Annotated in this window: 92 protein-coding genes, 1 tRNA gene and 2 pseudogenes (1 of these 95 running past the window's edge); 43 read left to right on the top strand and 52 right to left on the bottom strand. The window is 40.4% G+C overall.

Features of this window, described 5'->3' with window-relative positions; all coding sequences use genetic code 11:
• Positions 1 to 18: 18 nt before the first annotated feature.
• The 4 genes from NCWK1_RS11170 to NCWK1_RS11185 form a co-directional block, all read right to left on the bottom strand.
• Complete coding sequence (locus NCWK1_RS11170) at positions 19 to 300, bottom strand: two-partner secretion domain-containing protein (protein ID WP_103124957.1); 282 nt, start codon at positions 298 to 300, stop codon at positions 19 to 21.
• Positions 301 to 390: 90 nt separating this feature from the next.
• Positions 391 to 2832 (bottom strand): beta strand repeat-containing protein, encoded by a 2442-nt coding sequence (locus NCWK1_RS11175; RefSeq protein ID WP_103124768.1) that lies wholly within the window; start codon positions 2830 to 2832, stop codon positions 391 to 393.
• A 73-nt stretch (positions 2833 to 2905) separates the two neighbouring features.
• Positions 2906 to 5368: a two-partner secretion domain-containing protein gene (locus NCWK1_RS11180; RefSeq protein WP_103124769.1), complete on the bottom strand. Its 2463-nt coding sequence runs from the start codon at positions 5366 to 5368 to the stop codon at positions 2906 to 2908.
• 363 nt (positions 5369 to 5731) lie between these two features.
• Entirely contained in the window at positions 5732 to 7531 is a 1800-nt protein-coding gene (locus tag NCWK1_RS11185) for a ShlB/FhaC/HecB family hemolysin secretion/activation protein (protein WP_103124770.1), read from the bottom strand.
• A gap of 903 nt (positions 7532 to 8434) precedes the next feature.
• Here NCWK1_RS11185 and NCWK1_RS11190 point away from each other — a divergent pair.
• From NCWK1_RS11190 to NCWK1_RS11205, 4 genes are all read left to right on the top strand, one after another.
• A complete protein-coding gene (locus NCWK1_RS11190; RefSeq protein ID WP_103124771.1) occupies positions 8435 to 9709 on the top strand; it encodes a GAF domain-containing sensor histidine kinase in 1275 nt (424 codons plus the stop codon).
• A 183-nt stretch (positions 9710 to 9892) separates the two neighbouring features.
• Positions 9893 to 11638 carry an ABC transporter ATP-binding protein gene (locus NCWK1_RS11195; RefSeq protein ID WP_187308137.1) on the top strand — a complete coding sequence of 582 codons (1746 nt, stop codon included), beginning with the start codon at positions 9893 to 9895 and terminating at the stop codon, positions 11636 to 11638.
• 317 nt (positions 11639 to 11955) lie between these two features.
• Complete coding sequence (locus NCWK1_RS11200) at positions 11956 to 13737, top strand: ABC transporter ATP-binding protein (RefSeq protein WP_103124773.1); 1782 nt, start codon at positions 11956 to 11958, stop codon at positions 13735 to 13737.
• Positions 13738 to 13959: 222 nt separating this feature from the next.
• Entirely contained in the window at positions 13960 to 14328 is a 369-nt protein-coding gene (locus NCWK1_RS11205; protein ID WP_096577916.1) for a Spx/MgsR family RNA polymerase-binding regulatory protein, read from the top strand.
• A 317-nt stretch (positions 14329 to 14645) separates the two neighbouring features.
• Here NCWK1_RS11205 and NCWK1_RS11210 read toward each other — a convergent pair whose 3' ends face one another.
• The 3 genes from NCWK1_RS11210 to NCWK1_RS11220 all read right to left on the bottom strand — a co-directional run bounded on the left by NCWK1_RS11210 (position 14646) and on the right by NCWK1_RS11220 (position 17138).
• On the bottom strand, positions 14646 to 15185 hold the full coding sequence (locus tag NCWK1_RS11210) for a hypothetical protein (protein WP_096577918.1): 540 nt from the start codon (positions 15183 to 15185) through the stop codon (positions 14646 to 14648).
• A 295-nt stretch (positions 15186 to 15480) separates the two neighbouring features.
• Positions 15481 to 16263 carry an RDD family protein gene (locus NCWK1_RS11215; protein WP_103124774.1) on the bottom strand — a complete coding sequence of 261 codons (783 nt, stop codon included), beginning with the start codon at positions 16261 to 16263 and terminating at the stop codon, positions 15481 to 15483.
• A 20-nt stretch (positions 16264 to 16283) separates the two neighbouring features.
• Positions 16284 to 17138: a DUF975 domain-containing protein gene (locus NCWK1_RS11220; protein ID WP_103124775.1), complete on the bottom strand. Its 855-nt coding sequence runs from the start codon at positions 17136 to 17138 to the stop codon at positions 16284 to 16286.
• Positions 17139 to 17486: 348 nt separating this feature from the next.
• On the opposite strand from NCWK1_RS11220, the gene NCWK1_RS11225 reads away from it, so the two are divergent.
• Positions 17487 to 18440, top strand: a complete 954-nt coding sequence (locus tag NCWK1_RS11225; RefSeq protein WP_103124776.1) for a stage II sporulation protein M — start codon at positions 17487 to 17489, stop codon at positions 18438 to 18440.
• An 81-nt stretch (positions 18441 to 18521) separates the two neighbouring features.
• Here the strand turns inward: NCWK1_RS11225 and NCWK1_RS11230 are convergent, their stop codons facing one another.
• The 3 genes from NCWK1_RS11230 to NCWK1_RS11240 all read right to left on the bottom strand — a co-directional run bounded on the left by NCWK1_RS11230 (position 18522) and on the right by NCWK1_RS11240 (position 20973).
• Entirely contained in the window at positions 18522 to 19211 is a 690-nt protein-coding gene (locus NCWK1_RS11230; protein ID WP_103124777.1) for an SDR family NAD(P)-dependent oxidoreductase, read from the bottom strand.
• 81 nt (positions 19212 to 19292) lie between these two features.
• Entirely contained in the window at positions 19293 to 20081 is a 789-nt protein-coding gene (locus NCWK1_RS11235) for a class I SAM-dependent methyltransferase (protein ID WP_103124778.1), read from the bottom strand.
• A 61-nt stretch (positions 20082 to 20142) separates the two neighbouring features.
• Positions 20143 to 20973: a dienelactone hydrolase family protein gene (locus NCWK1_RS11240; RefSeq protein WP_103124779.1), complete on the bottom strand. Its 831-nt coding sequence runs from the start codon at positions 20971 to 20973 to the stop codon at positions 20143 to 20145.
• A 295-nt stretch (positions 20974 to 21268) separates the two neighbouring features.
• Between NCWK1_RS11240 and NCWK1_RS11245 the strand changes: the two genes are divergently transcribed.
• Positions 21269 to 21952: a glutathione S-transferase family protein gene (locus NCWK1_RS11245; protein WP_103124780.1), complete on the top strand. Its 684-nt coding sequence runs from the start codon at positions 21269 to 21271 to the stop codon at positions 21950 to 21952.
• Positions 21953 to 22161: 209 nt separating this feature from the next.
• On the opposite strand, the gene NCWK1_RS11250 is transcribed toward NCWK1_RS11245, so the two are convergent.
• Together NCWK1_RS11250 and NCWK1_RS11255 are read right to left on the bottom strand one after the other, a co-directional pair.
• The gene (locus NCWK1_RS11250) at positions 22162 to 23382 is read right to left on the bottom strand and encodes a glutathione S-transferase family protein (RefSeq protein ID WP_103124781.1); all 1221 of its coding nucleotides are present in this window, start codon (positions 23380 to 23382) and stop codon (positions 22162 to 22164) included.
• A 34-nt stretch (positions 23383 to 23416) separates the two neighbouring features.
• Positions 23417 to 24166, bottom strand: a complete 750-nt coding sequence (locus tag NCWK1_RS11255; protein ID WP_103124782.1) for an SDR family NAD(P)-dependent oxidoreductase — start codon at positions 24164 to 24166, stop codon at positions 23417 to 23419.
• Positions 24167 to 24619: 453 nt separating this feature from the next.
• On the opposite strand from NCWK1_RS11255, the gene NCWK1_RS11260 reads away from it, so the two are divergent.
• The gene (locus NCWK1_RS11260; protein ID WP_096577942.1) at positions 24620 to 25063 is read left to right on the top strand and encodes a GNAT family N-acetyltransferase; all 444 of its coding nucleotides are present in this window, start codon (positions 24620 to 24622) and stop codon (positions 25061 to 25063) included.
• A 223-nt stretch (positions 25064 to 25286) separates the two neighbouring features.
• Here NCWK1_RS11260 and NCWK1_RS11265 read toward each other — a convergent pair whose 3' ends face one another.
• From NCWK1_RS11265 to NCWK1_RS11290, 6 genes are all read right to left on the bottom strand, one after another.
• Positions 25287 to 26606, bottom strand: a complete 1320-nt coding sequence (locus NCWK1_RS11265; protein ID WP_103124783.1) for a DUF58 domain-containing protein — start codon at positions 26604 to 26606, stop codon at positions 25287 to 25289.
• Complete coding sequence (locus NCWK1_RS11270) at positions 26518 to 26892, bottom strand: four helix bundle protein (RefSeq protein WP_222838784.1); 375 nt, start codon at positions 26890 to 26892, stop codon at positions 26518 to 26520. The genes NCWK1_RS11265 and NCWK1_RS11270 overlap by 89 nt, the downstream gene beginning before the upstream one ends.
• 145 nt (positions 26893 to 27037) lie before the next feature.
• Positions 27038 to 27988 (bottom strand): AAA family ATPase, encoded by a 951-nt coding sequence (locus tag NCWK1_RS11275; RefSeq protein WP_103124958.1) that lies wholly within the window; start codon positions 27986 to 27988, stop codon positions 27038 to 27040.
• 71 nt (positions 27989 to 28059) lie between these two features.
• Positions 28060 to 29148, bottom strand: a complete 1089-nt coding sequence (locus NCWK1_RS11280) for a DUF4350 domain-containing protein (protein ID WP_103124784.1) — start codon at positions 29146 to 29148, stop codon at positions 28060 to 28062.
• The gene (locus NCWK1_RS11285) at positions 29145 to 29777 is read right to left on the bottom strand and encodes a DUF4129 domain-containing protein (RefSeq protein WP_103124785.1); all 633 of its coding nucleotides are present in this window, start codon (positions 29775 to 29777) and stop codon (positions 29145 to 29147) included. Before NCWK1_RS11285 ends, NCWK1_RS11280 begins: the two co-directional genes overlap by 4 nt.
• An 8-nt stretch (positions 29778 to 29785) precedes the next feature.
• Positions 29786 to 30268 carry a DUF2243 domain-containing protein gene (locus NCWK1_RS11290; RefSeq protein ID WP_103124786.1) on the bottom strand — a complete coding sequence of 161 codons (483 nt, stop codon included), beginning with the start codon at positions 30266 to 30268 and terminating at the stop codon, positions 29786 to 29788.
• A 266-nt stretch (positions 30269 to 30534) separates the two neighbouring features.
• On the opposite strand from NCWK1_RS11290, the gene NCWK1_RS11295 reads away from it, so the two are divergent.
• From NCWK1_RS11295 to NCWK1_RS11305, 3 genes are all read left to right on the top strand, one after another.
• The gene (locus tag NCWK1_RS11295; RefSeq protein ID WP_103124787.1) at positions 30535 to 32034 is read left to right on the top strand and encodes a bifunctional metallophosphatase/5'-nucleotidase; all 1500 of its coding nucleotides are present in this window, start codon (positions 30535 to 30537) and stop codon (positions 32032 to 32034) included.
• Between the two features lie 310 nt (positions 32035 to 32344).
• The gene (locus NCWK1_RS11300; protein ID WP_103124788.1) at positions 32345 to 32914 is read left to right on the top strand and encodes a LemA family protein; all 570 of its coding nucleotides are present in this window, start codon (positions 32345 to 32347) and stop codon (positions 32912 to 32914) included.
• 144 nt (positions 32915 to 33058) lie between these two features.
• Positions 33059 to 34633 (top strand): DUF3137 domain-containing protein, encoded by a 1575-nt coding sequence (locus NCWK1_RS11305; RefSeq protein WP_245894883.1) that lies wholly within the window; start codon positions 33059 to 33061, stop codon positions 34631 to 34633.
• 33 nt (positions 34634 to 34666) lie between these two features.
• Here the strand turns inward: NCWK1_RS11305 and NCWK1_RS11310 are convergent, their stop codons facing one another.
• The 4 genes from NCWK1_RS11310 to NCWK1_RS11325 form a co-directional block, all read right to left on the bottom strand.
• Positions 34667 to 36874, bottom strand: a complete 2208-nt coding sequence (locus NCWK1_RS11310; protein WP_103124789.1) for a tetratricopeptide repeat protein — start codon at positions 36872 to 36874, stop codon at positions 34667 to 34669.
• Positions 36875 to 37188: 314 nt separating this feature from the next.
• On the bottom strand, positions 37189 to 37368 hold the full coding sequence (psb34, locus tag NCWK1_RS11315) for a photosystem II assembly protein Psb34 (protein WP_096577957.1): 180 nt from the start codon (positions 37366 to 37368) through the stop codon (positions 37189 to 37191).
• A 168-nt stretch (positions 37369 to 37536) separates the two neighbouring features.
• Positions 37537 to 40041: a cell division protein HetF gene (gene hetF, locus NCWK1_RS11320; RefSeq protein ID WP_103124790.1), complete on the bottom strand. Its 2505-nt coding sequence runs from the start codon at positions 40039 to 40041 to the stop codon at positions 37537 to 37539.
• Positions 40042 to 40397: 356 nt separating this feature from the next.
• Positions 40398 to 40484 (bottom strand) — tRNA-Ser (locus tag NCWK1_RS11325).
• 110 nt (positions 40485 to 40594) lie between these two features.
• Between NCWK1_RS11325 and NCWK1_RS11330 the strand changes: the two genes are divergently transcribed.
• The 4 genes from NCWK1_RS11330 to NCWK1_RS11345 all read left to right on the top strand — a co-directional run bounded on the left by NCWK1_RS11330 (position 40595) and on the right by NCWK1_RS11345 (position 43052).
• The gene (locus NCWK1_RS11330) at positions 40595 to 40963 is read left to right on the top strand and encodes a 2Fe-2S iron-sulfur cluster-binding protein (RefSeq protein ID WP_096577961.1); all 369 of its coding nucleotides are present in this window, start codon (positions 40595 to 40597) and stop codon (positions 40961 to 40963) included.
• 55 nt (positions 40964 to 41018) lie between these two features.
• Entirely contained in the window at positions 41019 to 41579 is a 561-nt protein-coding gene (locus NCWK1_RS11335) for a thermonuclease family protein (protein ID WP_096577962.1), read from the top strand.
• Between the two features lie 101 nt (positions 41580 to 41680).
• On the top strand, positions 41681 to 42493 hold the full coding sequence (locus tag NCWK1_RS11340; RefSeq protein ID WP_103124791.1) for an inositol monophosphatase family protein: 813 nt from the start codon (positions 41681 to 41683) through the stop codon (positions 42491 to 42493).
• Between the two features lie 172 nt (positions 42494 to 42665).
• A complete protein-coding gene (locus NCWK1_RS11345) occupies positions 42666 to 43052 on the top strand; it encodes a COG3650 family protein (RefSeq protein WP_103124792.1) in 387 nt (128 codons plus the stop codon).
• Between the two features lie 235 nt (positions 43053 to 43287).
• Here NCWK1_RS11345 and NCWK1_RS11350 read toward each other — a convergent pair whose 3' ends face one another.
• From NCWK1_RS11350 to NCWK1_RS29920, 6 genes are all read right to left on the bottom strand, one after another.
• Positions 43288 to 46878 carry a tetratricopeptide repeat protein gene (locus NCWK1_RS11350; RefSeq protein ID WP_103124793.1) on the bottom strand — a complete coding sequence of 1197 codons (3591 nt, stop codon included), beginning with the start codon at positions 46876 to 46878 and terminating at the stop codon, positions 43288 to 43290.
• Positions 46879 to 47036: 158 nt separating this feature from the next.
• Positions 47037 to 47618, bottom strand: coding sequence for a Uma2 family endonuclease (locus NCWK1_RS11355; RefSeq protein WP_103124960.1), 582 nt, complete (start codon positions 47616 to 47618; stop codon positions 47037 to 47039).
• 103 nt (positions 47619 to 47721) lie between these two features.
• Positions 47722 to 48300, bottom strand: coding sequence for a Uma2 family endonuclease (locus NCWK1_RS11360; RefSeq protein ID WP_103124961.1), 579 nt, complete (start codon positions 48298 to 48300; stop codon positions 47722 to 47724).
• Between the two features lie 112 nt (positions 48301 to 48412).
• On the bottom strand, positions 48413 to 48787 hold the full coding sequence (locus NCWK1_RS11365) for a type II toxin-antitoxin system RelE family toxin (protein WP_103124794.1): 375 nt from the start codon (positions 48785 to 48787) through the stop codon (positions 48413 to 48415).
• The gene (locus tag NCWK1_RS11370) at positions 48780 to 49022 is read right to left on the bottom strand and encodes a type II toxin-antitoxin system RelN family antitoxin (RefSeq protein WP_103124795.1); all 243 of its coding nucleotides are present in this window, start codon (positions 49020 to 49022) and stop codon (positions 48780 to 48782) included. The genes NCWK1_RS11365 and NCWK1_RS11370 overlap by 8 nt, the downstream gene beginning before the upstream one ends.
• Positions 49023 to 49055: 33 nt before the next feature.
• Complete coding sequence (locus tag NCWK1_RS29920) at positions 49056 to 49196, bottom strand: hypothetical protein (protein ID WP_222838785.1); 141 nt, start codon at positions 49194 to 49196, stop codon at positions 49056 to 49058.
• 136 nt (positions 49197 to 49332) lie between these two features.
• On the opposite strand from NCWK1_RS29920, the gene NCWK1_RS30105 reads away from it, so the two are divergent.
• From NCWK1_RS30105 to leuS, 3 genes are all read left to right on the top strand, one after another.
• The gene (locus tag NCWK1_RS30105; protein WP_245894884.1) at positions 49333 to 50466 is read left to right on the top strand and encodes a coiled-coil domain-containing protein; all 1134 of its coding nucleotides are present in this window, start codon (positions 49333 to 49335) and stop codon (positions 50464 to 50466) included.
• Positions 50467 to 50478: 12 nt separating this feature from the next.
• Entirely contained in the window at positions 50479 to 51036 is a 558-nt protein-coding gene (locus NCWK1_RS11380) for a hypothetical protein (protein WP_103124796.1), read from the top strand.
• A gap of 247 nt (positions 51037 to 51283) precedes the next feature.
• Positions 51284 to 53926, top strand: a complete 2643-nt coding sequence (gene leuS / locus NCWK1_RS11385; protein ID WP_103124797.1) for a leucine--tRNA ligase — start codon at positions 51284 to 51286, stop codon at positions 53924 to 53926.
• 128 nt (positions 53927 to 54054) lie between these two features.
• Here the strand turns inward: leuS and sbcD are convergent, their stop codons facing one another.
• On the bottom strand, positions 54055 to 55305 hold the full coding sequence (sbcD, locus tag NCWK1_RS11390; protein WP_103124798.1) for an exonuclease subunit SbcD: 1251 nt from the start codon (positions 55303 to 55305) through the stop codon (positions 54055 to 54057).
• 692 nt (positions 55306 to 55997) lie between these two features.
• Between sbcD and NCWK1_RS11395 the strand changes: the two genes are divergently transcribed.
• From NCWK1_RS11395 to NCWK1_RS11410, 4 genes are all read left to right on the top strand, one after another.
• Positions 55998 to 57641: a pentapeptide repeat-containing protein gene (locus NCWK1_RS11395; RefSeq protein WP_340641198.1), complete on the top strand. Its 1644-nt coding sequence runs from the start codon at positions 55998 to 56000 to the stop codon at positions 57639 to 57641.
• Positions 57642 to 57830: 189 nt separating this feature from the next.
• Complete coding sequence (locus NCWK1_RS11400) at positions 57831 to 60848, top strand: UPF0182 family protein (RefSeq protein WP_103124800.1); 3018 nt, start codon at positions 57831 to 57833, stop codon at positions 60846 to 60848.
• Positions 60849 to 61022: 174 nt separating this feature from the next.
• Entirely contained in the window at positions 61023 to 62003 is a 981-nt protein-coding gene (locus tag NCWK1_RS11405) for a magnesium transporter CorA family protein (RefSeq protein WP_103124801.1), read from the top strand.
• A 141-nt stretch (positions 62004 to 62144) separates the two neighbouring features.
• On the top strand, positions 62145 to 64973 hold the full coding sequence (locus NCWK1_RS11410) for a M16 family metallopeptidase (protein WP_103124802.1): 2829 nt from the start codon (positions 62145 to 62147) through the stop codon (positions 64971 to 64973).
• Between the two features lie 134 nt (positions 64974 to 65107).
• On the opposite strand, the gene NCWK1_RS11415 is transcribed toward NCWK1_RS11410, so the two are convergent.
• The gene (locus tag NCWK1_RS11415) at positions 65108 to 65869 is read right to left on the bottom strand and encodes a DUF6748 domain-containing protein (RefSeq protein WP_103124803.1); all 762 of its coding nucleotides are present in this window, start codon (positions 65867 to 65869) and stop codon (positions 65108 to 65110) included.
• Between the two features lie 359 nt (positions 65870 to 66228).
• Here NCWK1_RS11415 and NCWK1_RS11420 point away from each other — a divergent pair, with 359 nt between their 5' ends.
• Positions 66229 to 67029 (top strand): RMD1 family protein, encoded by an 801-nt coding sequence (locus NCWK1_RS11420; protein ID WP_096577986.1) that lies wholly within the window; start codon positions 66229 to 66231, stop codon positions 67027 to 67029.
• 566 nt (positions 67030 to 67595) lie between these two features.
• Positions 67596 to 68588, top strand: coding sequence for an SdiA-regulated/phytase-like domain-containing protein (locus NCWK1_RS11425; RefSeq protein ID WP_146033977.1), 993 nt, complete (start codon positions 67596 to 67598; stop codon positions 68586 to 68588).
• 225 nt (positions 68589 to 68813) lie between these two features.
• Here the strand turns inward: NCWK1_RS11425 and NCWK1_RS11430 are convergent, their stop codons facing one another.
• The gene (locus NCWK1_RS11430; protein ID WP_103124805.1) at positions 68814 to 71225 is read right to left on the bottom strand and encodes a response regulator; all 2412 of its coding nucleotides are present in this window, start codon (positions 71223 to 71225) and stop codon (positions 68814 to 68816) included.
• Positions 71226 to 71574: 349 nt separating this feature from the next.
• Between NCWK1_RS11430 and NCWK1_RS11435 the strand changes: the two genes are divergently transcribed.
• Positions 71575 to 71949, top strand: coding sequence for a response regulator (locus NCWK1_RS11435; protein ID WP_096584992.1), 375 nt, complete (start codon positions 71575 to 71577; stop codon positions 71947 to 71949).
• A 9-nt stretch (positions 71950 to 71958) separates the two neighbouring features.
• Here the strand turns inward: NCWK1_RS11435 and NCWK1_RS30595 are convergent.
• A pseudogene (locus NCWK1_RS30595) lies at positions 71959 to 72284 on the bottom strand (hypothetical protein); the annotation flags it as partial.
• 225 nt (positions 72285 to 72509) lie between these two features.
• Between NCWK1_RS30595 and NCWK1_RS11440 the strand changes: the two are divergent.
• Positions 72510 to 74807 carry an FAD/NAD(P)-binding protein gene (locus tag NCWK1_RS11440; RefSeq protein WP_103124806.1) on the top strand — a complete coding sequence of 766 codons (2298 nt, stop codon included), beginning with the start codon at positions 72510 to 72512 and terminating at the stop codon, positions 74805 to 74807.
• A gap of 27 nt (positions 74808 to 74834) precedes the next feature.
• Here the strand turns inward: NCWK1_RS11440 and NCWK1_RS11445 are convergent, their stop codons facing one another.
• The 7 genes from NCWK1_RS11445 to NCWK1_RS11475 form a co-directional block, all read right to left on the bottom strand.
• On the bottom strand, positions 74835 to 75869 hold the full coding sequence (locus NCWK1_RS11445; protein ID WP_103124807.1) for an Mrp/NBP35 family ATP-binding protein: 1035 nt from the start codon (positions 75867 to 75869) through the stop codon (positions 74835 to 74837).
• A 111-nt stretch (positions 75870 to 75980) separates the two neighbouring features.
• The gene (locus tag NCWK1_RS11450; protein ID WP_103124808.1) at positions 75981 to 76913 is read right to left on the bottom strand and encodes a HEAT repeat domain-containing protein; all 933 of its coding nucleotides are present in this window, start codon (positions 76911 to 76913) and stop codon (positions 75981 to 75983) included.
• 20 nt (positions 76914 to 76933) lie between these two features.
• Positions 76934 to 77161, bottom strand: a complete 228-nt coding sequence (locus tag NCWK1_RS11455; protein ID WP_012408944.1) for a 4Fe-4S dicluster domain-containing protein — start codon at positions 77159 to 77161, stop codon at positions 76934 to 76936.
• 44 nt (positions 77162 to 77205) lie between these two features.
• Positions 77206 to 77667 (bottom strand): GNAT family N-acetyltransferase, encoded by a 462-nt coding sequence (locus NCWK1_RS11460; protein ID WP_103124809.1) that lies wholly within the window; start codon positions 77665 to 77667, stop codon positions 77206 to 77208.
• A 15-nt stretch (positions 77668 to 77682) separates the two neighbouring features.
• The gene (locus NCWK1_RS11465) at positions 77683 to 78465 is read right to left on the bottom strand and encodes a class I SAM-dependent methyltransferase (protein WP_103124810.1); all 783 of its coding nucleotides are present in this window, start codon (positions 78463 to 78465) and stop codon (positions 77683 to 77685) included.
• A 12-nt stretch (positions 78466 to 78477) separates the two neighbouring features.
• Positions 78478 to 80187, bottom strand: coding sequence for a fumarate reductase/succinate dehydrogenase flavoprotein subunit (locus NCWK1_RS11470; protein ID WP_103124811.1), 1710 nt, complete (start codon positions 80185 to 80187; stop codon positions 78478 to 78480).
• 46 nt (positions 80188 to 80233) lie between these two features.
• Positions 80234 to 81268, bottom strand: coding sequence for a sulfonate ABC transporter substrate-binding protein (locus NCWK1_RS11475; protein WP_245894885.1), 1035 nt, complete (start codon positions 81266 to 81268; stop codon positions 80234 to 80236).
• A gap of 671 nt (positions 81269 to 81939) precedes the next feature.
• Here NCWK1_RS11475 and NCWK1_RS11480 point away from each other — a divergent pair.
• The gene (locus tag NCWK1_RS11480) at positions 81940 to 83757 is read left to right on the top strand and encodes a vanadium-dependent haloperoxidase (protein ID WP_103124812.1); all 1818 of its coding nucleotides are present in this window, start codon (positions 81940 to 81942) and stop codon (positions 83755 to 83757) included.
• A gap of 72 nt (positions 83758 to 83829) precedes the next feature.
• Here the strand turns inward: NCWK1_RS11480 and NCWK1_RS11485 are convergent, their stop codons facing one another.
• Both NCWK1_RS11485 and NCWK1_RS11490 read right to left on the bottom strand, forming a co-directional pair.
• A complete protein-coding gene (locus NCWK1_RS11485) occupies positions 83830 to 84762 on the bottom strand; it encodes a phosphodiester glycosidase family protein (protein ID WP_103124813.1) in 933 nt (310 codons plus the stop codon).
• A 71-nt stretch (positions 84763 to 84833) separates the two neighbouring features.
• Positions 84834 to 86081: a DUF4912 domain-containing protein gene (locus tag NCWK1_RS11490; RefSeq protein WP_103124814.1), complete on the bottom strand. Its 1248-nt coding sequence runs from the start codon at positions 86079 to 86081 to the stop codon at positions 84834 to 84836.
• 523 nt (positions 86082 to 86604) lie between these two features.
• Here NCWK1_RS11490 and NCWK1_RS11495 point away from each other — a divergent pair.
• Entirely contained in the window at positions 86605 to 86964 is a 360-nt protein-coding gene (locus NCWK1_RS11495; protein WP_103124815.1) for a VOC family protein, read from the top strand.
• A 92-nt stretch (positions 86965 to 87056) separates the two neighbouring features.
• Here NCWK1_RS11495 and NCWK1_RS11500 read toward each other — a convergent pair whose 3' ends face one another.
• Positions 87057 to 87965 (bottom strand): hypothetical protein, encoded by a 909-nt coding sequence (locus tag NCWK1_RS11500; RefSeq protein ID WP_103124963.1) that lies wholly within the window; start codon positions 87963 to 87965, stop codon positions 87057 to 87059.
• Between the two features lie 1098 nt (positions 87966 to 89063).
• On the opposite strand from NCWK1_RS11500, the gene NCWK1_RS11505 reads away from it, so the two are divergent.
• Entirely contained in the window at positions 89064 to 90380 is a 1317-nt protein-coding gene (locus NCWK1_RS11505; RefSeq protein WP_103124816.1) for a recombinase family protein, read from the top strand.
• 7 nt (positions 90381 to 90387) lie between these two features.
• Here the strand turns inward: NCWK1_RS11505 and NCWK1_RS11510 are convergent, their stop codons facing one another.
• The 4 genes from NCWK1_RS11510 to NCWK1_RS11525 all read right to left on the bottom strand — a co-directional run bounded on the left by NCWK1_RS11510 (position 90388) and on the right by NCWK1_RS11525 (position 93348).
• A complete protein-coding gene (locus NCWK1_RS11510; RefSeq protein WP_103124817.1) occupies positions 90388 to 91260 on the bottom strand; it encodes an MBL fold metallo-hydrolase in 873 nt (290 codons plus the stop codon).
• A 199-nt stretch (positions 91261 to 91459) separates the two neighbouring features.
• The gene (frr, locus tag NCWK1_RS11515) at positions 91460 to 92008 is read right to left on the bottom strand and encodes a ribosome recycling factor (RefSeq protein ID WP_096578021.1); all 549 of its coding nucleotides are present in this window, start codon (positions 92006 to 92008) and stop codon (positions 91460 to 91462) included.
• Positions 91995 to 92723, bottom strand: a complete 729-nt coding sequence (pyrH, locus tag NCWK1_RS11520) for a UMP kinase (RefSeq protein WP_096578023.1) — start codon at positions 92721 to 92723, stop codon at positions 91995 to 91997. The genes frr and pyrH overlap by 14 nt, the downstream gene beginning before the upstream one ends.
• A 70-nt stretch (positions 92724 to 92793) precedes the next feature.
• Complete coding sequence (locus NCWK1_RS11525; RefSeq protein WP_096578025.1) at positions 92794 to 93348, bottom strand: thioredoxin family protein; 555 nt, start codon at positions 93346 to 93348, stop codon at positions 92794 to 92796.
• A 404-nt stretch (positions 93349 to 93752) separates the two neighbouring features.
• On the opposite strand from NCWK1_RS11525, the gene NCWK1_RS11530 reads away from it, so the two are divergent.
• From NCWK1_RS11530 to NCWK1_RS11570, 9 genes and pseudogenes are all read left to right on the top strand, one after another.
• Positions 93753 to 94658, top strand: a complete 906-nt coding sequence (locus tag NCWK1_RS11530; protein ID WP_103124818.1) for an alpha/beta fold hydrolase — start codon at positions 93753 to 93755, stop codon at positions 94656 to 94658.
• A 294-nt stretch (positions 94659 to 94952) separates the two neighbouring features.
• A pseudogene (locus NCWK1_RS11535) lies at positions 94953 to 95468 on the top strand (IS701 family transposase); the annotation flags it as partial.
• A gap of 340 nt (positions 95469 to 95808) precedes the next feature.
• Positions 95809 to 96342: a hypothetical protein gene (locus tag NCWK1_RS11540; protein WP_096578031.1), complete on the top strand. Its 534-nt coding sequence runs from the start codon at positions 95809 to 95811 to the stop codon at positions 96340 to 96342.
• A 243-nt stretch (positions 96343 to 96585) separates the two neighbouring features.
• Entirely contained in the window at positions 96586 to 96786 is a 201-nt protein-coding gene (locus tag NCWK1_RS11545) for a hypothetical protein (protein ID WP_096578033.1), read from the top strand.
• Entirely contained in the window at positions 96786 to 97046 is a 261-nt protein-coding gene (locus NCWK1_RS11550) for a ParE family toxin-like protein (RefSeq protein WP_096578035.1), read from the top strand. Before NCWK1_RS11545 ends, NCWK1_RS11550 begins: the two co-directional genes overlap by 1 nt.
• Before the next feature lie 202 nt (positions 97047 to 97248).
• Positions 97249 to 97572 carry a hypothetical protein gene (locus tag NCWK1_RS11555; protein ID WP_096578038.1) on the top strand — a complete coding sequence of 108 codons (324 nt, stop codon included), beginning with the start codon at positions 97249 to 97251 and terminating at the stop codon, positions 97570 to 97572.
• Positions 97573 to 97930: 358 nt separating this feature from the next.
• Entirely contained in the window at positions 97931 to 98371 is a 441-nt protein-coding gene (locus NCWK1_RS11560) for a DoxX family protein (RefSeq protein ID WP_103124820.1), read from the top strand.
• Between the two features lie 12 nt (positions 98372 to 98383).
• Positions 98384 to 98878 (top strand): ureidoglycolate lyase, encoded by a 495-nt coding sequence (locus NCWK1_RS11565; protein ID WP_096578042.1) that lies wholly within the window; start codon positions 98384 to 98386, stop codon positions 98876 to 98878.
• A gap of 168 nt (positions 98879 to 99046) precedes the next feature.
• On the top strand, positions 99047 to 99919 hold the full coding sequence (locus NCWK1_RS11570; RefSeq protein ID WP_103124821.1) for an S-methyl-5'-thioadenosine phosphorylase: 873 nt from the start codon (positions 99047 to 99049) through the stop codon (positions 99917 to 99919).
• 178 nt (positions 99920 to 100097) lie between these two features.
• Here the strand turns inward: NCWK1_RS11570 and NCWK1_RS11575 are convergent, their stop codons facing one another.
• From NCWK1_RS11575 to recN, 3 genes are all read right to left on the bottom strand, one after another.
• Positions 100098 to 101672: a mechanosensitive ion channel family protein gene (locus NCWK1_RS11575; protein WP_096578046.1), complete on the bottom strand. Its 1575-nt coding sequence runs from the start codon at positions 101670 to 101672 to the stop codon at positions 100098 to 100100.
• Positions 101673 to 101721: 49 nt separating this feature from the next.
• A complete protein-coding gene (locus tag NCWK1_RS11580; RefSeq protein WP_103124822.1) occupies positions 101722 to 103152 on the bottom strand; it encodes a carotenoid oxygenase family protein in 1431 nt (476 codons plus the stop codon).
• Between the two features lie 213 nt (positions 103153 to 103365).
• Positions 103366 to 105111 (bottom strand): DNA repair protein RecN, encoded by a 1746-nt coding sequence (gene recN, locus NCWK1_RS11585; protein WP_103124823.1) that lies wholly within the window; start codon positions 105109 to 105111, stop codon positions 103366 to 103368.
• Positions 105112 to 105477: 366 nt separating this feature from the next.
• Between recN and NCWK1_RS11590 the strand changes: the two genes are divergently transcribed.
• Both NCWK1_RS11590 and NCWK1_RS11595 read left to right on the top strand, forming a co-directional pair.
• Positions 105478 to 107469 (top strand): ABC1 kinase family protein, encoded by a 1992-nt coding sequence (locus NCWK1_RS11590; protein ID WP_103124824.1) that lies wholly within the window; start codon positions 105478 to 105480, stop codon positions 107467 to 107469.
• 193 nt (positions 107470 to 107662) lie between these two features.
• Positions 107663 to 108010 (top strand): con-10 family general stress protein, encoded by a 348-nt coding sequence (locus NCWK1_RS11595; protein WP_096578058.1) that lies wholly within the window; start codon positions 107663 to 107665, stop codon positions 108008 to 108010.
• Between the two features lie 109 nt (positions 108011 to 108119).
• On the opposite strand, the gene NCWK1_RS11600 is transcribed toward NCWK1_RS11595, so the two are convergent.
• The 3 genes from NCWK1_RS11600 to NCWK1_RS11610 all read right to left on the bottom strand — a co-directional run bounded on the left by NCWK1_RS11600 (position 108120) and on the right by NCWK1_RS11610 (position 110587).
• Positions 108120 to 108941 (bottom strand): NADPH-dependent oxidoreductase, encoded by an 822-nt coding sequence (locus NCWK1_RS11600; RefSeq protein ID WP_103124825.1) that lies wholly within the window; start codon positions 108939 to 108941, stop codon positions 108120 to 108122.
• A gap of 86 nt (positions 108942 to 109027) precedes the next feature.
• The gene (locus NCWK1_RS11605; protein WP_103124826.1) at positions 109028 to 110140 is read right to left on the bottom strand and encodes a sulfonate ABC transporter substrate-binding protein; all 1113 of its coding nucleotides are present in this window, start codon (positions 110138 to 110140) and stop codon (positions 109028 to 109030) included.
• A gap of 192 nt (positions 110141 to 110332) precedes the next feature.
• Positions 110333 to 110587 (bottom strand): RRXRR domain-containing protein, encoded by a 255-nt coding sequence (locus tag NCWK1_RS11610; RefSeq protein WP_096578064.1) that lies wholly within the window; start codon positions 110585 to 110587, stop codon positions 110333 to 110335.
• A gap of 883 nt (positions 110588 to 111470) precedes the next feature.
• On the opposite strand from NCWK1_RS11610, the gene NCWK1_RS11615 reads away from it, so the two are divergent.
• The 4 genes from NCWK1_RS11615 to NCWK1_RS11630 all read left to right on the top strand — a co-directional run.
• Positions 111471 to 112508: an NADP(H)-dependent aldo-keto reductase gene (locus tag NCWK1_RS11615; protein ID WP_103124827.1), complete on the top strand. Its 1038-nt coding sequence runs from the start codon at positions 111471 to 111473 to the stop codon at positions 112506 to 112508.
• Between the two features lie 54 nt (positions 112509 to 112562).
• Positions 112563 to 113687 carry an aryl-sulfate sulfotransferase gene (locus NCWK1_RS11620; RefSeq protein WP_103124828.1) on the top strand — a complete coding sequence of 375 codons (1125 nt, stop codon included), beginning with the start codon at positions 112563 to 112565 and terminating at the stop codon, positions 113685 to 113687.
• 113 nt (positions 113688 to 113800) lie between these two features.
• Entirely contained in the window at positions 113801 to 114466 is a 666-nt protein-coding gene (locus NCWK1_RS11625) for a glutathione S-transferase family protein (RefSeq protein ID WP_096578070.1), read from the top strand.
• Positions 114467 to 114656: 190 nt separating this feature from the next.
• On the top strand, positions 114657 to 115343 hold the 5' portion of the coding sequence (locus tag NCWK1_RS11630; RefSeq protein WP_103124829.1) for a YihY/virulence factor BrkB family protein. The gene runs 222 nt beyond the window's last position; 687 of the gene's 909 nt are visible here — the first part of the coding sequence; the start codon lies at positions 114657 to 114659; the stop codon falls past the right edge of the window.

Below are 115343 nucleotides of genomic sequence, written 5' to 3' on the forward strand. Positions count from 1 at the left end.
ATCTATTCATCCCTTCATTCAGCAACGCCCACTATTACTACTCACACGACTAAAAATGTTTTGAATATTAGAACTATGACTGAAGCTTGCAGAACCACCTGTAGGAATAGAGAATTGGCTAAAGCTATGAAATAAATTGTTGCCAACAGCAGTACCGCCAGTGATATTGTAAATATTACTTCCAGACACAGCAGTGCCGAGAGTACCATCAGGCGAGACTTCTGCCTGAACATGGCTGTTACCAATAGCTAAGATGTAGAATGCACCAATTAAACCTAAGTTAGCCAAAGTTACTTTCATCAACTTATTTGTCATTATCTACCTTGTGTCTAGTTTTCCCAAAGTAAATTTTGCTATTGAGGTGGCTGTGTAATTTTATAATGAGTTTTTTCAGCTTTTATGAATAGCAGCACAAGTTAATGATGGAGCTAAATTCATAGAAGATTTATCGGCAATTAATTCAATTTTGCCTTGGGCGTTACGTCGCCAAGAGGTAGCTTGGACAAGAGTTTCTGGAGATTTTGGTATTTGTGCTTGTGCTGGTTTTGTGGTGTGGAATGCAGAGATATCACGAGTATCAGACCAAGTGCGATCGCTCCTAATATCCTGTGTCGGATTTTGCGGTATGCCACCTCTTCCTGTAGCGACAAAACTACTACCGTTGGTATTTGCACATCCACTAGCAATTTGTTGAGATGGATCACTTACATTTGCAGGCAATTCAACTAACCCAGAATTGGGATCAACACCAACATTATTCACTTCGACTGTACCATTCACCCCAAATTGGGAATTAGCAGTAATATCATTTTCTGGTGTCAGTTGCGGACGATATTCTAAACCGATAATCCCCTGAGTGATGATTTGAATATTTCCACCCTTTCCTTGTACTGCATTCGCAATAATGTCACTATCTTCTAAACCCACAATGATAGGTGCGTTGATATTGATATTACCGCCATTACCCTGACCGCCTGCTGTGGCTGTAATTTTACTGCGATCGCGCATCAGCAGCAAACTTCCTACTTGCAAGTTGATATCACCACCCTGACCAGATTCTGTCTGTGCCTGAATTAAGGCTTGATTTTTTAATTGGATCTGATCTGCGGTGATCTGAAGATTGCCCGCGTTACCAGTACCTTGACTAGTAACACTGACTGTCCCACTATCGCTGAGTGTCAGCTTGGGTGTATTAATACTGACATTACCAGCATTTGCCGTCAGTATATCTGGTAAGCTAAATATTTGGCGTAACTGAGGACTTAAACGAACAGCAGAAGAGTTAATATTACTGTTATTGTTACTACTGCTACCACTAATGGCGATCGCTTCCCTGGCTTTGATTTGTACATTTCCGCCATTACCTTGAAAGAATGCAGATGAACCAATTGCTCCACCATTCAATATTTGTAACTTGCCAGTATCTAATATCAAATCTTGAGTATTTCCAGTTGCAAAGCTAGTTAGACTAATATTGCTATAAAGCCCAGAAGGGCTTTCGCCCATGACTGTGGTATTTTGATTACGAATTATCACCTGACCGCTGGAGCCTCGACCAAATGTCACCGAAGATAAAGAAGCGCCCTCAGAAACTAGTAAATTATTCCCCTCCACTAAAAGATTACCAGCTGTTCCTTTTCCATAGGTGCCAGTGGCAATGGAGGTGACACCAGTAGGATTCAGGCTGGAAAAGCCCGATACTTGCATATCTGTCGCTTTTATGTGAATGTTGCCACTGTTAGCAGATCCAAAAGTTACAGTATTTATTCCTGAACCTTCTTGAAGCTTCAAACGAGGAGTGATGATACTGATATTGGCGCTGGCTCCCTTCCCCAAGGCTTCCGAGCGAATCCAACTGCGAATTTTAGCATTGGGTGTTGTGCCAATAATTGCGATCGCTTCTGATGCTTTTAAATGAATATCTCCACTAGGAAGACTGCCAGAATTTTTGGAGAAAATCAACGAACCATCAGTAAAGTTGATATTTTTGCCCTGAAGTTGAACTGCACCAGAGTTGAACCCACTCACATCTAAGAGCGACTTTTGCGCTAGTTGAATATCAGCAAAACTTTGTCCCTGCTCATACTCCAATTTATAGCCTTGAGTAGTTGGTACTAAACTAACTAATCCTGCACCACCTAAACTACCTAATGCTATTTGCCCTGTTTCAGCCGTTATGGTAGCACCATTCAAATTGATATTACCACCCACCAGTGCCAGGGTTTTGCCTGACTGTACTTGCAATTTTGTTGAGCTAGGATTACGAATTAAAGGAGAAAAACTATTGATACTATTTAAGCTATGTCCTGTACCTTGAACTTGTATAGGTGAAGGATAATTCCCCATTTGTAGTCCAATAGGCACACTCATAGTTAACAATGTGTTTGTTTGCGGACTAACTGCACTAAATTCAGTTCCATCAGCAAACTTAATGCTATTGGCAGTTGTCGCTACAAAGGAACCACTAATATTCAAACTGGCGTTTTTACCAAAAATAATCCCCGCAGGGTTGAGTAAAAATAGATTTGCACTAGCGTTAATGCTTCCATCAATGTCAGAAACACTATTGCCAGTGACACGACTAAAAATGTTTTGGATATTGCCACTATAGCTGAAGGTGACAGAGCCGTTGCTGGGAATCGAAAATTGGCTGAAGCTATGAAATAAATTCTTGTCAACAACAGTGCCTCCCGTGATGGTGTAACTATTACTGCCAGTCACAATGGTATTGAGAGTGCCATCAGGTTTGACTTGCGCTTGAACACTACTGTTGCAAATCATAGATAGAAAAATTGCACCAATGAAGCCCAAGTTAGCAAAACTTACTTTCATCAATTCATCTCTAATTTTCTACAGGTAATTTAGTGTTCCCAGATGAGAGTTTTAATACTATGAAGATTTAAATTTAACTTTTGGGAACTGCTGCACAGCTTAACGATGGCTGAACATTTGTAGAAGATTTAGCTGCAATTAATTCAATTTTGCCTTGGGTATTACGATGCCAAGAAGTGGCTTGGACAAGAGTTTCTGGTGATTTGGGTGTTTGGGCTTGGACTTGTTGTGTTTTGTTGAATGCAGAGATGTCGCGGACATCAGACCAAGTGCGATCGCTCCTAATTTCCTGTGTGGGATTTTGTGGTATCCCACCTCGTCCGGTAGCGACAAAACTACTACTGGGATTAGCGGAACAACCACTCGCTATTTGCTGTGATGGATCAGTCACATTTGCTGGTAGTTTTACTAAACCTGAATTTGGGTCAACACCAATGTTATTAATTTCCACCGTGCCATTAACATTAAATGCGGAACTAGCTGTAATATCATTGGTCAGGTCAACTCTGGGAGTCAAAGTATCGCGGAATTCTAGACCAATAATCCCTTGAGTTGTAATGCTAATATTGCCACCCTTTCCTTGTACTGCATTGGCAATAATGTCACTATTTTCCAGCCCAACAATCACCGGAGCATTAATACTAATATTGCCACCATTGCCAGTACCAGCTGCTTCGGCGCTAACAAAACCACCGTAACGCATAAGTAGTAAATCTCGTAGTTGCAAGTTGATGTTACCTCCTTCGCCTGCTTTTGTGGAAGCTAAAAGGTTTCCACCATTCTTGAGTGTGAGGGTATTGGCATTAATTTGCAAATTTCCCGCTGTCCCAGAGCCAGTATTTTGAACAAAAATCGTCGCCCCATCAGAGACAGTAACAAGTGGGGCGTTAATAGTAGTGTTACCTGCATTAGCGCGGGAAATTTTACCAAAAGCGCCTACAGGTAGAACAGCACTACCAATATAACTGGGGGTTTCTCCAGGTTTCATCCCACTCACATCAATCGATTCTGACGCGTTGATAGTCAGTGAACCTGCATTTCCGAGAATTATGCTCGAAGCCGATACTCTACCACCAGCTTGAACCGATAGCTTACGGGTTTTAATGTCCAAATTCCCGGCATCGCCAACCCCGAATGTGGCAGCAGAAAGTAAACTAAAATAACTACCTTTTGGAGTTCCTTCACCTGTCACCAGAATTGTATCTGCTGTGATATTCACATCGCCGCCCTTACCTGAAGAATAAGGTCTAGCGGCTATATTGGCTCCCGCTGAAATAGATAAATCTTGCGTGGTAATGGAAATATCTCCGCCCTTTCCCTTACCAAAAGAAGCGGTTAATATTTGACTAACGGCTCGAAAAGGTGAAGGATCGCCTAATGCAAAACCATTGACATCCACTGCATCACTATTGATGATAATTTTGCCCCCAGAGGCGGCACTAAATGTGCGGTTGATGATGTAACCACCTTGATCAATATTTAACTTTGGGGTATTGACGATGATATGCCCTGCTGCGGCAGAAGATACTGTGTCATTGACTAAACTGCTAGAACTCGCAAAATTAGGTGACTTACCGATAATATCCAATGATTCTGTAGCATTAACAACGATATCACCAGCAGCTTGATTACTCCGATTTTGGACTAATACCAAAGAACCATCGCGGATACTTACTTGCTTGCCTTGAATATTGACAGATCCGCCATTTCCTCGACTGAGATCGCGTGTAGATGCTAAAGCTCGTTGGGTGAGTGTAATATTGCCGAAACTTGCTGTATTGGGATAACTCAGGGTAAAGCCTTGAGAAGTGGAATTGAGAACAACATTGGCGTTACTGACGCTACCTAGTTCTATTTGTCCTCCTGGTGCGGAGAGTAAGCCTCCATTTAAGGCAATATTCCCACCCACTAATGCTAAGGTTTTGCCAGATTGTAGCTGTAATCCTCTTGTACCGAGGTTGAGTCCAGATATTGATGACGATGCACTGAAGTTAGCATTGTGTCCGGCTCCTTGAACGGTAATCGCGCCTGGATTGCTACCAAGTTGCAATCCTACAGGGGCGCTCATTGTTAATAAGGCTGGCGATGTAGTATCGGTGGCGCTAAACTTTAACCCGTCTGCAAATACTATGCTATTTGCACTAGTACCAACAAAAGAACCCCCAATATTCAATTTAGCATTAGCCCCAAACAAAATCCCCGCAGGATTCAGCAAGAATAAATTAGCACTACCGTTGGCGCTGATTGTGCCATCGATATTCGACACACTCCCACCTGTGACACGGGTGAAGATGTTTTCTACGGTAGTGGAATTATTAAACAGAACAGAATCGCCTGTAGGTATAGAGAATTGGCTAAAGCTATGAAATAAATTATTGCCGACACGAGTGCCGTTGATGATGGTGTAATTACTACTACCACTCACAGCAGTATTAAGAGTGTTGTCAGATATTACTTGCGCCTGAACACAATTGTTGTAAATTGCAGATATGCAGATTGCACCGAGAAAGTAAAACCCAACAAAAGTTAATTTCATCAACCGATTTCTTGTTTTTTATTACGTGTTTATTGTTCCCAATGCAGTCATACCAATTAACAAAATGATTGAGACAGGGAGATTGACAAAATTTATGTGCATACAGCAATTCTCAATCAGAATTGAACAGTTTACTCAAGTAAGAAAACCCGCGTATCACACTGGACAGAAAGCCGTTTGCTCCTACAAGTTCTTGTATGTGTATCAAGATTTTTGTGAATTGGGATTACGGCGAACTAGTAGGGTACGTAGCGATCGCGAAGTAAGTGTAGAAGCGCGGCTTCCCGCAGGGTAGTAATGCGTCGTTCTACTTCGTTGCACTCGCCATGACAATCCCGCATTGATGCAACGCCACTTTTGCTATCAAAATGGCGAATACTGCATAGAAAAGTACAAACCATTTTCTTGGAGAGTTTCTTTTGCACCATCCACTGATATCAGCGGAATCCCCCAATCCAAACGGGCGGAGAAGTTATTACCTTGTTTCCACAACAGCCCTAACCCAGCACCTACTAATGTGCTTGAAGAGGGATTGTTACCTTTGGTATTCCAGCCTTTACCAACATCAATAAAAGGTGCTAGTTGTAGGACTCCTTGGATTTTGTTAGCACGCACAATCGGAAATCGAAATTCTGAGGAAAACAAGATACCGTTATCTGTGAGTAATGTATCCTGGCGATAGCCCCGCACACTTAGCTGTCCACCCAGACCAAATTGCTCTAATGGTACGAGGGTATCTGCGGCTATTTGTAAATCGCCTCTAGTTAAAAACAGGGTATCTGGTGCAAATTGTCGTACCCACTGTGCTTGTCCCCGCCAACTAAAAAAGCGACTATCGGGAGCCTCGTTGCTGACATTGGCTCCAAACCAATCGACTCCCAAACTGAATTGCGATCGCGCGGCAAAAACTTGTCTACTGCTGCGTTGGGTATACTCTTGGGTAAAGCGCAAGGCAGAAATATTGGTTTTACCATTATCATCTGCACCAGGCGATAAAGGAAAGCCGCCAATATTATCTAGACCGATTTTTGTTTGACTTTCTTGACGTGAGAAGGATACCCCCACGGCTAATTCTTGGGTTGGCTTTTGCAGTAATGGTTGTCTAAATCCGAATTCGTAAGCGGTGCTATTTGACTGAATATCGAGAACGCTAAATGGTTTTTCAATGACGTTGTTCCAGCCTTGGTTAACACTAAAGGATAAAGCGCCATTGTAAGCATTAACGGGCAATGTGTAACTAGCAGCGATTGTATTACTGCCATCGGTATTGGTATAACCTACACTCAAGGTATCTCCCAAACCCAGTAAATTGGCTTCTTGTACATCTATACCCCGGCGAAAACTACCAACACTGGGCGATCGCCCATTATCTAAGGTGACTGTAGCTGTGAAGGTGTCGGCTTCTTGAACTTCGACACGTAAAATATTCGTTCCGGGAGTTGTACCGGTTTGCAATTCCGCTGAGAGATTTTTAATGCGTGGATCAAGTCGCAGTTGTTGCAGCTTTTCCAGTAAGCGTGGCACATTCAAGGGTTTTCCTGCACCAATGCGGATGCGATCGCGAATGTAGTTGCTATTTAATCGCCGATTCCCGACAATTTGGATTTCTTGTAAACTACCTTCAACCACCTGAATTTTGATCACTCCCGCATCTACTGTTTGCGGTGAAATTAAAGCCCCTGTAGTGACATAGCCTTTATCTGTGTAGAACTTACTGATGGCTTCTTTGACTTGTAATAAGTCTGCAAAGGTTACTTCTCGTCCCACAAAAGGGGCTGTAATTGGGGCAAAATCTTCTGGTTTAAATACTGTACTACCAACAACTTCAATGCGATCAACCCGGAATTTGGCATTAGAATCATCCTCTGTGGGTGTCGCTTCACCAGGTAACTGCACAGGTGGAAGTAATGGCTCTTGGTCTGATGGTTGCGGTAGTGCATCTGAAGGTAAGGAAGGAACAGAAATCTCTTCAATCCTTCCAGATGGTAAGGTCTGAGGATTAGAAGTTTGGGCGATCGCCTGATGATAATTGCACAATACTGCTGCAATAACAAAGCTGAATGTTAAAGGCTTCAGTGGTATTATGCGCGGTTGACAAATTTGTATATGTCTGTGCGTATAATTAATTATTAATTCTGTCTTCACACTTAAATACCCACGCATGAATATTGAGTCATTTTTCTCGGCGCTCGAAGTCGCTGTAGTCCTTGACAAATAAGACTTGCCAACGTAACTAGAAAATTTATTCTGCCAGACTAGTTATCTAGTTAATTCCCGTTATTTTTGACATAACGAGTATAATATCTATCAAAATATTCGCTTTATTTTTTACAATTGCCGACAGTGTAAATACTGTTTTTTATTAATAAGAGACTAAGATTACGGGTGATCACATAAGCTGTTAAGCACCTAGTTTGCAGTTTAGACCGCAGGGGAGCCAGCGCGTTGGGCGGGTTCCCCGACTTGTAGCGACTGGCGTGAGCAGAGGGGCAGAGGAGAGGGTTTAAGTCATTTATTTACAATTTCAATAGTGCAGCTTAAATGCTGATTAGCTTACAAAGAGACAGATGAGAAGAGGGTTTTCCGGTTTCTGCACAGATACACGGAATGATAACTGATATCAGTTCTGCGTCGCAGATTTATCGCAGAAGGCAGCTATGCTGGAGAAAAAGTTTTATTATTCCTGGCATTCAAGCTTTCAAATTGTCCTAACATATCTGACTACCGCTATATTTTCATCGTAACTTTGCAATAGCTTAAAACTTAGCTAATTGTTAACTATGTATTAATCTTAGATTAACCTCTATATTATTAGTAGATAATGTTCAGGAACTATTTAACGAATTTACTTTCTAATTGAGATGTTATTAAAATTTATTAATTTAATCAAATATTTATTAATCAATAGTAGAAATTAGGATGTAATTCCAGTATTATTTCTTATGATTAAATCGAAAATCCAAAGTTAGTTAAATTATGATATATGTCCAGGATAATTACTGGAGAAGATTTTGAACTTAGGATTAATGATTATTAAAAAAATATTAACTTCTGCAACAGGCAAATATGAGCAAAGCCAGTGGTAAAACAAGTTTGTTGCAAAAGCAACTATGGCAGCGCGAAAGACGAGCGATCGCATTTTTATCCTGTTTGAACTATCGATCTGGGGAGCTAAATAGTTACCTACAGAGTATTGCCTGTGGAGTTAGTGAATTACTAGAAGTAGATTGGTCAGTTGTGACCGTGTGCCAAAAAGGTTTTGAGCAAGTACTAGCCAGTAGTATTGATATGGGTGAGGGTGAACATGTCTATTCACTACATGGTTTGCTCACTGGGACTGTAATCGAAATTGGTCGCCCCTTAGCAGTAGAAGATGCGGTAAAAAATCCTGAGTATGGGCAGATTCCCGAAGGTTACTATGCTTATTTAGGCATACCATTACGGACAGCAGAAGGAAAAGTAATTGGGACTATCTGCTCTTTTCATCGCCAGCAAAGAGAGTTTATAAAAGAAGAAATTCAAGTTGCCGAAGTATTTGCAGAACGGGCAGCTACAGCCATTGATAATTATTATCTCTACCAACAACAGTGCAAATTTAATCAAGTTTTAGAGTCTGAAGTAGAAAAACGCACTGCCGAACTGCGGACAGCCCAAGCCAAGCTGGTAGAACAAGAACGACTCGCGGCTATTGGCGAGTTTGCAGCCATGATTGTCCATGAAATTCGGAATCCCTTGACGACAATGATCATGGGATTAAACTACTTCAAAAAAACTATATTAAACTCAGCAGCTAAAGAGCGATTATCGTTAGCACTGAGCGAAGCTACACGGTTAGAAAATCTGCTGAGTGAAATTTTGCTTTATGCTAAACCCCAAGTGTTGCAACTGGGTGAATTAGATGTGAATGAGTTCATTCAAGAATTGCAAAAATTAATTAGAGAAATGCCAGAAGCACTCTCACGCAAAATTGAATTTATCCCTAGCCCACATCCAGTCAAAATTTTAGGAGATAAAGATAAGCTCAAACAGGTATTTATCAATGTTGTGCGTAATGCTTGTGAAGCAGTTGCTTCAGGAGATGTGATTATTTGGGAAGTGAAAAATTCATCTCCAGGTCAAGTTTGCATCAATGTTTGTAATGGCGGTGAGCCAATTCCTTCAGAAATTCTCTCTAAACTCACTCAGCCATTCTTCTCAACAAAATCTGCTGGTACTGGACTGGGGCTGGCGATTACGAAACGCATTGTCAATGCTCATGGTGGAGAATTTTCTATTTCTTCTGATGCTGCATCAGGTACGACTGTCACAGTACAATTACCAGTGGTGACTGTGCGGAAATAGGGAATGAGAATGGGTGTAAGGATGTGAGGGTGTCAGGGTGTCAGGGAAAAAATTAATAATTAAATAAACAGACTTAAAATACAAGATTACACCAAGCCCTCCCAAGAGTTTCCGATTTAGAAGTGTAAGATGTTGAGGTGACGACAATTGGTGCAACGACCAGAACTCCGGCAAACTTCGTCGATGCGTTCAATTCAGCGGGTACTAGAGAGTTTAGGCAATTACCGCTGGATTTCATTGGGAGCTTTGATCAGTGTCTTATTATTGACAGTGGCAAATGCTGTAACTCCGCAATTATTTCGTTGGGGAATTGATCAAGGGATTGCGCCGCGAAACTTACAGATAGTGCTTTACAGTGCGGCTTGGATGGTAGTAGCGGCGATCGCCCGCGGTTTGTTTAACTTTGGTCAAAGCTATTTGGCAGAAGCCGCTTCTCAAGGTGTTGCTTATGACTTACGCAACAAAATTTTCAGCAAAATTCAAAATCTCAGTTTTAGCTATCATGACCAATCGCAAACCTCCCAATTGTTAACCCGTGTGACTAGTGACATTGAGCTAATCCGCACATTTGTCGGTACTAGCTTGATTCAGGTGATTGGGGGATTGGTGACATTGGTAACTATTGCGATACTTTTGCTAATGATGAATTGGCAACTCGCTTTAATTACCTTGTCGGTAGTACCGATATCAGCATGGTTGATGGCACAATTCATTGGTCGAAATAACCAACTGTTTGGACAAATACAACAGCAATTGGGGAATCTGAATGCGGTCTTACAAGAGAATTTGCTAGGGATACGTGTAGTTAAAGCCTTTGTGCGGGAGTCTGCCGAAAAGTCGCGTTACACCACCTTGAACGATGGCCTCGTCACAGCAAATATGCAGACGATTCGTGCTATCCGCAATACCTTTCCTTATATCTTTTTGCTGAGTAACTTGGTGACGCTGGCAGTGTTTGGCTATGGGGGAAGCCAGGTAATTGGCGGTAGCTTTTCCATTGGGGAATTGGTGGCGTTTAATTCTTACTTAGTGTTAATTTTTCAACCTATTTTATTAATTGGTTTTGCCGCCCCAGCGATCGCCCAAGCCGCAGCCTCGGCGACACGAGTATTTGAAGTAGTAGATGCCGCAGTCGAAATCCGCGATCGCCCTCATGCCCAACAATTTGAAATTTGTGGCGGCAGAATTACCTTTGAAAACGTCTCCTTTCGCTATCCGGGAGCCACAACCGAAGCGCTGAAAAATGTTTCCTTTGAAACCAAGCCCAAAGAATTAATTGCTGTTCTGGGCATGACAGGTTCCGGCAAAAGCACAGTTATGAACTTGATTCCGCGTTTTTATGATGTAACTGGGGGAGCCATCCGTATTGACGGGCGGGATGTGCGGGATTTTACCCTGCAAAGTTTGCGATCGCATATCGGCATTGTCTTTCAAGAAACAACTTTATTCTCTGGCACTATCCGCGAAAATATCGCCTACGCCAAACCCAAAGCCACCTTAGAACAGGTAATAGAGGTAGCAAAAACTGCCCAGATTCATGATTTTATTATTAGCTTGCCCGATGGCTACGAAACAATTGTCGGTGAGCGCGGTGTTGGCTTATCTGGCGGACAAAAACAACGGATAGCGATCGCTCGTACCTTACTCACCGATTACAGTATTCTGATTTTGGATGATAGTACCTCTGCGGTAGATGCGAAAACCGCCGCCCATATTCAAGCTGAACTAGATAATTTAATGCAGCAAAAAGCTTGTGTCACCTTTGTAGTAGCGCAACGCATTAGTACAGTCAAAAATGCCGATCGCATTTTGTTGATAGATAAAGGTCTATTGGTAGCCCAAGGAACCCATGAAGAATTGATGCAAACCAGCCCACTTTACGGCGCAATTTTGGAATCTCAAATCAAGCAGACAGAACAAATAACGTAGTCATTCGCCCTTATACCATTTCACTAAATAAATGATCCGAATAATTTCTCCTCCGCCCCTCTGCTCCTCTGCCCCCCTGCGGTCTATTTGTATCAAACTTAAAGTGAAACGGTATTACCCTGGGAAAGGAGTGCGTTGCTTGCCATCTACAACTCTCGTGCCAAAATCAAATATGATTTCCACAGCACATTTATGAGATGATTTGAAAGGTTTTGTCAACGTAAAACAAACAATAATTGCGACAAATCATTAATTCCTAGCCAGCCGCAGACAACAATTCCCCATCCCCAACCTATAATCTAAAATCCTAAATTCTTATGAGAGCTACAGGCCCGATTGTTGCATCCGAGCAACTGGCAACTCAGCAACTCTCAACCTTACGGCGCTTTTTACAATATCTGCGTCCCTATCGCAAAGAAATTCCCATTGCCTTGACATTAGTACTAATTGGTGCATCAACGCAGGCGATCGGGCCGTTCTTACTGGGTTGGTCTATTGACCATCTCATTGCCAAAGGTAATTTACCGGGGTTGTTGCTGTTGTTAGGATTACTAGCACTAATCTATGTACTGGGTATTTCGGCAACCCGTGGTCAAATTATTCGCGTCGGCTGGATTATGCAGCGATTGTTGGCACAACTGCGACAAGATATTTTTCTGAAAATTCAGAGTTTACCACTCAGCTTTTTTGACCGCAGTGAAGCCGGCGATTTAATGAGTCGCTTATTGAATGATGTTAATACCGTAAATCAGGCATTTGGTCAAACCGTCGCCCAAATGTTGGGTAACGTTTTCAGTTTGGTGGGTATTGTTATTGCGATGCTGACAATTAATTTGCAACTCGGCTTGTTGAGCAACCTAGTTGTGCCACTAATGATTTTTACCACTAGTTTATTTTCCCGGTGGGCGAGAGCCAGATTTCGCGTTACACGCCAAACCATAGGCGACCTTTCCGCCAAGTTAGAAGAAGATATTAGCAGTGTGCGCGAAGCCCAAGCATTTAATCGTGTACAAGTCAATATTCAAGAATTCGATATTCTCAACGCTGCTAATCGAGATGCGAATGTCGAGGCGGTGGCTATTACTGCGGCCTTTTTACCGTCGATTGATTTTCTCAATACCCTCGCAACCGCAGGTGTACTAGCATTTGGGGGTTATCTCGCCGTCACCGGAGCCGCCACAGTTGGTGTCGTCACATCGTTTTTACTGTACGTCCAGCAATTTTTTCGCCCTATCCAAATTCTCAGCCAGTTTTACACCCAAGCTCAATCAGCCTTTGCCGGATTAGAGCGAATTTTTCTGCTGTTAGATGAACCAGCCAAACTCCAAGATGCACCAGATGCTGAAGAAATGCCGGCTATTCAAGGCGAGGTGAGATTTGAGAATGTCACCTTTGGCTATAACCCAGAGCAACTGGTTCTCAAAGGAGTGAATTTACACGCTAGTCCTGGGCAAATGATTGCACTAGTAGGGTCAACAGGCTCAGGTAAGACGACAATAATTAACCTAATATTGCGTTTTTATGATGTGTCTGGTGGGGCAGTCAAAATTGATAACATTGATGTGCGGAGTGTGACGCAAGCTAGTTTGCGCCGTCAAATTGGCATTGTTTTACAAGATAATATTTTGTTCAGTGGGACTGTCGCCGAAAATATTGCCTTTGGCGCTCCTTACGCCAGCCAAGCCGATATAGAAAGTGCGGCTCAATTGGCAAATGTGCATGAGTTCATTACCTCACTACCACAAGGTTACGCCACCCAATTAGGTGAAAGAGGTGCGCCCCTGAGTCAAGGACAGCGCCAACTAATTAGTATTGCCCGTGCGGTGTTGATTAATCCACGAATTTTGATTTTAGATGAAGCAACTAGTAGTATTGATACTCGTACAGAAACACTAGTGCAGAGTGCGATCGCTCGTTTGTTAAAAAATCGTACCAGCTTTGTCATTGCTCACCGTCTCAGCACCGTGACTCAGGCTGATCAGGTGTTAGTCATTCAACAAGGACAAATAGTCGAACAAGGAACTCATACAGAACTCATAGAACAACAAGGAGTCTATGCCAATCTTTATAGCCTTCAATTAGGAGCAAATAATTCCTAGTTTTTGGCAATGGAATAATATCAAGTCCGGCTAAATGCTTGTCATTACGAGCGCAGCGAAGTAATCGCAGAGTCCAGGCGATCGCGTCGTTCCACTTCGTTGCAATCACGGCGGACATATCACAAGTAATTTACCGGACATGATATGACCCAGAGAAAAGCAGATATTAGACCATTGTTAACTGTTAATGTTATGTCTGGAAACTGTTACTCAACTTTTTTTATGCCTCTTAAAGTCTACGGCATTCCTAATTGCGGTACTTGTAAAAAAGCTCTAACTTGGCTGCAAAATAACCAAATTGACTATGAGTTTATCAATACTAAAGATAATCCACCTACCCGTGAGCAAATCCAAAATTGGGTAAAATCTCTGGGTTATGCTCCTATGCGAAATACCTCTGGGCAATCTTACCGCGCTTTAGGCGAAGAAAAAAAGACTTGGACTGAACAACAATGGATTGACGCATTTGCATTTGATGCAATGCTGCTCAAACGTCCGCTTTTTGTTAAAGATGAAACAGCCATTTTGACTGGTTTTAGAGATGAGGCATTGGTTCGAGAAAAATTAGTTTCAATCCCTAATAAGGATTAGTTAAAGTTTAAACCTGCCACAACAAAACCTTTAAGGATAAGATAAAGCAACAAATGATGCTACTGCTGGGCTGAGGTTGGGCAGTTTTTTAAGGTTTATTGAGTATAGCCCTGTTTTGTCACTTTCGTAAAACAATAATCGTAGCGATACATTAGAACCTTTATCTAATCAAACTTTGAGTCTTTCTTTTCTAATAGAAACCAAAAATTCTAGCTAAAAGCTGAAAAGTAAAGCTCCGAAATGCTTGCAATGATAGGCTTTTCCCAGTTTGACATAAGAGGGATAGTCTCTCCAATAGATCCGTTTTAGATACTGTTTTACTTTGCTTCTACCAAAACGCATTTATAACCAGTGGTTTGTTTAACCGCTTTTTTGAAACCTTCAAAATCTGTATTCAGTCGCTCAAAATCAGAATACTTGATATTTTGTACATAGACGCAGCTTTTATCTGCCCAAAGTTCGTATCCAGTAGGGCCGCGTCCCAAAAATAGCTTTCCCTCATTCGGGTTGGCTTCTGCCACAGGAATAGGTGCAGGATGCTTATAAGTAACAGCACTCCAAACCACCCAACTGATCGCCCCACCAATTAACACCAATACAATTAATCCTGCGTTTGTATCATTGCCACTTGCAACATAAGTACCATTTGTAAATTTGAACATCTTGTTCCACCCCGTACCGACTATTTGAATGTGCATTCGGTCGGGTTTGATTTGGTTGAGTTTTTCAATGATTGGGGTGCAAATACTTGGGTCTTTGGATTGTAGGGATAAGACTAAGATTCCGAATTGCAGTTTTGTAGATACAGGCTGGGCAATCGCCTCTTCCACCTCTTGAGCGATAGTTAAAATTTCCATGAGATTCCTCGGCAGATGGCGGCAGATTGAGCGAGGGGAGCTACCCATCATCTGCCGTATTTCGGTTTTAGCTGAGGATGTCGCCGATGAGTAAGAGTGAGAGTACGGAATCAAAAAGCAAAAGTGGGACGACTGTTATTCCTCGGATTCAAGCAATGGTTTTTGTCTTTCTAAGGCTTCGGCCGCCACTGCTTCCCAGCAACCATAGGTAAATATTCCGTTTCAATCTCTAATTAGGGATTAGTTGAAGTTTAAACCAATTAGAATCTTTATCAAAGCAATTGGGGTGAAATGTCTAAAATTCTTTGTGTTGATAAGCCAAGTAAATAGCTTCTAGAAATATATCAGGAGGGACTTCTGGCAATTGCTCTAAGTTAATAATAGCTGCAACCTGTTGACTTAATTTAGAAGCAAGAGCAACTCTTGATTTGGCTGCCATTGCGCCGCGTCGCTGCAAATATTCCCGAATTATGGCAAAATCATCGGGTAGTAGTTGAGATAAATCGGCAATGCTGAGTAATTCTGTATAAAGCAACTTAGCTTGTTCAGAAATTGTGAAAGTTGCTGAGGCGATCGCTCTTTCTGCCTCAATCACAATTGTACCAGCCGCCCAATCACCCAGACGCTTTTCCCGGTGACTAAACATAATTAAAAAAGATCCCAGAAATAAAAATTCGTCTAAAGGGCGCAATAAGGCACGTAAAGTTGCTTGGGCTAACCCAACAGGTCTACCATCATCTCGCACAACGCGAATTTTAGCAAAGCGTTTTCCTGGGGTTTGTCCTTGCCAAATAGTTTCAAAAAATACAAAATAACCAACGTAAATTCCGAACAGAAGTAAAAAAGTAATGGCGATTAACCAAAGTCCCACTTGTGAACCAATAGTATCTTGATCCTGCAAAATATCGGCTAACTGACCAGATATAGAAATCCAGGTATAGATACACACTAATAAAATTACAGCCAATACGAAATAGTCAATTAGTAAAGCCCAAGCACGGTTTCCTATACCAGCGAGGGTAAATTCTAGTTCGACACTTTCGGGTGTGCGGAATTTAACGCGGTTAAAAAACTGCATAATAATATTTGTACTAGTCTTTAAATTTCATGGTCGCGTAACTGCAAGCCTAACCCTTCACGGCGACTGCGGAGGTCGTAATAAATCACTGCTTTGACTGTTTGCCAAAACGGTACAATTGCAGCACTGCCAGCAAAACTTAAAGCCAAAATTAACACAGAATAAACTAGAGTAAAAAATCCTAAATCTTCTCCAATCAAGGAGCCAAGAACCAACTGAACAATTCCTGAAACAATTTGAAATGCTATTTGAATTGGTATTGTAATCAAAAAAGCCACAAAGGAAATAAACATAATCCGCCAAACATAACCTTGGGTTAACTCCCAACTGCGGCTAATGGTTGATGTCGCATCAATATTCTCTTCGATAGCTAAGGGTACATCCACTAAATAAAACCGCGTTAACAGCCATAAAACTCCGATAAAAGCTGCAATACCTACAACAACAGCGATCGCAATCAATAAAACAATACTAGCAGGATTTCCCTGTTGACCAACTCCCCCAACCAAGGCTGCTGATAAAACACCAAACAACGCAAATAAAATCACCATCCCAACAACAACACCTATACCTACCAGAAACATTAACAGCATCATCAGCAAAAATTGCCACTTCCGAGAATTGACAAAGCGCTCACCTGATGAGATAGTTTCAGGCTGATTAACTAATTCACCAAAAGCCAAACGCGAAATCAGCGAGATTAGAGCGTAACACTTTGCCCATCCATATACAGGTATGAATAACCATATATATGCTCTCAATGCCAGTAAAAAATAATCCTTAAGATGAGAACGATACAAGCGGATTCCTGCGCTGACAACATTCCCCACGCTGAGTGGTTGTATGGGTGTGGGAGAACCAAGGTTTCCAGACATGATGCCAAATTTCCCTGAAAGTACAGTTGTGAATTTGTGGCTATCTTAAGGTAGGTTAGAGCAATTCGTAATTCGTAATTCGTAATTCGTAATTAAGAAATGTAGAATTTATCGATGTTTCAGGCTGCGTTGGTGACTAAATTTTAGAAAATGAATCTTAATTGCTAACCTAAAATCTAACAATCCTAAATGATTTAACGCCCTGTGCAACTTTTGCTCAAACTTAACCCCCAACCCTTTCCCTACTAGGAAGGGGAGCAAGAGTCAAAGCCTCTCTCCTCCCAGGGGAGAGGTTTGGAGAGGGGGGTTGTTGCACATCACGTTATTTACAAATTACTCCCCTACTTTATGAACATTCAACGTTGGATTGCCCGCAGAGAACCAAATTGGCAGCGTTTAGATACCTTATTAAAGCAAGTAGAAAAAAAGGGGCTGAAATCAGTCCGCGCCCAGGAAATTAGAGAATTAGCCAGTTTATATCGTTCTGTTGCAGCTGATTTAGCCCGCGCCCGCACACAACAAATTGGTCAAACTTTAATTCAAAGTTTGCAAAATTTAACAACTCGTGGTTACACGCAGATTTACCAAGGTTCTCGGCGACAAGAATGGCGGGCGGCGCTGGAATTTTACCGTTGGGGATTACCATCTGTGGTGCAGCAAACATTTGTCTACATTGCTACAGCTACAGCTTTGTTTTTGCTAGGGGCATTAGTTAGTTGGTGGTATGCTTGGCAAGACCCAACATTTATGTCTCTTGTAGTACCACAACACTTAATTTCTCAGGTACGGGATGAGCATAAATTATGGATGGGATCGATTGTGGGAGTTGAACCGTTAGCATCCAGCAGCATCATGATTAATAATCTTTCGGTGTCTTTTGGTGCGGTTGCTGGTGGAATCTCTGCGGGAGCATACACAACTTATTTAATGGTATTCAATGGTTTATTAATTGGTGCGGTTGGTACTTTAGTCGGTCAAAATAATTTAGCTTATCCTTTTTGGGCTTTTGTTTTTCCCCACGGTGCTTTAGAATTACCTGCAATATTTTTTGCTGGTGGTGCAGGTTTATTATTAGCCAGAGCAATTTTATTTCCTGGTAAATATCGCCGTGGTGATGCGTTAAAGTTCTATGGTTCCCAAGCAGCACAATTAGTTTTTGGGATTGTACCTATGTTAATTATTGCTGGTACAATAGAAGGCTTTTTTTCGCCTAATCCCAATGTACCAAACCCAATTAAATATCTTGTGGGACTAGGATTATTTATATTTTTGGTGTTGTATTGTAACCGCAAAAGTCGTTAGTCAATTTCAGCCTAGGCGAATGAATTCGCGGCTATACAAACAAAGTCCGCATAAGCGGACTGGGTAAAATCAAGGATTTGATTAAAATGTTTCCACCCAAGGCCGTAATTCAATTTCCCATGTCCAAGCACTGCGGGGTTGACGGAGAATGTTGAGGTAAGTTTGGGCGATCGCATCAGGATCTAGTAAACTATCAGGTTTATCGGTGGCTTCTTGTCGTATGTCTGAACGAATCCCACCATCAATAATAAAGTGCGCTACATGTACATTCTGCGGTGCTAGTTCCCGCGCGATGCTTTGAACTAAACCCCGCAAAGCAAATTTCCCCATAGCAAACGGCGCAGAACGCGGATAACCTTTGACACTAGCCGACGCACCTGTAAAGAAAATTGCCCCTTCGCCTAATTTCAGCATCCGTTTCGCGGCGGCTTGCGCTACCAAAAAGCCACCATAAGCAGTAATTTCCAGAGATTTTGCCACTTCACTAGGGTCAAGGTCAATCAACTTACCTGTAACTCGAAAACTCGGATTATAAACTACAACAGTTGGCGCTCCTAACTTTTGTTCTACATTGTTAAATAGTTGGTTGACATCGTTTGGTTGAGAAGCATCACAGGCAAAACTAACTGCGCCAATCTCTTGAGACAATGTACTCAGCTTATCAATGCGTCGTGCGGCTAAAGCAACGCTCATCCCTTCAGCAGCGAACAGACGCGCTAGGGATGCACTAAGTCCATTACCAGCACCAACAATTAATGCAGTGGTTGTCATTGAGTTTATTTCTCCCAATTCAGATTGCAAATTTAATTTACTAGTTTTTATCTTGCTAATTCAGCTAATTTCGATATGGTTTCAGAGTGTTCTGTAAGCCCAGATTTCAAACTTTGCTGGAGAAGATATAATTTTATCTAGCGAACCATAATGATTGAAACAAAATTCTTTCAACTCGTTGATAGCTAAACGATATTGATCATCGGCTAATCCCCAACATAAACCGTAGGCTCGTGATTTAAAAAAAATGATTAAATCATCAATTGTGTTGCTGACTAACCATTCTTTAGCTACTAAATAATTAGCAATGTAACCTTTTTGATGTAAATATTCTTGTACATCTATTGCGTGTATTGGTTGAGAAATCGGCTTTGATTCTTCATACTTAGATAGGATGCTTCGGAAATAGCTTTCAAATTCTCTTCTGGCTGGTGGAGTAATCCATTGACAATTGAGATAAAAACCTCCTGGCTTCAGCACTCGCTCAATTTCATCTAAAAATGCTCTCCAATCAGCAACCGTGTGGAGTATATGAACAGTTAACACAACATCAAAACTGTTATCTGAAAATGGTAATTGTGACGCATCTGCTTGAATGAGGCGCAAATTTTCAGGAGTACCATTTAATTTTTGACGACACTGATTTAGCATTTCTTCAGAGACATCAATTCCTGTTACAGAATAGCCTCGTTTGACGAGAGGAATAATATTTAATCCTGTGCCGACACCAGGCTCTAAAAAAGATGTCTCAGGTGCGGCACAAACAAGTTGAAGAATAAAGTCCGCTACTTCTTCTGCTATTAATTCTGATAACCAACGTGTTTGGTCATAGATTGGTGCAATATTGTCGTAGTAGTTGGACTTTTTCATCTTTCAACCTCTCCCTTGCTTCTTTGCAAGTCTAATGATGAGTCTTTGGCTGCACAAGATATTACACGCCATGTTGCTTAAACCATGCTTGGAGTTTTTGCCAGCCTTCTTTAGCTTCTTGCTCGCGGTAAAATGGGCGATAATCTGCAAAAAAGGCGTGGGGTGCATCTGGGTAGACGATAATTTTCGATTTGCTGCTGCTGGATTTGAGGCGATCACGCATTTGTTCTACTGTATCTACCGGTATGCCTGTATCTTTACCGCCGTAGAGTCCCAAGACAGGCACTTTTAATGTGGAAGCAATATCAACGGGATGTTTGGGTGTGAGTTCACTAGCATTACCCACAAGTCTGCCATACCACGCTACACCTGCTTTGACTTGGGGATTATGTGCAGCATATAGCCATGTGATCCTACCACCCCAGCAAAAGCCTGTAATTCCGATTCTTTTGGTATTTCCCTTGGCTGATTTTACTGCCCAGTTGACTGTTGCATCTAGGTCGGATAGTACTTGTGCATCGGGGACTTTCGCTACTACCTGACGGATTTCGTCTATGTTGCTTAATTTTGACACATCACCTTGACGCACAAATAATTCTGGTGCGATCGCTAAATACCCCAATTTGGCAAAGCGACGACAAACATCTTGAATATGCTCATGCACACCAAAAATTTCTTGAATTACCAAAACCACGGGAAAATTGCTTCCAGTCGCAGGTACGGCTCTATAAGCTGGGATTTCACCATCTTTAACCGGAATTTTCACCGCACCCGCAGTTAAGCCCTTGCTATCGGTGGTAATTACTTTAGCAAATACAGGCTGTACCGCTAAAACAAAGCCTGTCGTCAGAGTGGCTGTGGTGATAAATTGGCGACGTGATATTTCTTTCATCATCTTTATATCTGGTTTTGGTCTGATGTTTTGTGGTGTAAAGTGACCTAACAGACTGGTGATAGTTAGATTTACTAACAATCATTATTACTAAGTATTACATATCTAGCAGTTCTATTTAATAAAAGAGGCAAGGAAGACATGTTGAGAGCAATGTTGTGTTTTCCCAAAGGATATGTAATACTCTTGATATTCTACGGTAATTCTATAGATTTATCGTACTTTAAGTTTGAGTAAACTTCTGTTTGCTTGAACTTTAAGGTGCAATTTAAACTGCCATACAAGGAAAAATTTCATGAGTAACTTACAACTTTACTTCGCTAAAGCCTCTACCTTTTCTCAAAGAACCCGCGTGGTTTTGCTAGAAAAGAAAATTGACTTTACGCCAATTGAAATTGACTTACAGAACAAACCATCAGATTTTACGCAGGTTTCGCGCTATGGTAAGGTTCCCGCAATCAAGCATGGGGATGTAGAAATTTATGAATCTGCGGTGATTAATGAATATCTAGAAGAAGTCTTTCCAGAGCCAGCTTTGTTACCTCATGATCCTACGACAAAAGCGATCGCGCGGATTTGGATTGATTACGCCAATACCCGCCTTGTTCCTGCGTTTAACAAGTTCTTGCGTGGTAAAGATGCTCAAGAACAAGAACAAGGGCGAAAAGAATTTGTCGAAGCGCTTTTGTATATTGAGCAAGAAGGATTAGGTAAGTTTTCTGGTAATGGCCCTTACTGGTTTGGCGAACAGTTTAGTTTAGTTGATATCAGCTTCTATCCTTGGTTTGAGCGTTTACCTGTCCTCGAACACTTCCGTAAGTTTACATTACCAACAGAAACACCCCGCTTGCTGCAATGGTGGAATGCAGTAGAAAGTCGTGAGTCTATTCAAGCAGTAGCAAATCCTGTGAATTTCTATTTAGAAAGATTTGCCAAAGTGCTTGGCGAACCGAATGGTGTTGCAGTTGCTCAAAAATAGTAGGACTTACGCATAAAAACGAAAAATCAAGAGTTGGGGAGAGGGTGTAGGGGTTTATGTATCTAAAACCCTTACACCCAGTCTCCACAGAAAATCTTTATGCGTAAGTCCTATCTATATTTCTTTACTCTAGGGTTTCAAATTTGCGGTTACGGTTATTTGGGAAGTAGTAATTACTACTTCCCAATTTTATGAAATTAATTATGAGCTTAATACAAAGAAGCCAAAACCTGATCAACGGCGGCGCGGAATGTGGTGGCTGCACCAGCACTCATATCACGCGGCGCACAGACGCGATTTCTAACGTAGGCAAGAGCGATCGCGCCAACTGCTGATATTGTTGTTTCTATACTATTTTGGCCACCAGTGCGACCTCCTGGTAAGGGTGCGCTATCACCATGAATCAGGTATTCTGCCAGCAGTCTTAAATGCAAATCCACAGCTTCTTTAATTGTGGTAATATCACCGTCTACAGCCAATGCTTGCACACCGGAATTTTTGATAATATCTGCGATCGCAACTTCATGGTTATCGCTGAGTCTTTCTGCGGCTTCGGCGCGATATTGAATAGCATTACTATCTGCTGTATTTAAAGGTAAGGCGTTTCCTGTTGGTTCAATACCAAATCTCCGCCGCAGCAGTAAATTATTAGTGGTGTCGTCTGATCTCACCCGCTGATAAGCAGGACGTTCATTCAACGCTGCAAACCAAGCATTAATCCGTGGAAAACGAGGATTTCCTTTGATTTGATAGCCCCGATACACAGGTAAATTCGCCGCCAGTCTATCTAGATGGGGGCTATACATAATATCAACTAAGCTAAAGGTTGATAAAAAATAGGGGCCTGGATATTTGCCCAAAGTTTGCTCCAACTCGTCTAGACTGGCTTCAAAGGTAGTTTGCAAGTTAGCTAACTCATCCGCATCGGTCGGAGTTTCCCGCAAGAACTTATAAGCAAGATTGCGAAAACCATTAGTCTCTGCATCTTCCACCCACTGTCTAGCTACAGCGTTTTCTTCTGGGTCTTCAGGAAGTAGTGACGGACTAGGAAATCTGGCTTCTAAAGCTAAGAGAATATCCTTAGATTCGTAGACTAACTCACCTTCGATTTTGGCTGCTGGGACAAGGGTTGTGGGAACTAAATCGGTATACCATTTGGGTTTATTGCTTAAGTCAATAAACTCTGTTTCAAAGGGAATTTGTTTTTCTTCTAAAGCAAACCACACTCTTTCACAAAAAGGACACCAAGAGTTTGTATCGCGGTAAAGCAATACGGGTGGTGTGGTGTCTGGTGGTAGTTTATGCAGACTGCTAGGAATAGGTGCAGTAGATGGAGACTGGCCTGGTCGTCGTACCCGCCGCGCTGGGGTGTGTTTTTGAGCAATTTCTGATAACTGTTCCCAGGTAGATGCTGTAGTTGGAGTGGTCATATTTTTGTAATTTCCAATAATGTTGCGGAATTTGTTACCATCCCTGTTGTGTGGGACGGATGAGAATTTCGTTCACATTCACCCGTGGCGGTTGAGTTACTGCATAAACAATAGCTGCGGCTATATCTTCGCTTTCTAGTGGGGTGACTGTTTTACGTCGTTCTTCGCTGCGTTGTTTGGCGATGGGGTCGTCAATCAAGTCGTTGATTTCTGTATCAACCAAACCGGGTTCGATGATAGTGACGCGGATGTTATGTTGGTAAACTTCTTGACGTAGTGCTTCCGAAAAACCATTGATACCCCATTTTGTGGCGTTGTAGATTCCAATCCCGGCTCTAGCTGTACGACCCGCTACTGAAGAGATGTTAACGATATGTCCAGAATTTTGTGCTTTCAAAATTGGCAAAACGGAGTGTGTCGCATACATCACGCCTAAAACGTTGATATCAATCATCCGTCGCCAATTTGCTGTGTTACCGCCGTCAATCTCGCCAATGACAGCAATTCCCGCATTGTTGACTAAGATATCAACTCTTCCCCAGGCGGCGATCGCTTTATCTACCAAATTTTTGACTTGGGCTTCATCGGTAACATCTGTGACTATCGGTAATACTTTACCGCCATTCTCCGTAATCTTTTGCGCTACCGTATCTAGTCGGTCAGAACGCCTTGCTGCAATCACTACTTGCGCTCCTTCTGCGGCTAAGGCGATCGCAGTTGCTTCACCTATCCCCGCAGAAGCTCCAGTAATAATTGCTACTTTTCCTTCTAATTTACCTGTCATATATTTATCCCAATTAACAGTTCACGGCTACATTGCTCATCAATAAATTGCTGTTTTGCCTTGCTAATAGCTTGATTTTTAGAACAGTTTGTGAGAGATTATTTAAATAATATACGGTTTGTATATCGATTTAAAGTACTTTATAAAAAATAAATTCTCAAAGAGATTTTTTATAAATAGATAAGCTGTATTTATTAAATGTTTTATCGGATTTTGATAAAACTCATCTACCAAAAAGCTGACTTCATAGTTGCTGGCTAATTTTTGCGATTCAACAAGAATTAAGATGCTATAGCAAAATCCGTATACTGCCTCATCTACGGTTTATGAAATGCTAGTACAATATGTCTCTATATCTGGGTTTAATTTGCGATTGCTCAGTATTTATTGGATTAGTTGCAACGCTTGAACAGTCTATAGATGTAAACTACATTGAAGTGATGAGGATACTCAATGGAAGTTTTCTTAGCTAATATTAATCATCTTGAAAGTGTTTCAGTAATATTTAATCAGTATCGTATTTTTTACAATCAGGCATCAAACATTGAAGCTGCTAAAGAGTTTCTCGAAGAACGTTTCAAGAATAAGGACTCGGTAGTTTTTGCAGCTAATGATAATGGGGAATTAGTTGGATTTACTCAGCTTTATCCTAGCTTTTCTTCAGTGTCGATGAAACGAGTATGGATATTGAACGATTTGTATGTAAAAGAGTCATATCGCCGCAAGGGAGTTGCAAATTTATTGATGAGTGCTGCGGAAGAATACGCAAAAGAAAGTGGCGCAGTTAGAGTAATTTTAGCCACTCAAATTTCTAACATAGCCGCGCAAAAACTCTATGAAGTGCGAGATTACATTAAGAATGAAGAGTTTTACCATTACACTTTGCGGTTGCAGTAGTGGCATAATACTCGATGCTGGATGTCCCTAAACAACAATAAAACATGCTGAAACCTTAGAGGATGTTTGAAAAGTATTATTGTTAATATCCAAATCTGAAAAACCTAACCCCTTGAGCCTCCCCTTCCCTACGAGGGAATGGGGGTTTCAAAGCCTCTCTCCGCTTCGGGGAGAGGTTTGGAGAGGGGTTTTTAGTATCTTTCATGACTTTCCAAACATCTTCTTACAGCTGATTTCTGGCTTTAAGTTGCAGATATCTTTCAACCAACTGGTCAGTAATTTGATTTGCTGGCGCATCGAGTACCAAAACACCCTTTTGTTTTAATTGGGCAAAGGCTACTTGGCGTTGTGCTAATAAATCTAAAGCAACAGCACGACTGTAAGCTGCTGTAACTTCTTGAGTAAATGTGTGCGCTAGATGATCAACTTGGGGATCTCGTAAAGTGACGCAGAAGGGTAGATACCTTGGTGCTAACCGGGAAAGTGCAGCTAATAATTCTGTAGAGGCGGTGACATCAACTAAATCGGTGATGACAACTACTAAGGCGCGGCGAGTTTGCCTTTGCACTACATTGGTAACAGCCCCTAAATAATCAGATTCGAGTAAAACTGGTTGAATTGGCGTGAGATAATCAATTAGCTTACCGAGATGAGATTGTCCGCGTTCTGGTGATACCCATGTGTGCATTTGGCGGTCAAATACACCCACCCCGACGCGATCGCCCCGATGTAATCCGGCTAAGGCTAATGATAAAGTAGCATTTAAACCCCAATCAAATCGCTGTAAGCCTTTGACTTGTGCTGTCATCAGCCGACCACGATCTAATAAGATAATCAAGGTTTGTTCTTGTTCTGGTTCTAATACCCTGACCAAAGGCGGTGTATTCCCAGTAGTTCTCCTGGCGGTGGCTTTCCAATCAATAAAGCGTAAATCATCACCAGTGTGATAGTTCCGCAGTTCCGCAAATTCTGTACCGATACCCATCCGGCGAGATTGGCGTATGGAACCTGATGATTGTAATGTGAGGCGAATAGAGAGCGATCGCAACCCAATTAAATCAGGATAAACTTTGACTGCAACATTTTGCGGTATTTGCCAATTATGCCAAGCTAACCCCCAAATTCCCAACTGTCGCACTTGAATATTTCCCCAAGGAAATTCGCCGCGTTGTTTGGGGTGGACAGTGTAAGTTAATTCTTGGGTAGTGTTAGCGGGAATAGTGGCGGTGAGTGTTGGGGTAGATACGCCAAATTCTGGGGGATAGTAATCACGAATTTGAATAATTCCGTCAGTGTTTGCGGCTGTTACCGTCAACATTACCGGATTATCTCGCCCAATTGATAAGCGTTGCGGTAAGTCGCGCTTGATTTGCACTCGTAATGGACGGACTCGCAACCCATCCACAATCATCAATATCAGAATAATGGCATCAAATAATAAAGTGATGGCGATACTAACGGGAATGGATAGGAATAAGGATAGAATGGGTGCGATCGCAATTCCTAATCCTAATAAAAAATAAACTCTTCTTGCAGGAACCATTGATTGAAGTATGAAGTGTGAAATTAAGTAAGTCTATTTTTTTTACTTTAACAATGATAGTTGTGATGACAGCAATTATTTCTTCAGTTTCGTTTAGTAGGGGTAGTAAACGTTGAGATGGAACCATTTCTGATTTGTTTAAAATCCGTAGCCAATATAAACTTTTCCTAGCTTCTTTTTGAGCAATACTGTATTTATGAATAAAATCCGCTTTACTTTCTCCTGATTTTGCTTCTTCCAAGTTAGCTCCTGTTGAAGTTGCTGCTCTAAGATATTGTTTACCAATAAACCAGCCTGCTTAATCTTTACCCTCTTGCAAAAATTGATATAACTTAATTGCTCGTAACGCATATTCAAATGACCGTTCTCGAATATCCCAAGAAAATTGTTTTTCCTCTTTCATAACTTTTTCCTATTTCACACTTCATACTTCATCTTGGTACTTGAACTTGATTGATTACCGACGCAATAATCGCATCAATTTGTAAACCGTCTAGCATGGCTTCTGGTTTAAGAAGCAAACGATGACGTAACAAAGGCGAAGCTACAGCTTTAACATCATCTGGTGTGACAAAATCGCGTCCGGCTAACCATGCGGCGGCTTGCGATGTTTGCAACCAAGCACCAGCAGCACGGGGTGACGCACCTAACGCTAAATCAGGAAATTGACGCGAAGCTCTCACTAAAGCTAAGAGATAATCGATAATCTTTTCTGAGACTTGCACTTGTTTCACTTCTTTTCGTGCTTCTAAAATATCAGCTACGGTTGCTACTGGTTTTAAACTAGAAATATCTATACGTCTTGCTGCAAAACCAGCTTGACGATTGAGTAACATTTGTTTTTCTGCGGCTTGGTCAGGATAATCTACTAATAGTTTGAATAAGAACCTATCTAACTGCGCTTCTGGTAAAGGATAAGTCCCTTCAAATTCCAAGGGGTTTTGTGTCGCAATTACCCAAAATAAATCCGGTAAAGGTAAACTTTCACCATCTAAAGTAACTTGCATTTCTTCCATTGCTTCTAACAGCGCTGCTTGAGTTTTGGGCGGAGTGCGGTTAATTTCATCTGCTAGTAAGACTTCTGTAAAAACTGGACCTTTCTTTAAGGTGAAATTGCGACCATTTAAATCAAAAATGTTTGTTCCTGTAATGTCGGAAGGTAAGACATCTGGTGTAAGTTGAATGCGGCGAAATTCTCCTTGAATTAATTGCGCTAATACTTTGACTAAAAGTGTTTTACCTGTTCCGGGTACACCTTCTAAAATTACGTGTCCACCTGCTAATAACGCCACTAGCAACTGCTTTATGAGGCTAGATTGTCCGACGATGATTTGATTAAGGTTTTGGTCAAGTTCAATAAATACAGAATGATTTTGGCTCATAATTTTTATGAATAAAATGCTCAAGCATAAACATACAGCCGCTGCTGTCAAAGTTAGCGCAAAATAGGAAATTACTTGGGTATTTCCTTCAGGGTTCGCCATTTCGCCAACCAGCTTAACAGTTCTCGTTCACTTATGTGCTGTTTTTGGGTAGATAATTTTAATACTGCGTCGAGTTCTGCTGTATTTGCACCTGTTTTTTCTTGCCAAACTTGCAGTAGTGTTTGGTGTTCTAGTAATGTTGTGCCTAATCCTAAAGATTTTTGTAGTTGTATTTGTTCTTCTTTACCTACCATGTCTACAACAAAATCGGTAGATTCGGCTTTTTCTAATACTCCTGCTAGTGCTTGGATATATGCTTGGCTGTTATCTATAACTGGAGTTTCTAAGGCTATTGGTTTACCAAAGCGTTGATTTTTCGCCCAAATTAAAACTAATAGTAAAATTCCTACTTGAACTAGTGCAGGGAATAGTGGTGTTTTGGCAAAATAGCTGAATAAGTCGCCTTCACCTTCACTCTGCTTGACATCTGAATCTTTATAACCATGAATATATTCATCTACAAATAATTTGTTGCCTTTTTGGTTGACTAAGCTGGCAAGATATTGAAAGTTGCTTAAATTATCTTGATAGGCATTAGCTGCTAAATAGGGAGTATTAGAAAAAATTACTTTACCTTTTTCTTTTTTTTCTTCCCAAACAACAGCACCAAAGCGATCGCCTAAAGAAATGCTTGGTTTTTCTACTTTGATATTACGTCTTTTTGTGGCAATTTTAATATCACCAAAATTTGATTTTTGCAGAGAGTGAAATTTAGCTTCTGTTACAGGTGTTTTGACACCTAAAATTACTAAATTATTGCCTTTATCTAACCATTCCTGTTCGTCAAATAACAAATAAGCTTCCCTAGGGGAACTACTCACCCTTAACATAGTGACAGGAGTTTTTTCAGGTTTAAAATTTTCTAGAGGCTTTTGCCAACGCTGAATAGTTATTCCTTGTTGCTGCATATAAGCATACCAAGCACCATAGCCATCAGCAGCCCGACTATAAGTAGAACCAGTGTAAATTTTAGTATTAGGAGCAGCGAATAAACTAAGTAAAATTATTACACCAAGTGCGATCGCTCCTATCCAAGCAATGCGGTTTGATTTTGTCATAAATTGAGTGCTGAGTTGTGTTGTTGATTAATAATTTCTTGATAGGCTTGCTGACATTGTTGATAATTTTCTGGCAAAATCTCAGCATTACCAAAGCATAATTGTTCATGGGTAGTAATCAAGGTTTCGTAAGGTTGTATTGGGGTAACAGTTGAACGTAACACCTGTAAATATTCTCCATCTGTGCGGCTAAATTTGTGAGGAACCAGCTTAATATCATGCAAGTGTTGTAAAATTGCCAAGTAAAGACAACGACAAGCTTCACGGTAATTACCCTGACGGTAAAATTCTTGCGATCGCTCTAGCAACAGTGCTACAGATAAATCATTGACGCGATTTCTCGCCGCAGCATCCGCAGCATCTTTACCCCCAGATAACCAAGAATATATATATGGACTGAATTCTTGCCATAAGCGCCAAGCTACGAAAGCTAAAAATACTGCAAGTATCAACCAAAACAACAAAATTAGTAAATTACTCAGCCAAGGACTAATTTTCCAGTCTGGCGACAAGTTTGGTACAGAATTTTGAAAGCGGTCAAATTGGTATTCTATCCATTCGCCGATTTGTTGCTGAAATTGAGATACTTCCCAACTCCAGCTAGTTTTTTCAAAGGTATCAGTAGACATAAAGAAAGTTAGTAACTTTTTTTGCTCTTTTGTAGCATTATCCAGCCAACAAACACAAGCAACGCACCAAATACGATAAATCCCAAATCCCAAGCTAACTGATTTGTTCCTGGCTTCACATGATGGATACCGAGAATTTGGTGGTCAATTATGCCTTCAACTACATCAAATAATCCTGCTCCGATGAGTATAGACCCAAAAAAGGTTGATGATGACCAATCAACATCATCACGACCGCCAGCACGCCACAAAAGGATGATTCCTGTCACGGTTAATCCAAAGTCTAAGGCATGAAATAAGCCATCCCAGACCATATTTAAATCTATATTAGATTCGTTGGTTAAGGGTTTAATAGTACTGACCATGTGATGCCATTGCAAGATTTGGTGCAGTAAAATTCCGTCAATAAAGCCACTTAAACCCAATCCTAAAATAATTCCCGCGACAATCAGCGGTCTTGGTTGATGCACAATTTCACTTTTAGTCACAATTATTAACCTAAGATAGAAGTTGCGTTATTACAATAAGTTTTTATCTCAGGGATATCTTCTATCTTTTGGTATTACCTGAATTTTTAGCTTTTTTATTATTTGCAAAAAAGATTCACGACTTCTTATAGAAGTCGGGGATCTGCAACTCACTATATATTAAATAAATATTAAATATTCAAATGTATATTTGATTTTGGCAATATACGTAGTGGCATGACAAAAATAAATTTATCAATTATCTAGATAAAATCTGCTAATCAAAAAATATGAAATTTATATCACCTGGGTGCAGCGTATTTTTACAGCTATTAGCTACAGTTACTTTTGCAACTCCGGTATTTGCAGAAATTGTCAATATTAATCTATTGCAGCTGAATGACATCTACGAAATAACACCAGTGGAAGGGGGAAGTCGTGGTGGTTTGGCGCGTGTCGCTACTGTCAGAAAACAATTACGTCAAACAAACCCGCGCACCTATACTGTGTTAGCTGGAGATTTTTTCAGTCCTTCGGCTTTAGGAACAGCCAAAATTAACGGTATACCTTTAGCAGGACAGCAGATGGTAGCTGTGTTGAATGCTTTAGGTTTGGACTATGCAACTTTTGGTAATCATGAATTTGACTTACCAGAAAACTTATTTTATCAAAGATTGCAAGAATCTCGGTTTCGTTGGTTTTCTGGGAATGTGTCGGATAGTCAAGGTCAACCTTTTAAAAGTGTCCCCAGGTCGATAGTATTTAATGTGAAAGGCGATCGCGGTGCGGTGGTCAAAGTTGGGTTAATTGGTATCACTCTCGACAGTAATAAACAAAAGTACGTCAGTTACGCAGACCCCTTAACGGTAGCTAAACAGCAGGTAGCCGCGTTGAAAGGAAAAGTGGATATTTTGGTAGCTGTAACTCATTTACCCATAGAGAGCGATCGCACACTTGCAGAAACAATACCAGAAATTGACCTGATTATCGGCGGTCACGAACACGAAAATATTCAACAATGGCGGGGTCGGGATTTTACCCCAATATTTAAAGCCGATGCTAACGCACGTACAGTATATATTCATCAACTGCGCTACGACACCAAAAAGCGTAACCTGGAAATTAACTCTCGTTTAATGCCAATTACCGATAAAATTCCTGAAGAACCGAAAACAGCACAGGTAGTCAAGGAATGGCTAAACCGCGGTTATCAAGCTTTTCGCGCCAATGGTTTTGAACCAACCCAAGAAGTGGCTAAAACATCATTTCCTTTAGATGGTTTAGAATCGAGTGTTCGCAACAAATCTACCGAACTCACCAAGTTAATTGCTGAAGCAATGTTGCAAGAAGTCCCCGATGCAGATTTAGCTATATTTAATGGCGGTTCAATTCGCGTTGATGATGTAATTCCGCCAGGGTCAATTACTCAATATGATGTCATTCGCATCTTGCCTTTTGGTGGTAAAGTTGTGGCGGTAGAAATGAAGGGTGAATTATTAAAAAAAGTCCTAGAACAAGGTCAAAAAAATAAAGGTACTGGTGGTTATCTGCACACAGCAAAAGTTACTCAAGAACAAAGTTCAGGTAATTGGTTCATAAATAGTCAACCTCTTGACGCAGAAAAATTTTATAAAGTTGCTATTAGTGATTTCTTAATCAGTGGTAAAGAACAAGGATTAGATTTCTTAAATCTTCAACAACCAGATATTAAGCTAATTGCTGAAAAACGTGATATTCGTTTTGTCGTCATTGACGAATTAAAAAAACAAGCAACTAATCTAACTCGCTGACTTGAAAATCTTGCAGTTTAGAACCCTAACTAATTACAGAAGTTAGGAAACTATATTATTAGGATTGTACATACTATTTCAGTAATTATATGTAAATTAGATAAACAATACGTTTTGGGTTGCATAATTACTGAAACAGTGATAGGACTAAATCCAAAATAATTAAATCAACATATTTAATTATTTATACTGAATACACTAAGTTTTTCAGAAATTTATTACCTATAAATACTGTTATTTATTGGCATTCCTAAATACTAAAATTTAACTAGGTTGACTGAAACACTAGTGAAATATTTACCTTAACAATATGTCTATTTCACCAGCTTTAGTACTATTTACTTTCTGGCTGATAACTGCGTTTATATTTGCCAATCTTTATAATAAGTTGATTAAAAGTAAAAATCAAGTTGATTATGCCTTCTCCACCATTGATGTATTGTTGCAAAAAAGATGGGATTTGATACCTAATCTTGTAGCTGTTGCTGAAAAATATATGGAATTTGAGCAGAAAACTTTAACAGATATTGTCAAACTCAGAACTAAAGTAATTTCAGAACGTGTAAGTGAAAGTACAAGAGTGACAATAGAAGACCAAATATCTAGAAATTTAGATCATATCATCATCGCAGTTGAAGCATATCCAGAACTCAAAACCAACGAGCATTTTATCCAGTTACAGTATTCGCTGACTGAAATTGAAGAACAGATTTCAGCCGCGCGAAGGTTTTATAACAGTGCTGTCACTGAATATAACAATGTTGTGGAAATGTTTCCTACAAATTTGTTTGCATCATGGATGAACTACCAGTTAAAAGTACAATTCCAAATTTTGCCCCAAGAAAAACAAACTGTAAATTTTAGAAATCTATTTAACTAATATCTTATGCAATTTTTAATAACTATAGTGGACTGTCTAATCTAAAATGTGGCATTAAAAAACTGATTGTATCCGCAGCCTACAACAAGTCGCCACTAATTAATATTTCTTGTATAAATAGCCTCTAATCAAACCACTCCCACAATGACTCATCAAAAACTCCTCTCAGCAGAACAAGCAGCTAAATTGCTTATAACTGGAAATAAAGCACTAAAATTTCGGCATTATGGTGAAGCTATTCAAGCCTTAGAAGAATTTTATCAAGGGACTGATGCAGGATTCAAAGATTATTATCAAGCGCAGATGTGGTTGGTTAAAGCCTATAAAGGAAATGAACAATTAGAAAAAGCGATCGCACTTTGTCAACAACTTACTAATAGTGAGCAAGAAGTAACCCAAATTTGGGCAAAGCAATTTATTTCAACTTTATTACCAGCAAATTATTCTGCGATAGAATCAACTTCTCAACAGCCAGAAGAAAAAATCAATGATGGCAAAATCACCAAGAAAAGTTTAAATGAGTTTAAAATCTTTTGTCAAGAAAATTTGTTAGATGATTTAAAAGAACTGGAATCAGTTAGAAAACAAACTATTCTATCAGTCTCGTTTGTTAGTATTGTTATATTCATCATATTTTGCCTTTTAGTCAAATTATTCCCTCTCGAATATCTTATTTTTTGTTTTGTTAATCAAGTTCCGCTACCATATTTTCTAATATTTTTATTTTTACTAGGATTTTTAGGTTGTTTATGGGGATGGATTGCTTTTTATACTTCTGCTATAGAAACATACACTGAAGGATTTAAATCAAAAATTATTCAAAAGATTTTTGACTTTATTAATACTAATAAAAGTCTAAATTATTCTAGTTACGCCTCAGAAGCAGATAATGAATATACTCTATCTGCCTTTATTCATAGCCAGATTTTTCAAGCTTTATTAAAACCTAATAGAATACAGCAACAAGAATGTATTTTTGGGCAAGTTAATGAAACACCAATTTTCTTTTCGGAAATTTCTACAGAAGTAGAATTACAACATCGGTGGATAAAATATCTCACTTTTTCTCAACATTTAAAAATGTTGCGTTCCATGATGGTTCCTCCATTTGTCGTGAGAATAGTTTTTGGATTTTTACTACCCCTGTATTCTATATTATTAGTCATCAAGCTTGTTAAAAGTATTCCTTATATAATCGTGAGAATACTCCGAGGTGAACAAATTAGTTATAGACATTTTGATGAAGAAATCATGAGAAATGAGGTTTCGAGAAGAACAGTATTTAAAGGATTATTTTTTCAAGCCGACTTTAATAAAAAGATTAGTGGTAAGACGATAGTTTTGCCGAATTTATTAAATACAAATATTCATGCTTTGAATCAGAATAAAGAAAATTTAGTTAAATTAGAAGACCCAGAATTTTCGCAATATTTTACAGTTTATGGAGATGATCAAATTGAAGCCAGATATGTTTTGTCTACAAATTTAATGGCCAAGCTAGTTCAGTTTAGAAGGAAAGCTAGAAAAAATATTTATGTGTCATTTGTGCAAAATATGATTTACATAGCTGTTGAATATGCAGATGATATTTTTGAGCCTAAACTTTTTAAAAAGATGTTAAGCTTCGCTCCTATGCGAGAATATTTTGAAAATATACATCTCATGCTCGATATTGTGGAAGATTTGAATTTGAATAGACATATTTGGGGAAAAGATTAATAGCTATATAGTGGTTAAAAGGTGATAAATTTTTCACAACTTTGCCAAAATTTCTGGTAATAATTGACCGGGAACTTTTGATAAAGCTAAATTTTGTCCTTGAATGCCTAATTCGTTATGAAAGGCGCGGATTGTTTTGACAATATAAGCAAAAGTATTTTGATAAGCTTCTGGTTGTTTACTTAAACCATTTAAAGCTTGCAAATGGTGATCTAATGCAATTTCTAAGTGGTGCGATCGCGTGGGTTTATCGCCATTAAAAGAACTATCTGTTACTAACTGATAATGGGCTAATCCTAAGTTATTATGAGCCGCCAACAAATCAAAACTTAGCGGTATACCATTGAGAGAATGTGCCAAAGCAATCGCCTCTTCGTAGGCAATAATTGATAATTTGAGTAACTTTTGCTTGCGTTCTTTGGTGGTTTGCGGCAGATTCGCTAAATGCCAGTAAGCTGTAGCTAAATTATTTTGGGTGGCGGCGCAAGCACTGGGAACATTAGCGGCGGTGCGATATTTTAAAGCTTCGCAGTAAACATCAATAGCTTGCTGAAGATTGTCGGCTGGTTGTTCGTATTGTGCTAAATTCCAGTAGGCAGTGCCAATATTGTTTTGAATCATCCCATATTTGAGTGGTTCTTGGTCGGCATTGTAATGAGCCAGTGCTTGGTTATACGCGGCGATCGCTTTTTTCAGATGCACCACTGGTTGATTATATTGTCCCAAATGCCAGTACGCTGTACCTAAATTATTTTGACAAGCCGCATATTTCAGCGTATCCATCTCTACAGTCCGATGGGCTAATGCTTCTGTATAAGCTGACACTGCCTGTTGCCAATTTTCTGCGGGGTTAGAAAACCTGGCTAAATCACCAAATGCTGTTCCCAGATTATTCTGCACCCGCGCATAAGTTTCTGGGTGAGTCTGCGGTGAAATCATCTTCAAAGCTAAGTGATAAAATTCAATCCCCTGTTCAATGTAATTTTGTCCCGCCTCAACGTTGGGTGGCGTGCGGTACAACATCCAGTACAATGTGCCTAAATCATTGAGAATATCGGGTAATTGTGGTGATTGTTCATCGTAGGCGATCGCTTCTTGATAAGCCAGAATTGCTACCATCAAGTTTTCTAGAGTGGAATGTCCTTGCTCAATCCGCAAACGATATAAGTTACCCAATTGATGATAAGCTGCGGCCAAATCCTCTTTTGCCGCTTGCTTGACGTGTAATTCTTCAATAACCAACAGAATTTGTTGTGGTTGCCAATTCTCATCTTCTTCTTGAGCAATTTTGGCACTAATCGTCGCTAATACTAACTCTGTTAATTCCTGGCTAATATGGGATAACGCCGACAGTGATGGACTAGGGCTAGTAGTCTCACTAGATTTAACCAAAGATTGTGGTAATTGAGCTTCTTGCTTGGTAAATCCTGGCGGTGGCGGAGGAATTTCTAAAACACTACTAAGGCGCTTCGCTGGTGTTTCTACAGGAACCGTACCATTTTCTGCGGGAGGTGGGGTTTGGGTTGGTGCTTCAATTGTGGATTCGTTGACACTAGTCCCCTCTAAATTCCCGAAATCCAAATTTCTGGAATTAGAAACACGTTCTGGATAATTGACATTACGTTTTGCTGGCGTGGGTTCTCCCGCAAAGGTAAATATACCTGTACGCCAACGCCAAAATTGGGGTGCTGACTGCTGAATAGCTGACAACCAAGGACGCGAAATCCACAACAACACCGTAGATTCTAAAAATCCGCTAGATTCTTGGCTAGAAAAAGCTTCTTCACAGAGGCGCAGAGAATGTAAAAATAACCGTTGCACTGCTACAGGTTGCTTTGTTAGCTGTTCTACACCCACAATTTGAAATGTCGGTATTGGTAAAGATCTACCAGGGTTGTCTTTGGTTGCACCGACAATTGGTGGGGGATAATTAGCCAGCCATTGATTGATCTGGGCTACAGGGTTAGGCTCGTTTAAATTCAACCGCAAAGTCACTAATCGCGGGTAAGCTGGAGTGCTACTAATTTCCTGTCCATCTTGGGGCTGATATAAAACTTGCCCAACTGGATACGCTAACGTTGAATGCAGCCGCGCTGCTACTTGATTTCGTAACTGTAAATCGTCACATACGGCTAAAAACAGTTGTCTTCTTAAGCCCAAACTAAGGGCAAGTTTCAAACGGTGATATACTTGCCGATTCCAAGCAAAATTATCGTGGTGTGCCGGATCATTCACGCTCATGGTGGCTCAACAGCCAAGAAACAGTGTACATCACCTAAACAAGGTTTATTTTAAGTAGACCTATCTAGTTCGGGGTAATCTTCCCACAGCCTGGATCACCACGCAAGTGGCTTTTCTACTTACTATTGTTCTTAACTGAACGTTATTGAACTATGACTGCCATTGTCAAGCCGGAACGCAAAATTTTATGCCGATACATATAAATATTCTGACTTGAGAGTCTTGACATCACCAATAAAAAACAGGTTCCCCTGACAACGAAAACCTGCAACACCACAAGAAAATTAAATTTTATTAACAAAAACAGTTTTTATTTAACTGAGATTAGAAACGGAGAAGGCGACAACAATTAAGCCACCGACCAACACTGTAGCGACTACACCAAGAATAATATAGTTACGCTTTTGCTCTGCTGTTGGAGGTTCTGCTTGATAAACCTTTGGCTCTTGGGCAAAATTGTTAAGACGACCACCTTCTTCATTCGTGTAGGGCATGAAGTAATTCCTTAATTTTGAACATCATTATTATTATTTAATGTTACAGAAACTTATCTCTTCTGCTTTCCCTGTCAGAGACAAATTGTTACATTTTCTTGGATTTACATATCATATATCAGACAAATTATCAAGCCAAAATTTGATGCTAAATGGGAAGAGTGTTGCTCATTCTTGAGTTTTTTGTTGCAGGAGCGATCTCCAATCGGTAATGGCCTTTTCTGTCCATAACCAATTATTGCTTAATTTATTTACTTGAAAATTTACCGAGTCTTGATTAATTACCAATTGACGCAACTTAATCGCTTCTTTCATATATTGCCCTTGTTTCGTCGTCGGTTGACTGCGTGCAGATTTATACAATCCCATTGCTAAACCAGCGTAGGCAGTTAAGGCATCGTGAGGTACGGGAGAATTCTGCACAGAAAGGGCTACACTTGCGGAATTTTGCTGATTTAAAGCTAAATTTAGCGCCTTAAACCAAGAATCATTAGCGCGATTTACATTACCTTCTGCGTAGTAGGCAAACCCTAAAGCATTGGTATACAACACCGAGTTTGGCTCTGCTTTCACTGCAACTTCCCAAAAACGTCGGGCATCATCAATGGTGTATTTTTTATCTCCAGTCTGAATTAACTGCCAAGCTAGTCGTCCTTTAAAAAAGTTGAGTGCAGGATCATTTCCTTGCTGGATTGGCACAACATTTAGGGCAGTTTGAGCAGATTGTAATGCGCCACGATTTAATAATTCTTCTACAGCTACCAACCCAGCCGACAAGTCACCTTGGCTTAATTTTTCTATGGCACTAGTCGCAATAATAGCTGTGGGACTAGTTTCTAAGTTGATTTTCGGATTAGTTTTGCTAGACAGAGACTGCTGAACGGGGATTTGGGGGATATCGGCAAAAGTTGAAGGGCGGCGCAGTTGCCACCACCAACCGAAACCGAGGATACTAGCGATCGCACCTACCCCAAAAATACTCAAAATCAGTCGCCAATTAGGACGACGAAGTTTAGGCACAGATGTGGGTAACGATGCTTCATAAGCCGGCCAAGTTTCTTCCTGACTGGCTACAGTTTCGTTGGGTGTTGCACCTAAATTTCCCCATGATCCTTGTCTATCAGTGGGTGTTACCTCGCCACTCATTTGTCTAGTGGGAAAAATATTTTCTCTGTGATTGGGTGGTACTTCTCCATTCAAGGGAGATTGACCATTATTGCTGGGTATTTGCTGATCTATCTGGCGAAACAAATCCGAAACTATGGCTGAATCTTCGGCATAACTGGGGTCGTCATATTCAATTTCATCAACTAAATCGCCCCAAGTCTCTTCACCCAACCAGTCCAACTCGGAAGTATCATGACCTAAACCCGGCATCATGTCATCGATGGGTAAAGCTATCTGGGCTTCATCCGTCATAGCAGAATAAGTTGTGGTAGAAGATACCTTCACACTCCGGCTATTGTCATTCAGCGACTCTGTACTGTTAAAAGTCGCCAGTTCTGTTCCCAGAAAACCATCAAATTCGGGTTGAAGATACAAAATTGGTAATGCCCAATAAGTTTGGTGCGAACCATAAGCTGAAATTAATCCCTGACGCACCCGACTGACGCATAAATCTACTGGATATCCTTGACTCAAGTTCCGGTACAAAAGTTGTGTCAGCGTGAGTGCAACTTCATCAGGAATGCGTTCTGACATAGCCAAAACACACTTGATCCCGCGTCTAACTAAACTTTCAGTCAGGTTACGTTCGCCTGTTTCTTCTGTTGTATCGGTTGTTGCTGTGTATGCTCCCCAACAAGAGTTAAACACAGCCATTTGAATATTATTATTGACGAGCAGACCTGCTAGGTCATCGCCACTCAAGGTTTCTGTCAAGCCAGTTCTGCTACTAACCAAATAAATTTCGCCACCACTTGGCCCTAAGTCACTATGGCCGGAGTAGTGGAGAACTTGGTATCTACTTTGTTCTAAGGCTTGGGTTAATTCTTCCCTGCCTGGCTGATCTAAAATAGTGAGTTCAATTTCGGGTAGGGAAATGCTACTGTCAGCAGTGCGGGAGGCATGACGATGCAGTTCTGCTTGCAATCTTAGGGCTTCTTGCTTCAACAAACCCAGGCGTGTTTGATCTGTGGGCGATGCCAGCACCATTAAAACCCTGACTACGCCATCTTCTGGTAATTGTGGTAAATTTCTGGAGGGCAAGCGAGCGTTGGTGAGAATGCCACTTTGGTAGCGCGAGAATGCCACATAAGGCCCCGTTGCTAGAGGGCGATCGCCTGCGTGCATGACTTCCCAAGGTAGACGTGCTAACCTATTCTCCTTAAGACCTAACCGGAGGCGCAGTACTTGTTGATGGTTTTGGGCAATGCCTTGAGCTGTAATCCAACTATCTCTGAGAGTGCCTTTAAACAGAGCATTATAAAATTGCTGACCCAATGCCACCAAGTTTACAGAGTTTCTGGCGATGCCTGCGGTGGACTGTATCAACGCATCTCCCTGTAAAACTGACCTCAAAGGATCATTCATCAAATGTCCTGCGGCTGCTAACCAATCAGCTACAGGCCAAGTCACTAGTTCTTCTGCCAATGGCACCCCAGGCGCGACTTGTTCCGTTCGCACCAAGTAGTCATTCTGCCCTACTGGAGTTACGGAAATGTGAAATTCCATACAAGTAACGCAATCTCAATATTTTTAGTATGCAAACCCTCATTCATGTTCAATAGATGCCCAAAACCTGGATTTTCCTTTTTAAACATCAGATTTCCATATATCGCTATATATCAATTCTCATGTTCAAACAATGCTTATTCCCCATTATGACAACTGGAGAACATTTTTAGTTTCAATATTCAGGTTTTAATTGACTCTGACTATGCTCACACAACAGAATTTTAGATTGACTAAATAATTATTTAAAGAGTCTAAATAACTTTAAAAGTATTTGATGCTGCAATAAAAATACAAAATTTTAAACTAAAGCCAGCTAAAGTTTAAAATTTTGCAATTTTTGCTATATACAAAAACGGAGAGGGAGGGATTCGAACCCTCGTTGAAGTCACCCCCAAACAGACTTTCCAGGTCTGCGCCTTCAACCACTCGGCCACCTCTCCAGGTGTCACAATTTACTATTGTAATATAAAATTATAGAAAGTGCAAACAACATATTAAAAGACATTTTAGAGTAGAGATCTAAAGGTCAAAACCCAAATTCAAAATCAAGATGTCCCGTACATACACAATTAAAGTCCGCGATCGCGCCACTGGCAAAGAATACACCCTCCAAGTCCCAGATGACCGCTACATCCTACACTCTGCCGAAAACCAAGGGGTGGAATTGCCTTTTTCCTGTCGTAATGGAGCTTGCACCGCTTGCGCTGTCAGGGTTTTGTCGGGAGAAGTTGACCAACCAGAGGCGGTTGGCTTGTCCTTAGAGTTGCGTCGGCAAGGTTATGCTTTGCTGTGTGTGAGTTACGCCCGTTCAGACTTAGAAGTAGAGACACAAGACGAGGATGAAGTCTACGAACTCCAATTTGGGCGTTACTTTGCCAAAGGCAGAGTCAAAGCAGGTTTACCATTAGACGAAGATTAAAATTTAGTTTTTCTAGTAGAGTCCGTTTTGGACTCTACTAGAAACAGGAGTAAATATGCAAATCGCTACAGTTTTAGGGCGTTTTGGGTTTTGGACGCGAAAAATAGCTATATTAACCTGCTTATTACTACTGGTAAGTTGTCAAGCCAAAAGTCAACCCGCAGATAATCAAATGTTGGTGAAAGTGGCGCGTGTGGTAAGTGGGCAAAGTTTAGAAGTGTTGGGTATGGGTGAACAACCGAATTTTGCTTCCCCAGTGCGGTTAATTGGGATTGATGCGCCAGATTTGCGACAAAACCCCTGGGGTGATGAAGCTAGACAAAGCTTAGAAAAGTTAATTGGGGGGATAGAACAATCAATCAAACTAGAGTTTGATATTGAAAATAAAGATAAACTGGGGCGGACACTGGCTTATGTCTGGAAAGATAATCAGTTATTAAACGAACAAATAGTCAAACAAGGATATGCGCTATTTGTTGGGCGATCGCCTAATCACAAATATGACCAACGCCTAGAACGCGCCCAACAGTGGGCAAGAATTATGGGAGAAGGGATTTGGAACCCAGAAAACCCTATGCGTCAAACTCCGGCAGAGTTTCGCTTTTTGAATCGATGAAAGTGCTGAGTCGAAGATATGGGGAGAGTTACAAATAACTCTTGACTATTGACTCTTGACCATTGACCATTGACTCTTGACGCTTGACTCTTAACTAACCAATGACTCAACTACAAACTTTTCTCGATATTGCTACCGAGGCGGCTTTAGCTGCGGGTGGAGTTTTACAAGGTTATTTAGGCAAATTAGAAGATGCAGTCACGGAAAAAGGCCGCCCTGGTGATTTGGTAACGGCGGCGGATAAAGCCTCAGAAGCAGTGGTTTTAGAAATTCTGCACCGTCACTTGCCACAGCATTCTATTTTGGCAGAAGAATCAGGCAAGATAGGTAATCAAGATAATGAATTTCTGTGGGCGATCGATCCCTTAGATGGAACTACTAACTACGCTCACCAATACCCTTTTTTTGCTGTTTCTATTGGGTTATTAATTAACGGTTTACCACAGGTAGGCGTAATTTATGACCCGTTGCATAATGAGTTATTCCGGGCGGCGGCTGGCTTAGGTGCAACCCGTAACCGCCGCCCCATCCAGGTTTCCGAAACAAGTGAATTGGGTAAAAGCTTATTAGTCACTGGCTTTGCATACGATCGCCGCGAAACCTCAGATAATAATTATGCTGAATTTTGTCATCTGACTCACCTTACCCAAGGGGTGAGACGTAGTGGTTCAGCATCTATTGATTTAGCCTATGTAGCCTGTGGCCGTGTTGATGGTTACTGGGAACGGGGACTATCGCCTTGGGATATAGCAGCTGGCATAATTTTATTACAAGAAGCTGGCGGTAAAGTTACTGCCTATGATGGTAGTCCTTTGCAAATCAATTCCGGTCGACTTCTCGCCACTAATGGCTACATTCATGAAATTCTCAGCCATGAATTAACACAAGTTCCGCCGCTATCTTCTTGGAAATAGTCAAGCAAAAGATACAAAGATTTTTCACAGCCCATACAAGTATTTTATTGTTCTGGAAATGTTAAAACTATTCTGCCTTAACCCCAATGCTGTTGGGGCTTTTTATTGCCAAGCGGAATTGGCATAGTCAATGTGTATCTATTAAATATTCATCGCATAAAATTCTTGAGCAATGAAAGCTTTTATCCCTTATGTTGCATTGTTGGGCTTGAGTGCTGGTTTACTAGTTGACAGTTCTAGCCTGCAAGCAGTAACTCCTAACAGTGAAAAATTTGTCGCTTTAGGTACAGAACCTTTTTGGAACGTTACTGTCAGTAAAAATGGCATTGTTTACTCTTCTCCAGAGGTGAAAAAACAAACCTTTCCTTATGTAAAACCTCTGGCAGCAGCGGGTCGTCCCGCTGATTTAGTAAGAGTTTACAAGCTCAGGGGAAATAATATGTTAATTCTGGAAAAAGTCAGCGCTTGTAGTGATGGGATGTCAGATAAACAATACCCTTACTCGGCTGTTTTGATATTGGGTAACAAGGTTTTGGAAGGTTGCGCCCAGACACAATAATTTAAGGAGATATAGCAATTCCTAGTTAAGTAAGGTACATGAATAATGTTTTTTAACGCAGAGGGGCGCAGAGTCAAACGCAAAGTTGAGGCAGCGCGATCTTGGGGGTTTCCCCCATGAGCGACTGCCGACGCAAAGTTTTGCCCAATTTCATGAGCAAATATATTAAGTACCTCAACAGATTAGGAAACTCTATAACAGTTTTTGTCCATCAGAGTTGATTTCAATATGATTTTTACTTCCATTCTCCTTGTAATGTAAACGCAGCCCAATAATAAGGTGCAGCATAATTTGGATTACGTGACATTTCTATTTGTGCTGCCCTTAACGCCGCCGCAGGTTTTAAATTTTTGCGTAACATATTGGCATAAAATAATTTCATCAATTCTGATGTAGCTTCGTCATCAACGCTCCACAAACTGACTACAACACGTTGACTTCCCGCATACATAAATCCTCTGGTTAACCCAACTAATCCTTCTCCCTTGACTTCTTCACCTAAGCCTGTTTGACAAGCACTGAGAACTATTAATTCTGCTGGCAAATTTAGGTTAAAAATATCGCGGAGGCGCAAAAAGCCATTTTGGGGTGTTCCTTTGCTATCAAACAGCGACAACACTACTCCAGATAATTCTGGATTGGTGCTATTTAAAATGCCGTGAGTGGCAAAATGAATAATTTGATATTGGCTTAACTCTGGACTTGTGGCGACATCTCGACTGGCGGTAAAGTCTAAGGCTTGCTTACGTTCTTTATTGGATACGAGAGAGAGAATTTCCTCGGCTTCTTTACGGGTAAAACGTAGCCGTTCAAAGTCAATATCTGCTTCTCTGGCTGAACGTGATAATTGTTGCTGGTCAAAGAGATTCAAGTCTTGAGTTACAGCTAGGCGATTTGCTGGTTGACCGTTAAGGCGTTCATCTTGGGCAGAAAATACGGGATCTGCCAGTACAGCTAAGGTTTTGGCAGCTTTTTTCCGCCCTTTGACTTCCTGACGCAGCAGGGCGATAGTTGAGGCTGAGGGAAGGGAGATAATTTCGTTGGTTGTGACTAGTGGCTGATAGGTTTGGCTATTGGGGACTGCTAATGCGGTGATGGGTACATACTGCAACGCCCCATCACTAACGACGACCAAGCGTTTTTTTCCGAGTTGCTGGGCGACTGGTGCAAGGATCATTTGTGATAATTCTGCCGCGGCTTTGCTGCTTCTAGCAATACTAGTTCTTTGAGATGGGGCGGTTAAAGCATCACGGAATTTTTGGACGGCGGTTTTGATTTCGGCGCTTTTAGGTAGTTCGTAACTAGTTATGTTGTTGTTGCTGACAGCCCAAAGATAACTGCGTTCTTCTCCCAAGGAGTATTCTAGAAGCAAGGTATTATCATCTAAGACCTGTTGCTGAATTTGCTTTAATGATAAGGGTTGTGGTTGGGTTAGGGCAGCATAACGGGGACTGCTATTTTTAATTTCTACTTGAACTTGCTGATACTGTTGTAGTAGTTGTGCGGTTTCTTTGTCTAAATTTTGAATTTGGGCTTCCGTATATTTACTGTTTAAAAGTTGGATGCGGAGTTTTTCTCTAGCATTGAGTTGTTGCTGTAAGTTGCGTTCTGTTTGCAGGAGCTTGGGGTTTACGCCTTGGCGGATATCTGCGTTGGCTTCGGTGAGCAAGTCTAAAAGACTACGCGCTCTAGCACGTTCGCTAACTTGCAATGCCAAAGCATCATAACCTTTGGCTGGTTCTTGTTTATGTAGCCGCATCAACAGGTCAATATAAAACTGGTAATATTTCTGCACAGATGCAAAGTAAGATGTCCGCAAGTCTTGGCTGGTAACGTTGGTGCGAATATCTTCAACAATTTTAATGGTGTTTTCTATTTGGGTACGGGCAGTAGTGAGATTGCCGCGATCGCGTTCTGTCTGAGCTATATAATACAGGGTGTCTGCTTCTCCGGTGCGATCGCCAATGCTCTGGCGCAATTTTAATTCTTGATTATAAGTGGCGATCGCTTGTGCTGGTTGCTTTAAGGCGTTGTAAGTTCTGCCTAAATTACCAATAACGTTGGCTTCAGCCTCTTTTTGTTCTAATTTTTGCCAGCCAGCAGCAGCTTTCTGTGAAGCATCTAAGGCTTTTTGATAATCACCAGCTGCTAAATAAACTCTCCCGAATAAAGCGTAAGCACTGGTTTCGGCAAAGCTATTTTTTGTTTGCTGTGCTAATGCCAAAATTTGGTTAGCTGCATCTAGGGCTTTGGGATAATCTTTTAAAGCTTCGTAGACTCGAAGGATACCGCTGATGGCACTGACTTGACCAATTACATTATTTTGTTCGCGCCGTAACTGCTGCGCTTGTTTGTAATATTCTAAGGCTTGGGGATAATTTTCTAAAGCGCGATAGGCACTGCCAATATTATCTAAAGTTTGCGCTTCTTTATCACGATCGCCTGTAGTTTTAAATTTTTCTAGGGCTTGATTAGAAGTTTCAATACTTGCCTTATTATCACCAAGCAACTTATAAACTGAAGCGATATTTTTTAGTGTATCGCCTTCCCCTTTCACATCTTTGACTTCACGTTCAATATTTAGGGCTTGATTGTAAATATTAATTGCTTGTTGATAATCTCCTAATGAAGCATAAATCCCAGCCATAGTATCCAGGGTGAAAGCTTCCCGCGCCCGATTTTTGGTAAACCTTTGTAATGTTAATGCTTCATTTAAAGTATTAAGGGCTTTTTGTTTTTCACCTAATCTATCGTAGACTAATGCAATCTGTCCTAATAGTTCGGCTTCTGAATGGGGATTACCTGCCTTTTGTAAAAGCGATCGCGCTTGGTTATAGTATTCTAAAGATTTTTGTGGTTCACTAAAAGAATAGCTACCAGCAATTCCAGTCAGAGTTACAGCTTGCTTACTGAGGTTAAATGCCAAAGCGATTCCTGAAAGATTACCTTGACTTTGTTGTTGCAGTTTTAGCGATTGATTGAGAGCTTCCCGCGATTTTTGTTCATCACCAATAGATAAATAAAGTACGCCAATATAGTTGAGTGCATCGGCTTGTCTACTCGGATCATTTCTTGTCTGTTGAATTTTTAACGACTGTTGAAAAGCCTCTAAAGCTTTTTGCGGTTCACCCAAATTAGTGTAAGTAATGCCGATTATTTGTAAAATATCGGCTTGTCCATCTAAATTGTTTTGTTGACGTTGAATTACCAGAGCTTGATTATAAGCTTGTAAGGCTTGTTTTGTCTCTCCCGCATTGAAATAAACGCCCCCAATGCCAATTAAAGTATTAACAATAAAATCAGGTTTTTTTTCAGCGCGAAATAATCGCAATGCTTGGCTATAAAATTCTAGGGCTTTTTGGGGTTGACCCAAGTTAGCGTAAGCATTAGCAACAGAATTCAACATCACTGCTTCGCCAAAACTGTCTTTTTGTTCGCGGCGAATAGTTAGACCTCGCTGAAAATATCCCAGTGCTTTTTGATTGTCGTTTTGAGTGTAATAAAGTGTGCCGATCGCTAAGAGTGTGGTAGCCTCATAACTGCGATCGCCAATTTGCTGCCAAATTTTTAATGCTTCTTCATACTTGGCGATCGCCGCCTGTCGCCCTGTCGCTGTACCTTGTTCATATAATTGTTGTGCTTCTTGCAGCAGTTGTTTAGCTTGGGTGGCGGCTCTTTGCCTTTCAGGAGTTGTATTTTGCGGTTTTTGGGCTATGTAGAGATGATTCGCCCTAGCCGCAGTGATCATTAACTCCGATGACATTAGCATAGTGACAAAGATAACCAGTGTGCGATGTGCTAACGCCGACAGATGTTTCTTTGTCATAATTGCTCCTAAGTGGGAGAAGTAGTGTTTTTTAACTAGATAACTGTAAGAATACAGTTCTAGAGGCATCATATTGTATCATTTATATGATAGTTATAAAATTGCGATCGCTTCAACAGCCTCTATCGCCCGTTCTCCTCCTGTTTTAGTCATTCAACTCAAACGGTTGAAAAATCAATATTTTCGTAAAGTTCGGCAATTGAAATTTGCAACTCCAAAGTACTCAAAGAAAGGGTAACATTTGGGTCGTCATATTCGGAAAATAGCCACTGATGAGCTGCTGTTTTGACGTGATGCTCAACGTGTATACGGTATTGATCAATCAGCAGATATTCTTGGAAGGTGGAAATTGTACGATAAGCAACAAATTTCTCGCCACGGTCATAATTTTGGGTGGATTTAGACAATACTTCGGCGATAAAGCAGGGGTTCACCACAGTATCTTTGCGTCCGGTTTGAAGTTCTAAGGGTTTGGGCAAAACCATCACATCAGGGTAAGTATAGAGATTTGCATCAGGAATCCAGAGTCGCTGATCGACATAGAAAATCCGGTAGTTTTTGCTTTTTAGGGCAGATTTCAGCAAAATATACAAATTTCCAGCAATATCGTTGTGGTTGGGTGTCCCACCAGTCATAGGAATAATTTCTCCATCGCAATATTCGCTGCGTGTTTCTGAGGCGATTTCCAGTTCTAAATACTCATCAATGGTGTAACGTTTAGTCTCAGGTTGAGCAATCATGATCGGTTGACCTCCAAGGCTTTTAGTTGCTGGTTTATCCAAGTCATTGCCATCGCTTCATCAGTTTCAATCGCCCGTTCTACTACTGTTTTAGCAATTTCTACTATGGCTCAAATTCAACACTTTCATAGATATCTGCTAAACGAATTTCAAAGGGAATCGATGAGAGTGAAATATACGATTCTGGATCGTCATATTCAGTAAAGATCCATTTGTGAGAGTCTGTTTTAGAATATTGCTCAACATGAGCAGTATATTGATCAATTAATAAATATTCTTGAAATGTGGAAATGGTACGATACGCTGAAAATTTTTCATCCCTATCGTAGCTTTTGGTTGATTTTGAAAGCACTTCAGCAATCATTACCGGGTTAGTAATCGTATCAGTCCGTCCCTGTTGTCGTTCAAGTGGACGGGGAACAACCATAACATCCGGGTAGGTATAAAGCTTGCGTTCAGGAATCCAAAGCCGTTGATCCGCTACAAAAATACTGTACGGTTTACCTTTCAAACTGACTCTTAAGGCGGCATTAAAAATACTGGCAATTTCATTATGTTCGGGAGTACCGCCAGTCATAGGGATTATTTCTCCATCACAATATTCGTTGCGCGTTTCTGAGGCGATTTCCAATTCTAAATACTCATCAATGGTATAACGTTTGGTTTCAGGTTGAGCAATCATGATCGGTTGACCTCCAAGGCTTTTAGTTGCTGGTTTATCCAAGTTGTGGCTGTCGCTGCATCAGTCTCAATTGCCCGTTCTACTCCTGGTTTAGCAATTTCTATCTATTGTCTTAAATATCGTCTTGCTCGGTAAGCTTTCGTTGCTCATAGTCTGTAATTATCCTCTGAATGTCATCTGCGGCAATATCAACTTGTTCAGATTTTGTGTAAATAGTCAGTAAAATGATTCCTGTTGCTGTTTTGACGTAGTAAATTAAACGATAGCCACCACTTTTACCTTTTTGAGTGTCGCTATTTCTGACTCTCAACTTGAAGACTGTATAACCAACACCAGATATTTGATCTCCTGGTAACTCTCCCTGCTGAAGTTGTTCGATAACAGCTTGTATGTCATTCCTAATACTGCGATATTTCTTAGCAAGAGTGCGTATATTTCGGTTGAACGTTGGCGAAGCTTCAACTTGAATCAAAGGCTGATCAGTCACTTTCAATTCCTTCCCACAGTTGAGCCACCGGGATAGTTTGCCCAGTCATGGCTTCATGCCAAGCTTGCTGGAAATCTGCCAAGACTTCTGTTTGAGATTGATTATCCAGAACTTCTTCTTCTTCAGGGATTAGCACAATGACTTCTACTCGACTATTTTTATCAGTTAAAAGCGGATGATCTAAAGTTAGTTGTCCCTGATCGTTAATCGTTGCCATAATTTTAAGTGCTTTCATGATGACTCCCAGATGCTTTAAGTGGTAGCAGTTTCACGATTTCGGCTCCAAAAGTTGAAAGATGGAGTCGCGGCTAACTAGTTCAGTGGTTTCACCTTCTGCGATCGCACGTTCCATTCCTATATCTTCAATAATTTCTGCCAAAAGTATAAATAGTATGAAATTCATAGTCATTTAATTAATTTTCGTCAGTTTCATAGCAAAGCTAAACTTGTAAAATTTATTTATTTTAATAAAAAAATTAATAGTGTTCACACTTAATTAAAAGCATAGTAACATAATATTTAACGTAATATTTATAACATCTTTTATGGCTATGCGAGATGCGGACAAGGATCGTCGCAAAAATCATTCTATCAAAAATACTAATTCATCTGGAAACATACCACTTACTGGTGATGAGAGAAAAGTGCTATTGGAGACTGTTCGCGTCCAACGTGATGAATGGAAACGACGAGCCAAAGAAAATGAGGAAGCTGCTTCTCAACTTACTCAAGTTCAGCAAGAAAATCTAGCTTACCAAGTGGAAGTTAAAAAATTAAAAGAATATGCGGCACAAAGTTACCAGAAATATCTGAATGAACAAAAAAATTATCAACAGGCTTTATGTCTTTATGACGGAGAAAAAACGAGAGCAAATGAATTAATTTCCCTCCGTGATGAATGGGAAAGACGAGCCAAAGAAAATCAGGAAGCTGCATTACAACTTACTCAAGTTCAGCAAGCAATCCAAGTTTACGAAGTTGAGGTAAATGAGTTAAAACAACGAGTAGCACATAATTACTTGATTTATCTGAATGAGCAAGAAAATTATCAACAGGCTTTATCTCGCTATAATGAAGCAACAGCAAAAACCAATGAATTAATTTACCAACGTGATCAATGGCAACAACGTGCAGAAGAAAATGAGGAAGCTGCATCTCAACTTATTCAAGTTCAGCAAGAAATTCAAGCTAACCAAATTGAAGTTAATCAATTAAGAGAAAGTGCAGCGCAAAATTACCAAAAATATCTTGATGAGCAAAAAAATTATCAACACACTTTATCTCTTTATAATGAAGAAAAAGCGAGAGCAACTGAATTACTGAGCAAATATAACGAAATTAGGTCTGAACGAGATAACTATTTGATTCTATATAATGAAGCACAAACACAACTCAAATTTGAGCGACGTTCCAAAGCTAGTATTAAAGGATGGGAAACTCGCCGTAAAGCTGAGAACGATCGATTAAAACGAGAAATTGCTGAAATGGTTGTTCTGCTGCGTCAATCTATGGCTAGTAAGGATGAAGCTATAAATAACCTCTACGTTGTAGCAGAACGTATGGATCGAATTCAATCCCTAGTTGATTCAGTTGAAGAGGAAACGACAGGTAATCCTGTAGGTTTAATACAAAAGTTTAAACGCATTTGGCTGGCGATTAAAGAGATACTCTCAGAATAAACAAGCGCCTTTATGAGTAAAAAATCAGCATCAACTACGGGAAACCAACATAAAGCAAAGTTGGGAGAGCAAATTCGCAATATCGCTGATAGGCTTAAAAAAGAAACTGAGGTGCAAATAAAAGCTACCTCTCGTATTTTAGGGGCTGCTGCTCAAATTTCTGAAAATCATGAGCGGCTTATTAATGAGGTAGTTGATATGGTTGAAGAAGACCTTAATCAACAAATCCAGACCGAGCAACAGGAAATTTATACAGTTGAAATTCTCAAACAAAAGTTTAAAACGTTAAGTAAAGCAAAGGATAATTTTAAACTTAAAGCAAATAGTTGGGAATCCCTGGCTAACAAACTAAATGATTCATCTACCCACAAGCTTATAACTATAAAACAACCTCAGTCATATCAAGTGTTGGAACATGACGAAAGGGAAAATTTTCAACATAATGGTAAAAATCCTGAAGGATTGACAGTTTTGTTAGATGCAGATGTCGCAGAAATGTTTCCTAATTCTCAAGCCGTGAATGAAGCTTTGCGTTTTCTCATTAGAGTTACGACTAAAAATAGTTTCTGAATTATTTTGGTGCTGAGTTTAACTGTAACTGTACTGAACTTACTGAGAGACTCGTCCGCAAGCATCAAAGGACAAATGACCTATGACCAATGACAAACTAATTCTTCCCTAACTCTGAGCTACATAAAAGGAAGAGAAAGGGATAATAAAGAATGAGAAATTTTTGAGCATGGACTCTAAGTCTAAAATTTCGTTCAAAACTCCCTCTCAAACACTGAAAATTACACATTTGAGTATTAGACTGAGCATGACTGAGAATTTAAAAGCTAAAAGTAATGATATTGCGTTAAATAAATATTCTCCCGCCACCATTGAGGAAAAATGGCAAAAAACCTGGTCGGAACTGAATTTAGATAATACCCCTACAGAAAACAACAAGCCAAAATTCTACGCTTTATCCATGTTTCCCTATCCATCGGGTAGCTTACACATGGGTCACGTCCGTAATTACACAATTACAGATGTGATTGCTCGTCTCAAGCGAATGCAAGGTTATCGCGTTTTGCACCCAATGGGTTGGGATGCTTTTGGCTTACCCGCAGAAAACGCGGCCATCGACCGTGGAGTTCCCCCCGCCAAGTGGACTTATCAAAATATTGCTCAAATGCGCCAACAGTTACAGCGTTTGGGTTTATCTATCGACTGGGAAAGTGAAGTTGCTACCTGTTCACCAGATTATTACAAGTGGACACAATGGATTTTCTTGCAGTTTTTGCAAGCAGGGTTAGCTTACCAAAAAGAAGCGGCGGTGAACTGGGATCCCATCGACCAAACTGTATTAGCTAACGAACAAGTTGATAGCGAAGGCCGTTCTTGGCGCAGTGGTGCAAAAGTCGAGCGTAAATTATTGCGCCAATGGTTTTTCAAAATTACCGACTACGCCGAAGAATTGCTCAATGACTTGGATAAATTGACAGGTTGGCCAGAACGTGTAAAGTTAATGCAGGCAAACTGGATTGGTAAATCTGTTGGTGCCTATTTAGAATTTCCGATTGTCGGGATGGAGGAAAAAATCGGTGTGTACACCACTCGCCCCGATACTGTGTTTGGTGTCAGTTATGTAGTTTTAGCCCCAGAACATCCTTTAACCAAGCGTGTCACCACCAAAGACCAACAAGCAGCGGTAAACGCTTTTATTACCGAAGTTTCCCATCAAAGTGAGTTAGAACGCACCGCCGAAGATAGGCCGAAACGGGGTATTCCCACAGGTGGTAGAGTAATTAACCCCTTCACAGGGGAAGAAGTGCCGATTTGGATTGCTGATTATGTACTATACGAATATGGTACTGGGGCTGTAATGGGTGTACCAGCCCATGATGTGCGCGACTTTAAATTTGCGGATAACTATAATTTGCCAATTGAGTTTGTAATTGTAGAACCAGAAGCAGTTGCAAATGTAGACTTCCAGCAAGAAGAGCCACCGTTAATCATGATTGATTATGACAGTGCATATACTGAGCCAGGAGTTTTAATTAATTCCGGTCAGTTTACGGGGATGAATTCAGTTGATGCGAAAGCTGCGATCGTCAAATATGCCGAAGAACAAGGTTTTGGCAAAGAACGCATCCAATACCGCTTGCGAGATTGGTTAATTTCCCGACAACGTTATTGGGGCGCACCCATCCCAGTGATTCACTGTCCGAACTGCGGAATTGTGCCAGTCCCAGACCAAGATTTACCAGTACAGTTACCGGAAGAAGTCGAATTTACAGGACGTGGTGGTTCACCGTTGACGCAGTTAGAAAGCTGGGTAAATGTACTTTGTCCAACTTGCGGTATACCAGCGAAGCGGGAAACTGACACGATGGATACTTTTATTGATTCCTCTTGGTATTTCTTGCGGTTTACCGACGCAAAGAATGAACAGCAAGTGTTTGATCCTGCCAAAACTAACGACTGGATGCCCATAGACCAGTATGTTGGCGGTATTGAACACGCAATTTTGCACTTATTATATTCACGGTTCTTTACTAAAGTATTGCGCGATCGCGGCTTGTTGAATTTTGATGAACCTTTTGCGCGGTTGTTAACTCAAGGAATGGTGCAGGGTTTAACTTATATGAATCCCAACAAAGGCGGCAAAGATAAATGGGTTCCTTCCCATTTGGTTAACCCCGCTGACCCCCGCGATCCCCAAACAGGAGAACCATTACAACGTCTGTACGCTACTATGTCCAAATCTAAAGGTAATGGTGTCGCACCGGAAGATGTGATTTCTAAATATGGTATAGACACAGCGCGGATGTTCATTTTATTCAAAGCGCCACCAGAAAAAGATTTGGAATGGGATGAAGCCGATGTGGAAGGACAATTCCGCTTTTTAAATCGCGTGTGGCGCTTGGTAACAGATTATGCGGCGGCTGGGGTATCTCGCAAGCAAGCTCAACTCGCTGATTTAAGTAAACCAGAAAAAGAATTACGTCGGGCAATTCACACAGCCATTAAATCAGTCACTGAAGATTTAGAAGATGAATATCAATTCAATACTGCTATTTCAGAATTGATGAAGTTGAGTAATTCTTTGACTGATAGCGACTGTAAAAATTCGCCAATTTATGCCGAAGGAATTCAAAGTTTAGTGGCGTTACTGGCTCCTTTTGCACCACACATTGCTGATGAATTGTGGCATTTATTAGGTAATAAAAATTCAGTTCACACCCAAACTTGGCCAGCGTTTGATGCGGCTGCTCTAATTGCTGATGAAATTACTTTGGTAATTCAAATCAACGGCAAAAAGCGGGCTGATATTCAAGTTCCGTCACAAGCAGATAAAGCAGAGTTGGAGAAATACGCCCGTGAATCAGAAGTTGTGCAACGTCATCTGGAAGGTAAGGAGATTAAAAAGGTAATTGTCGTCCCTGGCAAGTTGGTGAATTTTGTTGTTGTTTAAAGACAGAGAGTAAAGGCACGGTGATCCTTTAAACTGATTGGATCGCCGTTTCAGTCTCATATCGTAAGCTATGAGAAAATCAGATTTACTTGGCATATTTGGTATGAGCAGGACTATTTTGCTACATATCAATCAGCTGCACCTTCTAACCAAATTTCTACATCATCTGATAGCAACTTTTCCGCAGCTTCTAGCATAGTTGCAGCAATTTCTTTAAGGTCTTCACGATTATTTAAGTAGGTTTTCAATGCTTCCATTGGGTCAATACTACTACTCGCACTCAATTCGGGAACGCGGGGACGGGCTAACTGACTGAGTAGTTCTGGTTGAATGGTGTAGGTGTGGGCTGATTTTAAGGCAGTATGTAAGACAGCATTTTCAATTACATCTAACTGTTCGGAACGCAATTTATAAATTAATCGCACTACTGCATCTTGAATATCATATTTGGCGATCGCTTTCAAAATCGCCCCCTGGGGATCTTCGGCTTTGGATATATCTACTTCAATGGTGCGAAAACTCCGAACTGGTAAAGGACAAAATTCCCAAGTTGTCTTTCCCTTCTCCAGTTCAATCATCACATAGCCTTTATCTTCTTTTTCTTCACTAAAATCTACCCGTTCAATACTTCCGGGATAAATCACTGGCGGGTTGTTATGTTTATTTAAATTCTGGTGTTTGTGTACGTGTCCCAAGGCGACATAATCAAAACAAGGTCGCGTCAGCAAAGACAACGGCAAAGTAAAACCCTTACCCACCGCCAGCAAGCGTTCTGCGCCCAAAGTTGCATTATCAGCCATTAAGTGAGCTAATAATATTGTTGGTACATTTGGGTCAAGGCGGCGAATTTCGCCTTCAATAACGACTTGTAACCTGTCTGTTAATAACTGATTGACTTCCGCTAAAGACACACCTTCGGTTTCTTGGCGCGTCATTAATGTCGAACGAGTTAGCCAAGGGAGAGTAATTACTTGGACTTTTCCGTTGCGGGTTTGGATATGATGAGTTTTTAACGTATCACCTACCATAAACCCTGGTACACCCAAAGTCCGGTAAATATTTAAACTTGCGCCTCCCAAACCTTGGGAATGTTGGTCATGATTTCCGACTAATAAGACTGTGGGGATATTTGCATCTACAAGGCGACGAAACTGACAGGCGAAAGCTTCTTGGACATAAGGCGGTGGTGTCGCATCAGGAAAAGCATCCCCACCAAATATTACTAAATCTACAGGATCAGTTAATGCGCGATCAATACACAGCGATAAGGTATTAACAAAATCCTCCAAACGCGTGTTTAATCCAGTCGCTGGATTGATTCGACCGTGGGAAAAACCACTTCCCATGTGGATATCTGAAAGGTGGAGGATTTTAATCATAAAAATTAATCGTTAATGGTTAAAAATGAGAATTAATGACACAACATAGTTTTTTTGTTAACTGTTGAGTGTTATTTGCGATCGCTGTCAACAGTAATTTTACAACCATAAAAACTAGCTTGGTTAGTTTCAGCGATTTTTCCTACTGATATGTAAGCACTTACAACAGTATTTACTAAGAAGCATTGCGCTATTTTAAGTTTTACCTGACTTTCTTAGATATTTATACGGGGATTGTTATTCTTAAACAAAGCATAATAATTAAGGAAATTTACACAAATGAACACTTCTAAACCCAACCAACTAGGTGTATCTGTATTCATGGGCGTTTTGGTTATATTAACCAGTGTAAGTGTGATTACGATTATGAATATGTTCTAGGTTGAATGCTGAGAATTTTAATAAAGAAAATTTACATATCCCTGTTCAATATTGAGCAGGGTTTTTACATTTTGTCATCTGAGGGTGGAAATTGAAACGCAAAGGGCGCAAGGGTAAGCGCAGAGTAGCGCCAAGTGGTACTCAGGAACAAAGATAGCGCTGAGTTTATCCGTAATACTAGGTTTTGAGCTTGTAAAAGTTAGAAGCAGCTTGAGGATTAGTGACGGATGCTAAGAAAATTTACTGAGACTACTAAAGCAAAAAATCTAAAGCAGTTTTTGATAACTCTGACCTTTTTAACTCCACTGTTAATGACAATTCCGGTTTACGCTAGTAAGCCGGAACATGTCAAACAGTTAATAGATACTAACAACTGTGCAAAATGTGACTTAAGTGGGGCAAATTTTAGTTGGAAAAACTTGCTGCGGGCTGATTTATCTAACTCCAATTTGGGTGGTGCAGACTTAAGTAACGCAGATTTGAGTGGCGCTAATTTGCGTAACACTAATTTAAGTAAGGCTAAACTGTCTCGTGCTAACGCCTTTCGGGCTGATTTGGTAAGTGCAAACTTAAGTGATGCAGACTTGAGTAGCACTAACTTAAGTGGCGCAGATTTGCGAAATGCTAATTTAAGTCGTGCTGATTTAACAAATGCGGATTTAAGTGGTGCTAATTTAAATGGTGCAAATTTGACTGATGCTAACATGCGGGGTGTGCGATTTGATAATGTCAACCTCCAGGGAGTAAATCTCAATGGTGTTGATTTAAGTAATGCAGATTTGAGAAATTTTAACTTCCGTGGGGTGTCGTTGAATGGGGTTAACCTGAGTCGAGTTAATTTGAATGGTTATAACTTGAGGGGTGTAGAACTGAAAAATGCCAATCTCAGTTATGCAAACTTACAAAATGCTGACTTGAGTAATGCCCGACTGAACAATACCGATTTGCAAAATGCTAACCTCTACAATGCGAATTTGCAAGGTGCAGATTTGATTGGTAGCAAATTAAATAGCGCTAATTTAGACAATGCAGATTTAAGAGGCGCAAATCTTGATGTCGATAGCCTACCTAACAATATTCGCGCTGATGCTGGAGATTACAGCCGTTGGGGAAATACACTCAGTAGTAAAAGAAGATATCAAAACGCGATCGCCTATTACAACAAAGCGATAGAATTAAATCCTAGAGATGCTCAAACCTATACCAGTCGCGGTTTTGCTCAGAGTAAATTAAAAAACTATCAAGCTGCGATCGCTGACTATAATAAAGCTATTGAAATTGACCCTAGCTATGCCAAAGCATACAGCAATCGTGGCCTAACTCGCATCGAGCAGAATGATTATGCCAGCGCGTTAACTGATTTTGACCAAGCAATTCGCCTCGACTCTAACAATGCAGAAGCTTATAACGGACGCGCCACAATTCATCGCATTCAAAAAGATTATGCCACGGTCATTACCGAAGCTTCCCAAGCTATTAGAATCAATGCTAAATTTGCTGAAGCCTACAATAACCGAGGTTTAGCGCGTTTTGCCCTGCAAGATTATCAAAGTGCTATTCAAGATTATGATAAAGCTATTGATAATTCTAATAGTTGGGCTTGGGCATATTTAAATCGTGGCCTCGCCCGTTCGGCTATTAGCCAACATAAAGATGCAACTAAAGATTTTGACCGCGCCATTGAGATTGATGAAAACTATATCGAAGCTTATTATCAACGCAGTTTAGCCCGGTTTAATCGCAAAAAATATGAGGATGCTATCAAAGATTGCGATCGCATTATTCAACGAGATCCCAATTATGCCGCAGCTTATGAAAATAAAGGTAATGCTTTATTAGCTTTGAAAAAGAAACCAGAAGCTAAACTCGCTTTTGAACAAGCAATGAAACTCTACTCGCAAAAACAAGATAATCCCAGTGTAGAACGAGTACAGCAAATTGTCGCCGGGTTGTAAAAAACTCCCCCTCCTCTCTGCGCCTTTGCGCCTCTGCGTGAAATAAAAAACCACCGAGGCGCAGAGTTTCCAGCATTTTGAGAATTTATCATCTCAGAGAGATGCGGAAATTTCCCCATTCTCAGATTATGGAAATATAGTTACGACTTATGACATACTTTCCTTGAGCAATAAATTGGCTGCCACAAAATGCTTTGGAAATGGTGCTTGAGACTGTTCATAATACTCCTAGGGCTGTGGCTGTTTTTGAATGTAGCCTCCCGTCTAGGAGCAGAAATTTTTTGGTTTCAAGAAGTTGGCTATCTGCAAGTATTCTTGTTAAGGGTAGTAACTAAGTTTAGTTTAGTATTATTTGTTGCAGCCATTAGTGCTATTTACTTATGGGGAAATTTAGAGTTAGCACAGCGGCTAAAATATCCCTCATCGTTGAAAATTGACCAAGTTAAGCGCGAAGAAGCTGGACTGAGTGCAGAGTTTAAAAACCTGCTGAGTCCGCAGTATGCAAAATATGATAACAGTCAGATAACTTATACAGGCGTATTACCTATCAAATTACGCTGGTTACTACCAATAGTTGTGGTATTCAGCTTGTTAATTGGATTAATGCTGACGCACTACAGTCAAATTGCTTTGGCTTATTGGCAGTCTTCTGTAAACCAGACTAGTTTACCTGTAATTTCCCTGTTCCGACTAGAGACAATTTGGCAATTAGGTAGGCAAATTACTACTCAGGTTTTGTATGTTGGCTTAGTGGTAGGAATTGCGATCGCTATTGTAATTTATCCTCGTTGGCTGTTAACGGCGATCGCTGGTGTATTTAGTGTCTTATTTGGATGGATAATTTACCACAACTGGTCAAAAATCCTCCAATATTTGCATCCGACTGCTTTTAACTACTCCGAGCCTTTATTTAATCGAGATATCAACTTCTATATCTTTTCCCTACCTGTTTGGGAACTGATAGAACTTTGGTTAATGGGTTTATTTTTATTTGGGTTCGTCGCCGTTAGCCTGACGTATCTGCTCTCCGCTGATAGTTTAAGTCAGGGAATTTTTCCTGGATTTTCATCGCCACAGCAACGTCATTTGTATGGGATGGGTGGCTTGTTAATGCTAGTCGTCGCCCTAAGTTATTGGCTGAGTCGTTACGAACTAGTTTATTCCCGACAAGGTGTGAGTTACGGAGCCAGCTACACCGATGTGCAAACAGAGTTACCAGCCTACACAGTGTTGTGTGTTTTAGCAGTGGCGATCGCATTTTACCTGTTGGGACGCACTGTTGTTTGGCGACCAAAATCTCTTTATCGTCACTGGGTAGTGTACGGGTTGGGGGTTTATCTGCTGGTAGCTGTCACTGCTGGGGTTATTGTCCCGACGGTGGTGCAGTATTTAGTCGTTCAGCCAAACGAATTACAGCGAGAAGAACCTTATATTAAACGAACTATTGCTTTAACTCGCCAAGCATTTGATTTAGAAGCTATTGACGCGAGAACCTTTAACCCCCAAGGAACCTTAACTGAAGCTGATCTGAGAGCCAATGACTTAACAATACGCAATATTCGTCTTTGGGATCAGCGTCCACTCTTAGAAACGAACCGCCAATTGCAACAAATTCGTCCTTACTATCGCTTTCCCGATGCTGATATTGATCGGTATACTCTAGAAACTGAAGCAATTTCGCAGCGGCCATCTGCTCCGGAAACACCAATAGTACCAACCAAAGAACCAACAGAATTAACAGAACGGCGACAAGTCTTAATTGCAGCGCGGGAATTAGACTATGGTGCTGTACCCCAACAAGCGCAGACATGGGTAAACCAACATCTCATTTATACGCATGGCTATGGATTTACCCTCAGTCCAGTGAATACAGTTGCACCGGGGGGACTACCAGAATATTTTGTCAAAGATATTGCTGGTAATGCTAATGGCGCTCTCACTACTTCTAGTAACGCTATTCGAGATAGCATTCCTATTGGTTTACCGCGAATTTATTACGGTGAAATTACTAACACTTATGTGATGACTGGCACTAGAGTTAGAGAATTAGATTATCCTAGTGGCAGCGATAACGCTTACAACATTTATGATGGTATAGGCGGCGTTTCGATTGGTAGTGTATGGCGACGCGGGTTATTTGCTATGTATTTAAAAGATTGGCAAATGCTCTTCACTCGCGACTTTTTGCCAGAGACAAAAGTATTATTTCGGCGGAATATCAATCAACGGATTCGGGCGATCGCACCTTTTCTCAAATTTGATAGTGACCCTTACTTAGTCGCAGCTGATCCTAGTATTGGTTACGGGTTTCCTGGGAAAGAAAATTATCTATATTGGATTGTTGATGCTTATACCACTAGCGATCGCTATCCTTATTCTGACCCGAATAATGAAGGCATTAACTATATCCGCAACTCCGTTAAAGTAGTCATTGATGCCTACAACGGTACTGTTAATTTTTACATTGCTGACTTCAGCGATCCCATAATTAGAACTTGGGCAAACATCTTTCCCAAGATGTTTAAACCTCTTAGTGCCATGCCAGCTACCATCCGTAATCATATCCGCTATCCTGCCGACTTTTTTCAAATTCAAGCGGAACGGTTGATTACTTATCACATGACTGACCCGCAAGTATTTTACAACCGCGAAGACCAATGGCAAATCCCTAACGAAATTTATGGTGATAAAGCGCGACCAGTCGAGGCGTATTATTTAATTACCAGCTTGCCTACTGTTCCTTTTGAAGAATTTATCTTACTTTTACCCTACACTCCCAGACAGCGGACAAATTTAGTTGCTTGGTTAGCGGCGCGATCAGATGGCGATAACTACGGTAAGTTACTTTTATATATCTTTCCTAAACAACGCCTCATCTACGGGACAGAACAAATTGAAGCACGCATTAACCAAGATCCAGTTATTTCTCAGCAAATTTCTTTATGGAATCGTCAAGGCTCAAGAGCAATTCAAGGAAATTTGTTAGTCATTCCCATCGAAGAATCATTATTATACGTCGAGCCAATATATTTAGAAGCCACTCAGAATAGTTTACCAACCTTAGTGCGGGTAGTTGTAGCTTATGAAAACCGCATTGTCATGGCGCAAACCCTAGAACAAGCATTGCAAGCAATTTTTCAACCAGAAGTCACGCCTGAACCTGCTATTGTGCGTCCCTTTGATGAGGGAACCTCGCCTAGTCAGTGATAAATCTCAATTTAATTCAATTGTTAAATATCTGCCATGCGCCATCAACGAATTCATGATATTTATGGAAAACATGAGTCGTTGTGATGCTCGCTTAAAGGCAAAATTCTGTTGCCGCTAGGAGAAATAGAATTGCTTTGTGAGTAATGATCACAACTGAATTAGGAACGCTATATGCTAACTCTGTTGACATTTTCTCAGAATCACCTAGAGTTATTCTCTAGTAAAGATGTTGAGCCGATACTAAAAAAGATTGATGGTTCTCAGAATATCTGGTTACGCTGTATTCATTTTCGCGATCGCACCGGAACCGCTAAAATTATTAACCACTTTCAACTTGATCCATCTCGCATCGACATGATTTTTAACCATTCCCTCACAGGAATTGATGAAGATATGGAAGATTGTCTATTTGATGGCTATGAAATTCTCACTCATCAACTCAAAAATCGAGAGTTTCAGGTAGCGCGAGGGAGTATTGTATTAGGTCGTAACTTTATTATTACTTTTGAAATTACAGAAATCAAAGTTTTAACTATATTACTCAATAACATCCAAAAGCAAAACATAGATATTCAAAGCTGGGGAGTAGATTATATTTTATATTTGATTTTTAAAGATATTTTAAATAATTATCATAGTGTATTTGATTATATTTCTAGACAACTTGATGATTTAGAAGACGAAGTTCTCGCCAATTCTGGTGATGAAACAACTTATCATAAAATTGCCGCCATGAGGCAATCTACTCGCTCTGGGCGGCGGAATTTTCAAAATCTCAAGTCACTTCTAGCAATGATGAATTATGAAGATTTTCAATGGATTACTCTGCCAGTTAAAACATTATTCAATCAAGAGTTAGTTTATCAAATTGATCATCTCTGGCAAGAATACCAAGCTTTACGAGCTTGGATGTCAGAATTAATGGAAATTCAACGGGATAACATTGCCAGCAAAACCAGTGAACGCATTAATAGGTTAACAATTCTTTCTACTGTATTTTTACCCATCACCTTCATTACTGGTTTTTATGGAATGAACTTTAAATATATGCCAGAGTTAGAGCAAGCTTGGGCATATCCAGTTGTAATTAGCGTGATATTACTAATTGTTTTGAGCAGTATTGCCTTTGCTAAACAACAACGTTGGTTGTAAGTATAATAAGCGATCGCCTAATTTTGCCCCTATTTCTCGTCTGTGCGACTGGATAAAGGAAAAATTGAGGTTTAAAGCAACTGACCCAATGATTCGCTAGAATCGCCTTTAAGAATTACAAATTCGCATTTTAATTTGCTTATGCAGCGACGCTCAAAGATGTTTTTAGCATTTTTACTTAGTTTTCTTCTGAGTTTTATACCTTTTTCGGGTAATGTGATCAATGCGGTGACACCAGTCGCCGTTGCGCCTGTCTCCGGACTATCCTTTACCCAAGGAGTTAAAAAAACGGTATTAGACAACGGTTTAACAGTGTTAACTAAAGAAGTCCATACTGCTCCGGTTGTGAGTGTGCAAGTATGGTACAAAGTTGGTTCACGCAACGAAGGTAAAGGGGAAAGTGGTATTTCTCACCAACTAGAACATTTGATGTTCAAAGGTACTAAAGAACGTCCAGTACAGTTTGGCCGTTTGTTTAGTGCTTTGGGTAGTCAGTTTAATGCTTTTACTAGTTACGACGAAACAGCTTATTTTGGCACAGTGCAACGAGATAAACTCCAAGCACTGCTAATTTTAGAAGCAGACCGGATGAAAAATGCTTTGATTGGCACTGAACAACTCACCAGTGAAAAGCGTGTTGTGATTTCTGAGTTGCAAGGGTATGAAAATTCACCAAGCTACCGTTTAAATCGGGCGGTGATGCAGGCGGCTTTTCCCAATCGGGCTTATGGTTTATCTGTAGGTGGCACAAAAGCAGATGTGGAAAAATTTACTGTAGAGCAGGTGCGGAATTATTACCAAACTTACTACAGTCCTGACAATGCGACTTTGGTAATTACAGGGGATTTTGCCACGGAACCTGTACTCAAGGCGGTGAAAGAAAGTTTTGGCAAGTTGGCGAAGAATCAAGAATCAAGAGTCAATGGTCAAGGGTCAAGGGTGAACCAGCGCGGTCTTGGGGGTTTCCCCCATGAGCGACTGGCGAACCCGGAAGGGGTCAATGGTCAAAAACCCAAACCTTCAACTCCCATAGTTTTAAAAGAACCGGGAAGTGCTGCACTTTTGCATGTTGTGTATCCTTTACCAGATATCAAGCATCCTGATGTACCTGCAATTGATGTGATGGATGCAATTCTCACCGGGGGACGCAGTTCTAGACTTTATCAAGCTTTGGTAGAATCTGGTCTGACTAGTTCTGTGGGTGGAAGTGCGGCAGAATTAATTGAACCGGGTTGGTATGAAATTGAGGCGACAGCCGCCCCTGGTCAAAAGCTAGAGAAAATTGCCCAAGTTCTGCAAACATCGCTATCAGAATTACAACAAAAGGGAGTGAGTGCAGAAGAGTTAAACCGAGCGAAGACGTTACTGCAAGCTTCGTTTGTCTTAGGTAATCAAGATATCAGCAGCCAAGCTAGTCAGTTGGGGTATAACCAAACTGTAGCGGGAGACTATAAATATATTGAACGCTATTTAGCGGCGATCGCCAAAGTTACACCAGAGGATGTGCAACGAGTAGCAAAAACTTACCTTGTTCCCGCTAAACAAACCATCGGCTTTTTTGAACCAACTCAACCAGATGGTCAAGCCGGAACTTCTAGTAGTGGTTCTGGTCGGACTGTGGAAAACTTTAGCCCTGGTCAACCTGTAGACCCAGCCGAACTGGCGAAATATTTACCTCCAGCTACTTCATCTACGGTCTCTAATCAACAACCTCTACCACAGCAGTTTTCTTTAGCCAATGGTTTGCGAGTCTTACTGTTACCTGACCGCAGTCTTCCCACCATTAACATTAGTGGTCAAATTGATGCGGGAACTGAGTTTGATGGTAATCAAAAAGCTGGACTCGCCATTCTCACCGCAGAAAACTTAATGAATGGAACCCAAACTAAAAATGCTTTGGCTTTAGCTCAAACTTTAGAAGATAGGGGAGCCAGTTTAGATTTTAGCGCCAGCCGCGAAGGTGTGAGCATTGGTGGTGAAGGACTTTCGGCAAACTTGCCCATCTTAATTCAAACTTTGGCAGATGTGTTGCAGAATGCTAATTTTCCCGCTGACCAATTAGAACTGAGTCGTCAACGGGCGTTAACGAGTTTGCAAGTACAGTTAGATGACCCCAGTACTTTAGCAAGGCGCGTATTCCAACAAGCAATTTACCCAGAAAATCATCCTTTTCACAGTTTTTCCACAGATACGAGTTTAAAGGCTATTACTCGTGATGATTTGTTGAGTTTTTATCGTCAACATTATCGTCCAGATACAACGACACTGGCTTTAGTGGGTGATTTTGACCCGGTGAAGGTCAAAGATTTGTTGAATCAGGCGTTTGCAAAATGGCAAGCTGAAGGTAAACCACCTGCGTTGAATTTACCCAAAGTCTCACTCCCAAAAACTTCCACCCGCTTGAATAAAGTGATTCCTGGTAAAGCTGAGGCTGTAACTTACATTGGCTACAACGGGATTTCTCGTAAAGACCCCCGTTTCTATGCTGCTTTGGTGTTGAATCAAATTTTAGGCGGTGATACTTTATCTAGCCGTTTGGGTACAGAAGTGCGCGATCGCCTCGGTTTGACTTATGGTATCTACAGTGGTTTTGCGGCTGGTATCAATCCTGGCCCATTCTTAATTGAAATGCAAACTGCGCCTACAGATGCCCAAAAAGCGATCGCTAGTACCCTCGCTTTACTCAAGCAGTTACGCGAACAAGGCATTACTGAAGCAGAATTAAATACTGCTAAACGTTCCATTGCTAACAGCTACCCAGTAGAATTAGCAAATCCCAGCGAAGTTGCCAGCATCATTTTAAATAATGCTGTTTTGGGTCTTTCTCCCGCCGAAATCCGCGAATTTCCGCGACGCATTCAAGCTGTAAATATGGCTCAAATTCAACAAGTTATCAAAGACTTAATTCAGCCAGAAAATGTAGTCATTGTCACGGCTGGGCCTGGCGATACTGCATCTAAGGAAAACTAGTCTGTGTATTGATTGACTGCTCTATGTCAATCAATACTTAGTTCTAAAATAAGCGACCAGTTAAAGTGCGATCGCTCCCAACATCGCTTGTCTATTTTGGTAATTATATATTATCTGAGCTAACCAACATTCCTTTACTTTGGGTTCACTCTCAGATACAGTTGCGTACCCACAAACTGAGTACCTCTCTTTGTGGGATCTACGTTTTCTACTACCTCCGTTCTACCTACAGCAATCAAACCTTTACCAAAAATTTCGCTTGTTGCTGCATCAAGTTGTTTTTGCGTTGCACCCGTTTGACTCAAATCGATTGACGAGACTTGAGAAATCTTCGGCTTATTCAAAATCAGTTGATTTGTGGAGAAACAAGGAGTAGTGATACAGCGAATACCATTGTCTTTTAATGCGACAAAAGTACCTTTTGCTGGGGTATTTGTAGCAGCTACAAAGGCTTCTTTTACTCTCAAATTCCCAAACTCACCAAATCCGGGCAATGTCACTGGAATGATATTTCCTCTGAGAAGCAGACGACTACTATCATCATTTTGAATTTTTACCATTTCTAATGGTGATACTTTTAGAGAACTCCAATCTATTGCAGACACATAGCATTCGTCACGAAAAACACCATCTAAGCAAGGAGTAGCTTTCAAGTTTACTTGCTTGATGAAATATCCACCGCATATTGGAGAAGCACATCTGCGTAAATCTCTTCGCACCGTGTAATATCCCCATTGAGGAAACTCTTGATTGGTGACAGTGACAGTAACAGAATCAGTAGTATCTAAAGTAGGAATATTTTGAGCCGATACTTTCCCGGAAAATCCGTTACTAACAATTAAAGTACCTAATAGAGGAATAATTGAGTATTTGTAGTTAAATAATTGTTTGTTCATGGTAACTTTTGATTTTATTTGACAGTTTGATACTTTGATTAAGAGTAGAGTTTCTCACAAAACCCAACAAAATATTTGTACACTCAGATATTAGCTAACAAGGTGGGTGGCAATATATGAATTTTTATACTACTGACAATAGGTTAAAAAAACTATACGGAAAACTTTAAAGGAATTTTAAGGACTCATTATTCTTGCCACAACTTAGAGACAAGGTAGCTACCACAATACCAGCGCATTTATTAGCAGTGTTGAAGAGGTTGATTGATCAACTGAGATTGTGGTAATCTCCACCAAGACCTGATCAATTGCGCCGCCAACACTAAAGATTAATAGGCAAAACATAGCATAGGGCAACAATGCAGAAATTCCTTTTTAGTAATACAGATAGCTTTAAAGCGCAAGCCCTATTTCTTGGCAAAAAGATTGATCTACAGAAATTAGAAAATTATGATTGCTTGGCAACTATGCCCATAATGGTGAAAGTAGGTGAGTGTGGTTGTGCTGTACTGCTGGGCTATGGTGTAGTTGTTCTGTTCAACCTTAATCCTGTAGAAAATACAACCTTCTTGAGCCAGCTATCTTCTCTAGTTCATGACTGTTTTAGCCAACCTGAGACAGAACAAGTGGAAGTTCATCTCAACATTGTGGAGAGTGAACGAGTCAAGGAAGGAAAAATTTTTCTGCGTGAATTGAGTGTAGAACGCTTGCAAATAGTGGCTGATGTTCTTGCAAAAAGTGTTGTGCTGTCTCATTATGAAACTAGCCTAGCGGCAGTATTCGATCAAATTGAACCGTTTGCTGCCAGTCTCCAGCGTGAAAACAGAAGTCGGCGGCAGAGTCGGGAATTACTGCGTCAACTAGGAACAACGTTGTTAGTTCAACATAAGATAGTAGGTCGTGTCGAGATTATCGATAAGCCAGAGTTACTCTGGGAATCTCCACAGTTAGAAAATTTATATCTGCGCTTAGAGGATGAATATGAAATCCGTGAGCGTCACAATGCTTTGGAACGCAAACTAGAGCTAATTTCCCAAACTGCACAAACGGTACTGGAGTTTATGCAGCATAGTAGTAGCCAACGAGTAGAGTGGTATGTAGTGATTTTGATTGTGGTGGAAATTTTGCTTTCACTATACGATATCATCTTCAAACGCTGAAAGCTTAATTAAATCGATCTTGTCGAGTAAATTGTGTGCGATCGCTATAGGAGTTATTTTCTCCAAAATCATCACGTTCAAACAAGTTCTTGCTCAGTTGCTATAAGTTTCTATCTGAAATTAATCTTTCACTTTAATATCTAAAAATCAAACAACCTTATATCAAAAGACATAGAAATAGGTATTGCTGGGGCTTAGATTAGTGAAATGCTATAAACGTCAAAACGACTAAATTTAACCAGAACTTTACCCAATTATCCTTTTGTGAAATATAAGCAATTGCTAAGATGTGTTGCACTCAATTTTTTAATGCTGCGTCATCTCATACCAAGTGTGCAATTGCACTCTGGCAATTTGCTATAAAAACTTAGATGCAGTAAGGCTTTCAGAACTGGGATCTATTTCATTATTTTCGTGAAATAGCATAGACAACTAAAGCATCAAAAATTGAATTGCTGCTTAATTTCAATCTTTAATTATTCTGAAAAAATTGTTCAACAATGAAATGTAAAACACCGTCTTCCTGGGGGATAACAAAGTTTTTTTTTGCTTGCGGCATCAGTGTATTGAGTGCGAAATTAGTAGCGGCCGCTGTGACGTACAATGTATGGCCTAGCAGCACAACTGTAGTTACTGCCGATGGCTCCAATCAATTTGGTGGTAATCTCAGTGGTTTATTCTACAATCCAGCCACGGGAACACAACAAGCAGTATTGTGGGGAGTGCAAAATTCACCATCAAAAGTTTATAACTTGGTTTGGAACGGCAGTAACTTCGTCAAAAATACGGCTAATGGTTGGAGTTCGGGAAAAACGTTGCGCTATCAGAATGGGACTGGTGCGCCGGATACAGAAGGAGTGACCAAAGCTGAGCTTACTTCAACGACTATCTATGTTTCAACTGAGCGAGATGGCAGTGGCTCAAACCGCTTCAGTGTACTGAGTTATGACATCAGCAGTAGTGCCACAACCCTCAATGCTACGAGGGAATGGAACTTAACTTCTAATTTGCCAACGGTTAGCTCCACTAACCTGGGCTTGGAAGCGATCGCGTGGGTGCCAGATAGTTATTTACAGGCTAATGGCTTCATTGATGAAAGTACCAATCAGCCCTATAACCCAGCCAATTATCCGCTACATGGTACAGGATTGTTTTTCGTGGGACTGGAAGCTAATGGGCAAATTTATGCCTATGCACTTAATTCTGATTCTACATACAGACGTATTGCTACTATCGCCAGCGGCAATACGCAGATAATGGATCTATCCTTCGACCGTGATAATGGGACTTTATGGGCATATTGCGATAACAATTGTCATAACCGTTCAACTTTATTGTCTATTGATACCACTGTGGGTTCGCCAACGAAAGGCAAATTCATCATTAACAAGGGTTACGAACGCCCAAGTTCAATGCCAAATATTAATAATGAAGGCATCGCTATTGCGCCCAATTCTGAATGTGCCAGCAATTTAAAACAGTTCTTCTGGGCGGATGATTCTGAAACTAATGGTCATGCGCTTCGTCGTGGGACAATTCCTTGTGGACGATTGTTTTAAATTATTTCGCAATTGCATTTTGGCAACTTGTAATTGGGGAATTCTGGTATGATTTGGGTTGAGTGTGGGAAGATAGTTGCGGATTACTATTACCCCATCTACTCGACCCCCAAACATCAAAGGCTCCGACTCCTCAAACGCCAGCATGACACCCCACCTTAGTAATTTGCCGAACTGGATATTACCTAGCAACAAAATAAAAATAGCGATCGCCGAAATTGTACTTTAATTCATTGCGGACAAAAATATCTGATCACGCCCGGCGGCTTTAGCTTGGTACAAAGCCGCATCAGCAGCACGATACAGCGTTTGCACATCATGGCCATCTTTGGGATACTCCGCCACTCCAGCACTGATGGTAACAGTAAAATTTTCTTGATTGCTAGTGGTAAATTCTAGGCAACGCAGAGAGTCTAACAAATGATTAAGTCGTTTCACTACCTGTTGTTGGGTAATACCATACAATCCAATGACAAATTCTTCTCCACCCCAACGCGCCACTACATCTTCCTGGCGGAATGATTGCTTTAAGAGTTTTCCCAATTGGCTTAAAACTTGATCTCCTGCATCGTGACCATATTGGTCATTAATATATTTAAAACGGTCTAAGTCTAAAACTGCAAAATAAAATGGTTGATTTTGACGTTCTGCAAGATGCAACAATCGAGTTAGTTCTTGGGCGGATTTCCGTCGATTAGTAATTCCCGTTAAAGCGTCAATCTCTGCAAATTTGCGAATAATTTGGCTGCGTTCTAAACGACAAAGAACGCGCGCCAGCAATTCTGGTTCGACAATGGGTTTAGTAACATAATCATCAGCACCAGCCGCAAACACCCTCTGCACTATCTGAGTGTCTCTATGCGCTGATAAAAATAATATAGGTAAATTGCTCCAATGCGGATCATTTCTGACAACTTGACACAAATCGATGCCACTAAAGTTAGGCATTTCCAAATCTAAAATCAGCATATCGGGAATAAATTCTTCTAAGGTATCCCAGAAATTTTGCGGATCATCTAACAGAGTTAGGGTAAATCCCCAAGGCTGTAAAATTGTATGTAGAATATCGAGTATTTGCGGGTCATCATCTACAATCAACAATTTGGCTGATGATGTATTGGATTGTTGCAGAATAGTAGCGATCGCTTCCATAATCTCTGATGGAAAAACAGGCTTTTGTAAAAAGCCTTTACCGCCCATCCTTGCTACCTTTACCCGTTCTGTAAAACTATCTTGAGATGTAAATACTAATACAGGTATGGGAGGATGTAGGGCTGTGAGTTCTGCGAGTAATGTAAAGCCATCTTCAGGAGATTGGGGAAAGCATAAATCTAACAATACGACATCTGGTCGAGAGTGAGCGATCGCTAACCTAGCCGCAGAGATACTCTCAGCTACTACAGTTTCAATTCCAGCAATAGTTGCTTCTGCTGCTACTTGTTGCGCTAATTCCAGATCATCATCAACGATTAACAGGCGATATTCTTGGTTGAGATAAGTAGCTTGAACATCTGACTGTGGCGCAATTAATGTCGGATTTTGCTCTAATATTTTTTGTAACTCCAGCAGCAGCATTTGTATTTGTTCTGCTTGGTTTTGACCGAGTGTTTCGGTTGATTTTAAAATTGTTTCTATGTTTTGACACAAGCAAGTCGCATTATCAAAGCCAAAAGTCCCTAAAGAACCGGCTAAAGTATGGGCTTGTTGTTGTGCTTGTTGTCGTAAATCTTCAGTTAACCTATTTTCTAGTAAGTATTTAACAGCTTGCTTGATAATCGCCAGGCGATCGCTATATTTATCTTGATAACGCTCCCACACTCCAGCAAGTTGGGACTTGATGCGCTGTTCTATGGCAGAATCAGTTGTGGGTAATAGGCGATCGTCACTTTCCTCATCAGCTTTTATGCTATGTATCGGCTTTTCTGTCCCCATAATTTTTGGCTGGACATTACCAACTTCTAACTCCTTGGTATTGAGGCGATAACCAAATCCATAAACTGTTTCAATCAAATCAGCTTTTGCTCCTGCCTTTCTCAGTTTAGAACGCAAACTTTTAATGTGCGCTCTCACAGTATTTTCTGAAGGAATTTCATTCAAAGACCATAAATGATCTAGCAGGGAGCTTTGGCTGAATATGCGCTGACTATTGCGTAATAACAGTTCTAGCAGAGCATATTCCTTAGCAGTCAGGGGCAGAATTTTTCCCTGATAACTGATTTGACCGCATCTAGGGTCAAGAAGCAAAGCCCCAAATTGAATTATCGGTGTTGTGCTAATCATACCTCGACGCAACAAAGCCCGGATTCTTGCCAATAATTCCTCTAAATTAAATGGCTCAAGTACATAATCATCTGCTCCAGCATCTAAGCCAGTAATTGTTTTAGCAATATTATCTTTCTCTGTTAGTAATAAAATTGGTATACAACAACCTTGATTACGTAGCTGTTGGCAAATACTTATACCGTCAATTATCGACAGGCTCACATCCAGCACAATTAAATCGTAGGCAGTGGCTAAAACCTGTTCTAAACCTTTTTTACCATCAGTAGCTACCTCCACCAAATAATATTTCTCTGAAAGTGCTACCCTCAGTATTTCAATGATATTTGTATCATCTTCTACTATTAGAATTTTCACAATCAATTTGTGGTGAATTTAAACTTTTAACTTTTATTAATTGATGGCTAATTACTCAGATCAACAGAATATATATTCATTCAAGGTACTGGGCTTTCAATTACATTTTTTAATTTTTTACAAGTTATTACCAACCAGCAACTAACCTGTTATATACAATATATAATCTAAGTTTTAACACTTATATTATATGGCAAAAATTAAACAATATATTTTATGGTAAGTTTCTGAATATCAAGTTTTTCATTGGTCAATAATTACTTTCTTGCCACAATAACTCTCGTTCTTCAAAAAAGTACTAATTATTCTGGTACAGAACTTTATTTATATAATGCAAGATAAACTAAAAATGACAAAACGAATTCTAGTTATTGATGATGAAGATAGCGTGCTGGAAATTGTGCAAATCTCTCTAGAGTCAGCCGCAAATTGGGATGTAATCACAGCATCTTCGGGTAGCGCAGGTATAGAACTTGCTGTATCTAAGCAACCGGATGCGATTATACTAGATTTGGTGATGCCAGAAATGGATGGACTGACCATATTTAAAAAACTCCAAGATAATATTGCAACTAGCCATATTCCTACTGTTTTACTAACAGCAAAAGTCCACATTAGCGAACAAGCAGAATTTCGTAACTTGGGAGTAGCCGGAGTCATCATCAAACCATTTATGCCTTTAGATTTAGTCGATAACATTTGCAAAATTCTCAACTGGACGTAGATAGAGCGTTAACTTTTTTATCTCCCCAGGTAATGTAGTTAAAAAATGATGCAATCCTGAATGCTGATCTAAGCCTATAATTTTCGCTATTTTTGGTAATGTTTCCTGTTGTAATTCAGATACGCATTCTAGATGTCCATACGGTTCAGTTAAGAAAGTTGTTGTGTGGAGGTAAGGGAACAGGAAAAGAAAAAATCAGCGGATCTGAACTGTATTGTCCTATATGCAAGTACTTGAAAGCCTCGAAACTCCGCGCCATCTGAAAACAGCTTTCTGTATCACTGGCAATATTCGTCTAAAAATTGAACTGTTGATATGGCTTGATGATGCTCTATGTAATAGTTTTGGCTTTTTTTGATTATTATTCTCTCATGGTAGTGATACAAGAGAGTTAATTTAAATACGGTTTTCCCATTGATTAGATGTATTTTATATATTAAAGCAGGTATTATGAGAATTTAAATGACATCAAGTCTGACTTCTGCTGGCTGGGGGAGAAAAAATTTATTCCTAGTAAAAAGACTTGACAAATTAGCTGTAATAATTGAACCGAGACTGCTATGAAGCCTAATTCTTTCACTACTCATACTCCAGCCACAATAGCTATTGTTGGTGGAGGCTTTAGTGGTTCTCTAGTTGCTACGCACCTATTAAAAACTGCCAGCCAACCCCTAATTATCAAGCTGATTGAGCGCAGTTCTCAAATTGGAAAAGGCATTGCCTACAGCACAGATACCAACTGTCATTTGCTGAATGTTTCAGCAGGTAACATGAGTGCATTTGCTCATGATGGGGGACATCTGTTGCGCTGGCTTCAACATAATCAAAATGAGTTAGCATCATTTTTTGCACAAGAAGTTAATGCTAGTAGCTTCATCCCGCGTAAAGTCTACGGTTTATATATTCAGTCGATTTTGGCAGAAGCAGAAGCTACAGCACCTAGCGATGTGCAACTAGAACGCTTGACTGATGAAGTAGTCGGAATAGAACCAAAAGACAAAGGTGCGATTATTTCTTTGCGTAGTGGTCGCTGTTTTACGGCAGATAAAGTGGTTTTGGCATTAGGAAACTCGCCTTTTACACTGCCAACAGATAATTCAGATAATAAAAATCAAAGTTATCGGCGAAATGCTTGGTCAACCGATGCACTAGCAGACCTTGAGCCTGATGCGGCTGTGTTGCTTGTGGGTACAGGGTTGACAATGGTAGATATGGTTTTATCTCTGCACGATCGCCAGCATCAAGGTAAAATTTATGCTGTGTCTCGTCGAGGTTTATTTCCGCAAAAACATCAAGCATCTCAACCTTATTCCCACCGATTGACTCCCGAAAGCTCACCAAAAACAGTACGCGGTTGGTTACATTGGCTACGAAATGAGGTAGAAAATGCCGCATCTCAAGGTTATGATTGGCGAGCAGTGATTGATTCACTACGTCCCATTACTCAACAAATTTGGCAAAAATTACCGACCTTAGAACAGCAACGTTTTTTGCGACATTTGACACCCTATTGGGATGTACATCGTCACCGCATTGCTCAAAGAGTAGCAGATGTGATGAGAGAAATGCTGGATTCTGGTCAACTGATCATTTCTCCAGGAAGGATTCAGGAATATCAACCGTTACCAAATGGGGTAGCTGTAACTATATCTGGGCGCAAAACCCAGACAAATACTGTCTTACACGTCAAGCGGGTAGTGAATTGTACAGGGGTAGCCGCAGATTATCGCCACTCGCCTCATCCTTTGATTGACAATTTGCGATCGCAAAGATTAATTCGCCCTAATAGTATCGGTTTAGGCTTAGATACAAATACCCAAGGTGCTTTATATACAGCAGATGATCAAGTTTCCACCTTGCTTTATACCTTGGGAACTCCACGCAAGGGGGACTTATGGGAAACCATCGCAGTTCCCGAATTACGAATACAGGCACAGCAATTATCCCAGACGTTATTACAGTCATTACCAGTGCGTGTGCGTGCGATTCCTGTGATGTCTTGGTTGCATAGCGAGAGCCGCGAGCGCAATTCAGCAATATCCCACTCAACTTTACTATTTCGCCAATTCTTTGACCCAGAAAGCAGTAGCTATACTTACCTCATTGCAGATCAGCAAACAGGAGATGCGGTTTTAGTTGATCCTGTATTAGAGCAAGTTGACCGCGATTTGCAATCACTAGACGAACTGGGATTAAAACTCCGCTACTGTCTAGAAACTCATCTTCATGCAGATCACATCACAGGTGCAGGTAAACTCAGAGAAAAAACAGGTTGTCAGGTGATTGTTCCCCTAAATCCAGCTGTGACAAAAGCCGATCGCTCCCTGGTTGGTGGTGAAAATATCGAGGTGGGAGCAGTTATTGTTGAAGCAATTTTTACACCAGGCCACACCGCCAGCCATATCGCATATTTAGTCAACAAAACCCATCTTTTAAGCGGCGATGCCTTATTGATTCGTGGTTGTGGACGTACAGATTTTCAAGAAGGTGATCCGGGAACTCTATATGATGTGGTCACACAAAAGTTATTCACCTTGCCAGATGATACCTTAGTCTATCCGGCTCACGACTACAAAGGACGTACAGTTTCCACCATTGGCGAAGAAAAACGCCTCAATCCCAGATTTAGCGATCGCAGCCGCAGTCAATTCATTACTATCATGAATAATCTCAAATTGAGTTATCCCCAAAAGATGAATGCTGCACTCCCTGCAAATGAATATTGTGGTGATTTTATTCCTCAAGAAAGCTTAGATTTAGCTACAAGTCCGGTTACAGATGCAGAACTCAAACAAATAGAACTTACAGTTATGACTAATACAGAAATCTACAATGATTACTTTGCTATGTATATCTAGTGTGTAAATATTTGCCAATCAACCTATTCACAATTGATTCAACTGATCGATTGTACTGAAAGTTGTGTGAAGTGCGATCGCAATTTGTCTAAAAACCTCCCTGGCTGGAGAAGTTTGTTCACTAGTTGCGATCGGATTTCCGGTATCACCACCGCTACAAATGCGCTGATCTATTGGGATTTGTCCCAACAGTGGTGCTTGTAATTCCGTTGCGAGTTGTTCACCGCCACCACTCCCAAAAATATATGTGTGTGAACCACAATCACCACAGATTAAATAACTCATATTTTCTACGATACCCAGCACCGGAACACCCACTTGGCGAAACATATATATATTACGGCGAACATCTGCGATCGCAACTTGTTGCGGAGTCGTCACCAAAATAACGCCACAAATTGGACTTTCTTGGATAATCGTAATTTGAGCATCACCTGTACCTGGTGGTAAATCTATTAATAAATAATCTAATTCGCCCCATTTCACATCATTGATAAATTGGGTAATAATTTTATGCAGTACAGGCCCCCGCCAAGCCAAAGGACGATTTTTTTCTGCAAGTAAACCCACTGACATCAATTTAATTCCTTGCACTTCTAGAGGTAAAAACTTATTACCTGTAGGAGTATTAATCACTTCAATATCAGCTTGTCCTAAACCCAACATTTGCGGCAAATTAGGCCCATAAACATCCGCATCTATTAGCCCAACCTTTGCACCTTGTAAGCTTAAAGCTGCGGCTATATTTACGGCTGTTGTTGATTTACCTACACCACCTTTCCCACTAGAAATTCCCAGAGTTATTTTTACGCCAGAAATTGTACAAATTTGAATATAAACCTTTTTACACCAAGATAAAGATGATAACTTAGATTCAACTTTTAACTTTAATTGCTGCTGATGAGAACCAATATATAAACGCAAGTAAACGTAGTCATCAACTATGCGAAGATTTCGCACCATTCCCAAACTAACAATGTCTTTTTTTAAATTAGGTTCAATGACCTGTTTAAGTAATTCAACAACTTGCTGCTGATAAAAATTAACTTCTGATTGCCCCACTATTGCTAACTCTCTTAAAAAATTTCATTCAACAGTAGCAAATTAACTCTAAAAACTCTGCGTTCCTCAGTGCTTACTTAGCGTTACTCTGCGTTAAAAAGCGATATTTATTTATATTCTTTGAATCACTCGTTGTGCTTGAATCGCCACCTCCTTATCAGGATCATCTAAAGCTTGTTGCAGAGGATTAATAACATCAGGATGAGCTAAATTACCAAGAGCAATTACAGCTTCTTTCCGCACATCTGCATATTCATCAGTTAATGCTTGAATTAATTGTGGCATAACTTGTAAATCTGGAATTTTTTGCAACGCTTGTGCGGCTGCTTTCCTGACTTGCCAATGTTCATCACTTAAAGCACTTTCTAATGCAAAAATTGCTTGATGATTTGCATGAATAGCTAGAGATTTAGCTACATTACGACGCACTTGCCAGTCACTATCATTAGTTAGTGCTTGACTCAGCTTAGTAATTACTTCTGTATCTTGTAAATGTCCTAAAGTTAACGCAGCAGCACGACGCACAACTGCTGATTCATCAAAAATTGAATTCAAAGCTTGCGGGCATTTTTCTAGTTGATTGAGATATCGCAACGTAGTAATTGCTGCTTCTCTTAATTCAGGATTATTTGATTGTAAAAATGGTAATATATACGGTAAAGATTGAATATCATGGATTTTCCGCAACAGCACTAAAATACTTAGTTGCGTGTTTATATCATGACTTTGCAGCTTATCTAGTAATAGTAATAAATCATCTTGAGTCACTAACTCATTTAAAGCTGATGCTGCTTCAGTGCGAATATCTGTATCGGCAGAACTGAGACATTCAATTAAAGCAGGAACCGCCACGGAATTGGCAATTTTCCAAAGTGCAGATATGGCTATTTTTTGCACAGTAATATGTTCATCTTGTAAGGCAATGATGAGTGCGTCTACTGTTTCATCATCGCCCAGATGCTGTAAGGTTTTAACTGCTACTAGACGGTCATTTACATTAGGCGATCGCAGCATTTCTAGCCAAGGTTGTATATCATCACTCATAATTTAAAATACTCTAATATTTAACGTAATAAAAAAGGAATTTGCACAGTAATAGCATTGGTTGGACATTCTTTTTCACAGGGTAGACAAAACCAACATTCGTCATACTTCATATATGCTTTCCCTGTTTCTGGATTTTTTGCCAACACATCTAAAGGACAAACCTCTATACAGGCTGTGCATTTCTCTAAACATTTCGATTCATCAACAATCACAGGCACATCTATTCTTTGATTGATTAAAGCCATAAAACTACTCCCTGATTTTGTAATTTAAACATTAAATATTATTACTAAACCAATTGTTTATAAAAAACGAATGATTGTTTGATATTGGTATAGCCAAGTTTTTTATAAAATAAGTGTGCTTCTTTGCGTTTAATATTAGAACGTAACATAACGCCATCACATTGTTTCATAGCAGCCCATTGTTCGATTTGCTGCATTAAATAACGTCCAATTCCATGATGACGATAATCTTTATCTACCACTATTCCTAAAAGAATTGCCTGAGTTGGCATAATTAGTAAATCACAAATATGAGCGTGCGCCCAACCAATCACATAGTCATTTGCTAAAGTCGTAACATAAATAACATGGTCATAATTATTTTTAACTTTATCAAGGCGTTGCTCTACTTGTTGGCTTGTTAGAGAATATCCAAGTTGTTCGCCAAGAATAGCAATTTGTTCTGCATCTTTAATCTCAGCTTTTTTAATTTTTATTTGTTGACCCAAAGCAACTTTATTTGCCATAAATTTTAACTATGATTATTGATCAGGCGTTGCACAAATAAAACGATAACCTATATCAACCTCTTTCACTTTGTAAATCTCATCATATTTTTTATTCCATTCTCCACGACTTAAATCTGCTGCAAGTACATTTACTCCTTGTTCTACTAAATTTTGATTTGCTAACGCAAAAGATGAGATTCCCGCCCGGACTTCTGGTTGAAGATATAATTCTGGTCGTCTCCAGGCTGCTGCTGCAAATAAATCAGATAAGTCGTGAGATAGCAAAAAAGGTATGGCTTCAACACGCCTTTTAGTCTGACTTTGAATTAAATCAATCTGTTCGTTAAGTGGTAAAAATTGTAAAGCATCCTCCCATAAGAATGGAAAATAATCATAAAGCCATATTTTTTGAGCTAATCTAATATCAAAAGTTAGTAAAACTATTGTTCCATCTCTAATAACTCTGTGCATTTCTTGAAATGCTTTTTCGAGATGAGAAAAGTGATGAATAGCTAAAATACTAACAACACCATCAACAGAGTTATCTGGTAAAGCTAAATTTTCTGCATAGCCAGTAAACCATTCCACGTGTTGATGTACGACTGCTTGTTTTCGCATCACTACAGAAGGTTCAACAGCATAAACAAAAAATCCTTGGTTAGCTAAGGCTAGGCTGTAACCTCCAGTACCAGCACCAATATCAGCGATAACGCTACCTTTTGGTAATTTGAGTAAATCAATTAATTTATTGACAATGCGGATATCAGGAACGCGAGTTTTTGAATATTTTTGACCAATTGTATTATAGATAGACATTATTTGCATTCTTTAGCTTACAGCTACATTGTATGATTCTTTAACTGTATCTACTTCGACAATGTAAGGATCTACAGGACGTTTAAACAATATCATTTGTCCTAATTCATCTTTCTTTAAATTGACATGACAGAACCACTCATCATCATTTTTTTCGGGATAATCTAAGCGGTAATGATAAAGACCCCAACGGCTTTCTTGACGATATAATGATGCTCTGGCTGCCATTTCTGCACAGTCTCGAATAAAATGCACTTCTAAAGAACGCATTAATTCATGGGGGTCACGCGCACCCATCAAATCTAATGTTTGTTGATATTGAATAAAATGTTTCAAACCAATCTCAATTTTGTTACCTGATTTTGGTGGTTGGAGATAATCATTAACTAAGCGTCTGAGTTTATATTCTACTTGGGTATGTGGTATGCCATTCGGTCGAGTTAATGGGGCATAAATTCGGGTTTTTTCTGCTTCTAAAAATTCTGCATCTGGTTCGATAAAATCTAAATCTTGGATGTATTCAACGGCATGAGTTCCAGCTATACGACCGAAAACAAATGCGCCAATCATATAGTTATGGGGAACGCTGGCCATGTCTCCGGCTGCATATAAACCAGGAACTGTTGTTTGCGCGTTTTCGTTAACCCACACACCAGAAGCACTATGACCGCTACATAAGCCGATTTCGGAGATGTGCATCTCTACGCCGTGAGTGCGGTAATCTTCATTTCTGCCTTCATGAAAGCGTTCTCTACTTGGTCTTTCATTCGCCCAAAGTATGGCTTCAATTTCGGCAATTGTATCTTCATCAAGATGGGTCATTTTCAGTTGGACTGGCCCTTTCCCTGAGTTTAATTCTTTCCAGATTTCCAACATCATTTGACCACTCCAATAGTCACAACTAATGAAGCGATTTCCTTCGGCGTTGGCTGTATGTGCGCCAAAAGGCCCAGCTACATAAGCACAGGCAGGGCCGTTGTAATCTTTGATTAAGGGATTAATTTGAAAACATTCAATGTTGCTGAGTTCTGCACCTGCATGATAAGCCATTGAATAGCCATCCCCGGCATTGGTAGGATTTTCGTAAGTGCCGTAGAGATAGCCAGAAGCAGGTAATCCTAATCTGCCGCAAGCACCTGTACAAAGGATAACGGCTTTGGCTTGAATAACTATATAATCGCCGTTTCTGACATCAAATCCCACTGCACCAATAGCACGTCCGGCTTTGACTAATACACGTGTCGCCATGACGCGGTTTGTAACTTTAACTTTGTGGCGTTTAACTTGACGAGTGAGAATGGTTTTAAGGTCTTTACCTTCTGGCATGGGTAGGACATATTTACCCACGCGATGCACTTGTTTTAAGTCATATTTGCCTTGGGTATCTTTTTGAAATTTCACACCCCAACTTTCTAATTCTTGAATGACTTCATAACCTAATTTGCCGGTTTGATAGACGGCTTTTTGGTTGAGAATGCCATCGTTAGCTAGGGTGATTTCGCGGACGTATTGTTCTGGTGTAGAATGGCCGGGAATGACTGCGGTGTTTACGCCATCCATCCCCATTGCGATCGCACCACTGCGTCGGATGTTAGCCTTTTCTAATATCAGCACCTCTGCATCAGGATTTGCTTGCTTTGCTTTAATACCCGCCATTGTTCCAGCAGTACCACCACCAATAACAAGCACATCTGTTTTGATTCGTTGAGTATTAATATCCATAAGTTGGGAGTGAAGAATAAGGAATGGAAATTACAATTACTAGCCTCTAACCTTTCCAAACGATTTCGCTAATATTGACAGATTTCGGGATCAGCTTGATTTTGTAAAAAGTATCGGCAATTTGCTGTTGTCCGCGAATTACTTCGTCTGTTAGCGGTAGTACATTGTAGTCCCGTCGTTTTTCTGCAACTTCTAGAACTCCAGCATCAATACCAAGTTCTGGTGAGAGAAATTTTGCAACTTCTGTGGGATTATTTTTTGCCCAGTCACTTCTTTTTTTGACTTGTTCCAGCACTGTTTTCAAAGCATCAGGATACTTGTCAACAAAAGATTTCGCCGCCAAATAATAACCACGATTAGGTGCTAACCCAGTTGCATCTGTCAAAGTCCGTGCGCCTGTAGCAGCTTGCGCCGCAGCTAAGTAAGGATCCCAAATTGCCCAAGCATCTACATTATTACCTTCAAAAGCCGCACGCGTATCAGGAGGTTGCAGAAAAGCTGGTTTGATATCGTTATAATTTACTCCTCCCTTTTCTAAGGCTTTTACTAATAAGTAGTTAGTATTTGAACCTTTAGCAACAGCAACTCGTTTACCTTTGAGATCTGCAAGGCTTTGAATAGATGAATTTTTTGGTACAAGAATTGCTTCTGCTTTGGGACTCCAAGGATCGTAAGCAACATAAACCAAGGGATTACCTGCCGCTTGGGCAAAGATTGGTGGGGATTCACCTGTGTAGCCAAAATCAATACTCCCAGCGTTCATTGCTTCTAACATTGGGGGGCCAGAAGGAAATTCCGCCCATGTCACCGAAGCACCACTAGCTGCAAAGGCTTTTTCCAAATCTTGTTGTGCTTTCATCGCACTGAGAATAGTTGCGGCTTTTTGATAGCCAATGCGAACCACCACACCTTGATTTGTCGCGGTTTGATTTCCTGTTGGTGTTGCGGTAGAGTTACTGGCATTGTTAGTAGAACACGCAGATATCACCAGCGTTAACATTAACCCGCAAGCAAAGAATAAGGCAAATGTATTAATTCTCCATGCTTCATAATTCTGAAGAAAGCTGCTGACAATCTTCATAAGTCGATTTGATAAATGCTTGAGCAACATCGGTAACATTCAGGCTATAAGTATAATCAATACTACGATAAATCGAGCAATTTACCGTTATTTTGATAGAATATTCACACAGATCAGCAGCAAACGCAAGCTCCAAGAAATTATGTTTACTACTGAAACACTGAATATGACCTAAAATTTGTCCGAATATACAAGCATTTAGGACTTATCCGTCAACACCCGGTCTCCTTTGTGCGTAAGTCCTGAGAAACTAGTGTCTGGTGGAAATTAACTTAGACACAGGTAGTATTTTCGACATTCTCTACAAAAGCTAAATTGTCGCAAAACTCTGACAGAATCTAGTTTCCGCGTTTTATTTAGACAATCATATTGCTTTTCTAGCTGATTTGTGGGAAATTCTAATTTGATCACTAAATCCGGTAAGTCGATAGATTTTTAGTAGTTTAGTGATTGTATATATAAAAAACGGTAGGCAGAGAAATTCAGCCTGAATACTGGTACATAGATTTTTTCTATATCAGGGACAGGAAATAGGAAACTCTCTACACCTCCAAACAGAACTTCTTTAACGCATCATGTTGCCGATGATGCGCCATAAGTGAGCAATGTTTACAGGAAATTACCTGTAGCGCTAAATCATATTGACTTTTTTTAATTGAGGAGCAAATTTGATGCAATTTGAATCTGAGTCAACAAATCAAGCTCAAAACGAAAACCAAAATTCTTCAACTCGCCGTTCATTGATAAAACGCTTCAGCAGACGTTCATTTATCAACCGCACCACTATGTTAACGGCAACTGGTGTGGTTGCTGGTCTGATGGGTTCCACGTTTTCGTCTTTCAAAAAAGAAGGTGTTGTTCAAGCTAGAGAACGAGATATTGTTGGGCGGTTCAACTACAACAAGTTTGTTGAAAAAGCCTACCGAGTCAGGCTGGAAGCTGCAAGACTAGAACGGAGTTTTCCCATTCCACCACATCCAACTAACGGTGATGAAGAGAGGTATGCCAACAAAATTGGCAGCGACTCTAGAGGTTTGCCTCACAACCAACGAGGTGAAGTCAATCTAAACGCTTACAACTCTTTGATTAGCGCACTAACTAGCCAAGACCCCAATCAGTATGAAAAGATTATTTTGGGTGGCACAAGAAAACTCGTTAACCCTCAAGGGCCGCTGGCAATCAGCCTTGAAGGTATTAATGCTGCTCAGATAGCAGTACCATCACCACCAGCTTTAGCTAGTGCTGCACGCGCAGATGAAGCAGTGGAATTATACTGGCAAGCTTTACTGCGTGATGTGCCTTTTTCTCAATTTCAAAATAATACAGATGACTCCAAAGTTTTGGCAGCTGTTGAAGAGTTGAACAGACTTTCGGCTTTTTACGGGCCAAAAATCAATGGTCGTGTCACCCCACAAACTTTGTTTCGCGGTAGTGTCAGCTATGTCGATCGCTCTGACCGTTCTGGGAGAACCGCAAAACACGTAACGCCTCCAGGGATATTAAACGGCCCTTACATTTCCCAATTTTTATTGCGGAATATTCCTTGGGGAACCCAGTATATTTTGGCAGTAATTCGGACTGCGCTCCCTGGTAATGATTTTCTCACCAATTTTAACGAATGGCTGACTGTCCAGAATGGGGGCAATTCTGGCCGAGCGATTAATTATGATCCCAAACGCCGTTATGTATCTACTGTGCGTGATTTGGGAGAGTTTGCCCATATTGGTGGCGCTTTGTATTACGGAGCTTCTTTACTACTCAGTTCCCCAGTTAGTTTGAGTGACCCACTGATTGATGGTGGAATTGGCGCACCGTTGAATCCGGGTAATCCCTATGTTAATTCTCGGACTCAAATAGGTTCCAATGCCACATTTGCAGTTGGGCATTTGCAAGCCCTGTTAAACTTGGGGACATCACGGGCAATCCGAGCCTCATATTGGCAGAAGTATTACGTACACCGCATTTTGCGACCAGAGGCATACGGTGGACTAGTTTATAACAACATTGTCAATAGCACTCAATATCCGATTCATCCTGAGATATTGAATTCCCAAGCTTTGGCAAGAACTTACAGTAACTTTGGTACTTATTTGCTACCGCAAGCTTATCCAGAAGCAGCACCGTTACATTCCTCATATACAGGTGGTGCGGCAGCGATCGCAGGTGTTAATGTGACATTATTAAAAGCTTTCTTTGATGAAAATCATGTTATTCCTAACCCAGTAGTACCCGATCCCAACGACCCAACACAGTTAATTCCCTACACTGGTGAACCATTAACAGTGGGTGGTGAGTTGAACAAGCTGGCAACAAATTATGCCATTGGTCGAGGTCACGGCGGTATTCACTGGCGGACTGACGGTGCAGCTGGTTTAGCTTTAGGTGAAGAAGTGGCTATTAGCCTCTTGAGAGATGAAAGATTGGGTTATAACGAAGATTTTCAAGGCTTTACCTTTACTAAATTTGACGGTACAAGAGTTACTGTTTAACTTGATTGGTAGTAAGAAATAAATGCGATCGCTGCTAAATAAGCGATCGCATTTATTATATCTAGAAAAAAATTAATTAGATGTTTTATAAATTAAAAATACAGAACCAATTGCACCGCCATTTTCTAGATAAATTTTTCCAGTGTAATATAATCCGGGAGAACCACCGCCATCAAATAACATTCCTTCTTGAATTTTACCTAAACAGTTATTACGGGCAATTCCCGCTAAAACATCATCAAACATATCTGGTAGTAACTCTTGATTTACTGGCGAAGCTTCAATGACTGAATTAGCTTTTAAGTCATTCACTAATAAAATTACATAACCTTTACTCGTTGTCGCCACCATAGAACGATTCGTCACTTGCTTACAAGCAAATTCTCCTAAATCTTGACAGATATCTTTAAATTTACCTTGACGATAAAATCTGCCATTACCACCAACCAAATTGTAATTTAGAATATTGTTACTTCTTCTGCCCGTTTGAAGTGTAGCTATTCGTTCTTGGGGTCTCCCTCCAGAAATCCCAAAGGAAGAACGCCGATTTTTAAATGCGCCAGAATATTCAACTCCGCGAGAAATATTTAAGCCTTGTGGTTTATCATCGGTGCCTATATAGTCAGCATTAATTGCGGCTAGAGGTCGTTGGCCATTTAACTGAGAATTTGCATCAGTAATAATTTCATTAAATTGCTTTGGTACATAATTTCTGATAAATTTTCCCTGTTTATCTTTAGCATAAAGTTTATGAGATAAACCTACATTGACTTTAAAATCTAATTTTGGCGATTTAGGATTAAAAATAATGACATGATTAATGCCTTTGGCAGATTTCTGACCTTGATTATTAGCTTTGAAAAATTCAATGCTGAATTGAGGATTTTCACCAGGACAGGTTTTTGCTGCTTTTGTTGATGAATTCGCGGTATCGTCTTTACAAGCTAATAACAAATTTATCGTCATGATAAATATAGATAAGAAAAATATTTTTTTGATCCACATACTAAGATAATAAAAACCCGCTACAGAACGACTATAGCGGGTTATAATTCAAAATACCAATTTTGGATTACTTAGAAAATCCATTCGGGAATTGCTTCTTCTTTGGTATTAGTATTGCGAGATGGTGTTTCACGATTGAACTTCATGTGAATTGAGCGTGTTTGCTCACCATCAGCAGCAACCGCCAAAATTGGGTAGTCAATTAAACCATCTTGGAAGGACATTTGGAAGCGGAATGTACCATCAGGATTCAGTTTAATTTCACGACCACCAATTGTTACGGTAGCATCAGGTTCAGTTGCACCGTAAACAATCAATTCAGCATCGGCAATTAACCAGAACTGGCGGGGACGCATTGGTACGGCAGAAGCTGAGAAACCTACACCAGACATTCCCACACCGGACATATTTAAACCAGAGGTGGTGGGAACTGCCCACATACCGACTCCAGAGGGGAAGACGTAGGAACTGATAGCTTGTTCGGGACGAACAGAACCAGGTACATGCTGCATAGAACCAAACAGAGAACCTGCAACCCGTTGCGCTTCGGCAGATTCTGCCAAGCCAAAGATTTGGTCGTAAATGGGGTTGCCACCATTTGCACCTGCGGCTGTTGCCAGTTTCTTCGCAGGGGGTACTAGTTCATACAGAGTTCTACCACGCAAGTCTTCTTCAAAGTTGACGGTGATGAAGACATCCTCAATCCAGTCAGATGGATACACAGGAGGAATGTGTACTTGGGCAGAACGAGCCAAAACTAACCAACGGCCATCAAAAGTACGATAACCGATATCAATGACATAATCGCGATCGCTCACAGGAATTGGTAGGTACCATTCTCTGGCTAGTTCATCAACAGGATATTCTTGGATGCTGTGGGGACTTTGATATTCAAGACTGATGTCAGTGACATCATAAATTCGCAGTGCCAACTGCTGTCCACCTTGCCGCCGCAGTTCTTCTTTATGATCATTGGGAATATCCCAATAAGTGTAAGCCCATTGCGGATCGCGTGGTAAAAGTACAATTCGACTTTCACCATAACCACCTGGTAGATCTGCGAGTAATTCATCAACATCAGCCAGAGAGCCACCAGTACGGTCTTCTTGACCAAGTTCAAATTTTGCTGCTTCCACGGTTTCCTGTGCCTCCAGTGAACGAGATGGACTAAGCGAAGCTTTACTACGCTGGACTTCTTGAATTGCTGCCAGCAATTGTGATTTACGCATTCGGCTATAGCGGGAGACGCTATATTCGCTGGCAACTTTACGTAGTTGCCGTAATGTCATCTCCTCTAGCGGTGGGCGTTCTTTTGCCATTAATTTGGCCTCCAGTAGTTTGAAAGGTAATTATCTCTCTGAGTTACAGAATGCTTTATAAAAAGTGCCATTCTTCTTCAGATGAATTTCTTATTCCTGACTCCTGGTTTTGCCCAGTTTTTAAAGTTTTTTAATTTGCTTTTAAAATGAGGGTCACTCCCTTTCAATTTCCTTGAATGCTTGGGTAAGCATTTTTCGGGATCGGAGGAGTCGTTTTGTTAAGTAAATATTAACCAGTAACCCTCGGTGTTGATCAAGGGGTCTCAAGGCACTTTTTCCTAGCTTTTACGAATTTAATAGCTCTAGCGGGATCATATTGTCATAATTCCATGACAATTGCCTTTTTGAATAGAGCTTAAATGTTATGGTTTCATGGCATTTAAGCTTAAAAAGCATTCAAACCCTTATGGACAAATGATCTCATCTCAAATAAGGGCGATCGCTCCCGATTAAATCCCAGGAGCGATCGGCTAGTTGTGCCGCAAATACGTCAAAATCAAAACAACAGCGATCATCACTGACAATGCAGATAACCCAGAGCCTTCATACAGCCATTCTCGTTACTGATTTAGAGCGTTCCGAACACTTTTACAGCCGAGTGTTGGGATTATCAAAAATTGACCGATCCCTCAAATATCCAGGTGCATGGTATCAACTCGGCAACTATCAAATACATCTAATAGTCGCATCCACTACACCAACCGATAACCCAAACGAAAAATGGGGACGTAATCCCCACATTGCTTTTGCTGTGGCTGATTTAGAACAAGCTAAACAAGAATTACTCAGTCACAATTATTCTATTCAAGCGAGTGCCTCTGGTCGCCCTGCCATTTTTACCCAAGATCCTGATGGAAATGTGATTGAGATCAGTCAACAGTAATGGAACAAGCTACTACAGTTAAAAGCTTGTAATTAACAGTAGCGTGAGCCAAATATATCCTCTTTACCCAACCAATAAATACTGTCTTTCTGCTAGGGAATAAAGGCAATTTTATTTACATTTACTTGTGATAAAAGTGTCATATTTCCAGTTTTTATATCCACAGAAAAAACAGAATTTTTCGGACTATTATTGAGATTAGCAAGTGCAATAAGTTGACCAGAGGGAGAGAAAGTTAAGCTAAGTAAGTCATTGGATAAATATTTTCTATTGTATGTTAACCCTGCCACAGTAGTAATTAATAATTTGCCTGTAAGTAGTGAGGTCTTGTTAGGATCTAGCTGCACTAAAGTTGTTCTACCGTCTGAAGTCAGAATAGTCGCATAAAACTTACCATCAGGGCTAAGAGCTAGATTACTGAAGCGTAAATTTCGTGGCAATTCGGGTAATTTTAACTCATCACCAGAGGTGACTTTGCCATTTTTAGGGTCAATCATTACTAGATAGAAAGGAGGAACGCCATTGTTAGCACTAGCAATTCCAATAATTTTGTTATTTTTTGTTCCTAATACTCCTTCTATTGTATGATTACCATTTTTAAATCCTGATATTTTTTTAGCTTTTGGTTTCTTAGATTTATTATCAGTAAATATAATTTTACTATGATTCCCTTTTTGGGTTGTTTCTACTGTAAGCATCACCATCGTGCCATCTGTAAAGCTAGTAAAACCAGTAATTCGGCTCGATTCAGTAGAAAACGCTCTTTTAGCAGTTTCAATTTTTGTCGTTAGATTATCAACAATACTTGCAGGAATTTCTGTACTTAATCTTTCACCACCAGTTGTTAAATCTAAAGACACTAAGGTAAATGCTGGACTAGTGTTTTCTAAATCTAGAGAGATTTTAGCATTTTGCTTATTTTTATTGGCAGGAAGCCTAACTCCGACTAGCGATCGCGCCTCTTGTGCTAAGGTTTTATTCTTGACAAGATTAACGAGCATATTTGTAGCCGCGCTGGCAATAACTAACTGACCAAATTGTCGACGCTTGATTCTTAGATACATAAATTAAAATCCTATGATTAATGGCATTTGGATAAAAAAAATTAGGTTTGAGCTAATTAAGAGCAACACGAGAAACTTTTATCTCAAATCTGCTAAAGAACGCATAATTTCCAGTTAATTTGGCAGAAATAAATTTGCTCTAATAGCAGATTTATGCTAAGTTTCTAGTCTGTTTAACTAGCTGATTATTGAATAATTAGCAAACCCCAAATTTGCAGATATTATGTTCTCTTATTAAGAAAATATAACATACTGTAGTGAGTGACTAAACTATATTAGACTTCTTGCATAAATATTTTTTGTCTTGTATGAGGCTTTACTGACTTGTCGCATTTATCGCGGCAACGATCTAAAATTCCCATACCAATAATTACTTTTGCAAGATGTCTATTGATTCAAACCTAACCTAAAATAGGGATTGAGGATGAGGGACTAGAGAAGAAATTACTCTCATACTTATTTAATTGATTTATCCTTGATTGTTAGATACAAAGTAAAAATTACTATATTTTTTGATGTATCCTTGTTAAGCTGTTAATAACAGCCATTTAGTTCAATCTAAATAAACCAATCAATAGCACTTTTCATCTACTCACATCAAAATATTTAAGTTAAAGTCTTGCTTATTTTTGATTACAAGCAATCTTCAACTGAGTTGTTGTATGTCACTAAATAGGGAAATTCATGACTAGAAGCATTTTAGCCACTATATGACAGACTATTATCTGAAAGATAACCACAAAATGCTACTTAACTTTGATCTCAATATCATTATATATACTCTAAAGCAGATCATGATGCTAGTTATACCTAAACTTTAAAATATCTTTGCTAATTAGAGAGATTGCGTGTTGATAACTTGATAATTTAGGGAACAAATAATATCAGGATTCTTTGCTAAATCTTTACTGAAAATTATTATTTACCTTATGAACTTTTATGGGTTACAACAATTGGCAATTATAAAAAGCTTAATTCAGTAGCTTTGTGGCTGATGTTTGCACCATACAACTATTGATTATTAAATACTGACTGATGAAAATTATTGCTTACATTTATTATGATCCTCTCTTAGAATCTGTGCCTCAAAGCATTAATTGGCAATGGGATGTAGAACGAGTTTATGAAGATTTAGTTAAGAGAGATACCTATGGATACACAAAGCGATCGCAGTTACAACAACTAATCACAGACTGCCAAAATGAACTAGTAGAATGTTTGCTGGTGCGTCGCTTGGAAGAATTGGGAGATACGGTAGAAGAAGTAAGCGATCGCTTAAATGAATTAGAAGCAATGGGTATAGCTATAATTGCTACTGAACAATCCTACACCTCAGAGCAATCCCACTTTCGGGGTGAGTTACTGAAATTACTGCAAGAAATCCAACATCAACAACGAAGTCGGCGCATCCGCCAAGGACACGCCCGCAATCGTTTAGAAGCAGCACCTCCCCCCGGAAAAACACCCTACGGTTATCGCCGTGGTCAAGGAAAATACATTATTGACCGCAGTACCTCCCCAGTGGTGAAAGAGTTTTTCGATAACTTTTTACTCTACGGTTCCTTGCGCGGCGCAGTGCGTTACTTGGCAAAAAAATACGGAAAGAAAATTTCTGTCACTACTGGGCGACGCTGGTTAACTAATCCTGTCTATCGGGGAGATACGGCTTATCTCAATGGGGAAATTATCTCTGATACTCATACTGCTATTATTTCTAGAGAAGAAGCTGCTCAAATTGACCGACTGTTACGCCGTAATAGTCGCTTACCCTCTCGAACTGCAAGTGCGCCGCGTTCTTTAGCTGGGTTAGTTGTCTGCGGTGAATGTCAATCTCATACGACAGTCACTCGTGTTACTCGCCGCTATCAAGACAAAGAGTATCTGTATTTACGTCCTATTAGTTGTCCTCTCAGTCCCAAGTGTCGAGCTATTCCCTATCAAGACATTTTAGAATCGACGATCGCTAAAGTTTGCCGTGATTTACCATTAGCAGTAGCCGGAATGAATTCTCCTGAACTGGATACAGTAAAAAATAGTTTAGGAGATGCGATCGCTCGTCAACAAGAAATCCTCTCTCAGTTACCTGCTTTAATTGAAACTGGCATTTTAGATATAGAAACAGCAAAATTTAGAGAGTACAAACTCCGCACAGAAATCTCTGCACTCCAAGCAAAGCTGGCGACACTTCCCCCAGTTAATCTACGTTCTGTAGCTCAAGCCGTTTCCATTCCGCAATTTTGGTTAGATTTATCAGAAGCAGAACGACGCTTTTACCTGCGAGAATTTATTCGACAAATTGAAATTGTCCGTGAAGATAAAGAATGGGATTTGCGAGTGGTCTTTATTTTTTAGTGCATCATCAAAGACTCTCCATCAACGCAATACACTTGTGCACTTGCTGACCCATAGTCTCAACATCTGCATGAAATCTCCGCCCATGACCCGGTAAAATCCATTCAAAGGTGTAATTAGCCAAATTCCGCATTGATTTAATTTGTTCTGACCAAGAATACCAACAATGGTCACGAAATGCAGCTAATTGCTGTCTATTTTCTGACCAAGCAAGATGGTCGCCTGTGAACAAAAACTTATTTTTGTAGAGTAAAACTGTGTGTCCTTTTGTATGTCCAGGAACGGGAATAATTAATAAATCTGAAGTTAATGCAAAGGGGTCTACACCTGTTAGCTGAATTTCTACATTGCGAGTACTGCCAGAAATATCATCAGCGTGAAGAATTCTTTCACATTGAAAATGTTCAGCATACTTTTGATGATCTGCTACATCATCTTGATGAGTCAAATACATATAACGAATTCCCCCCATTTCTTCTAGCTGCTTCACTAAAGGTGGGGTAAATCGGGGAGAATCCACCAAAATATTACCTTCTGATAATTGAATATAGTAACTAGCAGCACCATAAGATTTTTCTGAATGATAGCCACAATGATAGACATTTTCTGCTACCAAAATCGGAAAAGTTTCTTGAGTATTTTTGATATCTTTAGGTTTTTCAACTGTCCCGATAGAACTCGTAGGACAAGCTAAAAGTGCTTGAAGTGCTGTTAATCTTTCTGCTGCATTATTTGGTTGATGATCAACTGCCGATTGTTCATCAACACGAGAAAAAACTTCTGGACTCATCCAGCGACAGGTATCACAATCAATACAGGTAGTATCTACATAAAAATCGCCGTTAGTATTTTGGGGGCGACGCAGATCTAAATGAGCCATGTTAACCTCTTGGGCTGACCATAAACCCCAATAGCCCTAGGTTAGCAAATATGATTGTCCATTGAGATCAATTATTTGTAAACTACAAAATACCCGGCTTTTAAAAAGTCGGGTATCTGAGCCTCTCGATTTTTCTCAATCAAGCTAAACAAAAGTATGAACTTTTGAAATTTATACTTCAGAATTCAAACTTCATACTTTAGACAGTTGAGATATCTTTTTCTTTTTCTGCCAACAGTTCGTTAATTTTAGCTGTGTATTTGTCAGTGAGTTTTTGTAGTTTATCTTGTTGGTCTTTGGCTTCGTCCTCAGAAACTTCTGAGGCTTTCTCCTGCTTACGAATTGTGTCTAGAGCCTCACGGCGGATGTTACGAATAGCAACACGACCTTCTTCAGCGTACTTAGCAGCCAGTTTAACGAATTCTTTACGGCGATCGCTAGTCAATGGCGGAATATTCAGCCGAATCACAGAACCGTCGTTATTAGGTGTTAAACCCACATCAGAAAGAGAAATAGCCTTCTCAACAATGTTTAAACTGCTTTTATCGTAAGGTTGAACCAAAATTGTAGTTGCATCTGGCGTGCTAATATTCGCCAGGGATTTTAAGGGTGTTGGTGAACCGTAATAATCCACTAACACTTTATCTAAGAGACTGCTATTGGCGCGACCAGTGCGAATTGTATTAAATGCGCGTTGAGTAGACTCAACGGTTTTTTGCATCGTACTCTCAGCTTCAGCTAATTTCACAAGAACCTCCCACAAGGGTGCCGATTGATTCTCCCATGACTGCTCGGCGGATGTTACCTCGCACCGTTAAGTCAAATACAAGAATTGGGATATTGTTTTCTTTACACAAGGCAATCGCAGTACTATCCATTACTCGCAAATCATGAGTCAAAACGTGTGCATAGGTCAGGGTAGTAAAACGTTTGGCGTTAGGATAAATTTGGGGGTCAGCATCGTAGATGCCATCTACCTTGGTGGCTTTAAAAATCGCTTCTGCATCAATTTCTGCGGCTCTCAATGCCGCAGCCGTATCAGTGGTAAAGAAGGGATTTCCTGAACCAGCACCAAAAATTACCACCCGTCCTTTTTCAAGATGACGGATGGCACGACGACGAATATACGGTTCTGCTAACTCTTGCATAGCGATCGCAGTCTGTACGCGCGTCTGTACCCCTATTCGTTCTAGCGAATCTTGTAGCGTCATGGCATTCATTACCGTGGCAATCATGCCGATGTAGTCAGCGGTTGCCCTATCCATCCCTGCCGATGCCGCTTTTACGCCACGAAAAATATTGCCGCCGCCAACGACTATGGCGATTTGAACGCCAGTGGCTATCACCTCTGCTACTTCTTGTGCTACTTCTTTGACCACTTCTGGATCAATGCCATAGCCCATGTTGCCCATTAAGGCTTCACCGCTTAGTTTAAGTAAAACCCGTCGGTAATTCGTTCCCATGAAGTTACGCTTTATCGAAAAAGTTGCAATTGCCTCCAATTTAAGATAGCAGCACAATGACTATCTATGTCTAGTTGCGCCAAATCAATGAAGTTCCTACTGGTTCTGTTTCTTGTGGGTTAATTGCTTGACTTTTAAACCAAGAAGCGATCGCATTTCGTAAATAATCTTCTCTTAAAGATGATAGTGCTTGCGGATAACTATCAATTTGCCCTTTATAACGCACCAGTCCATTACTATCTATTAAAAAAGCCATCGGAGTTTTAATTGCGCCAAAACTCCGCGTAACATCTTGAGTAGAATCCCAAAGATAGGGAAAGTTTAATCTTTGATGTGTGGCAAAAGCTTTCATGTTGTCAAAGCTTTCTGTAGGGTACTTAATAGCATCACAGCCATTTATCCCAATTAGCGTGAAGCCACTCCCAGCAAATTCCCCTTGGATTTTTTTGAGCTTGTCTAGATATAAGTTGACATAAGGACAGTGGTTGCCCATAAAAACAACGCCAACTGCCCGGTATTTTTCTAAATAACGCCTGAGATGATGTACTCGCTCGTCAATTCCTGGCAGTTCAAAATCCGGGGCATAGCCCCCAACAGGAGTATGAATTGTTTCTAGTATTGTCATCTTCGTGAACCAGAAGGAACTAGGAACAAAAGTTTAGGTGAAATTTAGCGTCATTTTTCTGGCAGCCAACCACCCTATTGCAGATGCTCGATATCAAACGATTGTAGAGATCAACAGAGAAACCGTAAATTGTAAAACTACTGAATGTCGAACCGTTGATAAATATATTACATTACATCTAGATGGCGGTAATTTTAACATCTAAGTTTTCTATAGCTTATAAGCAATTATAAATAAATTTAACTCAGTCTTTATACTTGCCTTAAATTAAAAATAGTGATTGATTTATCTCTTACTTAATTTTATTGCTAGTACACTCTTTACAATATGCCTCTACAATTTAAGATAAATTACCAAAAATATTACGAAATATTAAAATTAGTAAATAAAAATACAGATTTCCTATGAATACTTCTACAACTGCTTTAACCGCAAAAACTTGGATGTGGCAGGGGTTCCCGATTTCCTATCAAACTCAAGGAACTAGTGGGCCTGCCGTTATTTTAGTGCATGGTTTTGGAGCCTCATGGTGGCATTGGCGTAAAAACATACCAGTATTAGCAAAAACTTGTCGGGTTTATGCCATAGATTTGCTTGGCTTCGGTGGTTCTGCCAAACCTCAGCCGGGAGAAAAAATTGCTTATACCTTAGAAATGTGGGGACAGCAAGTAGCAGACTTTTGCCGTGAAGTGGTGGGTGAACCAGCTTTTTTAGTGGGAAATTCCATTGGCTGTATTGTCGCCATGCAAGCCGCAGTCAGTTCCCCAGATATAGCCTTGGGAGTTGCCTTAATTAACTGTTCATTGAGATTATTACACGATCGCAAACGCGGCACCCTACCTTGGACTCGGCGTATAGGTGCGCCACTTTTACAACGGGTATTGTCTATTAAACCAATTGGGCAATTCTTTTTTAATCAAGTCGCCAAACCAAAAACAGTGCGGAAAATTTTGCTGCAAGCTTACATCAATGCAGAGACAGTCACAGATGAACTAGTCGATATTCTCACAGCGCCAGCAAAAGACCCTGGTGCGGTAGCTGTGTTTTTGGCATTTACCTCATACTCCACAGGGCCATTACCAGAAGACTTACTGCCATTATTAACTTGCCCAGCAATTATTTTATGGGGAACCGCCGACCCTTGGGAACCAATACATTTAGGTCGAGAATTAGCTAACTACCCGTCAGTAGAAAAATTCATTCCCTTAGAAGGAGTAGGACATTGCCCGCAAGATGAAGCACCAGAGTTAGTAAATCCGATTTTACAAGATTGGATAGGGGAGCGATCGCAGACTTTAAAATCCACCTAACAGGCGATCGGTATAAGCTGAGACTCCAATTCTATCTTTGATTGGCAAGATAAATCGGATGAAATACTGTATTTGTTCAAGCAATTCCTTTGGGCGTTATTCTATGGGATGTTATACAGAAAAATTCTGTTGAATACTCTAAATAGGGATGCTATGCGGACGAATTCTGGATAACGCCAAGGGATATACGGGGAAATTCTATATAATCCTCCCGTTAACGGGACTTAAACAAAACAGGAAAGGGAAAAAGAGTATAATGCTTAACTAGCATAGCTTTCACGTTAAAAAAAGCTCATGAAAGAAACTACCCCCGCAGCCATGCCTCCATGCTTTGAAAGATGGTGTCAACGATTTGATGATGTGTTTACTCATAAGGCTCAAAAAAGAGAGTTTAGACACTATGTAGGGGGATTATTGGGTGAAAGTGAGAGAAAAAACTTATTTCAGATAGCAGAGAATGCTGTAGGGGTGACTTACCACCGATTACATCACTTTTTAACCGAAGCACCTTGGTCGAGTTCCCAAGTTAACGAACGGCGCTTAGAGATCATAAATAAATGTAGTCAGACAAGAATCAGTAGAGGTTTTAGCCTCATAATTGATGATTCTGGACATAGAAAAAGCGGTAATTTTACGGATGGAGTAGGAAGACAGTATATCGGAGAAATTGGCAAAACAGAGAATGGGATAGTAGTAGTAACAACACATTTATATGATGGAAGAAAAAGCTTACCGTTAGATATAGAGCTATATCAGCACGCTGATTCATTACCTGAAGGGAAACAAGACTCAGAATTTGAGAAGAAACCTTTGAATACTTTTACTGAAGCTTTAGAAGCGTTTAGAACAGCTATGTCTTATCGATTTTTTGATTGGTTGACTCTCAACCTTGACGTATTTGCTGCTTACAAAGCTAGTTTGGGCTTTATTTGGGCTTAATTTTTGTTTAAGTCCCGTTAAGGGTGATTATACGTAAAAATCCAGTATAATATCCGAATAAAAAGGTAAAAAAGAAGTTTTCCGTAGATGTATACAAGATTTAGCTGTAATGCTTGATATATCAGGACTAAGAAAAAGATTATACGGAAACTTTCTGTATAATAAATAGTTAAGCCCCAAGTACGGGTTCCAGAACATCTTGTCTTGACTCATGGACGACAATCTACTTAAAAAATACCTTGAATACGCTAAAACCGGAGAGTCCTTTGCAGTTCTCTTTGTGAAAAAACATCTCGCTCAAGCAAAAGGGCATTGGGTAGATATTGTCGATTGCCGACGTTATGAGATGTCCTTGGATAATTTACATTTCAGATTTGTCGTAGGTGGCCTGTATAAGAGAAAAATAAAACCTCAGTATCCATCAAAATCTGTGTACACCATTAATGGCAAATTTGATGAAAGCGGATATTACTTAATGATACGAGCTATAACGTGGGAAACCGCACATAAGGACATTGAACAGCAGAAATCAAAAAACATAGCACCACGGAAATTCAAGATAACAGGTATAAGCTACGATAAAAACCGAAGCAAAAAAGACTTTTTCCGGGAGAATGCACCGCCAGAAATAAAGGCTCTTGCAAATAATCTTAACGACCGCACAAACCCACTATGGGATAGTGCTTTGCAATACGCTAACAAGCCAGAGTTTGTTTATGAGATTAAGAAAGTTTACATCAACTAGCATGGTACCTAACAATTCAAATGCAGCGGACAGTTGAAAGTTGCTGGTGCTGAGTTCAAGGCTATCTGCCGCCGCTGATTTGAGTCGTTATCCCGCTTACTTCCAGGTCAGGGCGTAGCTGTAAGCTTTACTATCGGAATTCAAGAGTTTTGCTACTGAAGGGTCGGTAGCTCTAAATACAGAGGTACTCTGCCTTTCCGAGAAAGCTATAATTTTCTCAAGGGTAGAGAGGTACAAAGGGTTATGTCCAATCTGGAGCAAATCGAAGCGGCAATCCTTTCGTTGCCATCAAGTGAGTTTGAGAAATTAAGACTGTGGTTTCTTGATTTAGACTACGAACGCTGGGACGAGCAGATAGAACAAGACATCGAAGATGGTAAATTAGAGGCGCTTGCTCAAGAGGCGATCTCTGAGTTTGAAGCAGGGCATTGTCGAGAAATTTAATGCACTATACAACGCGACGGTTTTGGCAATGCTACAACGCCTTACCTGAAAGTGTTCAGCAATCAGCAGATGAATGCTATGAGTTGCTCAAAGTTGACCCATCTCATCCGTCCTTGCATTTCAAGAAGTTGGGCAAAAAGTACTGGTCAGTTCGTGCAGGGTTAAGTTACCGAGCTTTGGGTGTGGAAGTCGAAAATGGTATTTCCTGGTTTTGGATTGGAACACATACAGAGTATGACAAGTTGATTAGTAAGTTTTAGAGAGGCATAACCGTTATTAGTCAATGGAATTTGACAAGATTGGATACGGGAGCGATCGCAAGTTTTAAAACCTAACTAACAGGCGATCGGTATAAGCTGAGACTCTAATTTTATCTTTATCAGTAAGTATAGGGACAAAAGATTACACGAAAACTTTCCGTATAATAAATAGTTATGTTGCTTCCTCTGATGAACACAGCTTATGAACTTCGAGAAATATTCTAAGCAGCAATTTGATGCCTGCGGCCTTGATACGTCAGCCGCGCGCCAACTCGCTGACGAATTGCAAGATGATGTCGCAAAAGAGATTCATGAGGTTGTGCTTACTGCCTTTTTGAAAGTGGTCGAAGAACTGAACGCGCGAGGTCATAATCTCACGCCTTACGACGAAATTCAGGTAGGAGACATTCCCTTCCGAGACGAGTCAAGCAAGGAGCGCTGTAATCTAAGGCTTGCCTGCGACATAATAATTAGCACAGGCTATTCGCACACTCTCGCCGCGGATGAAATCGAGGCGGCAACATAACCAACATAACAATGATATGCACACGACTGCTTCAATCTTCTGGATTTGTAAATATAGTAACCCTCGATAGATAGAACGCCAAGCATCCGATTTATTGTGTAATTGGTAACACAGGGTTTACTAGTATCATAAACTACAAATTTATCTGCGTTCATCTGCAATTAATTATTTTTCCCATACCTCGCTTAGATGATAATTGTTATAAACCTACCAATATTACAAGATGTAATAGAAGAGCGATCGCAAGTTTTAAAATATAACTAATATTTGGTGATGTTTCTTACCATTGATTGAAGACAAATTCACCTCATATCAGCAAACTGAAGTGGTAAGCGCAAGTATAAAATCAGCCTCAAACATGAACAGACGTAAGGAACTCTTTCGTGTCATCTTGGCAATATCAATCATCATCGTGGGCATTACACACTTTGCCATACCAGCACCTTACGTCAAAATAATGCCGCCACAACTGCCCTATCCTTTAGAACTAGTTTATCTCAGTGGCTTTTATGAGATTTTAGGTGGTATTGGATTATTAGTTCCGCCTGTAAGTCAAGCTGCTGCTTGGGGACTGGTGCTGCTATTTATTGCTGTTTTTCCTGCCAATATCAACATGGCAGTTAATCATATTAAAATTGAAACCATACCATATTCAGATTCACCTTGGGTTCAAGCAATTAGATTGCCATTACAAGCAGTGTTAATCGCTTGGGCTTGGTGGTATACAAGACCTTCAGATAAAGAAATCCAAGCTTCCCTAATTCCTAAATCACTTATTCCTCAAGAATTAGAACAGTAGGTTTTTAATATTATGAGTGCATCACAAACAGTTCAACAATTACAAGCAGAATTAGTCACCGCAGAGAATTTTCGGCGTTATGGACAAGTGATTTTTGCAAGCACAGATGGTAAGCAATTTGATACAGAAGATGCTCAATTGAATATGCAAAATGGTACTCCAAGATTTTATATTATGCGTCTAGAAAAGCGCGGACGAAAGTTTAATAAAATTACGCGTCATGTAAAATGTACTCAATGTTTAGGTTCTTTAGAAGGAAAGGATTGGTTCATTGCTGTTTGTCCTCCTCATAATGAATTGGATGAACCAGTTTTAGAAGAACTTGCTGCTTTTCGGATTCCAGGGAATTGTTTTATTAAGTTAAATGAGGGAACTTGGCACGCTGGGCCTTATTTTGATCATGAAGTTGTAGATTTTTACAATTTAGAACTGGCTGATACAAATGTGGTGGATCATTTCACCCATGATTTTCTCAAGAGTCATCAATTAGAGTTTGAGATGGTGTAAGCTGCTTTTGTTTATTCTTGAGACGATCGCAACCAAATTTTTGAGTCATTATTGCCGATAACTGCTGGGAAGCTTGACTATCAAGGTGCAATTCTCGCTTGATTTGCTCATAAGTCTCGCCCACCTGTGTAAAATAACTAGGCAGATCAGCAACAAGTATCAAAAGTTATGGTTAACCCTAAAATTGGCATTATTGGTGGTAGCGGACTATACAAAATGGCCGCTTTGAAGGATATAGAAGAAGTGCAAATTGAAACGCCCTTTGGTTCGCCTTCCGATGCTGTGATTTTGGGGACACTAGAAGGGACAAAGGTAGCTTTTTTGGCGCGTCATGGGCGCAATCATACCCTGTTACCTTCGGAATTACCATTTCGTGCCAACATCTATGCAATGAAGCAATTGGGGGTAGAATATTTAATTTCGGCTAGTGCGGTGGGTTCTTTAAAAGCCGAAGCCAAACCATTAGATATGGTAGTCCCAGACCAGTTTATAGACCGGACAAAAAATCGTATTTCCACCTTTTTTGGCGAAGGAATTGTGGCGCATATTGCCTTTGGTGATCCGATTTGTCAAAATTTAGCTGGAGTTTTAGCAGAGGCGATCGCATCTCTCAATTTACCAGATGTCACCCTACATCGTGGCGGCACTTATATCTGCATGGAAGGGCCAGCATTTTCCACCAAAGCCGAATCTAACCTCTATCGCAGTTGGGGCGCAACAGTAATTGGAATGACCAACTTACCAGAAGCCAAGTTAGCCAGAGAAGCCGAAATCGCCTACGCAACCTTAGCATTAGTCACCGATTACGATTGTTGGCATCCAGACCATGATAGCGTCACCGTTGAGATGGTCATTGGTAACTTGCAACGCAACGCAGTCAACGCCCAAAAAGTAATACAAGAAACTGTCCGCCGTTTGAGTGAAAATCCCCCACCCAGTGACGCACACTCAGCATTGAAATACGCCATTTTGACTCAATTAGATAAAGCACCCGCAGCAACAAAAGAAAAATTACATTTGTTATTGCAAAAATATTTATAAATGTAGGTTGGGTGAAGTGCAGTGTAACCCAACATAAATCTCGGTGTTGGCGTTAACTTTGTTTTACCCAATCTACTAGCTTACGCAAAAATTATCAAAATGCTTAATTTATCAAACCACAGGGGAATAAGAGTATTTATAACTGGAAATCAAGATGATGATTTTAATCCTTGATTTCTCAGTTTTTAGCAAAACCGCAAATTTCAATTTCTTCCTGATTAAAAGCATCCATCAATATCTTACGCAGAACGCGCTGAATATGCAGGTGTTTTCCTGGCTTAACTTTTGTCAACGTCAGCAACAATAAGTTATCCTCACCAAAATGTTCTATTCCTGCTACTCGCGTAGGTTCTATGACATCTTGTTCATCCAATTTTAACTGCTGTCCTACCTTTTCCACTACTCTATATACATGATCTAAATTGGAGTTGTAAGAAACACTAACTTCTACCCTGGCATATATATATTGCTTAGAATAGTTGATAATTGAACCTATATCTCCATTGCGAATAATTTGTAATTGACCATCAGGATGGCGGACATGAGTGGTTCGCAGTTCAATAGCTTCGACAATTCCTTCTACACATCTTTCTTCCATTTTTCCAGCTTCAACATAGTCTCCCACCAAATAATAGTTTTCAAATAAAATCAAAAATCCACAAACAACATCATTAATTAGGTTTTGCGCCCCCAGCCCAACTGCTATCCCCACAATTCCTGCACCTGCTAATATTGGCGCAGGATCAATACCAATCAGCTTGAGTATAGTTACTCCGCCAGTAAAATAGATAAAGTATTTGGCAAAACTCCGTATTAAGGGAATGAGCGTTAGCCGTTTCTGTCGCTGTGAATCATTGCTATCTGTAGTTCTTAAATAGAACTCATCCAGAATAAAGTAAGCGACTTCTATTAAAACGTTGCTAATAAAGAAAACTCCAATAATCTGCACAATTCTCGGAGTATAAGCACTTATCCAAGCGATTGGTTCTATTTCTGGCAGAACCAGATTTACTATACCTACATAGAGAACATATTCCAAACATTTTTTGAATAAAGGAATTAAGTGGCGTAAACGTTCATATAAACGCAGTAAATTGTTAGAATGAGAAAATTTTAAACTGAGCGCATCTAAAGTATCAACAATAGTGGCAACTGCTTTGACAATGAGTAAACCAACTGAGATGGTGAGATAAATTTTTAAGGCAATAAAAAGATATTTAGTAACAACTGCTGGCAGATACAAAAAATCAGCACATAAAATAGCAGAAGATATCCAGATACTATGAATAATAATTCTTTTTAATGTTTGAAAAAAAGCTTCAACACTCTCATCATTAGCTTTGATTTGATCAACTTTCTTGGCGTAGTCACAAATCCAGTCTATCCCTTGGTTTAAAGGTGGTACGGTAAATTTAACTAGCAATAGCAAAGTGATAGTTTTTAAACTTGCAGTACATAAATTAATCCAAAATTGAGTAGGAAGACTGCGAATCAGATTAAGTTGAAATTCTTGAACATTGCCACCGCGATAAATTATGATTCCATTCACACCAACCAGTGCCAGACATAGCACCACAGTAATCAGCATGAAAATTCTGCCAATACTGCGGCGCAAAAAGGTGATATTTTCAGTTTTTCTCTGCATCCAAGAAGCTTTAGCAACCTGCTTGAAGATTATGCCAATCAGCCAGTTAAACAGCAAGAAAATGATGATTAAAAATATGACTTCACCCAGGATAATTAGTATATTCATCTCTTAAATATCAATTGTTCGCTGTTCTTTTTTTTGACTTCTGACTTCGTTAAGCCTGATTCCAAGTTCCGTGGAAACTTGGAGGAATGACACTTGGTAATCTCAGTTTGCAAACGGGTTCTTCGTCGAGGCGATCGCTATCAAAGATCCAAACTTCACTACTATGAGAATTACCATCGTATACAACGGTCATTACCCAACTTTGATTGGGGTTTTGGGTATCTTGAGCAGGTAATGGTTCTGAAGGATAGAAATTGTCTGGGAATTTCGCTTCTGCCAGGATTTCAGTTTGGTGATCAAAGCGGGCGATCGCATTTAATAGTTCTTGGCTAATATCTGTGCCTTTTTGGAATGAGGCAAAATATGTATACCGGGAGATTTGCCCGACATTTTGCTGTGGTACATTGGGAAACTCGCAATGTCTGTCTAGCACTTGCTCAATACTCGTGACTTTGCCAGTTTCGGGCTGAAGATGTATTCTTGTCAGTGTACTTTCAGCAGGGGTATGAGTCTGACCTGTAGATACTTCTTTTAGATATTGGTTGGTTTGAAAGTCTTTGTATTGAGCAATATCTACAATCACTGAACCACTAGCATCTAAATAACCGTTAGCAAAATGCCATTGATACCAAGGTTCGGTTTCACCACGACTCACCAGAGATAATGTCTGGCGATCAAAAACTAAAATTTGAGTTCCTAGTTGAGGTTGCCACTCTAGTGCATCACTATAGCTTGTGCCTAACAGTACAGGCAAAATATTTAACCGCACTGGCGGAATGCAAAACACAAGATATTGTCCTGCTAACACAAAATCATGCAATATTGGCAATCCATTCAGAGAGTATGTTGCTTTTTGGGTAATTTTCCCACTGGAATTGCTCTGGTAAAGATTGAGTTCGCCATTTAATCCAGGAGTGACCCCAAAGTTAAAAATTTCCCCTGTTTGCTTGTCGCGCTTATAATGTGCAGAATAGCTAAATCCTTTATTTAACCCTCCTAAATCATCTTCGCCGTGGGTTTCTAAAGTTTGCAAATCTAAAGCGTAGGGTTTACCAGCTTCCCACAGTGCTAAAAGTTTATCTGGAAGGGCTATCACCGAAGTATTAGCAGTGTTTTTCACTGGTTTGAGCCATTGATTCCAAAAGGCTCCTGGTGCAGTCATACCATAGTTACCGTAAAGCAGTTTAGCGGCGGCGGTTTCTTCTTGATAACCAGAAGTTTGTACGTAGCGATAAACTGCGCTGGCTCCTGCATCGGTAAAATGAACAGCGAGAATTGCCCCATCTCCATCAAACCAATGTCCCATCAGCTTTCCGCCACGTTCTAGCCGTCCAGGCCCATTACGGTAGAGTGTGCCGCGTAAGCCATTGGGGATTTTACCAAAGATAACTGGCAATTGGGTCAGCGGAAATTCTGTTGCAGGTTTTGCGATCGCACCTGCCCAAGCTTTTTTTGTTGATGTTTTACTGATAGTAGGCATCTGATAATTTAGCGATAAAACACAGAACTTAATGGAGACAATGGTATAAATAAATTCATTTTATATAAGTTTTAGCTATGAAATTATTTCTCGGCTAAGTAAAGTACATCTTGATAAAAGACAAGAAGCGCTTAGGCTAGGGATTGAAGACGAGTATTTTTACTTGTTACTTTTTAAAATATGTGTATAGTCTACTCATAAAATCACCTATGCCTATAATTCTTGGCGGCGGTGGTTAGCGGCTTGTAATAACAAAGACTCGGCAAAAGCGATCGCTTCTGTTGCAGATTTACCCCCGGCTAACTGCGCTAGTTCTTCCCGGCGTGTATTGATGTTATCTAAATAAGTGACTCGCACAACGGTACGCTGTTCTGTACTGCCGTTGTTAGTTTTCTTACCTTTGCCTTGAGTAATAGTTTGCTTATCAACCCGGAAATGACGGTCAGCCATTGCTGCCACTAAAGGTTGGTGTGTAACACATAATACTTGATGACTTTGACCGAGTTGGTGTAATTTTTCGGCGATCGCTTGGGCGACTCTCCCAGAAACGCCGACATCAATTTCATCAAATACCAATGTCTCGGCGGAGTCGGCTTGAGAAAAACAAGCTTTCAGCGCCAGTAAAAAGCGGCTCATTTCCCCACCAGAGGCAATTTCTGTTAATGGTTGCAATGGTTCGCCAGGGTTGGGACTGAACACAAAGGTGATTTTGTCTGCACCCGCCGCAGTGGGGACGATGGGTACTATTTCCACTTGAAACTGGACTTTTTCCATCGCCAGCGGTTTGAGTTCGGCGATCAACCGGGATTCTAAATTATTCGCAGCTTGACGGCGTAGTTTAGTTAACTTTTGGCAAGCTTGGGTAAGTTTATCAAAACAAGTTTTTTCTTGCTGTTCCAAACTTTCGATAGAATGTTCACTATCGTTGAGTTCGGCTAATTCTTGTTGAATGCGTTGGTAGTAGGCGATCGCTTCTGTGAGTGTCGGCCCATACTTGCGGCAGATTTGCTTTAATTCCCGTATTCTTTCTTCTACTTCTTCTAATCGTTGCGGATCAGCTTCTAAACTATCCCCGTAGGCGTTAATCTGTCTTCCTACTTCCACAACTGCGGTTTGTGCGTCTCTCACCAATTCTAATAATGATTGCAGTTGGCTATCATATTCCACCATGTCATTTAAGGTGGCTTCGCTGTCTCCCAATAAGTCGGCGGCGGCTGGTGTGTCTCCGTCGTTTTGATACAAAGCCTGATAAACTTTGTAACTCATCTGTTGTAAATCAACGACGTGATTTAACCGTTCCCGTTCTTGTGTGAGTTGTTCTAATTCTTGCGGTTCGCTGAGGTTGGCTGTTGTCAACTCCTGCACTTGATATGTCAGCAAGTCGAGTTGTTGCAGACGTTCCCGTTCTGATGTGCGACGTTTTTCTAAGGCTAAATGGGCTTGTTGGTAAGCATGATAAGCGGTCGCAATTACTTGACGTTGTTTGATTAAAGCATCGCCACCATACACATCCAACCATTCCCGAACTTGGGCAGATTGTCCTACTTGAACCGTTTGACCTTGGGCTGTAATTTCTACTAGGCGATCGCGCAATCCTACCATGAGTTGCCGATTCACTAACACACCATTCACCCGCGATCGGCTGCGAATATTACTACCTGTGGCTGTAATTTCTCTACTGATAATTACTGAGTTCTCATCTATTAAATCTATTTCCTGTTCAGTTAACCAAGCAGCTAAAGACTGATGAGATTTAAAAGTTGCTTCTACCATTGCGCGGTTTGTCCCAGTGCGGATCACTCGACTGGAGACTTTACCACCCAAGGCCGCATCAATCGCATCTAAGATAATCGATTTTCCTGCCCCGGTTTCACCTGTTAAGACATTTAACCCAACGCCAAATTCTAGTTCCAGTTGGTCAATCAGGGCAAAGTTTTCAATTCGCAGACCAAGCAACATCAAGCTTTTCCCCCGTTAGTGCTGAGTGCTGAGTTACCGAAGTTTGCTCAACGGGGAAAACCCCCCGCACGCAACTTCTCGCTGAGTGTGCTATTAAAAAAAGAATCTTGAATATGGAGTACGGTAAGCACTCACTGTCTTGACTCAGCACTTTCAACTCAGCACTTAAAATGGAACTAGTACGTCTTCAGTGTAGCAAACCTAGCCTTTGCCTCTGCTGGTGTAAATAAATATTTTGAGTAGTAGTAGCCACAACATTCTTATGCGGAAAATGCTAATTAAGCTGATCCCCAATATTAGGGATGTTGATGGCTAAACATATTGTTACAATACTTAACATGTTCCATTCGACTGGTGGCTTTCTTCATGATGGTTAAGACACTTCCCCGAACTTCCCAAACGATTGAGGGCGAACTACATAAGACTGAAGTCGTATCAGACAATGGTACACAAGCTTTGGTTGTCAGAACGCCTAGTCAGTTAATCCAAAACGCCGAGTATGAAGCGATCAAGTACAATCCTTTAGATGTTGCGGCGCATTATCGAAAAAGACCGCTACAAGTTTTGCAGCGAATTGCTACGGTATTGCAACCAACTCTAGCCTTTGCTTTTGGGGTGTGGTGGGATAGTAAACGGGGAAAAGTTGTTAAAAATGATCGTCGCCGCGCTGTGCAACTGCGAGAATTATTGACGCGACTGGGGCCTGCTTACATCAAGATAGGTCAAGCATTATCCACCAGGCCCGATTTAGTACCACCTGTTTATTTAGAAGAATTAACTAAGTTACAAGACCAGTTACCGCCTTTCCCGAATGAAATTGCTTATCAGTTTATTGAAGAAGAACTAGGCGCACCACCAGAAGAAATTTATACTGAACTTTCCGTTGAACCCATTGCGGCGGCTTCCTTGGGACAAGTTTACAAAGGTAAACTAAAAACAGGTGAAGAAGTTGCCGTTAAAGTTCAGCGCCCTGATTTAAGAGAAAGAATTACGATTGACTTGTATATTTTGCGTCGCATCGCTGGTTGGGTACAACACAACGTCAAACGGGTGCGGAGTGATTTAGTCGGAATTTTAGATGAATTAGGCGATCGCATTTTTGAAGAAATGGATTATATCCATGAAGGTGAAAATGCCGAACGCTTTTTTCAATTATATGGTCATATTAGAGACATATACGTCCCAAAAATTTACTGGGAATATACCAATCGTCGCGTCCTGACGATGGAATGGATTAACGGGACAAAATTAACCCAGACAGCAGAAATTAGCGCTCAAGGTATAGATGCACGTTATTTAATAGAAGTTGGTGTCCAGTGTTCTTTGCGACAGCTACTAGAACATGGATTTTTCCACGCCGACCCGCACCCAGGTAATTTATTAGCCACCCCAGACGGGAAATTAGCTTATCTCGACTTTGGCATGATGAGCGAGATTCAGCCACCCCAAAGATATGGTTTAATTGAGGCGATCGTTCACGTAGTCAACCGTGATTTTGAAGGTTTAGCCCAAGATTACGTCAAACTAGACTTTTTAACACCAGACACAGATTTAACCCCCATTATCCCCGCATTTGCCAGAGTATTTGCTGATGCTCAAGGTGCGAGTGTAGCAGAACTCAACATTAAAAGCATCACCGATGAACTCTCAGCGTTGATGTATGAATATCCCTTCCGCGTTCCTCCCTACTACGCTTTAATTATTCGCTCTCTGGTGACATTGGAAGGAATTGCAATCTTTATCGATCCTAACTTCAAAGTTCTCAGTGAAGCTTACCCTTATGTTTCCAAACGTCTGTTAACTGACCCCGCACCCCAATTAAGAACATCACTGCGAGATTTACTATTTAAAGAAGGCAAATTCCGCTGGAATCGCTTAGAAAATTTGTTACGCAACGCCCGCAATAATGAAGACTACGACTTTAATTTAGTTTTAAATCAAGGTTTAGATTTTCTCTCTTCCGAACGTGGAGCATTTATTCGTGACCGATTAGTAGATGAATTCGTCAACGGAGTTAATGCTTTAAGTAAAAATGTGCTGCACAACTTCACTTACTTACTCCGCGAACGGGTAGGTTTAACAGCAGTTAACGAAACACAAGCCGCAACAGTCGAACAACAACAGACTTTAGAGCATATCAAAAACATTTTGCAAATTCTTCAAGAAACCCGTGGTTTTGACCCAGTACAAATGGCTCCTCAGTTTGCCCAATTATTAGTTAATCCTGGTGTGCAGCGTTTAGGTCAGCAAATTGGGACGCGTTTGGTGCAGAAGTCTTTAGCACATTTAATTCGGGAGTTATTAGCAGCAGAAGATATTGAACAAATCAGAACCCCAAGAGAAGGAGTTAATGTTTAAGTAGTCTGCAATTCAATTTTTATCCTCAATAACTTAGGTTATATATCTTAAGTGAGGGCTTGGTCTGACATGATTCTCTCCTATGGCCAATGAAAGCTGCTTTTTAGATAGCTAAATTGAGAACGTGTATCAACTAAAAGTTTTTACTGACTGCAAAAGTCAAAAACTATAGTTCATTACCAGGAGCATTATTATGTCAGATACTAGCAAACGCGGCTTTGCTTCTATGGATGAAGATAAGCAACGCGAAATCGCCAGCAAAGGCGGACACGCAGCCCATGAAAAAGGTACTGCTCACGAATTCACTTCGGAAGAAGCTCGTGAAGCTGGTCGTAAAGGTGGCGAAACTGTCAGCCAAGATAGAGAACACATGGCCGAAATTGGTCGTGAAGGTGGAAAACACTCTCACGGTGGTGGTCGCAAGAAACAACAAGATGACGCTGACGATACAGAAGATATTGAATCCAAGGGTACTCAGGGTGGTACAAGCGAACAGCACGCTGAAGCAGGTCGCCAAAGCCACAAGAACAAGAACAAATAGTTTCTTGTTAGGAATTGTACACAAAGATTAATTGCTGTAAGGGTGTAAGGGTATGGGAGTGTAAGAGTTTTTCTCTTCTACATTCTTAGACTCCTACACCCTGATCTTTTTATCGTAACTGAAAACCAAGGTTATTTAAGGCTTCTCGTAAGCGATCGCGCCCTCTTAAAGAGTCTAAAGTTGCAATGCGCTCCGATGAATGTTGTGACCAATCCCCAGCAATATTCATCTGTTGTTCAGTATAAAATTGTTTGATGATGTCGTTGTAGTGGGCGATCGCTTCATCTTGTTCGGCTAATTTATAAGTTTCCCGATGCAGCACGGCTGATTGCGGTAAGCGCGGTTTAATGGCCGCATTCACTTCGGGATTTGGATAACCCACACATAACCCAAACACCGCATATACAGAAGAAGGTAAGTTGAGGATTTGTGCTACTTCTTCGGGGCGGTTGCGAATCCCGCCGATGTATACTGTTCCCAAGCCGAGAGATTCAGCTGCGATCGTGGCGTTTTGTGCAGCTAAAGTAGCATCAACAGTCGCCATCACAAACATTTCTAAATAGTCTAGAGCTTCGTGGGCAATGCCGCGACTGTCAGCTACATAACTCAACCGCGCCAAGTCTGCTAACCAAACCAAAAATAAAGGTGCTTGTCGGATGTGTGCTTGATTTCCCGCCAATTTGGATAGTTCTTCTTTGCGTTGGGTATCTTCGACTGCTACCACACTCCAAGTTTGCAGATTTGAAGAAGTAGATGCAGACTGCGCCGCTGTCACCAAAATTTCTAGGGTTCCTGGCGGTAGAGGATTGGTGAGATAAGAACGGATGGAACGGTGCGATAGCAATGTTGTGAGTGATTCATTCCAATCAATTTCAGAATTAAAAGGAAGTTCACCGTAGCGCGATCGCAATAGTTCTGTAGGATTGCTCATAGGTAATGATAGAGGATAAGTTTAACCTAATAGTTGCACAGAATTCAGTAATAGAATTCTGGCTCCTAAGTTCTGAATTTTTTGTGTTAAACCTTTGGTGAAAATGCTGCATATTGTTCTTTGGTTAATACAGCATCTCTGACATTCACCTGTTTAGGTATCAACTTCAATTGATAATAGGTATCTGCTACTTGTTGTTGTAAATTGATCAAATTGTCATCAATTGGCACTACCCCAAAACTACGTCTACTGGTTGCCTTTTGCATAGTTGCTAAATCAATCCCTAACACAGGTGCAAGAGTTTGTGCTACTTCTTCTCGATGCTGTTGTGACCATTCTTCGAGTTTTTGAATTTCTTCTAGAATTGTCTTCACAATTTGAGGATTTTCAGTGACAAACTTACGGGTTCCTAAATAATATCCCCCTTGTTTATTAATACCTGTGCCATCAACTAAAACCCTCGCTTTAGTTGCCTCTTGTGCTGCTGCATAAAACGGATCCCAAATTACCCAAGCATCTACACTACCTTTAACAAATGCTGCTCTTGCATCTGATGGTGGTAAATATTTTGGCTCAATTTCACTATATTGCACTCCCCCTTTTTGCAGAGCTTGAACTAGTAATAAATGAGCGCTTGAACCTTTTTGAAAGGCAATTTTTTTACCTTTCAGATCACTCAATTGCTTAATTGAAGAATTTTCTGGGACAAGAATTGCTGAACCCGCTGGACTAGGAGCAATACCAGCAACGTAGGTCAATGCGGCACCTGCGGCTTGGGCAAATATTGGCGGTGATTCTCCTACATGACCAAAGTCAATGCTACCCACATTCATTGCTTCTAGTAGTTGTGGCCCTGCGGGAAATTCAATCCATTCTACCGATTTACCTTCTGGTGCAAACCGCTTTTCTAATACTCCTTTAGCCTTCAATAAAATCAGTGATTTTTGATAACCAAATCTGACAATTTTTGCTTCTGGAGGTGCAGAATCACTAACTGGATTGGCATTACTATTGGCAGAATTAACATTTGATGGTGATGAGCAAGCCGCAAATATCAAGCTCAAACAAAGACCCGTAATGAAAGCTCCTGTGATGGGTAAAGGCGCATGATGAAAGCGGAATTTAGGTAATGAAATATTGCTAAATTGAATGAGCGATCGCCACCTAGCGATTAAGTAGCGATATATCAAGCTAATCATCAAAAATGTTTCTCCAAATCTTTTTAACTACTATAAATCTATAAAGTTACAGTTGTATACTATTAAATTAGGGGAAGTTCACAAAATATCAGGAGTGATAACTTTCAAACTCCCCTGTTTTCCCATATAAAAATCTTGGCAGAAGAATTCAGAAGCTAGAAAAAATTCAGACTGAATTCTCTGAGTTCTGCGTTATCGATTACCACGCTTAGAAAAGGGACTCATATCAATCCTCGTTTTATTTTTTATGGCACTAACGGCAATTAGTTGAAGTGTAAAGCCAAGTTGCTCTGGTTTGATTTGCGAAAAAGACTCTTTCAAAATAATGGTGAAGGGATATCTTTGGAAAACAGATGCTTTCCCTTGAGATAACAATGTCCTTGCATGGCTGATACGCACCGGAGATAGCGGTTGTTGATCAGCATCGAGAATTAAAACTTTAGTCATAAGTTAAAAAATAGTTTCAGGTCAAGTTACTAAGCTCTCTTAGTCACAAAAGTGCGATCGCATTTTCTCAATCCATAGCCTAGTTATTCCAGCCTCGGAGTCATCCACAAGCTATTGTGCTATCTGTGTGATGTCGCATACTACTGTTTTTCAGAAGAAACATGAGAGGCTAGAGGTGAACTCCAGCACTCTCCTTAGAAAATTACCGCCCATTTAGCTGTGATATCGTGTCCTTAACAACGGTTTGTCGAGCGACTTATCGTTGTATAGAGTACATGCAAAAGTTATCACAGGCAAATCGAAAAAGCAAGCTAATTGACAGAGTGTTGTGATTGGAAAAGACCCACAGTCAATCCCTAATACCGTTTCACTTTAAGTTTGATACAAGTAGACCGCAGGGGGGCAGAGGAAAAGAGTAAACAACCAATGAATTTGTATCAAGATTTTCGTGAAATGGTATAAGCTCCTTCAAATACAGGAAACATCTGTCTTCCAAGTCTGTGGGAAGAGTCAAAAAGGCAAAATTCTTAGCCCTACTCAAGTTATATAAACTTTTGTAACTGAAGTATCTCTATAACTTTCTGGTACAATCTACGATAACTAGACCGATTTATAGTAGCTTACAAGATAAGCCTTAACAAATCATCCAATGAAAGCCATTATCCTGAGTAGCTATATGTAAACTTTAGACTTGAGTTTATAACATCAAATCCTGAAAAATATATCAGGTTAATTTATGTTTCATTTACTGGTGAAATATCAAAATATTAACAGTTGACATAATCACAATGATAATCATTAAATTAAAAAGTAAATAATCTAAAAAAACAAAATATTCTAAGAATATTTTCACAGTCAAGCCATCAATAAAAAACACAAAAACATGCGTTATAATCAATTAGGCGAAAGTGACATAAACGTTTCAGAAATTTGCCTCGGCACTATGACTTATGGGCGGCAAAACAGTATTGAAGAAGCCCATCAACAACTAGAATATGCTATTGCTCATGGGGTTAATTTCATTGATGCTGCGGAAATGTACCCAGTGCCGCCTAGCGAAAAAACCTATGGTCTCACAGAAACATACATTGGCGAATGGTTAAAACATCAGCAGCGAGATAAAGTTATCGTCGCCACTAAAATAGCTGGCCCAGGACGCGGCTTTAAATGGTTACGTGGAGGAGCAGATGCAATTGAGCGCGATAACATTAAACAAGCTGTAGATGATAGTCTAAAAAGATTGCAAACAGACTATATAGACCTTTACCAAATTCACTGGCCCGACCGCTATGTACCACGTTTTGGTCAGACCATTTTTGACCCCACCCAGGCTAAACCATCAGTTCCCATAGTAGAACAACTAGAAGCCTTTGCTGATGTCATCCAAGCCGGAAAAATTCGTTATCTTGGGTTAAGTAATGAAACTCCTTGGGGAGTCACACAATTTAGTAATGCTGCCAAACAATTAGGATTACCAAAAGTTATCTCCATTCAAAATGCCTATAACTTACTCAATCGAGTATTTGATGGAGCTTTAGCTGAAGCAGTTTATTACGAAAACATTGGTTTATTGGCTTATAGCCCTTTAGCATTTGGCTTTTTAACTGGTAAATATCTCAACGGCAAACCAGAAAATACAAGAATTACATTGTTTGAAAACTTTGGTCAAAGATATCTGAAACCCAAAGTTACTGAAGCAGTAGCAGCTTATGTGGAACTAGCCAAACGCCATAAACTTAGTCCCACACAACTAGCTTTAGCATTCGTGCGGAGTCGCTGGTTTGTGACTAGCACAATTATTGGTGCAACAACCTTAGAACAACTCCAAGAAAATCTAGAAAGTGTGAACTTAGTTCTCAGTAAAGAGATTTTGGCAGAGTTGGATGCAATTAACACTCAACATCCCAACCCAGCACCTTAAAAGTTTTGAATTCTGTGATTTGAATTTAAACATGAGCAATTTCCCAGGTAGAATATGACGATCGCCAAAACATTTGTTGAACAAAATACTATCCGCCGTCGGGGTACTGGCTTAAAAGCTTACAATCCTGAGAAAGCCTTCAAAGGATATACACTCTTTACACCACTAACAGGTGATGGAGAAGTCTATCTTTTGAACTTGCAAGGAGAAGTAGTACATCAATGGAACCTACCTTATCCTCCAGGTTTATATGGTTATCTCTTACCGAATGGCAATCTTTTCTATAACGGTAAGACACCAGAAATTCCCCCACGTTTCCCTTTATGGTCAGCCTTTAAAGGTGGCGTAGTCTTAGAAGTAGACCCCAAAGGCAATATCATCTGGGAATATCAGCATCCAGACCATCATCACGATGGACGCAAACTCCGCAATGGGAATGTAATTTTATTAGCCATTGAAAAGATTCCCCAATCTCTGGTTCCGCGCATCAAAGGCGGTGTAGCGGGAACAGAAGCAGATGGTGATATCTATGCTGATGTACTTTACGAAGTGACTCCCGCAGGCGAAATTGTCTGGACTTGGCACGCCTACGAACACCTCGACCCCGAAAAGTTTGTCATTACTCCCCAAGACCAACGCCATGAATGGACTCACGGGAACACTGTCGGGGAACTGGCGGACGGCAATATTATCGTCAGCTTCCGTAATATATCCACAGTCGCCATTATCGATCGCCAAACGGGAAATATCATCTGGACATTGGGTGATGATGTACTAGCACAACAGCATTTTCCTAACGAATTACCTAACGGCAATATCTTGATTTTTGATAACGGCGCACATCGTCGTCATACAGCGCTAAATTTCTCTCGTGTGATTGAGGTAAACCGTCAAACTCAAGAAATAGTTTGGGAGTATACCGATAGCCCGCCTCACAACTTCTTTAGTTCATATATATCAGGAGCGCAACGCCTTCCGAATGACAACACGTTGATAACCGAAGGCGCTTATGGACGCATATTTGAGGTGACTGGAGAAGGGGAACTAGTTTGGGAATACGTCAACCCACATTTTGCAGCTCGTAACGTCCCTGGAGAGAAGTCGTTAGTAGCTCGTGGAGAGCAGAATTCAGTTTTTCGCGCCTTCCGTTACGCACCTGAAGAAGTGCCTTGGCTGTAGGGAAGCAAAGGGCAGGAGATAAGAAAGGTTTTCTGTCTCTGTCCAACTAACAGATTTGGGATGAATCTATCTCAAAGCCGACTAAAAATTCCTATTCACAAAGGAAAATCAACATGGCTGAAGTCAAAATATATAGTGCCGTCGTTTGTCCTTTTGCTCACCGTTCTCGTCTGGTACTGCAAGAAAAGGGTATCGACTTTGATTTGATTGAAATTGATTTGCAGAACAAGCCAGCAGGATTTACAGATATTTCCCCTTATGGAAAAGTACCAGCACTGGTACATGGCGATCGCCGCGTTTGGGAATCTGCTGTCATTAATGAATATCTGGATGAGGTGTTTCCCAACCCATCGCTTTTACCCAACAATGCTATAGGTAAAGCCCAAGCCCGCATCTGGATTGATTTTGCAAATACTAGATTTGTACCAGCTTTTTCTAGCCTCTTGCGGAGTCCAGATCTGCAAAAACAAGAAGAAGCGAAAAAAGAACTCTACAAACATCTAGAATTCATCGAAAACGAAGCATTCGGGAAGTTGTCGAAAGACGGCCCCTATTGGTTTGGTGAATCTGTAAGTTTGGTAGACTTCACCTTTTTCCCTTGGTTTGAGCGCTGGGCTGCACTGAAAAAATACCGTGATTTTCCCCTACCTGCGGAGTTTGCCCGTCTGAAACAGTGGAAACATGCACTCAAAGAACGAGAATCGGTAAAAGCGATCGCCAATTCAAAGGAATTTTACATAGAGCGTTATGCTAAATTCGCTACACCTGTAGCTGTCTAGCTATCTTCTGAACTAGAAATCATTAGATAACATCGGTGCGGGGAAATTCTAAATTTCCCCGCCTCTTTCATATCTACGTCGATAGATGATAAAACTTAGACACCAGTAAACTTTTAACTCTGTAACCTGTAACCTATCACCTGCTATAAGTTATTGTGACATTGTGCTTGTGAAGACTTAATAGCTAGTTATGCCAAAGCCGCGTTTTGTCCGTTTTTTTCGCCATCTGAATTGGCGCACCCTCAAAAAAACCTTTGCCCGGACAATCGAACGACGACTATTAGGACTGGCGGCTGAAATTGCCTTCAATGCCATGTTATCTTTATTTCCGGCTATTTTGGCAGTACTCACGGCTATCGGCTTATTGGCAGAATCTTTACAAGATACCTTTAGGCAAATGGCAACTTTGTTGAGTCAAGTTGCACCAGAAGAAGCAATGATTTTGATTCGGGACTTTGCCAGTAGAGAAATTGCCCATTCTAAGAATAGTAGTTTATTTTCTCTGAGTTTTGCGATCGCTATTTGGACTGCTTCTGGTGCAGTCAGTACGGCGATGACTGCATTTGATCAAATCCATCAAACTCCATCACAAAATAGCCGCCCTTTTTGGCAAGCTAAACTGATCTCGTTAGGTTTAACATTTGGTACTATTGTACTGTTGATGTTGGCTTCATTTTTAGTCTTTGTCAGTGACTTAGTGTTGACCATAGTAGTGCATGAGCATCATTCTTTACTTTTCTTGCAGCACCTTTGGCAGTTGTTACGCTGGCCTGTGAGTTTAAGTATTGTTGCCAGCGCCTTTAGTTTTATTTATCGCTATGGGCCTAGTGTGTGGAATTCCGGTACACCCATTATGCCAGGAGCAAGTTTAGCCGCG

Source organism: Nostoc cycadae WK-1 (genome assembly GCF_002897135.1).
Lineage (GTDB): Bacteria > Cyanobacteriota > Cyanobacteriia > Cyanobacteriales > Nostocaceae > Nostoc_B.

What these genes read in the sequence shown, in the direction of transcription:
- NCWK1_RS11450 (WP_103124808.1), bottom strand. Translation starts at nt 76,913, where the DNA reads ATGAGTGATGATATACAACCTTGGCTAGAAATGCTGCGATCGCCTAAT.
- NCWK1_RS11460 (WP_103124809.1), bottom strand. Translation starts at nt 77,667, where the DNA reads ATGGCAAATAAAGTTGCTTTGGGTCAACAAATAAAAATTAAAAAAGCT.
- NCWK1_RS11550 (WP_096578035.1), top strand. Translation starts at nt 96,786, where the DNA reads ATGCACTATACAACGCGACGGTTTTGGCAATGCTACAACGCCTTACCT.
- NCWK1_RS11275 (WP_103124958.1), bottom strand. Translation starts at nt 27,988, where the DNA reads ATGAGCCAAAATCATTCTGTATTTATTGAACTTGACCAAAACCTTAAT.
- NCWK1_RS11435 (WP_096584992.1), top strand. Translation starts at nt 71,575, where the DNA reads ATGACAAAACGAATTCTAGTTATTGATGATGAAGATAGCGTGCTGGAA.
- NCWK1_RS11530 (WP_103124818.1), top strand. Translation starts at nt 93,753, where the DNA reads ATGAATACTTCTACAACTGCTTTAACCGCAAAAACTTGGATGTGGCAG.
- NCWK1_RS11230 (WP_103124777.1), bottom strand. Translation starts at nt 19,211, where the DNA reads ATGACAACCACTGCATTAATTGTTGGTGCTGGTAATGGACTTAGTGCA.
- NCWK1_RS11170 (WP_103124957.1), bottom strand. Translation starts at nt 300, where the DNA reads ATGAAAGTAACTTTGGCTAACTTAGGTTTAATTGGTGCATTCTACATC.
- NCWK1_RS11380 (WP_103124796.1), top strand. Translation starts at nt 50,479, where the DNA reads ATGAGTAAAAAATCAGCATCAACTACGGGAAACCAACATAAAGCAAAG.
- NCWK1_RS11590 (WP_103124824.1), top strand. Translation starts at nt 105,478, where the DNA reads ATGATGGTTAAGACACTTCCCCGAACTTCCCAAACGATTGAGGGCGAA.
- NCWK1_RS11285 (WP_103124785.1), bottom strand. Translation starts at nt 29,777, where the DNA reads ATGTCTACTGATACCTTTGAAAAAACTAGCTGGAGTTGGGAAGTATCT.
- NCWK1_RS11495 (WP_103124815.1), top strand. Translation starts at nt 86,605, where the DNA reads ATGCAGATAACCCAGAGCCTTCATACAGCCATTCTCGTTACTGATTTA.
- NCWK1_RS11565 (WP_096578042.1), top strand. Translation starts at nt 98,384, where the DNA reads ATGAGTGCATCACAAACAGTTCAACAATTACAAGCAGAATTAGTCACC.
- NCWK1_RS11305 (WP_245894883.1), top strand. Translation starts at nt 33,059, where the DNA reads ATGACTCATCAAAAACTCCTCTCAGCAGAACAAGCAGCTAAATTGCTT.
- NCWK1_RS11195 (WP_187308137.1), top strand. Translation starts at nt 9,893, where the DNA reads ATGCGTTCAATTCAGCGGGTACTAGAGAGTTTAGGCAATTACCGCTGG.
- NCWK1_RS11405 (WP_103124801.1), top strand. Translation starts at nt 61,023, where the DNA reads ATGCTAACTCTGTTGACATTTTCTCAGAATCACCTAGAGTTATTCTCT.
- NCWK1_RS11395 (WP_340641198.1), top strand. Translation starts at nt 55,998, where the DNA reads ATGACAATTCCGGTTTACGCTAGTAAGCCGGAACATGTCAAACAGTTA.
- NCWK1_RS11180 (WP_103124769.1), bottom strand. Translation starts at nt 5,368, where the DNA reads ATGAAATTAACTTTTGTTGGGTTTTACTTTCTCGGTGCAATCTGCATA.
- NCWK1_RS11360 (WP_103124961.1), bottom strand. Translation starts at nt 48,300, where the DNA reads ATGATTGCTCAACCTGAAACCAAACGTTATACCATTGATGAGTATTTA.
- NCWK1_RS11210 (WP_096577918.1), bottom strand. Translation starts at nt 15,185, where the DNA reads ATGGAAATTTTAACTATCGCTCAAGAGGTGGAAGAGGCGATTGCCCAG.
- NCWK1_RS11265 (WP_103124783.1), bottom strand. Translation starts at nt 26,606, where the DNA reads ATGGTTCCTGCAAGAAGAGTTTATTTTTTATTAGGATTAGGAATTGCG.
- NCWK1_RS11615 (WP_103124827.1), top strand. Translation starts at nt 111,471, where the DNA reads ATGCGTTATAATCAATTAGGCGAAAGTGACATAAACGTTTCAGAAATT.
- NCWK1_RS11600 (WP_103124825.1), bottom strand. Translation starts at nt 108,941, where the DNA reads ATGAGCAATCCTACAGAACTATTGCGATCGCGCTACGGTGAACTTCCT.
- NCWK1_RS11215 (WP_103124774.1), bottom strand. Translation starts at nt 16,263, where the DNA reads ATGCAGTTTTTTAACCGCGTTAAATTCCGCACACCCGAAAGTGTCGAA.
- pyrH (WP_096578023.1), bottom strand. Translation starts at nt 92,723, where the DNA reads ATGGGAACGAATTACCGACGGGTTTTACTTAAACTAAGCGGTGAAGCC.
- NCWK1_RS11350 (WP_103124793.1), bottom strand. Translation starts at nt 46,878, where the DNA reads ATGACAAAGAAACATCTGTCGGCGTTAGCACATCGCACACTGGTTATC.
- NCWK1_RS11295 (WP_103124787.1), top strand. Translation starts at nt 30,535, where the DNA reads ATGAAATTTATATCACCTGGGTGCAGCGTATTTTTACAGCTATTAGCT.
- NCWK1_RS11570 (WP_103124821.1), top strand. Translation starts at nt 99,047, where the DNA reads ATGGTTAACCCTAAAATTGGCATTATTGGTGGTAGCGGACTATACAAA.
- sbcD (WP_103124798.1), bottom strand. Translation starts at nt 55,305, where the DNA reads ATGATTAAAATCCTCCACCTTTCAGATATCCACATGGGAAGTGGTTTT.
- NCWK1_RS11610 (WP_096578064.1), bottom strand. Translation starts at nt 110,587, where the DNA reads ATGACTAAAGTTTTAATTCTCGATGCTGATCAACAACCGCTATCTCCG.
- NCWK1_RS11510 (WP_103124817.1), bottom strand. Translation starts at nt 91,260, where the DNA reads ATGGCTCATTTAGATCTGCGTCGCCCCCAAAATACTAACGGCGATTTT.
- NCWK1_RS11505 (WP_103124816.1), top strand. Translation starts at nt 89,064, where the DNA reads ATGAAAATTATTGCTTACATTTATTATGATCCTCTCTTAGAATCTGTG.
- NCWK1_RS29920 (WP_222838785.1), bottom strand. Translation starts at nt 49,196, where the DNA reads ATGACTATGAATTTCATACTATTTATACTTTTGGCAGAAATTATTGAA.
- NCWK1_RS11340 (WP_103124791.1), top strand. Translation starts at nt 41,681, where the DNA reads ATGACTCAACTACAAACTTTTCTCGATATTGCTACCGAGGCGGCTTTA.
- NCWK1_RS11185 (WP_103124770.1), bottom strand. Translation starts at nt 7,531, where the DNA reads ATGCGTGGGTATTTAAGTGTGAAGACAGAATTAATAATTAATTATACG.
- NCWK1_RS11260 (WP_096577942.1), top strand. Translation starts at nt 24,620, where the DNA reads ATGGAAGTTTTCTTAGCTAATATTAATCATCTTGAAAGTGTTTCAGTA.
- NCWK1_RS11415 (WP_103124803.1), bottom strand. Translation starts at nt 65,869, where the DNA reads ATGAACAAACAATTATTTAACTACAAATACTCAATTATTCCTCTATTA.
- hetF (WP_103124790.1), bottom strand. Translation starts at nt 40,041, where the DNA reads ATGGAATTTCACATTTCCGTAACTCCAGTAGGGCAGAATGACTACTTG.
- psb34 (WP_096577957.1), bottom strand. Translation starts at nt 37,368, where the DNA reads ATGCCCTACACGAATGAAGAAGGTGGTCGTCTTAACAATTTTGCCCAA.
- NCWK1_RS11345 (WP_103124792.1), top strand. Translation starts at nt 42,666, where the DNA reads ATGAAAGCTTTTATCCCTTATGTTGCATTGTTGGGCTTGAGTGCTGGT.
- NCWK1_RS11240 (WP_103124779.1), bottom strand. Translation starts at nt 20,973, where the DNA reads ATGAAAGAAATATCACGTCGCCAATTTATCACCACAGCCACTCTGACG.
- NCWK1_RS11545 (WP_096578033.1), top strand. Translation starts at nt 96,586, where the DNA reads ATGTCCAATCTGGAGCAAATCGAAGCGGCAATCCTTTCGTTGCCATCA.
- leuS (WP_103124797.1), top strand. Translation starts at nt 51,284, where the DNA reads ATGACTGAGAATTTAAAAGCTAAAAGTAATGATATTGCGTTAAATAAA.
- NCWK1_RS11175 (WP_103124768.1), bottom strand. Translation starts at nt 2,832, where the DNA reads ATGAAAGTAAGTTTTGCTAACTTGGGCTTCATTGGTGCAATTTTTCTA.
- NCWK1_RS11620 (WP_103124828.1), top strand. Translation starts at nt 112,563, where the DNA reads ATGACGATCGCCAAAACATTTGTTGAACAAAATACTATCCGCCGTCGG.
- NCWK1_RS11245 (WP_103124780.1), top strand. Translation starts at nt 21,269, where the DNA reads ATGAGTAACTTACAACTTTACTTCGCTAAAGCCTCTACCTTTTCTCAA.
- NCWK1_RS11250 (WP_103124781.1), bottom strand. Translation starts at nt 23,382, where the DNA reads ATGACCACTCCAACTACAGCATCTACCTGGGAACAGTTATCAGAAATT.
- NCWK1_RS11225 (WP_103124776.1), top strand. Translation starts at nt 17,487, where the DNA reads ATGAACATTCAACGTTGGATTGCCCGCAGAGAACCAAATTGGCAGCGT.
- NCWK1_RS11575 (WP_096578046.1), bottom strand. Translation starts at nt 101,672, where the DNA reads ATGAATATACTAATTATCCTGGGTGAAGTCATATTTTTAATCATCATT.
- NCWK1_RS11300 (WP_103124788.1), top strand. Translation starts at nt 32,345, where the DNA reads ATGTCTATTTCACCAGCTTTAGTACTATTTACTTTCTGGCTGATAACT.
- NCWK1_RS11595 (WP_096578058.1), top strand. Translation starts at nt 107,663, where the DNA reads ATGTCAGATACTAGCAAACGCGGCTTTGCTTCTATGGATGAAGATAAG.
- NCWK1_RS11255 (WP_103124782.1), bottom strand. Translation starts at nt 24,166, where the DNA reads ATGACAGGTAAATTAGAAGGAAAAGTAGCAATTATTACTGGAGCTTCT.
- NCWK1_RS11330 (WP_096577961.1), top strand. Translation starts at nt 40,595, where the DNA reads ATGTCCCGTACATACACAATTAAAGTCCGCGATCGCGCCACTGGCAAA.
- NCWK1_RS11410 (WP_103124802.1), top strand. Translation starts at nt 62,145, where the DNA reads ATGCAGCGACGCTCAAAGATGTTTTTAGCATTTTTACTTAGTTTTCTT.
- NCWK1_RS11440 (WP_103124806.1), top strand. Translation starts at nt 72,510, where the DNA reads ATGAAGCCTAATTCTTTCACTACTCATACTCCAGCCACAATAGCTATT.
- NCWK1_RS11605 (WP_103124826.1), bottom strand. Translation starts at nt 110,140, where the DNA reads ATGATTAGCTTGATATATCGCTACTTAATCGCTAGGTGGCGATCGCTC.
- NCWK1_RS11470 (WP_103124811.1), bottom strand. Translation starts at nt 80,187, where the DNA reads ATGGATATTAATACTCAACGAATCAAAACAGATGTGCTTGTTATTGGT.
- NCWK1_RS11220 (WP_103124775.1), bottom strand. Translation starts at nt 17,138, where the DNA reads ATGTCTGGAAACCTTGGTTCTCCCACACCCATACAACCACTCAGCGTG.
- NCWK1_RS11490 (WP_103124814.1), bottom strand. Translation starts at nt 86,081, where the DNA reads ATGGCAAAAGAACGCCCACCGCTAGAGGAGATGACATTACGGCAACTA.
- NCWK1_RS11190 (WP_103124771.1), top strand. Translation starts at nt 8,435, where the DNA reads ATGAGCAAAGCCAGTGGTAAAACAAGTTTGTTGCAAAAGCAACTATGG.
- NCWK1_RS11335 (WP_096577962.1), top strand. Translation starts at nt 41,019, where the DNA reads ATGCAAATCGCTACAGTTTTAGGGCGTTTTGGGTTTTGGACGCGAAAA.
- NCWK1_RS11580 (WP_103124822.1), bottom strand. Translation starts at nt 103,152, where the DNA reads ATGCCTACTATCAGTAAAACATCAACAAAAAAAGCTTGGGCAGGTGCG.
- NCWK1_RS11465 (WP_103124810.1), bottom strand. Translation starts at nt 78,465, where the DNA reads ATGTCTATCTATAATACAATTGGTCAAAAATATTCAAAAACTCGCGTT.
- NCWK1_RS11475 (WP_245894885.1), bottom strand. Translation starts at nt 81,268, where the DNA reads ATGAAGATTGTCAGCAGCTTTCTTCAGAATTATGAAGCATGGAGAATT.
- NCWK1_RS11625 (WP_096578070.1), top strand. Translation starts at nt 113,801, where the DNA reads ATGGCTGAAGTCAAAATATATAGTGCCGTCGTTTGTCCTTTTGCTCAC.
- NCWK1_RS11560 (WP_103124820.1), top strand. Translation starts at nt 97,931, where the DNA reads ATGAACAGACGTAAGGAACTCTTTCGTGTCATCTTGGCAATATCAATC.
- NCWK1_RS11540 (WP_096578031.1), top strand. Translation starts at nt 95,809, where the DNA reads ATGGACGACAATCTACTTAAAAAATACCTTGAATACGCTAAAACCGGA.
- NCWK1_RS11485 (WP_103124813.1), bottom strand. Translation starts at nt 84,762, where the DNA reads ATGTGGATCAAAAAAATATTTTTCTTATCTATATTTATCATGACGATA.
- NCWK1_RS11370 (WP_103124795.1), bottom strand. Translation starts at nt 49,022, where the DNA reads ATGAAAGCACTTAAAATTATGGCAACGATTAACGATCAGGGACAACTA.
- NCWK1_RS11200 (WP_103124773.1), top strand. Translation starts at nt 11,956, where the DNA reads ATGAGAGCTACAGGCCCGATTGTTGCATCCGAGCAACTGGCAACTCAG.
- NCWK1_RS30105 (WP_245894884.1), top strand. Translation starts at nt 49,333, where the DNA reads ATGGCTATGCGAGATGCGGACAAGGATCGTCGCAAAAATCATTCTATC.
- NCWK1_RS11420 (WP_096577986.1), top strand. Translation starts at nt 66,229, where the DNA reads ATGCAGAAATTCCTTTTTAGTAATACAGATAGCTTTAAAGCGCAAGCC.
- recN (WP_103124823.1), bottom strand. Translation starts at nt 105,111, where the DNA reads ATGTTGCTTGGTCTGCGAATTGAAAACTTTGCCCTGATTGACCAACTG.
- NCWK1_RS11555 (WP_096578038.1), top strand. Translation starts at nt 97,249, where the DNA reads ATGAACTTCGAGAAATATTCTAAGCAGCAATTTGATGCCTGCGGCCTT.
- NCWK1_RS11205 (WP_096577916.1), top strand. Translation starts at nt 13,960, where the DNA reads ATGCCTCTTAAAGTCTACGGCATTCCTAATTGCGGTACTTGTAAAAAA.
- NCWK1_RS11355 (WP_103124960.1), bottom strand. Translation starts at nt 47,618, where the DNA reads ATGATTGCTCAACCTGAGACTAAACGTTACACCATTGATGAGTATTTA.
- NCWK1_RS11235 (WP_103124778.1), bottom strand. Translation starts at nt 20,081, where the DNA reads ATGAAAAAGTCCAACTACTACGACAATATTGCACCAATCTATGACCAA.
- NCWK1_RS11500 (WP_103124963.1), bottom strand. Translation starts at nt 87,965, where the DNA reads ATGCTCGTTAATCTTGTCAAGAATAAAACCTTAGCACAAGAGGCGCGA.
- NCWK1_RS11525 (WP_096578025.1), bottom strand. Translation starts at nt 93,348, where the DNA reads ATGACAATACTAGAAACAATTCATACTCCTGTTGGGGGCTATGCCCCG.
- NCWK1_RS11400 (WP_103124800.1), top strand. Translation starts at nt 57,831, where the DNA reads ATGCTTTGGAAATGGTGCTTGAGACTGTTCATAATACTCCTAGGGCTG.
- NCWK1_RS11280 (WP_103124784.1), bottom strand. Translation starts at nt 29,148, where the DNA reads ATGACAAAATCAAACCGCATTGCTTGGATAGGAGCGATCGCACTTGGT.
- NCWK1_RS11310 (WP_103124789.1), bottom strand. Translation starts at nt 36,874, where the DNA reads ATGAGCGTGAATGATCCGGCACACCACGATAATTTTGCTTGGAATCGG.
- NCWK1_RS11480 (WP_103124812.1), top strand. Translation starts at nt 81,940, where the DNA reads ATGCAATTTGAATCTGAGTCAACAAATCAAGCTCAAAACGAAAACCAA.
- NCWK1_RS11455 (WP_012408944.1), bottom strand. Translation starts at nt 77,161, where the DNA reads ATGGCTTTAATCAATCAAAGAATAGATGTGCCTGTGATTGTTGATGAA.